This window comes from Deltaproteobacteria bacterium, assembly GCA_029210625.1.
Taxonomy (GTDB): domain Bacteria; phylum Myxococcota; class Myxococcia; order SLRQ01; family SLRQ01; genus JARGFU01.
Genome location: JARGFU010000006.1, coordinates 1 through 113,332 on the forward strand (window position 1 = coordinate 1; position 113,332 = coordinate 113,332).

The 113,332-nt window shown below is 71.6% G+C and carries 99 protein-coding genes and 1 other RNA gene; 51 read left to right on the forward strand and 49 right to left on the reverse strand.

Annotated features, from left to right (window positions below):
* From P1V51_06875 to rsmA, 3 genes are all read left to right on the forward strand, one after another.
* The coding region (locus P1V51_06875) for a tetratricopeptide repeat protein (protein MDF1562748.1) at positions 1–421 on the forward strand (421 nt) is incomplete at its 5' end.
* Positions 421–1,476 carry a tRNA (adenosine(37)-N6)-threonylcarbamoyltransferase complex transferase subunit TsaD gene (tsaD, locus tag P1V51_06880; protein MDF1562749.1) on the forward strand — a complete coding sequence of 352 codons (1,056 nt, stop codon included), beginning with the start codon at positions 421–423 and terminating at the stop codon, positions 1,474–1,476. The genes P1V51_06875 and tsaD, both read left to right, overlap by 1 nt.
* Positions 1,469–2,338 (forward strand): 16S rRNA (adenine(1518)-N(6)/adenine(1519)-N(6))-dimethyltransferase RsmA, encoded by an 870-nt coding sequence (gene rsmA / locus P1V51_06885; protein ID MDF1562750.1) that lies wholly within the window; start codon positions 1,469–1,471, stop codon positions 2,336–2,338. The genes tsaD and rsmA overlap by 8 nt, the downstream gene beginning before the upstream one ends.
* Here rsmA and P1V51_06890 read toward each other — a convergent pair.
* Positions 2,319–2,675, reverse strand: a complete 357-nt coding sequence (locus tag P1V51_06890; protein ID MDF1562751.1) for a hypothetical protein — start codon at positions 2,673–2,675, stop codon at positions 2,319–2,321. The two genes, rsmA and P1V51_06890, sit on opposite strands and share 20 nt — an antisense overlap.
* A gap of 175 nt (positions 2,676–2,850) precedes the next feature.
* On the opposite strand from P1V51_06890, the gene P1V51_06895 reads away from it, so the two are divergent.
* From P1V51_06895 to smpB, 4 genes are all read left to right on the forward strand, one after another.
* Positions 2,851–3,504: a deoxynucleoside kinase gene (locus P1V51_06895; GenBank protein ID MDF1562752.1), complete on the forward strand. Its 654-nt coding sequence runs from the start codon at positions 2,851–2,853 to the stop codon at positions 3,502–3,504.
* Positions 3,505–3,718: 214 nt separating this feature from the next.
* A complete protein-coding gene (gene panB, locus P1V51_06900; protein MDF1562753.1) occupies positions 3,719–4,597 on the forward strand; it encodes a 3-methyl-2-oxobutanoate hydroxymethyltransferase in 879 nt (292 codons plus the stop codon).
* Complete coding sequence (panC, locus tag P1V51_06905; GenBank protein ID MDF1562754.1) at positions 4,590–5,480, forward strand: pantoate--beta-alanine ligase; 891 nt, start codon at positions 4,590–4,592, stop codon at positions 5,478–5,480. The genes panB and panC overlap by 8 nt, the downstream gene beginning before the upstream one ends.
* Before the next feature lie 9 nt (positions 5,481–5,489).
* The gene (gene smpB / locus P1V51_06910; protein ID MDF1562755.1) at positions 5,490–5,984 is read left to right on the forward strand and encodes an SsrA-binding protein SmpB; all 495 of its coding nucleotides are present in this window, start codon (positions 5,490–5,492) and stop codon (positions 5,982–5,984) included.
* Positions 5,985–5,991: 7 nt separating this feature from the next.
* On the opposite strand, the gene P1V51_06915 is transcribed toward smpB, so the two are convergent.
* The gene (locus P1V51_06915; GenBank protein ID MDF1562756.1) at positions 5,992–6,339 is read right to left on the reverse strand and encodes a DUF971 domain-containing protein; all 348 of its coding nucleotides are present in this window, start codon (positions 6,337–6,339) and stop codon (positions 5,992–5,994) included.
* Positions 6,340–6,437: 98 nt separating this feature from the next.
* On the opposite strand from P1V51_06915, the gene hemH reads away from it, so the two are divergent.
* Positions 6,438–7,466, forward strand: a complete 1,029-nt coding sequence (hemH, locus tag P1V51_06920) for a ferrochelatase (GenBank protein ID MDF1562757.1) — start codon at positions 6,438–6,440, stop codon at positions 7,464–7,466.
* A 92-nt stretch (positions 7,467–7,558) separates the two neighbouring features.
* On the opposite strand, the gene P1V51_06925 is transcribed toward hemH, so the two are convergent.
* The 5 genes from P1V51_06925 to P1V51_06945 all read right to left on the reverse strand — a co-directional run bounded on the left by P1V51_06925 (position 7,559) and on the right by P1V51_06945 (position 10,591).
* A complete protein-coding gene (locus P1V51_06925; GenBank protein MDF1562758.1) occupies positions 7,559–8,167 on the reverse strand; it encodes a YceI family protein in 609 nt (202 codons plus the stop codon).
* Between the two features lie 134 nt (positions 8,168–8,301).
* Positions 8,302–8,532, reverse strand: coding sequence for an Rdx family protein (locus P1V51_06930; protein ID MDF1562759.1), 231 nt, complete (start codon positions 8,530–8,532; stop codon positions 8,302–8,304).
* Positions 8,533–8,554: 22 nt separating this feature from the next.
* Positions 8,555–9,304, reverse strand: a complete 750-nt coding sequence (locus P1V51_06935) for a DNA-binding domain-containing protein (protein MDF1562760.1) — start codon at positions 9,302–9,304, stop codon at positions 8,555–8,557.
* A complete protein-coding gene (locus P1V51_06940; GenBank protein MDF1562761.1) occupies positions 9,292–10,200 on the reverse strand; it encodes a DUF692 domain-containing protein in 909 nt (302 codons plus the stop codon). The genes P1V51_06935 and P1V51_06940 overlap by 13 nt, the downstream gene beginning before the upstream one ends.
* An 85-nt stretch (positions 10,201–10,285) precedes the next feature.
* Positions 10,286–10,591, reverse strand: a complete 306-nt coding sequence (locus P1V51_06945; GenBank protein MDF1562762.1) for a hypothetical protein — start codon at positions 10,589–10,591, stop codon at positions 10,286–10,288.
* Between the two features lie 211 nt (positions 10,592–10,802).
* Here P1V51_06945 and P1V51_06950 point away from each other — a divergent pair, with 211 nt between their 5' ends.
* A complete protein-coding gene (locus tag P1V51_06950) occupies positions 10,803–11,984 on the forward strand; it encodes a hypothetical protein (GenBank protein ID MDF1562763.1) in 1,182 nt (393 codons plus the stop codon).
* A gap of 8 nt (positions 11,985–11,992) precedes the next feature.
* On the opposite strand, the gene P1V51_06955 is transcribed toward P1V51_06950, so the two are convergent.
* A complete protein-coding gene (locus P1V51_06955) occupies positions 11,993–13,306 on the reverse strand; it encodes a penicillin-insensitive murein endopeptidase (protein ID MDF1562764.1) in 1,314 nt (437 codons plus the stop codon).
* 208 nt (positions 13,307–13,514) lie between these two features.
* Between P1V51_06955 and P1V51_06960 the strand changes: the two genes are divergently transcribed.
* The 5 genes from P1V51_06960 to P1V51_06980 all read left to right on the forward strand — a co-directional run bounded on the left by P1V51_06960 (position 13,515) and on the right by P1V51_06980 (position 18,785).
* Complete coding sequence (locus P1V51_06960; protein MDF1562765.1) at positions 13,515–15,341, forward strand: hypothetical protein; 1,827 nt, start codon at positions 13,515–13,517, stop codon at positions 15,339–15,341.
* Between the two features lie 75 nt (positions 15,342–15,416).
* Entirely contained in the window at positions 15,417–16,085 is a 669-nt protein-coding gene (locus P1V51_06965; GenBank protein MDF1562766.1) for a hemolysin III family protein, read from the forward strand.
* A gap of 375 nt (positions 16,086–16,460) precedes the next feature.
* Positions 16,461–16,820, forward strand: a transfer-messenger RNA (tmRNA) gene (gene ssrA / locus P1V51_06970).
* Positions 16,821–17,161: 341 nt separating this feature from the next.
* A complete protein-coding gene (locus P1V51_06975; GenBank protein ID MDF1562767.1) occupies positions 17,162–17,851 on the forward strand; it encodes a suppressor of fused domain protein in 690 nt (229 codons plus the stop codon).
* 25 nt (positions 17,852–17,876) lie between these two features.
* A complete protein-coding gene (locus P1V51_06980; GenBank protein ID MDF1562768.1) occupies positions 17,877–18,785 on the forward strand; it encodes an alpha/beta fold hydrolase in 909 nt (302 codons plus the stop codon).
* 3 nt (positions 18,786–18,788) lie between these two features.
* Here P1V51_06980 and P1V51_06985 read toward each other — a convergent pair whose 3' ends face one another.
* Positions 18,789–19,256, reverse strand: a complete 468-nt coding sequence (locus P1V51_06985) for a YbaK/EbsC family protein (GenBank protein MDF1562769.1) — start codon at positions 19,254–19,256, stop codon at positions 18,789–18,791.
* Between the two features lie 113 nt (positions 19,257–19,369).
* A complete protein-coding gene (locus tag P1V51_06990) occupies positions 19,370–19,888 on the reverse strand; it encodes a cupin domain-containing protein (protein ID MDF1562770.1) in 519 nt (172 codons plus the stop codon).
* Between the two features lie 83 nt (positions 19,889–19,971).
* Between P1V51_06990 and P1V51_06995 the strand changes: the two genes are divergently transcribed.
* Positions 19,972–20,457, forward strand: a complete 486-nt coding sequence (locus tag P1V51_06995; protein MDF1562771.1) for a (2Fe-2S)-binding protein — start codon at positions 19,972–19,974, stop codon at positions 20,455–20,457.
* Positions 20,454–22,667 carry a molybdopterin-dependent oxidoreductase gene (locus P1V51_07000; protein MDF1562772.1) on the forward strand — a complete coding sequence of 738 codons (2,214 nt, stop codon included), beginning with the start codon at positions 20,454–20,456 and terminating at the stop codon, positions 22,665–22,667. The genes P1V51_06995 and P1V51_07000 overlap by 4 nt, the downstream gene beginning before the upstream one ends.
* A 22-nt stretch (positions 22,668–22,689) precedes the next feature.
* Here the strand turns inward: P1V51_07000 and P1V51_07005 are convergent, their stop codons facing one another.
* From P1V51_07005 to P1V51_07020, 4 genes are read right to left on the reverse strand one after another with little or no spacing between them, the layout of a single operon-like run.
* The gene (locus tag P1V51_07005; protein ID MDF1562773.1) at positions 22,690–24,474 is read right to left on the reverse strand and encodes an ATP-binding protein; all 1,785 of its coding nucleotides are present in this window, start codon (positions 24,472–24,474) and stop codon (positions 22,690–22,692) included.
* 50 nt (positions 24,475–24,524) lie between these two features.
* Positions 24,525–25,370 carry an alpha/beta hydrolase gene (locus P1V51_07010; GenBank protein ID MDF1562774.1) on the reverse strand — a complete coding sequence of 282 codons (846 nt, stop codon included), beginning with the start codon at positions 25,368–25,370 and terminating at the stop codon, positions 24,525–24,527.
* A 43-nt stretch (positions 25,371–25,413) separates the two neighbouring features.
* Entirely contained in the window at positions 25,414–26,634 is a 1,221-nt protein-coding gene (locus tag P1V51_07015; protein MDF1562775.1) for a hypothetical protein, read from the reverse strand.
* A gap of 55 nt (positions 26,635–26,689) precedes the next feature.
* Positions 26,690–27,799, reverse strand: a complete 1,110-nt coding sequence (locus tag P1V51_07020) for a hypothetical protein (protein ID MDF1562776.1) — start codon at positions 27,797–27,799, stop codon at positions 26,690–26,692.
* A gap of 57 nt (positions 27,800–27,856) precedes the next feature.
* Here P1V51_07020 and P1V51_07025 point away from each other — a divergent pair, with 57 nt between their 5' ends.
* Positions 27,857–28,315, forward strand: a complete 459-nt coding sequence (locus tag P1V51_07025; protein ID MDF1562777.1) for a chemotaxis protein CheW — start codon at positions 27,857–27,859, stop codon at positions 28,313–28,315.
* A 28-nt stretch (positions 28,316–28,343) separates the two neighbouring features.
* Here the strand turns inward: P1V51_07025 and P1V51_07030 are convergent, their stop codons facing one another.
* On the reverse strand, positions 28,344–29,306 hold the full coding sequence (locus P1V51_07030) for an SEC59/DGK1/VTE5 family protein (GenBank protein MDF1562778.1): 963 nt from the start codon (positions 29,304–29,306) through the stop codon (positions 28,344–28,346).
* A gap of 56 nt (positions 29,307–29,362) precedes the next feature.
* Positions 29,363–29,761 (reverse strand): DUF3553 domain-containing protein, encoded by a 399-nt coding sequence (locus P1V51_07035; GenBank protein MDF1562779.1) that lies wholly within the window; start codon positions 29,759–29,761, stop codon positions 29,363–29,365.
* Positions 29,762–29,957: 196 nt separating this feature from the next.
* On the opposite strand from P1V51_07035, the gene P1V51_07040 reads away from it, so the two are divergent.
* From P1V51_07040 to P1V51_07050, 3 genes are read left to right on the forward strand one after another with little or no spacing between them, the layout of a single operon-like run.
* Complete coding sequence (locus P1V51_07040) at positions 29,958–31,166, forward strand: SPFH domain-containing protein (protein ID MDF1562780.1); 1,209 nt, start codon at positions 29,958–29,960, stop codon at positions 31,164–31,166.
* A gap of 39 nt (positions 31,167–31,205) precedes the next feature.
* Positions 31,206–31,826 carry a hypothetical protein gene (locus P1V51_07045; GenBank protein MDF1562781.1) on the forward strand — a complete coding sequence of 207 codons (621 nt, stop codon included), beginning with the start codon at positions 31,206–31,208 and terminating at the stop codon, positions 31,824–31,826.
* A 55-nt stretch (positions 31,827–31,881) separates the two neighbouring features.
* Positions 31,882–33,270 carry an adenylate/guanylate cyclase domain-containing protein gene (locus P1V51_07050; GenBank protein ID MDF1562782.1) on the forward strand — a complete coding sequence of 463 codons (1,389 nt, stop codon included), beginning with the start codon at positions 31,882–31,884 and terminating at the stop codon, positions 33,268–33,270.
* Between the two features lie 7 nt (positions 33,271–33,277).
* Here the strand turns inward: P1V51_07050 and P1V51_07055 are convergent, their stop codons facing one another.
* From P1V51_07055 to P1V51_07075, 5 genes are all read right to left on the reverse strand, one after another.
* On the reverse strand, positions 33,278–35,344 hold the full coding sequence (locus P1V51_07055) for a hypothetical protein (protein ID MDF1562783.1): 2,067 nt from the start codon (positions 35,342–35,344) through the stop codon (positions 33,278–33,280).
* Positions 35,322–36,479, reverse strand: coding sequence for an Hsp70 family protein (locus P1V51_07060; GenBank protein MDF1562784.1), 1,158 nt, complete (start codon positions 36,477–36,479; stop codon positions 35,322–35,324). Before P1V51_07060 ends, P1V51_07055 begins: the two co-directional genes overlap by 23 nt.
* Positions 36,480–36,651: 172 nt before the next feature.
* Entirely contained in the window at positions 36,652–36,888 is a 237-nt protein-coding gene (locus P1V51_07065; GenBank protein ID MDF1562785.1) for a hypothetical protein, read from the reverse strand.
* Entirely contained in the window at positions 36,885–37,454 is a 570-nt protein-coding gene (locus P1V51_07070; GenBank protein ID MDF1562786.1) for a sigma factor, read from the reverse strand. Before P1V51_07070 ends, P1V51_07065 begins: the two co-directional genes overlap by 4 nt.
* Positions 37,447–39,891, reverse strand: a complete 2,445-nt coding sequence (locus tag P1V51_07075) for a VIT domain-containing protein (GenBank protein MDF1562787.1) — start codon at positions 39,889–39,891, stop codon at positions 37,447–37,449. Before P1V51_07075 ends, P1V51_07070 begins: the two co-directional genes overlap by 8 nt.
* A gap of 230 nt (positions 39,892–40,121) precedes the next feature.
* On the opposite strand from P1V51_07075, the gene P1V51_07080 reads away from it, so the two are divergent.
* The 3 genes from P1V51_07080 to rlmD all read left to right on the forward strand — a co-directional run bounded on the left by P1V51_07080 (position 40,122) and on the right by rlmD (position 44,834).
* The gene (locus tag P1V51_07080; protein ID MDF1562788.1) at positions 40,122–41,501 is read left to right on the forward strand and encodes a cytochrome c peroxidase; all 1,380 of its coding nucleotides are present in this window, start codon (positions 40,122–40,124) and stop codon (positions 41,499–41,501) included.
* Between the two features lie 61 nt (positions 41,502–41,562).
* Positions 41,563–43,452: a tetratricopeptide repeat protein gene (locus tag P1V51_07085; protein ID MDF1562789.1), complete on the forward strand. Its 1,890-nt coding sequence runs from the start codon at positions 41,563–41,565 to the stop codon at positions 43,450–43,452.
* A 17-nt stretch (positions 43,453–43,469) separates the two neighbouring features.
* A complete protein-coding gene (rlmD, locus tag P1V51_07090) occupies positions 43,470–44,834 on the forward strand; it encodes a 23S rRNA (uracil(1939)-C(5))-methyltransferase RlmD (GenBank protein MDF1562790.1) in 1,365 nt (454 codons plus the stop codon).
* Between the two features lie 235 nt (positions 44,835–45,069).
* Here the strand turns inward: rlmD and P1V51_07095 are convergent, their stop codons facing one another.
* The 4 genes from P1V51_07095 to P1V51_07110 all read right to left on the reverse strand — a co-directional run bounded on the left by P1V51_07095 (position 45,070) and on the right by P1V51_07110 (position 50,311).
* Positions 45,070–47,190 (reverse strand): hypothetical protein, encoded by a 2,121-nt coding sequence (locus P1V51_07095; GenBank protein ID MDF1562791.1) that lies wholly within the window; start codon positions 47,188–47,190, stop codon positions 45,070–45,072.
* Between the two features lie 484 nt (positions 47,191–47,674).
* Positions 47,675–48,442, reverse strand: coding sequence for a hypothetical protein (locus P1V51_07100; GenBank protein ID MDF1562792.1), 768 nt, complete (start codon positions 48,440–48,442; stop codon positions 47,675–47,677).
* Between the two features lie 3 nt (positions 48,443–48,445).
* Positions 48,446–49,273 carry a macrocin O-methyltransferase gene (locus P1V51_07105; GenBank protein ID MDF1562793.1) on the reverse strand — a complete coding sequence of 276 codons (828 nt, stop codon included), beginning with the start codon at positions 49,271–49,273 and terminating at the stop codon, positions 48,446–48,448.
* Between the two features lie 18 nt (positions 49,274–49,291).
* Positions 49,292–50,311, reverse strand: a complete 1,020-nt coding sequence (locus P1V51_07110) for an AgmX/PglI C-terminal domain-containing protein (GenBank protein MDF1562794.1) — start codon at positions 50,309–50,311, stop codon at positions 49,292–49,294.
* Positions 50,312–50,430: 119 nt separating this feature from the next.
* Here P1V51_07110 and P1V51_07115 point away from each other — a divergent pair, with 119 nt between their 5' ends.
* The 6 genes from P1V51_07115 to P1V51_07140 all read left to right on the forward strand — a co-directional run bounded on the left by P1V51_07115 (position 50,431) and on the right by P1V51_07140 (position 57,331).
* Positions 50,431–52,074: an ATP-binding protein gene (locus P1V51_07115; protein MDF1562795.1), complete on the forward strand. Its 1,644-nt coding sequence runs from the start codon at positions 50,431–50,433 to the stop codon at positions 52,072–52,074.
* Between the two features lie 97 nt (positions 52,075–52,171).
* A complete protein-coding gene (locus tag P1V51_07120; GenBank protein MDF1562796.1) occupies positions 52,172–53,023 on the forward strand; it encodes an amidohydrolase family protein in 852 nt (283 codons plus the stop codon).
* Positions 53,024–53,045: 22 nt separating this feature from the next.
* The gene (locus P1V51_07125) at positions 53,046–54,623 is read left to right on the forward strand and encodes a hypothetical protein (protein ID MDF1562797.1); all 1,578 of its coding nucleotides are present in this window, start codon (positions 53,046–53,048) and stop codon (positions 54,621–54,623) included.
* Between the two features lie 31 nt (positions 54,624–54,654).
* Positions 54,655–55,398, forward strand: a complete 744-nt coding sequence (locus tag P1V51_07130; GenBank protein ID MDF1562798.1) for a hypothetical protein — start codon at positions 54,655–54,657, stop codon at positions 55,396–55,398.
* Positions 55,399–55,568: 170 nt separating this feature from the next.
* Positions 55,569–56,765 carry a dipeptidase gene (locus tag P1V51_07135; GenBank protein ID MDF1562799.1) on the forward strand — a complete coding sequence of 399 codons (1,197 nt, stop codon included), beginning with the start codon at positions 55,569–55,571 and terminating at the stop codon, positions 56,763–56,765.
* An 8-nt stretch (positions 56,766–56,773) separates the two neighbouring features.
* The gene (locus P1V51_07140) at positions 56,774–57,331 is read left to right on the forward strand and encodes a hypothetical protein (GenBank protein ID MDF1562800.1); all 558 of its coding nucleotides are present in this window, start codon (positions 56,774–56,776) and stop codon (positions 57,329–57,331) included.
* On the opposite strand, the gene P1V51_07145 is transcribed toward P1V51_07140, so the two are convergent.
* The 8 genes from P1V51_07145 to P1V51_07180 form a co-directional block, all read right to left on the reverse strand.
* Positions 57,294–57,926 carry a DUF1648 domain-containing protein gene (locus P1V51_07145; protein MDF1562801.1) on the reverse strand — a complete coding sequence of 211 codons (633 nt, stop codon included), beginning with the start codon at positions 57,924–57,926 and terminating at the stop codon, positions 57,294–57,296. The genes P1V51_07140 and P1V51_07145 overlap by 38 nt on opposite strands.
* Positions 57,927–58,613 carry a DUF2461 domain-containing protein gene (locus P1V51_07150; protein MDF1562802.1) on the reverse strand — a complete coding sequence of 229 codons (687 nt, stop codon included), beginning with the start codon at positions 58,611–58,613 and terminating at the stop codon, positions 57,927–57,929. It lies immediately after the preceding gene.
* 261 nt (positions 58,614–58,874) lie between these two features.
* On the reverse strand, positions 58,875–59,990 hold the full coding sequence (locus tag P1V51_07155; GenBank protein ID MDF1562803.1) for a DUF6340 family protein: 1,116 nt from the start codon (positions 59,988–59,990) through the stop codon (positions 58,875–58,877).
* Between the two features lie 38 nt (positions 59,991–60,028).
* Complete coding sequence (locus P1V51_07160) at positions 60,029–61,222, reverse strand: hypothetical protein (GenBank protein ID MDF1562804.1); 1,194 nt, start codon at positions 61,220–61,222, stop codon at positions 60,029–60,031.
* Positions 61,223–61,224: 2 nt separating this feature from the next.
* Positions 61,225–62,058, reverse strand: a complete 834-nt coding sequence (locus P1V51_07165; protein MDF1562805.1) for a hypothetical protein — start codon at positions 62,056–62,058, stop codon at positions 61,225–61,227.
* 121 nt (positions 62,059–62,179) lie between these two features.
* Entirely contained in the window at positions 62,180–62,902 is a 723-nt protein-coding gene (locus tag P1V51_07170) for a phosphatase PAP2 family protein (protein MDF1562806.1), read from the reverse strand.
* Positions 62,903–62,917: 15 nt separating this feature from the next.
* Positions 62,918–64,216, reverse strand: coding sequence for an inner membrane CreD family protein (locus P1V51_07175; GenBank protein MDF1562807.1), 1,299 nt, complete (start codon positions 64,214–64,216; stop codon positions 62,918–62,920).
* A gap of 179 nt (positions 64,217–64,395) precedes the next feature.
* Positions 64,396–66,429 (reverse strand): hypothetical protein, encoded by a 2,034-nt coding sequence (locus tag P1V51_07180; GenBank protein MDF1562808.1) that lies wholly within the window; start codon positions 66,427–66,429, stop codon positions 64,396–64,398.
* Between the two features lie 167 nt (positions 66,430–66,596).
* On the opposite strand from P1V51_07180, the gene P1V51_07185 reads away from it, so the two are divergent.
* The 4 genes from P1V51_07185 to P1V51_07200 are packed head-to-tail and all read left to right on the forward strand — an operon-like array spanning position 66,597 to position 72,155.
* Positions 66,597–67,760, forward strand: a complete 1,164-nt coding sequence (locus P1V51_07185) for a thermonuclease family protein (protein MDF1562809.1) — start codon at positions 66,597–66,599, stop codon at positions 67,758–67,760.
* On the forward strand, positions 67,757–69,451 hold the full coding sequence (locus P1V51_07190) for a hypothetical protein (GenBank protein ID MDF1562810.1): 1,695 nt from the start codon (positions 67,757–67,759) through the stop codon (positions 69,449–69,451). Before P1V51_07185 ends, P1V51_07190 begins: the two co-directional genes overlap by 4 nt.
* The gene (locus tag P1V51_07195; GenBank protein MDF1562811.1) at positions 69,448–69,954 is read left to right on the forward strand and encodes a thermonuclease family protein; all 507 of its coding nucleotides are present in this window, start codon (positions 69,448–69,450) and stop codon (positions 69,952–69,954) included. The genes P1V51_07190 and P1V51_07195 overlap by 4 nt, the downstream gene beginning before the upstream one ends.
* Positions 69,942–72,155: a hypothetical protein gene (locus tag P1V51_07200; GenBank protein ID MDF1562812.1), complete on the forward strand. Its 2,214-nt coding sequence runs from the start codon at positions 69,942–69,944 to the stop codon at positions 72,153–72,155. Before P1V51_07195 ends, P1V51_07200 begins: the two co-directional genes overlap by 13 nt.
* Positions 72,156–72,471: 316 nt before the next feature.
* Here P1V51_07200 and P1V51_07205 read toward each other — a convergent pair whose 3' ends face one another.
* On the reverse strand, positions 72,472–73,338 hold the full coding sequence (locus tag P1V51_07205; protein ID MDF1562813.1) for a hypothetical protein: 867 nt from the start codon (positions 73,336–73,338) through the stop codon (positions 72,472–72,474).
* A gap of 159 nt (positions 73,339–73,497) precedes the next feature.
* On the opposite strand from P1V51_07205, the gene P1V51_07210 reads away from it, so the two are divergent.
* Complete coding sequence (locus P1V51_07210) at positions 73,498–73,803, forward strand: hypothetical protein (GenBank protein ID MDF1562814.1); 306 nt, start codon at positions 73,498–73,500, stop codon at positions 73,801–73,803.
* Here P1V51_07210 and P1V51_07215 read toward each other — a convergent pair.
* From P1V51_07215 to P1V51_07225, 3 genes are all read right to left on the reverse strand, one after another.
* Positions 73,800–74,525 carry a TSUP family transporter gene (locus P1V51_07215; GenBank protein ID MDF1562815.1) on the reverse strand — a complete coding sequence of 242 codons (726 nt, stop codon included), beginning with the start codon at positions 74,523–74,525 and terminating at the stop codon, positions 73,800–73,802. The two genes, P1V51_07210 and P1V51_07215, sit on opposite strands and share 4 nt — an antisense overlap.
* 90 nt (positions 74,526–74,615) lie before the next feature.
* Positions 74,616–75,953 carry an aspartate aminotransferase family protein gene (locus tag P1V51_07220; GenBank protein ID MDF1562816.1) on the reverse strand — a complete coding sequence of 446 codons (1,338 nt, stop codon included), beginning with the start codon at positions 75,951–75,953 and terminating at the stop codon, positions 74,616–74,618.
* Positions 75,950–76,669, reverse strand: coding sequence for a helix-turn-helix domain containing protein (locus P1V51_07225; protein ID MDF1562817.1), 720 nt, complete (start codon positions 76,667–76,669; stop codon positions 75,950–75,952). The genes P1V51_07220 and P1V51_07225 overlap by 4 nt, the downstream gene beginning before the upstream one ends.
* Positions 76,670–76,800: 131 nt before the next feature.
* Here P1V51_07225 and P1V51_07230 point away from each other — a divergent pair, with 131 nt between their 5' ends.
* From P1V51_07230 to P1V51_07245, 4 genes are read left to right on the forward strand one after another with little or no spacing between them, the layout of a single operon-like run.
* The gene (locus P1V51_07230) at positions 76,801–79,464 is read left to right on the forward strand and encodes a hypothetical protein (GenBank protein ID MDF1562818.1); all 2,664 of its coding nucleotides are present in this window, start codon (positions 76,801–76,803) and stop codon (positions 79,462–79,464) included.
* 29 nt (positions 79,465–79,493) lie between these two features.
* Positions 79,494–80,939, forward strand: coding sequence for a glycosyltransferase family 39 protein (locus P1V51_07235; protein MDF1562819.1), 1,446 nt, complete (start codon positions 79,494–79,496; stop codon positions 80,937–80,939).
* Positions 80,940–80,971: 32 nt separating this feature from the next.
* The gene (locus P1V51_07240; protein ID MDF1562820.1) at positions 80,972–81,826 is read left to right on the forward strand and encodes a hypothetical protein; all 855 of its coding nucleotides are present in this window, start codon (positions 80,972–80,974) and stop codon (positions 81,824–81,826) included.
* Between the two features lie 20 nt (positions 81,827–81,846).
* The gene (locus P1V51_07245) at positions 81,847–82,944 is read left to right on the forward strand and encodes a cobalamin-independent methionine synthase II family protein (GenBank protein ID MDF1562821.1); all 1,098 of its coding nucleotides are present in this window, start codon (positions 81,847–81,849) and stop codon (positions 82,942–82,944) included.
* 11 nt (positions 82,945–82,955) lie between these two features.
* Here the strand turns inward: P1V51_07245 and P1V51_07250 are convergent, their stop codons facing one another.
* The 3 genes from P1V51_07250 to P1V51_07260 all read right to left on the reverse strand — a co-directional run bounded on the left by P1V51_07250 (position 82,956) and on the right by P1V51_07260 (position 86,740).
* Complete coding sequence (locus tag P1V51_07250) at positions 82,956–83,816, reverse strand: hypothetical protein (protein ID MDF1562822.1); 861 nt, start codon at positions 83,814–83,816, stop codon at positions 82,956–82,958.
* A gap of 17 nt (positions 83,817–83,833) precedes the next feature.
* Positions 83,834–85,384: a DUF6209 family protein gene (locus P1V51_07255; protein MDF1562823.1), complete on the reverse strand. Its 1,551-nt coding sequence runs from the start codon at positions 85,382–85,384 to the stop codon at positions 83,834–83,836.
* A gap of 102 nt (positions 85,385–85,486) precedes the next feature.
* Positions 85,487–86,740: an acyl-CoA/acyl-ACP dehydrogenase gene (locus P1V51_07260; protein ID MDF1562824.1), complete on the reverse strand. Its 1,254-nt coding sequence runs from the start codon at positions 86,738–86,740 to the stop codon at positions 85,487–85,489.
* A 124-nt stretch (positions 86,741–86,864) separates the two neighbouring features.
* On the opposite strand from P1V51_07260, the gene P1V51_07265 reads away from it, so the two are divergent.
* The 4 genes from P1V51_07265 to P1V51_07280 are packed head-to-tail and all read left to right on the forward strand — an operon-like array spanning position 86,865 to position 91,989.
* Entirely contained in the window at positions 86,865–87,539 is a 675-nt protein-coding gene (locus P1V51_07265; protein ID MDF1562825.1) for a helix-turn-helix domain containing protein, read from the forward strand.
* Positions 87,540–89,951: an MMPL family transporter gene (locus P1V51_07270; GenBank protein MDF1562826.1), complete on the forward strand. Its 2,412-nt coding sequence runs from the start codon at positions 87,540–87,542 to the stop codon at positions 89,949–89,951.
* 2 nt (positions 89,952–89,953) lie between these two features.
* Positions 89,954–90,727, forward strand: coding sequence for an outer membrane lipoprotein-sorting protein (locus P1V51_07275; GenBank protein ID MDF1562827.1), 774 nt, complete (start codon positions 89,954–89,956; stop codon positions 90,725–90,727).
* 2 nt (positions 90,728–90,729) lie between these two features.
* On the forward strand, positions 90,730–91,989 hold the full coding sequence (locus P1V51_07280; protein ID MDF1562828.1) for a hypothetical protein: 1,260 nt from the start codon (positions 90,730–90,732) through the stop codon (positions 91,987–91,989).
* Here P1V51_07280 and P1V51_07285 read toward each other — a convergent pair.
* Positions 91,986–92,828 (reverse strand): SDR family oxidoreductase, encoded by an 843-nt coding sequence (locus P1V51_07285; protein MDF1562829.1) that lies wholly within the window; start codon positions 92,826–92,828, stop codon positions 91,986–91,988. The genes P1V51_07280 and P1V51_07285 overlap by 4 nt on opposite strands.
* Positions 92,829–92,933: 105 nt before the next feature.
* Here P1V51_07285 and P1V51_07290 point away from each other — a divergent pair, with 105 nt between their 5' ends.
* Positions 92,934–93,422, forward strand: a complete 489-nt coding sequence (locus tag P1V51_07290) for a hypothetical protein (protein ID MDF1562830.1) — start codon at positions 92,934–92,936, stop codon at positions 93,420–93,422.
* Between the two features lie 124 nt (positions 93,423–93,546).
* Here the strand turns inward: P1V51_07290 and P1V51_07295 are convergent, their stop codons facing one another.
* Together P1V51_07295 and P1V51_07300 are read right to left on the reverse strand one after the other, a co-directional pair.
* On the reverse strand, positions 93,547–94,482 hold the full coding sequence (locus P1V51_07295) for a DUF2914 domain-containing protein (GenBank protein ID MDF1562831.1): 936 nt from the start codon (positions 94,480–94,482) through the stop codon (positions 93,547–93,549).
* A gap of 36 nt (positions 94,483–94,518) precedes the next feature.
* On the reverse strand, positions 94,519–96,129 hold the full coding sequence (locus P1V51_07300) for an ATP-binding cassette domain-containing protein (protein MDF1562832.1): 1,611 nt from the start codon (positions 96,127–96,129) through the stop codon (positions 94,519–94,521).
* A gap of 211 nt (positions 96,130–96,340) precedes the next feature.
* On the opposite strand from P1V51_07300, the gene P1V51_07305 reads away from it, so the two are divergent.
* On the forward strand, positions 96,341–97,441 hold the full coding sequence (locus P1V51_07305) for an AI-2E family transporter (protein ID MDF1562833.1): 1,101 nt from the start codon (positions 96,341–96,343) through the stop codon (positions 97,439–97,441).
* 157 nt (positions 97,442–97,598) lie between these two features.
* Here P1V51_07305 and P1V51_07310 read toward each other — a convergent pair whose 3' ends face one another.
* Positions 97,599–97,910, reverse strand: a complete 312-nt coding sequence (locus P1V51_07310; protein ID MDF1562834.1) for a hypothetical protein — start codon at positions 97,908–97,910, stop codon at positions 97,599–97,601.
* A 143-nt stretch (positions 97,911–98,053) separates the two neighbouring features.
* On the opposite strand from P1V51_07310, the gene P1V51_07315 reads away from it, so the two are divergent.
* Both P1V51_07315 and P1V51_07320 read left to right on the forward strand, forming a co-directional pair.
* Complete coding sequence (locus P1V51_07315) at positions 98,054–99,409, forward strand: hypothetical protein (protein MDF1562835.1); 1,356 nt, start codon at positions 98,054–98,056, stop codon at positions 99,407–99,409.
* Positions 99,410–99,414: 5 nt separating this feature from the next.
* A complete protein-coding gene (locus P1V51_07320) occupies positions 99,415–101,202 on the forward strand; it encodes an ATP-binding protein (protein MDF1562836.1) in 1,788 nt (595 codons plus the stop codon).
* Here the strand turns inward: P1V51_07320 and P1V51_07325 are convergent.
* The 4 genes from P1V51_07325 to P1V51_07340 form a co-directional block, all read right to left on the reverse strand.
* Positions 101,199–102,989, reverse strand: coding sequence for an EAL domain-containing protein (locus P1V51_07325; protein MDF1562837.1), 1,791 nt, complete (start codon positions 102,987–102,989; stop codon positions 101,199–101,201). The genes P1V51_07320 and P1V51_07325 overlap by 4 nt on opposite strands.
* A 33-nt stretch (positions 102,990–103,022) precedes the next feature.
* Positions 103,023–103,646, reverse strand: coding sequence for an adenylyl-sulfate kinase (gene cysC / locus P1V51_07330; GenBank protein ID MDF1562838.1), 624 nt, complete (start codon positions 103,644–103,646; stop codon positions 103,023–103,025).
* Positions 103,647–103,745: 99 nt separating this feature from the next.
* Positions 103,746–104,942 carry a DNA polymerase IV gene (dinB, locus tag P1V51_07335; protein ID MDF1562839.1) on the reverse strand — a complete coding sequence of 399 codons (1,197 nt, stop codon included), beginning with the start codon at positions 104,940–104,942 and terminating at the stop codon, positions 103,746–103,748.
* On the reverse strand, positions 104,939–106,087 hold the full coding sequence (locus P1V51_07340) for a hypothetical protein (protein MDF1562840.1): 1,149 nt from the start codon (positions 106,085–106,087) through the stop codon (positions 104,939–104,941). The genes dinB and P1V51_07340 overlap by 4 nt, the downstream gene beginning before the upstream one ends.
* 31 nt (positions 106,088–106,118) lie before the next feature.
* Here P1V51_07340 and P1V51_07345 point away from each other — a divergent pair, with 31 nt between their 5' ends.
* From P1V51_07345 to P1V51_07365, 5 genes are all read left to right on the forward strand, one after another.
* Complete coding sequence (locus P1V51_07345; protein MDF1562841.1) at positions 106,119–107,210, forward strand: DUF2279 domain-containing protein; 1,092 nt, start codon at positions 106,119–106,121, stop codon at positions 107,208–107,210.
* Complete coding sequence (locus P1V51_07350; protein ID MDF1562842.1) at positions 107,200–108,054, forward strand: DUF1207 domain-containing protein; 855 nt, start codon at positions 107,200–107,202, stop codon at positions 108,052–108,054. Before P1V51_07345 ends, P1V51_07350 begins: the two co-directional genes overlap by 11 nt.
* 107 nt (positions 108,055–108,161) lie before the next feature.
* Positions 108,162–109,466, forward strand: a complete 1,305-nt coding sequence (locus P1V51_07355; GenBank protein ID MDF1562843.1) for a citrate (Si)-synthase — start codon at positions 108,162–108,164, stop codon at positions 109,464–109,466.
* Between the two features lie 94 nt (positions 109,467–109,560).
* Complete coding sequence (locus P1V51_07360; protein ID MDF1562844.1) at positions 109,561–111,300, forward strand: ATP-binding protein; 1,740 nt, start codon at positions 109,561–109,563, stop codon at positions 111,298–111,300.
* 135 nt (positions 111,301–111,435) lie between these two features.
* A complete protein-coding gene (locus P1V51_07365; GenBank protein MDF1562845.1) occupies positions 111,436–112,203 on the forward strand; it encodes a DUF3108 domain-containing protein in 768 nt (255 codons plus the stop codon).
* A gap of 2 nt (positions 112,204–112,205) precedes the next feature.
* On the opposite strand, the gene P1V51_07370 is transcribed toward P1V51_07365, so the two are convergent.
* The gene (locus tag P1V51_07370) at positions 112,206–113,144 is read right to left on the reverse strand and encodes a hypothetical protein (protein ID MDF1562846.1); all 939 of its coding nucleotides are present in this window, start codon (positions 113,142–113,144) and stop codon (positions 112,206–112,208) included.
* Positions 113,145–113,332: the final 188 nt, after the last annotated feature.

The window sequence follows — 113,332 nt, forward strand, 5'->3', positions numbered from 1 at the left end:
GGAGACCGGGGAGACCGGGGAGACCGGGGAGACTGGCGAGACCGGCGAGACCGGGGTCGACCTCGAGCTCTACGCTCGCGAGCTCGCCCGGGCGCAGAAGAAGTACGAGTCCGGCCGCTTCCGCGGCGCCATCTCCGACTTCAAGCGGGCGATCATCGCCAACCCCGAGGGGGTGGTGGCGCACATCGGCATCGCGCAGGCCTACTACGACGCCAGCAACCTCGCCCTGGCGGTGCAGCACGGCAAGACCGCCGTGGAGCTCGACCCGAAGCAGGCGCGCGCCTGGCTCCTCCTCGGCACCGTCTACCAGGAGCAGGGGAAGAAGAAGCCGGCCGCCGAGGCCTACCAGCGCTACCTCGATCTCAAGCCAGACGGAGAGTTCGCGGCGGACGTGCGTGCCGTGCTGCGGATGCTGCAGTAGTGAGCGAGCACCTCCTCGCCCTCGAGACCTCCTGCGACGAGACGGCGGTCGCCATCGTCAGTGATGGCGGACAGGTCGTCGCCAGCCGGGTGCACACGCAGATCGATCTGCACGCGCTCTACGGGGGCGTCGTCCCCGAGCTCGCCTCGCGGGACCACCTGGCCCGGATCCTGCCCCTGGTCGACGAGACCCTGCGGGAGGCGGAGATGAGCCTCGAGGAGATGACCTGCATCGCGGCCACCGCCGGTCCCGGCCTCGTCGGCGCGCTCCTGGTGGGCCTGCAGACGGCCAAGGGGCTCGCGCTGGCCTCGGGGCGGCCGCTGGTGGGGATCAACCACCTCGAGGCCCACCTCGCCGCGATCCTCCTGGAGGACGAGTGGCCCACCACGCCCTTCCTGGCCCTCCTGGTCTCGGGGGGGCACACGACCCTCTACGAGGTGCAGGACGCCTCGGGAGGGGAGGGCGATCGGGAGCGCTGGTCGGTGCGCCGCATCGGCGGGACCCGGGACGACGCCGCCGGCGAGGCCTTCGACAAGTCCGCCCGCCTCCTCGGCTTGCCCTATCCGGGCGGCCGGGCCCTCGATCAGCTCGCCGCTGGCGGCGATCCCGAGGCGGTGCCCCTGCCCCGGGGGATGATGCACCGGCCGGAGCCGGACTTCTCCTTCAGCGGGCTGAAGACCGCGGTGCGGCTCCACGTCGAGCGGGAGGGGGTGCCCGAGGGGCAGGCCCTGGCCGATCTCTGCGCCTCGATCCGGGCGGCGATCGTCGAGCCGCTGGTGAAGAAGACCGTGCGGGCGGCGGAGGGGCTCGGCGTGAACGAGGTGCTCCTCTGCGGGGGCGTGGCAGCGAACGGGACCCTGCGCCAGACCCTGGAGCAGGCGCTGGCCGCGGAGGGCCGCCGCCTCTTCGTGCCGCGGCCGGCCTACTGCACGGACAACGCGGCGATGGTCGGCGCCGCGGGCTGGATGGCGTTTCGCGGCGGGGGCCGCTCACCGATGAACCTCAACGCCGACCCCGGCTGGAAGCCGGGGGGCGTGGGTCCTCACCATGTCTGATCGTCCGGGGCCCGGGGAGATCCCGGCTCCCCGCACGCTGCTGTCGGCGCACGGCCTCGCGCCGAAGAAGGCCTGGGGGCAGAACTTCCTGCAGGACCGGCAGGTCCTCGACCGCATCGTCTCCCTCTGCCATCCCCGGGAGGGGATGAAGGTCGTCGAGCTCGGAGCGGGGCTCGGGCACCTCACCGCCCGCCTGCGCGGCAGGGGGGTCGAGGTGGTCGCCGTCGAGCGGGACCGGGACCTGGTGGCCATCCTCGAGAAGCTCTTCGAGGGTGACGCGGGCACGCGGATCGTCGCCGCCGACGCCAAGACCGTCCGCCTCGAGGAGCTCTGTCCGGGCGTCGAGCGGCGCGACCTGCAGGTGGTGGGCAACCTGCCCTACAACATCAGCACGCCGATCCTCTTTCACCTGCTGGAGCAGCAGGAGCGGATCGGGGCGCTGGTGGTGATGGTGCAGCGCGAGGTGGCCGAGCGCCTGGGCGCCGAGCCGGGCAGCAAGGACTACGGCATCCTGAGCATCCGCTTCGGGCTCCACTTCCACGTCGAGCAGGCCTTCGACGTGGCGCCCCACGCCTTCCTCCCCCAGCCCAAGGTCGTCAGCTCGGTGGTGCGCCTCGAGGCGCGGCAGCGGCCGCTGGCCGAGGTGGGCGACGAGGCGGCCTTCGCCCGGGTGGTGAAGGGGGCCTTCGCCCAGCGGCGCAAGACCATCCTCAACTCCCTGCGCTCCGCGAAGCTCCTGCCGCCGGACGCGCTGCGCGAGGCGCTCGCCGAGGCGGGCATCGAGCCCGGCGCCCGGGCGGAGACGGTGAGCATCGAGGGCTTCGCTGCCCTCACCGCAGCGGTCAGTAGCCGCGCGCCCTGACCGCGGCCATCAGCCGCCCCATGTTCTTGTCGAGGTAGCTGCGGAAGGCCTGCTTGTCGAGGGCGAGGTCGTCCATGACCTCCTGGAGGATGCTGTCGAAGTGCAGCTCCTCCTCGGGGCCCAGGCGGCGCATGGCCATGGCGATCTTCAGCAGGGCCACCGGATAGAGGGGATCACGGGTGGCCTCCTCGTCGAGCCCGACCGCCGGCGTGGGGGCGGGCTCCGCGTGGGCCGTCCGCGTGAGTGACGGGCGGTTGACGCGCCGCGGCAGGCCCGCGTCGGTGACCTCCAGCAGCCCCAGACTCGATCGAGCCGAACCCCTCGTATTTCCTGCCATCGTATCCTCCAGCCCCCGGAAAACAGGGAGATTCGATGTGTGGTCGTGACCCTACGCTACGATACATACCCTGTCAACTTTTCTGACCTTGTGATTAACTCAATAGATCGATCGATCGGATCCCTCGATCGATCGGCTTTCCCAAGATCCACGGTTGTGGCACCCTCCGCGCCCGATGCGTCCGCGCTACATCGTGGTCGAAGGCCCCATCGGGGTCGGGAAGACGACCCTGGTCAAGGCCCTGTCCAAGCGGTTTGCGGCCAAGTCGGTCTTCGAGGTGGTGGAGGAGAACCCCTTCCTGGCCGACTTCTATACCGACCGGGACCTCTACGCCTTCCAGACCCAGGTCTTCTTCCTGCTCTCGCGCTTCAAGCAGCAGGAGGCGCTCGCCCAGCGGGACCTCTTCCAGCAGGTGATCGTCAGCGACTACCTCTTCGCGAAGGACCGCATCTTCGCCGAGCTGACCCTCAACGGGCCGGAGCTCGGCCTCTACCACCGGGTCTACGACGCGCTCACCCCCCGGGTGCCCAAGCCCGACCTGGTCATCTACCTCCAGGCCCGCATCGACGTGCTCCTCGGCCGGATCAAGGAGCGGGGGCGCCCCTTCGAGCGCGACTTCGACGCCCAGTACCTGACCGACCTCTGCCAGATCTACAACGACTACTTCTTCCGCTACGACGACACGCCGCTCCTGGTGGTCAACACGAGCGATGTGAACCTGCGGGACTCGCGCGCCGCCCTCGACGACCTCGTGGACGAGATCGAGCACCTGCGCGGCGGCACGAAGCACTACGTCCCCCGGGGGGACGCCCGGCCCCAGGCCGACTGAAGGGAGACCGCTTCAGGCTCTCACGCCCCTTCGGGCGTGATCGATCCGCTCCGGGGGGATAAACTCTAATCGTCTGGTGTGCTCGACGACTCTCTCGGCGAGATGGCCGTAGGCGCTGACCCGATGGGACCCACGGGCAGCGACCCCGAGCCGAAGAGAGGCGAGCCCTCGAGGCACCAGCCCGAACAACCAAAGAGAACGACGGAGGTAAACCGTGAGGAAGGTTACCATCCATACCCTCGCGAAGAAGAAGCGCGAGGGCGAGAAGGTGGTGATGATCACCGCCTATGACGCCACCCTGGCCCGGATCGTCGATGACGCCGGAGTGGATCTGATCCTGGTCGGCGACTCGCTCGGCCACGTGATCCAGGGGCACGAGAGCACCCTCCCGGTGACCCTCGACCAGATGATCTACCACTGCGCGGCCGTGTCTCGCGGGGCGAAGCGGGCGCAGATCATCGGCGACATGCCCTTCATGAGCTACCAGGCCGGTGAGGACGAGGCCGTGAAGAACGCCGGCCGGCTCATCGCCGAGGGCGGCGCCCAGGCGGTGAAGCTCGAGGGCGGCCGTGACTTCACCGGCGTCGTCTCGAAGATCGTCCGCGCCGGGATCCCGGTGATGGGCCACATCGGGCTGACCCCCCAGTCGGTGCACAAGCTGGGCGGCTACCGGATCCAGGGCAAGAGCGCCTCGGCGCACCAGGCCCTGCTCGACGACGCCCGGGCCCTGGAGGACGCCGGCATCTACAGCCTGGTCCTCGAGGGCGTGGCGGCCGAGGTGGCCGAGGCGGTCACCGCCGCCGTGAGCGTGCCCACCATCGGCATCGGCGCCGGCGCCGGCTGCGACGGCCAGGTGCTGGTGATCTACGACCTCCTCGGCCTCAACCCGGACTTCAAGCCCAAGTTCCTGAAGTACTACCTCGACGGCTACCAGGTCCTCCGGGGCGCCATCGAGACCTTCGGCGCCGAGGTGCGCGAGGGCAGCTTCCCGGCCGAGGAGCACACCTTCCACGCCCCCAAGGTGCGGGTGGTGGAGGATCCGGAGCCCGAGGCCGCCGAGGGCGCCGGCGAGCCCACCAAGCTCTATGGCTGACGCCCCCCGGCCGAGGGTCGCCCGGACGACCCGCGAGTGCCAGGAGCTGCTCGCGGCCTTCCCCCGGGAGGGCGCGGCGCCGATCGCGCTGGTGCCCACCATGGGCTACCTCCACGCCGGCCACGCCGCGCTCCTGCGGGAGGCGCGGCGCAGCGGCGCGCGGGTCGTCTGCTCGATCTTCGTGAACCCCACGCAGTTCGGTCCGAACGAGGATCTCGCGCAATATCCCCGGGACCTCGAGCGCGACCTCTCCGTCTGCGCCGCCGAGGGCGTCGAGCTGGTCTTCGCCCCCGAGAGCCCCGCCGAGCTCTATCCCCCCGGGGCGGCGACCCGGGTCCGGGTCGAGGGGCTGACCGAGCACTTCTGTGGCGCCTCCCGCCCCGGGCACTTCGACGGCGTGGCCACCGTGGTCACCGCCCTCTTCGGGATCGTCCGGCCCGCGCGCGCCTACTTCGGCGAGAAGGACTTCCAGCAGCTGGCGGTGATCCGGCGCTTCACCCGCGACCTGCACCTCGGCGTGGAGATCGTCGGGGTGCCCACCGTGCGCGAGGCCGACGGCCTGGCGCTCTCCTCCCGCAACGCCTACCTCGACGCAGCGGGACGCCAGAAGGCCCTCGCCCTCTCCCGGGCCCTCGCCGCCGTCCGCCGCAGCTACGGCCAGGGCGAGCGCTCGGCCGGAGTCCTGCGCAAGCTCGCCCACGGCACCCTCGCCGAGGGGGTCGACGCGATCGACTACGTCGAGCTCGCCGATCCCGAGGCGCTGCGCCCCCTGGCGCCGGCGACGCTGGTCGACGCCTCGACCCGGCTCCTGATGGCGGCCTTCGTGGAGGGTGAGGGGGGGCGGCGGACGCGCCTCATCGACAACGGGGCGCTGCAGGACTAGACCGCGAACGTGGCGAAGAAGAAGAAGGAGAAGAGCAGCCCCGAGCCCGGGGTGAAGGTCATCGCCCGCAACAAGCGGGCGAGCCACCGCTGGGCCATCGAGGACACCTTCGAGGCCGGGCTGGAGCTGCTGGGCACCGAGGTGAAGAGCCTCCGGGCCGGGCTCCTCCAGCTCTCGGACGCCTACGCCGCCTTCGAGGGAGAGGAGCTCTTCCTCTACCACCTGCACATCGGCGCCTACCCGGCCGCAGGGCCTCACCTGCAGCACGACCCCCTGCGCCGCCGCAAGCTGCTCCTCCACCGCGCTCAGCTCGAGCGGCTCCGCGGCAAGCTGGAGCAGCGGGGCTACAGCCTCATCCCCCTGGAGCTGCGCTTCCGGGGCCCCTGGGCCAAGGTGATCGTCGGCCTGGGGCGGGGCAAGAAGCAGCAGGACCGCCGCGAGGACATCCGGGAGCGGGAGGCCGACCGCGACATGGCCCGCGCCCTCCGCCGCGACAACCGCTGACCGGGGCTCAGATCCCGGCGAGGTTCTCGGGGTTGTACCCGGGGCCGCCGTGGAGCGGGCAGGGGCAGATCTTCAGCAGGTGCTCGTAGGAGTAGATCCCCGAGTCGTGGCCGTCGGCGAAGCGGAGGCCGATGGCGTAGGAGCCCACCGTCTCCATACCGACCAGCTCGATCGCGGCGCCGCTGGCCTCCCTGAAGGTGTGGGTGCCGCCGTGCCCCTGGCAGCCCGCGCAGGGGCAGTGGCCGCGCAGGTAGGCCAGCTCGTAGCGGGACTCGTGCCGGTCGTTCCAGGTGATCACCACGACGCCCTCGGAAGCGAGGGCGTGCACATCGACGGGGCGGGGGAGGGGATCCATGAGGGGCAAGAAGGTGCACCCGGCCCGCGGCGCGGTCAACCGGCGAGGCCGCCCTCGCCTCGCCCTCTCACCGGCTTAGGGTGTAGAGAGGCCGGAACGTGAACGGACTCCTCCTGGTCAACCTGGGCACGCCCGAGGCCCCCACGATCCCGGCCGTCCGCCGCTACCTGCGGGAGTTCCTCTCGGATCCCCGGGTCATCGATCTGCCGGCCCTCGGGCGCTGGCTCCTGCTCAACCTGATCATCCTCCCCTTCCGCCCCAAGCAGAGCGCGCACGCCTACCAGCAGATCTGGACCGAGCGGGGCTCTCCGCTGCTCCTCCACGGGCGCTCGCTGGAGTCGATGGTGCAGGAGCGGCTCGGCGAGGGCTGGAAGGTCGTGCTGGCCATGCGCTACGGCGCACCCTCCCTGGCCGAGGGCCTCGCCGCCCTCGAGGCCGCGGAGGTCGAGCGGGTGGTGGTCCTGCCCCTCTATCCCCAGTACGCCTCCTCGACGACCGGCTCGACCCTCGAGGCCCTCTACGCCCTCGCCGGCGCGGGCCAGCGCGTCCCCTCGCTCTGCGTCGTGCCCCCCTTCCACGAGGACGAGGGCTACCTCTCGACCCAGGCCGCGCTGATGCGAGAGACCCTCGAGCGCGAGCCCGTCGATCACGTCCTCTTCACCTTCCACGGCCTCCCCGAGCGCCAGGTGCGCGCGGCGGATCCCACGGGGCAGCACTGCCTGGCGCGAGAGGACTGCTGCGAGCAGCCCAGCCCGGCGCACCGCACCTGCTACCGCCACCAGTGCCGGCGGACGGCCGAGGCCCTGGCCGGCCGCCTGGACCTCGCCGAGGGTGCCTGGTCGGTCGCCTTCCAGTCCCGGCTGGGGCGCACCCCCTGGCTGGGGCCCTACACCGATCAGGTGCTGGCGGAGCTCGGAGCGAAGGGCGTCGAGCGGGTGGCCCTCGTCAGCGGCTCCTTCGTGGCCGACTGCCTGGAGACCCTCGAGGAGCTGGGGCTGCGGGGGCGCGAGACCTTCGAGGCCGCCGGCGGCAAGCAGCTGGTCCTCGTGCCCTCGCTCAACGACCAGCCGGCCTGGGCCGACACGGTGGCCGCCCTGGCGCGGCGCGCCGCCCCGGCCACGGACTGAAAAAAAAGCGGGCGTCGCGGATGGCTCCACGACGCCCGCCTCAGAGGGCAGCCTCCCTCTCGGGAGACCGACCCCTTCGTTGGGGGGAACGTCTAGCTCTTCGGCTCGGGCTTTCGATTGAGCTCGATGTCGATCTCGATCTTCACCTCGTCACCGACGACGGCGCCGCCGGTGTCCATGGTCTTGTTCCAGCTCACGCCGTAGTCCTGCCGGTTGATGACGGTGCTGGCCGTCGCGGCCCGCGAGTACCACTTCGCCGGGTTGAGCACGGGCTCGGAGATGTCCTCGACCTCGAGGACCACCGGGCGGGTCACGCCGTTGAGGGTGAGGTCGCCGCTCACCTTCAGCTCGTCGCCCTTCTTCTCCACCTTCTTCGAGACGAAGGTGATGGTCGGGTGCTTCTTGATGTCGAAGAAGTCGGCGGTCTTCAGGTGGCGGTCGCGCTGCTCGTTGCCGGTGTCGACGGTGGTGGCGTCGATGGTGACGTCCACCTCCAGCTTGCCGAGGTCCTCGGGATCGAGCTTCACCGTGCCCGTGATGCCGGTGAACTGACCCCGCACGGTGGCGATGAGCAGGTGCTTCACCTTGAAGTTGGCGGAGGTGTGCGCGGTGTCGATCTTCCAGGTCTCGAGCTCGGCCTGCGCCGGGGCGGCCAGGAGGAGCAGCGAGAGGAGGATCAGGGTCGGGAGGGTCTTTCTCATGGGTCTCTCCTCGGGGTTGGCCGGCAGCGCTCGAGAAGCGAGCGCGCTCACCCCTCCCTTCGCCGGGAGCCAGGACGAAGTTACGACCGAACCCATGAAGACAAATGTGGGCCCGGGCCCCGCGCCTCGCTACCTCAGGTTGCGCGGGCGCGCAGGGGCGCGAGGATCTCCTGCTCCTCGTCCGGGAAGCGGCCGCTGGCGTGCTTCGAGTAGAGCAGGGCGCCATCCACGTGGATGTCGTAGATGCCGCCGCCGCCGCGGATCAGCTCGACCTCGACGCCCGGCAGGTCCTTCAGCTTGGCCGCCAGACCGGCGGCCCTCGGCTCGTAGTTTCAAGCCCCGCAGTAGGTGATCGTGATCTTCATGTCCTCGAGGATAGTCCAGGCGTCACCCTCGCGCCGGCAGGAGGATCAGGCCGAGCCCGGCCGCCCGCTCGAGGAGCGCCCCAGCCTCCTCCTGGCGCTGCCCGGACTGGCGGGCGGCCTCCTCCAGGGGGATGCCCTCGAGGGAGACCTTCAGGGCGAAGAGGAGGGGGTCCGAACCGCGGTAGTAGGAGGCGATCAGCCGCTCGGGGTGGCGGAAGACGAGGACCGTCTCCGGCGCCTCGAGGGGCTCTGGCGGCGGGGGAGGGGGCTCGCCCCGCGAGGCGCGCGCGTCGTGCTCCAGGACCCAGTCCACCAGGGGGAAGGCGACCTGGAGGACCCGCAGGGTCGGGTTGGGGGTGGGGGCCTTGAGCGAGGCGGGCTCGGGCTCGCGGGCCTCGTCGGCGTAGGCCGCGAAGCACTCCCACTCGAAGCGGGCCAGCGCCACGGCGAAGGCCGGCACGCGCGCGTCGCCGGCGGCGTGCAGGGCCTCGAGGAAGTCGGCGAAGGGCTCGGCGGCCCGGTTCAGCTCCCAGGAGCGGGCCGGGTGCGAGAGGTAGAAGCCCCCGGCCAGCTCCCCGGCGGACTCGCCGAGGAGCGCCCAGCTCATCGGGTGGTTCTTCTCCACCACCGAGACGACGTGGTGGCGGACGAAGTTCCGGTAGATCGTCAGGCGGGCCGGATCGCAGCCGAGGATCCGGGCCGTCGCGTCGGTGGAGGCCTCGCCCCGCAGCAGGGCGTGGAGCTGCGCCTGGGTCGCCCTCAGCGCGTCCATGCCGCGACCTCCACCTCGCCGAGGGTCTCGCGGGCGACAGCCCGCACCTTGCGGTTCTCCTCCAGGAGGACCGGGAGCTCGGGGATGTCGTTGTCCCACTCCACCAGGGTGCTCACCGGGCCGGTGTGCTCGAGGGTGTGGGCGTAGAGCGCGAGCACCTCGGGGACGGCCGGCGCGCCGTGGGTGTCGATGATCACCTCGGGCAGGCGCTCGTGGCCGGCCATGTGGATCTGCACCACCGCCTCGGGGGGGATGCCCTCGATGAAGGCGCGGGGCTCGTAGCCGTGGTTCTGGCTGTTCACGTAGACGTTGTTCACGTCCAGCAGGAGCTTCACGCCCGTCCGGGCGACCAGCCGCTGGATGAACTCCAGCTCGCTCATCTCGGAGGCCCCCAGCTCGATGTAGTAGCTCGGGTTCTCGAGGGCGAAGGGGATCGGGAAGCGCCGCTGGATCCGCTCCACCCGGCGGCTGACGTGATCGAGCGCCGCCTCGGTGAAGGGGAGGGGAAGGAGGTCGTGGTACTCGACGCCGAAGCCGCCGCTGGAGCAGAGGTGGTCCGAGAACCAGGGCGCCCCGGTGGCGTCGATCAGGCGCTCGAGGTGCGTGAGGTAGTCCTCGCTCAAGGGATCGGGGCCGCCGATGGAGAGGCCGACGCCGTGGAGGACGAAGGGCCTGGAGCGCAGGAGCCGCTCGAGGACGGCCCGGGGGCGGCCGCCGAAGGACATGTAGTTCTCGACCAGGATCTCGAAGAAGTCGATCTCGTGGCGGGTCGCCTCGGCCTCGACGGTCTCGACGATCGCGTCGTAGTGCGGGCGGCGCAGTCCGATCCCGTGACCGAGGTAGGGGACGCCGCCGGCCGGCGCGGGTCTCGGGGTCTGCAGCGCGAGAGCGGTCATGGGGTCACCTGAAGAGAGGGGGGGTTGATACGCCCCCCGTGCCGGCGGCGCGGACGGGGGGGCGCAATCGCGAGTCCGCAGGCGATCAGCCGCCGCAGGAGCCCGCGCCACAGCTGCCGGCACCGCAGGAGTGCTCGCCGCCCTCGGTCGCGGCCTCGCCGCCGGCCTCGCCGCCGCTCTCCGGCGCGGCCTCACCGGCCGCCTCGGCCTTGCCGCCGCAGCTGTGCTCGCCGCCTTCGGTCTTGCCACCGCAGGAGGCGCCGCCGCAGGACTTCTCCTCGGCCTTCACGTTCTTGGAGGCCCCGGCGCAGCCGGTGGCGCCAAGGCCCAGGCTGCCCAGGGAGATGGTGGCCGCCAGGGCGCCCATCGTCATGGTCTTGCTGATCTTCATCGAGATTCTCCTCTTCGGGAGGGTTGGGGTTGATGCCTCTACTTGGGCCGGTGGGCGGGGATGGTTACAGCCGCCCCCACCGGTCCCTTCATCGGGGCGAGCGATAGGGTGGGCCGCCCCCGGTGGGGCGGCCAGCGCCCTCGCTCCGGCGTGAATCTTTGGGCTAGGCTCTCCGTCGAGACGGTCAGAGCTCACCTCGAAAGGGAGACCCATGTTCACCAAAATCGCAGCCCTGTCTGGAAAAACCTCCTCGCTCCTCCTCACCGCGGGCCTCTTCTCGGCCCTCCTCGTCTCGCCAGCGGCGGCCCGGGCCCAGGCCCAGCCGGCCGTCGCTCCCTCCCAGCCCGCCGGGGCCGGCTCCACCGCCGCGCCGACGGGCGGGACCCCGCCGGCCGTCGAGCGGCCGGCCGCGGCCCGGAACATCACCCCGGAGATGAAGAAGAAGGTCGGCAAGAACCCGCTCATCCAGCGCCTCTCCACCGTGGGCGGCCCGCCCCGCTTCTCCGGGAACGCCAAGGGCGCCTCCCGCTGGCACGACGAGGTCATCGGCCGGGGCTCGGTGCCGATCACCGTGCCCACCCCCCGGGGCCTCATCGAGGCCTACGCCACCCCCGACGGCAAGAAGCTCTGGATCGCCGGCGCCATGGTCCGCGACTCGGGGGTCATCCTGCGCATGGGGGATCTGCTCCCGTTGCTGCAGGTCGTGGGGGTCTCGGATCGAGAGGTGGCGCTCGGCGCCAACCTCCTGCAGGTCGGCAGCGGTGTGCCGCCCTCCTACACCCTCGGCTTCCGCCCCGGTCTGCTCTGGAAGCACCGGGCGACCCTCGAGCGGCAGCGGCAGGCCGGCCGCGTGCTCTACAGCCTCACCACCGGTCAGCTCACCGTCCTCGGCGCGCACGTCCTGGTCGAGGGCCGCACCGGCGCGCTGCGGGCGCAGCTGGTCAGCCCCCAGGGCGATCAGGTCGAGCGGATCGAGCAGCTGATGACGCCCACCGGCTGCCGGGACCTCGAGGAGGGCCTGCGCTCGGCAGAGCCCGAGAAGCTCCTCCCCGTGGCGAAGAAGAAGCTGGGGGTCCCCTCCATGACCCAAGCCTGCGCCGCGCGCTTCGTGGCCCTGGCCGGCGGGCCGGGCGCGGCGGACCTCCTGCGCAAGGCGCTCCGGGGAGATCAGATCGCCCGCCCCTTCGACCTCGTCGAGGCCCTGGCGACCGTCTCACCGAAGCCCGAGAAGCAGAACCTCGAGGCCGTGCTGCAGATGATCCAGCGCACCGGCACCGTCGGCTCGGACGCCGCCTGCCGGGCCGCGCCCCTCTCCTGGACCAGCGCCCTCCTCGAGCGCAGCGACCTCGACGACGCGACTCGCTCGGTGCTGACCCGCTGCGCCTGGCACTAGGGGTCTGGCTAGGACACGGGGATGAGCTGCACGCCGGCCCTCCACCGCTTCCAGGGTGGGGTGCCGTCGTCGCAGCCGCAGGCCGCCCGGTCCTCGGCGGTGCACCAGAGCTCGACGTGGAAGTAGTGCACGTAGGGATCGGCGTTCGAGGGCTGGTGGAGGAGCTGGGCCGCGATCTTGCGCAGCCCCTCGGGCTCACCGGCGGCCTCGGCGGCAGCCAGCAGTCCCTCCTCGATGAAGGGGGCGACGAAGACGAAGCGCAGGCCCGAGCCATCGGGGCGGGAGACGCCGGTGAGGTCGTCGATCACCCCGATCTCGGGATCGAGGAGCAGGGTGCGGATCAGCTGCCAGCCGCGAGCGTAGTCGATGGCGTACGCGCCCTCGGGCACCAGGCAGGTCACCTCGGCGAGGCCCGACCGGATCCGGTTGCGCCGGCAGCCGGGGGGGACCTCGGCCGCGGCCGGGAGGTGCAGGCGGCGGACGCCGGCCTCCGAGCGGCCGCTCGCCTCGAAGGCCAGGGCGGTCTCCACCGCGGCGACCGGGCGCCCCAGGGCGTCGACGAGGGGGAAGGCCAGATCGGCCGCCCGACCCGCGCCGTGAGAGAGGGAGTAGAGGGCCGGGTGGAAGGGGTCCTGGCCGGCCTGGCTGCCGGCGGGGCCCGAGAGGTTGCCGACCATCAGGGGGGCGCTCGCCTCGCCGCCGGACGCTCCGAGGCGTGACGCGATGCGGGTGATGGCCCCGACCAGCTCGTCGGTCCCGTAGGCGAGCTGCCGGTGAGGGAAGATCAGGCGGTAGCCCGCGCCCGCGTCCTCGAGGTGCGCGGCGTGCTCGAGCGGGCCCCGCGAGCGCGTCCCGCCGCTACAGGAGGCGGCCGCCGTCTCCTTCGAGAGCGCCTCCGGCGGGGGCAGGATCAGCGGGCTGGAGGGCGCGGGGGCGGGCGCCCTCGGGGGCGGCGGCGGGGTCACGGGGGTGGCGGTCGCTGGCCGGGCGGGCTCGGCCGCCGGGCGGGAGACCTCGGCCGCCGGCGGCGGGCCGGGGGCCTGCTGCACCACCCGCGGGGAGGTCGGCTGGTAGGCCAGGGGGGCCGTCGCCGCGAGGCGATGCCAGACCAGCGCGGCCACGGCGAGGAGGAGGCTGCCCGGGACGATGGCCAGCCCCAGGGCGATGGTGAGCGAGACGAAGCGCCGCGAGGCGAGCGCGGCGAGGTGGCGCCAGGGCCGGCTCGCCACCCAGCCCGCTCCCCGCTCGAGCGCCGCCCGGAGCGTCTCCAGGGCGTCGGTGCCCGCGGCCGACGCAGTCGCCGCGGGCGGGGTGGTCTCCATCCAGAGGATCGTGACCGGCTGCGTGACCTCCTCGTCGCGTCCGGCCAGACACGTCCTCGTGTGCTCGTCTCCACGATTTCGGCTCCAGATCCCCATGTGGGGAGAGGTGTGCACGGGGCGTGCCGGGACGATCCTCGGTCCGAGGCGGGGAGGTCCCCTCCTGCTTCGGCTTGCTCCCGCCGCCGGGGACGTGGATCATCGGTTCCCCATGCTCCCGCTCAGGTTCGTGCTCCCCGCTCTGGTCCTGCTCCTCGCCTCGGAGGCGCTGGCCGGCCAGCTCCACATCGAGCGCTACGGCCTCCTCGCCGTCGCCCGGCAGGGGGGGCTGGTGGCACAGGTGAAGGTGCGCAGCGTGAAGACCGCCGAGGGCAACGACGTGGTCGCCGGAGTGCGGGTGCTGCGGACCTGGCCCGCGGGCCGCCTCCCGGAGGGGAAGAGCCAGGAGGTGCGGGTCTACGGTGGGATCGTCTGGGACGATCCGCGGGTCTCGCCCATGGACCGCCGCCTGCGCGGAGGACTCACGGCACGAGCCCTGAAGGTGGGCGACGAGGTGCTCCTGGTGCAGGAGCAGGGCGGGCGCGGCCTCGAGGGGAGGGTGGAGGCGCTCCCGATGAGCGAGGAGAACCTCGCGAAGATCGAGATCCTCTTCGACGAGAGGGCCACCACCCGCTTCAAGGGCTCGCCCCGGCCGGAGCTGCTCGCGGCCCTCGGGGATCCCGACCTCGCGCCGCTGGCCATGGAGGCCCTGGGACACCGGGGCGGGGTCCGGGCGCCGGAGATCCTGGAGGCGGCTCCTCGCGCGATGTACCACGACCTCGTCGCTGCCATGGCGCTGCCGGAGCGCGCCCGCTTCTTCCGTCAGGCGCAACCCTGGGCCCGCGAGCACCTCGCCTCCCTGAAGGACCTGGTCGATCTCGGGGCGCGCTTCTTCGAGCCGCCGGTCGGCCTGGCCCTCGCGCCGCTGGCCCTCCTGGCCGATCCTCGCACCGAGGAGGGGCACCGCATCCTCGCCACCCCGCTCCTCGAGGCGGTGGGGCTCCTCGAGCAGGGCAAGGGGGGCGGGCGCCTGGCCGACGCCTACGCGCCGGTCTTCGCCGCCTGGGTGGAGCGCCGGGAGAGCTACGAGGAGCCCGCCCGTACCCTGAAGATCCTCCTGGAGGAGACCACGCCGAAGGCGCGCCGCCAGCTCCTGCGCGCCCTCCTGGAGAGGGTGCCCGGCGGCGGAGAGGGGCTGGACCTCCAGCTGCTCGCCGAGCTCGCTCCGGCGGTGGAGGCCCGGCCCGACCCGGAGGCCCTCACCGCGATCCTCGCGCTCGAGCCCTTCGCGGCGGACGTGCTCTCGACCCAGAACTCGGTGCTCGAGTGGATGGTCCGGATGGCAGCGGCCATCGTCTCGAAGCGCCCGGCGGATCGAGGCCGCCTCGCGGGCCGGGTCGAGCCCTACCTGCGCTACGGCCTCGCGCTCGAGGACGAGGCGCTGCGCGCCTACCTCGGCGCCGTGGGCAAGGCGCCGGCCTCCCTCGTCTCGAAGGAGGACGCCCTCGCGCAGCGCAGCGAACACCGGCTGGCTCCCGGGCAGCGGGGCACCGATCTGGCCGGCTTCCGGGTCGACTTCGATCTCGAGGACGACGGCGGCTACAGCTACCGGATCAAGCCGGACCACCACCGCGGCACCGAGGGCAGGCTGAAGGCCGGCGAGTGCTGGCGGATCGAGGGGGTCGAGTCCGGCCGCCTCTTCGTGTTGAGCCGCGGGAAGCACGATCGCGAGGGGCAGCCCCGGCTGGAGATCGTGTTGCACCCCTACTCCGAGACGAAGCCCACGCCACAGCCGGAGGAGGCGCTGCGGCCCCTGGCCCTCGAGGCGGCGAAGGAGGCCCAGTGCCCGGCGACCGGGTCCTTCATCCACGAGCCCGAGCTCGGCCGCCTGCGCTACCTGACCACCGATCCGGTGGTCTCGGGCTGCACGGTGGTGGTGGGGGCCTTCACCGGCGAGGTGAGGGTGCGGCGCGAGCGCGACCTGAGCCCGGCACCCTAGGAGAGGGTCAGGATTCGGTCACAAGGGCCGGGCGGCCCTTCCCCAGACGGGGCCGAGCCCGCAGATTGCCTTCGCATGAGCCCCTCCGAGACCGCCGCCGCCACCCTCCCCACGAGCCGCTACACCCCGGCCGAGGAGCGAGCCAACAGCGCCACCCACGCCCTGGGGGCGTGCCTGGCGCTCGGCGCGCTGGCCTGGATGCTGGCCGTGGCCACCGGCAGCGGTGATCCCCGGCAGATCGGCACGGTCACGGTCTTCGGCGCGAGCCTCTTCGCGCTCTACCTGGCGAGCAGCCTCTACCACGGCCCCTTCTCGGTGAGCGCCAAGCAGAAGCTACGGATCGCCGACCACATCGGGATCTACCTGCTCATCGCGGGCACCTACACGCCGATCACCCTGGTGGGCCTCGAGGCCAGCCCCTGGGGCCTCGGGCTCTTCGCGGCCATCTGGAGCTTCGCGGCGCTGGGCATCGCCCTCGAGGTCTTCTGGGTGGACCGCCCGAGATGGATCTCGGTGGCGGTCTACGTGGCCATGGGCTGGCTCGCGATCCTGGCGGTCGGTCCCCTCTTCGATCACCTTCCCACCGGCGCCCTCTGGCTGATCTTCGGCGGGGGGGCGGTCTACACCGGGGGCACGCTCTTCTACCTGATCAAGGTGCCCTACGCGCACGCCATCTGGCACCTCTTCGTCATCGGCGGCAGCGCCTGCCACGTCGCCGCCGTCGCCCTCTACGTCGTCGGCTGAGCGCGGGGTGAGACCGCAGCCCTAGGGGCCCGGGGGAGGGGGACCCCCCGGGGGACGCTCCCCTCCCGGCGGGTCGCCTGCCGGCGCGGACCCTCTTTGGCGAGGACCCGCCTCCGGCTCGCTCGACGTCGGGGCCGGCTTCGGTTCGTGCTGGTTCGGTCGGCGAAGCCGGCCCCTCCACGCCCCCGGGAGGTCCCCCTCCCCCGGGCCCCTCGGCCGCTCTTGCTCACCGCGCGCAGGCCGCGCTCTCGGGACCTTGCTGCGTCGTGGCAGGGGGGCGCCGTCGTACTCATCGGTGGACGGGCTTCCGGGCGAGTGACATCATGGTGGTTCGGGTCGGCCTCGAGATGTGGGTCGATCGATCTGTGACAATCTGGGGGCGACTTGGCTTCGACGAGGGCAGTGAAGCCAGCGATCGCATGCCGTGGCGCCGCAACCACGTCAAAAGCGGCAAAAACACAAAAGCCAACGACGACGTTGAGCTCGCTCTCGCGGCCTAAACACCCGTAGAGAGTCGTCCGGCCACCCCGAGCCCGAGGGGGTGGGTCCCGGGCGTCAAACTTTCGGGCTGGTCAGCGCGTTTCGCCCGGCGATGCGCTGACGAGATTTTTGTCGGGACCGCGTCTCGCATCACCTGTCGGTGGGTGGGTGGGGCGTCAAATTGATCATCGACTAAGCATGTAGTGGTCCTGGTGGAGCGCTTTCGGACCCGGGTTCGACTCCCGGCGCCTCCAAACGATCTCCGTGCGTCCGATCCGAGCGTGTTGCTCGGGTCGGACGTTCGGAGTTCGATCACCGTCGACATGGTTGGAATCGTGCAACTCCGCGGACTTTCGTCCGCTCCGTTCTGCACGATTCCAACAATGTTCGACTCCCGGCGCCTCCAAACGATCTCCGTGCGTCCGATCCGAGCGTGTTGCTCGGGTCGGACGTTCGGAGTTCGATCACCGTCGACATGGTTGGAATCGTGCAACTCCGCGGACTTTCGTCCGCTCCGTTCTGCACGATTCCAACAATGTTCGACTCCCGGCGCCTCCTCACTGCGTCTGGAGGGAAGGGATGGTAGAGGTACGGGCATGGGTCTGAAGGACTGGTTCGGGAAGAAGAAGATCGAGGCTCCCGCGGCGCCCCCGCCGGAGAGTGACGAGAAGGCGGAGGGGTGGGACGCGATCGAGGCGGCCTTCCTGGAGCACTACCCGGGGCAGACGGATCCGCCGCACGTGGCGCCGGGGGTCTATCGGATGCACGATCTCTCGGAGAACGCGGCGGCCTTCGACGGGATGAGCGCCTACGACGCGGGGACCTTCTGGCACCTGGTCTCCTTCGGGCTGACCGAGCTCTACGCCAAGGAGAACGTGGATCAGCCGGAGGTGAGCGGCTTCGGCTACGAGCTGACCTTCCGGATCCCGAAGACCTCCGAGCGGCCGCCGGCGCTGGCCTTCCGCCTCCTGGACGCCATCGGCAAGGCGGTCTGGGGCGGGCAGGACTTCGCGCCCGGCCACACGATCCAGACCGGCCCCATCGACGGCAGGCCCGAGACGAAGGAGACGGCGATGCTGGTCCTGCGGGATCCGCTCTTCCCGGAGCCCCTCTCCACGCCTCACGGGCAGGTGGACCTCCTCCTGCTCCTGGGCGTCGAGAACGCGCTGCGCGAGGCGGTGATGGCGGCCTACGAGGAGAGCGAGGGCGCCGAGGGCTGGGAGGCCGAGATCGTCGCCCGGATCCGCGAGGCCAACCCCGAGCTGGTCACCCCCCTGCGCGCCTAGCCGGCCCCGGGACTAGGTTGCGCCCATGGCTGACTTCTCCGAGAGCGAATGGGAGCACCGGCGGATCTCCGTCGGCGAGCTCGAGCTGCACGTGGTCCTGGCCGGACCCGAGGAGGGGCCGCTGGTGGTGCTCCTCCATGGCTTCCCGGAGCTCTGGTACGCCTGGCGCCTGCAGATCGGGCCGCTGGCCGCCGCGGGATACCGGGTGGCGGTGCCCGACCTGCGCGGCTACGGCGAGTCGGACAAGCCGGAGGGCGTCGAGGCCTACTCCCGCCCCCGCCTGACCGCGGACGTCGCCGAGTTGATCGCGGCGTTGGGGTACGAGCGGGCCCACGTGGTCGGCCACGACTGGGGCGGGGCGGTGGCCTGGATGGTGGCGATGTACCGGCCGGAGGTGGTCGAGCGGCTGGTGATCCTGAACGCGCCGCACCCGCGCGCCTTCGCGAAGCATCTGCGCCGGCCCGGCCAGCTGGCGCGCTCCTGGTACATGTTCTTCTTCCAGCTGCCCTGGCTCCCCGAGGCGCTGATCCGCGCGGGCGACTACCGCCTGATCCGCCGGGTGCTGCACGACGAGGCTCGGCGTCCGGGCGGGTTCAGCGAGGCGGATGTGGAGCGCTACGTCGAGGCGGCAGCTCGCCCCGGGGCGCTGACCGCCTCGATCAACTACTACCGCTCGGCCATCCGCGACTCGTGGCGATCGATCTTCCGCCCGCCGCGCCCGGAGAGCGGCGACCGGCGGGATCGCACGGTGCGCGCGCCGACCCTGGTGATCTGGGGCGAGCAGGACAGCTTCCTCACCCCGCCGGTCGCGGACCCGGGCACCCGCTGGGTGCCCGATCTGCGCGTCGAGCGGCTACCCTCCGCCGCCCACTGGGTGCAGGTGGACGAGCCGGAGCGGGTCAACGCCCTCCTGCTCGAGCACCTCGGCGGCTGAGCCTCAATGCAACCCGATGTCGGCGACCTGGGGGTGCACCAGGCGCTCGAAGTCGGGGAAGGAGAGCACGATCGCCTCGTGGTGGGTGCCGCCCTCGAAGACGAAGGCGGCGTCGGTCACCAGCCCCGAGTCGACGACCACCGGCAGGCCGTAGACGTTGCCGAAGGGCGGCATCGCGCCGGTCTCGCAGTCCGGGAAGCTGCGATCGATCTCCTTCTCGGAGGCGAGCTCGACGATGCTCGCGCCCAGCACCATGCGCAGGGCGGAGAGATCGAGTCGGGTGTTGGCGCTCACCGCCGCGAGGACCGGCCGGCCGTCGGCCTTGACCAGGACGGTCTTGGCCATCATCCGGCCAGGGACGTGGAGCGCGTGGGCGACCTCGGGAGCGGTGAACTCCTCGGGGTGCGAGAGCACGTGGTAGTGGACCGCGTGCTCGTCGAGATAGTTCCGGAGCTTCCTTGCGATGGCCATGGTACGGATCCCCCGGCGGCCGACCTACAAGGTTCGTCCTCGCAGCCTCTCGACCGCTCGCCCCCAATATGCTTCCGGGGGCTGCGCGTGGCAGATCTCCCCGGTAGCCTCCCCTAGTCCGTGCCCTGCTCCAGGAGGTCGAAGATCTTCGGCCGGTCCGGCTCCCCGTCGAGGTAGGCGGCCTCCTCCAGGCGGCCGATCCTGCCGATGCCGCGCACCAGCACCTTGCCGTTGTCGGGGTAGACGCAGACCTCCTCGGGCTCCCGGTTGCCGATGGCCAGGTAGACCAGATCCTCATCGAAGGGGTTGGCCAGCTGGTGGGCGGTCTTGGTGCCGGCCGGGCAGGAGATGCAGTCTCCCGGGCCCACCTGCCGGAGCTGGTCTCCGTAGCGGAAGATCCCCCGCCCCGAGAGGATGTAGAACACCTCGTCCTCCAGCTGGTGGTAGTGGAAGGGGACGGTGGCCCGGCCCGGGGGGCAGACGGTGCGATTCACCCCCAGCTTGCCGCCCAGCGGCCGCATGGCAGGCGTCAGGGCCCGGTAGGACCCCCCCCAGTGCTCCCCGAAGAGGTGCTCCTGATCCTCGGCGTCGTCGACATTGAGAACCAGGGGCAGATCGTCAGACTTGCTCATGCCCCCGAGAATAAAACGGGAGGCGGCCGGAAGTCGCCGGCAATTGCCGGGAGGGCCGGTCTTCTGGCAGGTTCGCCTTCGCCATGCGCTCCGAGGTCCACCGGCTGAAGGTCAACGGAGAGGAGCGGGAGGTCACCGTCGCCGGCGACACCCCTCTGCTCTGGGTGCTGCGAGAGCAGCTGGGGCTGACCGGCACCAAGTTCGGCTGCGGTGAGCAGCTCTGCGGAGCCTGCACCGTCCTCATCGACGGCGCCGCCGAGCGCGCCTGCGGCACCAGCGTCGCCGACGCGGTGGGGAGCGAGATCCTCACCATCGAGGGGCTGAAGCAGGGAGGGGTCCTCCATCCGGTGCAGCAGGCCTGGCTCGACGAGCGCGTCTCCCAGTGTGGCTACTGCCAGCCCGGACAGATCCTGGCGGTGGTGGCGCTCCTCGGGGAGAGCCCGCGCCCCACCGACCGGGAGATCGATCTGGCCCTCGAGGGGAACCTCTGCCGCTGCGGCACCTACCCGCGCATCCGCCGCGGGGTCCACCGGGCCGCCGCGCTCCTGGCCGGAGAGGAGCCCACGTGAGCCTCACCCGCCGAGAGTTCCTGGGCAGCAGCGCGGCGGCGGGCGCCGGGCTGGTGATCGCCGCCCAGCTGCCGGCTTGCGGCGCGGGGCGCCGGCCGCCCCTCGACGCCGACCTGCCGGCCGGGACCTTTACCCCCAACGCCTGGCTGCGCCTCACCCCCGACGGCCGCATCCGCTTCTACCTGAGCCCGGTGGAGATCGGGCAGGGCACCCAGACCGGGCACGCCCAGCTCGTCGCCGAGGAGCTCGAGGTGGCGCCCGAGGCCGTGGAGGTCGTCCCCGCGCCCCCCGATCCGGCCTTCGCCAACCCCCTGATGGGGATGCAGGTCACGGGGGGAAGCACCGGCATCTCCTCCTTCCACGAGGCCGTCCGGGCGGCGGCGGCCCAGGCGCGCCTCTGTCTGCTCACCGCAGCATCCCGGCGCCTCGGGATCCCGCTCGAGCAGTGCCGCGCCCGGGACGGGCGGGTGCACCACCCGGGCGGCGAGAGCATCGCCTACGGCGAGCTGGTCGAGGCGGCCGCCCGCCTGCGGGTCGCCGCGCCGGAGCTGAAGCCCTCCGGAGCGTTCCGCGTGATCGGCAAGTCCGTGCCCCGCCTGGATTCGCCGGCGAAGCTCGAGGGGTCGGCGGTCTACGGCCTCGATGTCCAGCTGCCCGGTCTGCTCACGGCGGTCGTGATCCGGGCGCCCGAGCTCGGGGCGAGCCTGCGGGCGCACCGGACCCGCGAGGCCCGCGCCATGCCCGGCGTGGTGGCCGTCTTCCCGATCTCCCGCGGCATGGCCGTGGTGGCGAAGGGGTACTGGCAGGCACGGCAGGCCGCGAAGAAGGTCGAGCTGCGCTGGCACCGGCGCCACGAGCCCCCCCTCGACGATCGCGAGATCCGGCGGACCTACCGGGAGCTGGTCGAGACGCCCGGCAAGGTCGTCCACCGGAAGGGCAAGGTGGAGGAGGCCCTCGCGGGCGCCGCAACCGAGCTCGAGGCGGTCTACGAGCTGCCCTACCTCGCGCACGCCACGCTCGAGCCGCAGAACGCCACGGCCTGGGTGCGGGAGGGACGCTGCGAGGCCTGGGTGCCGACCCAGTCGGTGAGCATCGCCCGGCAGGTCGCCGCCGACGCCGCCGGGCTCCCCCTCGAGGACGTGACGATCCACACGACCTGGGTGGGTGGAGGCTTCGGCCGCCGCGCGAACCAGGACTTCCTCGCCGAGGCGGTCGAGATCTCCGCGCGTCTGCAGCGGCCGGTGAAGGTGATCTTCAGCCGGGAGGAGGACACGGCGGTCGACTACTACCGGCCGGCCTACGTCCACCGGGTCCGCGCCGGGATCGACGGCGAGGGGAAGATCGTCGGCTGGCACCACCGGCTGGCGGGGCAGTCGATCCTCGCCCAGGTCATCCAGGACTTCGCCGGCTCGGCCATGCCCGGCTGGCTGCCGGCCCGGGCGAAGCACTTCCTGGGCGAGGTCGCCGGGAACGCCCTGAAGCGCTCCGACCCCACCTCCTTCGAGGGCACCGAGGATCCCCCCTACGCCCTCGGGGCGCATCAGGTGGAGTACCACTGGCAGGACCCCGAGGTGCCGGTGGGCTTCTGGCGCTCGGTGGGTCACTCCTCCTCGGCCTTCGCGGTCGAGTCGATGATCGACGAGCTCGCCCACGCCGCCGGAAGCGATCCCCTCACCTATCGCCGTACGCTCCTCGCCGGAAAGGACGACGACCTGAAGGTGCTGGAGACGGCCGCCGAGGCCGCCGACTTTGGAGAGGCGCTCCCCGCGGGACACGGCCGTGGCCTGGCGATCCACCGGAGCTTCGGGACGATCGTGGCGGTCGTGATCGAGGTCTCGGTGCGCGGGGAGCGGGTGAAGCTCGAGCGCCTCGTCTGCGCCTTCGACTGCGGTCTGGCGGTGAACCCCGACCAGGTCCTGGCCCAGCTTGAGGGCAGCATGGTCTTCGGGCTCTCGGCCGCGCTCTTCCAGGAGATCACCCTGCGCGAGGGGCGGGTGCAGCAGGGGAACTTCGACAGCTTCGAGCTCCTGACCTTCGACGCGACGCCGCCAATGGAGGTGATCCGGGTGCCCAGCGATCGTCCCCCCCAGGGGGTGGGCGAGCCCGGGGTGCCGCCGGTGGCGCCCGCCCTCGCCGGGGCGATCTTCGCCGCCACCGGCAAGCGCCTGCGGCGCTTGCCCCTGCTGCCGGAGCTGAAGCGGCAGCGCTGAGCGGTCGGCCTCGCTCTCCCCTCTAGCTGGCGTCGAGGGTGCTGCGCACCCGCTCGGCCAGCTCTGCCAGGGAGAAGGGCTTGTGCAGCAGGCGGACCCCCGGGTGCAGGATCCCGTTCTCGGCGATCACGTCGGCGGTGTAGCCCGAGAGGTAGATCGTCCGCACCCCGGGCCTCTCCTCCGTGATGGCCTGGGAGAGCGCCCGGCCGTTGAGCCCGGGCATCACGACGTCGGTGATGAGGAGCTGGAACTCGAGGGAGGTGTCGCGGGAGAAGGCGAGGGCCTCCCGGGGATCCGCGAAGCCGTGCACCACGTAGCCGAGGCCCTCGAGCATCCGCCGGGCGACGTCCAGGATGTGGGGCTCGTCCTCCACCAGCACGATCGCCTCGCTCCCCTTGCGCACCACGACCGGTGCGGGGGCCTCCGCCCGGGCGGGGACCCCCACGTGGCGGCGCAGGTAGATCCGGAAGGTCGTCCCGAGGCCGGGCTCGCTGTAGAGGTTCAGGAAGCCCTCGTTCTGCCGGACGATGCCGTAGACCGTCGCGAGCCCCAGCCCGGTCCCCTTACCCTCACTCTTCGTGCTGAAGTAGGGCTCGAAGACCTGGGCCTTCACCGCGGGGGTCATCCCGGCGCCGGTGTCGCTCACCGCCAGCATGATGTAGCGGCCGGGGGCTGGCCCGGCCGACCAGGCGGGAACGGCCTCTGGCGCCTCCTCGAAGTCGCGGGCGCCGAGCTCGATCGAGATCTTTCCGTGCCCCTCGATGGCGTCGCGGGCGTTCACGCAGAGGTTGGACAGGACCTGATCGATCTGGCTGGGATCGATCAGCACCCGGGCGGGCTCGTCCATCGGGTGAAAGGAGAGGTCGACGTTCTCTCCGATGAGGCGCCGCATCATCTTCAGCAGATCGGCGACCTTCTCGTTGAGGTCGATCACCTGCGGTTCGGCGGCCTGCCGGCGGGCGAAGGCGAGGAGCTGGTGGGTGAGCGCCGCCGAGTGGCCCGCCGTCTCGATCAGCTGGTTGAGGTCGGCCTCGAGCTCGGGGCTCATCCCCTCCTCCTGTCCGCGCAGGAGGGCGAGGTCGGCGGTGCCCATGATGACGCTGAGCATGTTGTTGAAGTCGTGCGCCACCCCACCCGCGAGGCGGCCGACCGACTCCATCTTCTGCGCCTGCTGCAGCCTCTCCTTCGCCTGATCGCGCTCCTCCAGGAGGCGCTTCAGCTCGGCCGCCTGGGCCTCGCGTTCCTCGTAGTGCCGGGCGTTCCTCGCGGCGAGGGCGGTGATGTTCGCCAGGGAGCGCGAGAGATCGACCATGAGGGCAGAGACGCGCGTCGGCTCACCGACGGAGCCCGCCATGAACACCCCGACCACCTCGTCGTCGGCGATCATCGGGATCACCACGAGCGTCCGCAGGTCCCGCTGCTCGGCGGCCGCGCGCTCGGCGGGGGTGGAGGCCGTGGCCTGGAAGTCCTGGACGAGGAGGGGCGAGCGCGACCAGACGGCCTGCTCGATCGTGGGGTGATCCTGGCGCCGGGCGATCCGCAGGTGCTCGGGAAAGTCCGGCGGCAGCGGCGGGGTCGTCGCCATCAGGTGGAGCTGCTCACCCTCCAGGAGATAGATCGCCGAGGTGTCGAGGCCGACGAGGCTGGTGATCCCGTCGACCGCGGTCTGGGTCACCTGCTCGAGGTCCAGGGTGGCGCAGACCTGGTGACCGACCTCGACGATGACCGAGAGGCCCCGGCTGCGCTCGCGCAGCGTCGCCTCGTCTCCCGCACCTTCGGGCGGGCCGTGTCCGCCACCCCGTCTCACGCTACCCCCATCTCCCGGCGCCCCAGAGGCCGACGCAGAGGCCTTCGATTCTAGAGAGGCGAAGGGGCTGGGTCCAGACTCCCCTCCTGGAGAGCGGCGAGCCAGGCGCGCAGCGCCTCGGCGATCTCCACCGCCTGGCTCTTCTGCAGGTTGTGGCCGCCTGCTCCGAAGACCAGGCGAGGCCCCTCGGGCAGGGCGGCGTCGAGCTCCTCGAAGATCTCGGCCTCGATGAAGGGGTCGTCACCCGCCCAGGCCGTGAGGGTCGGGGCGGTGAGCCCCCGCACCATCCCGGCGATGGACTCGAAGGAGACCGCCGCCACGCTGGTGGCCAGGTGGATCAGGCTCTCGTCGGTGTAGTGGCCCCGGAAGCCGGCGCTGCCGAGGCCCCGGCGATAGAAGCGGCGCAGGGGCCAGCCCAGCAGCGGGGTCCGCAGGCCCAGGGCGAAGGCGCCGGGCATCGGGAGGCTGCGGAAGAGGCGGTGAGGTCGCAGGCCCACCGAGGCGAGGAGCGCCAGGGCGGGGAAGCGCTCCGGCCAACGCTGCGCCGCGGCGAGGGCGACGGGGCCTCCCATGGAGTGGCCCAGGATGCAGGCCCGCTCGATCTCCAGGGCATCGAGGAGCTCGGGGAGGAAGGCGGCCCGGCCCTCGATGGTGGCAAGGGGCGCGGAGGCGATCGGGGTGCCGCCGAAGCCCGCGAGATCGACCCGCACGAAGCGCAGGTGGGGCTCGAGGGCGGCGCCCAGCCAGCGGAAGTCCCGCACCGTGCCGGGCAGCCCGTGGAGAGCCAGCACCGGCAGCGCGCCCTCCGGGGACTCGCCGCGGTCGGTGAGGCTCACCGGGCCGCAGGAGAGCGAGAGCACGCGCGGCTCGGGATCGGAGGGACGCTCAGGGTGCATGATCGAAGGGGCTCTCCCGCGCGGGACGGCGGGAGGCCGGCCCTCAGGGCGTGAGGAAGCGGCCCCGGATGACGAAGTCGGGGTTCGCGCCGTCCTGCCAGGTGAGGAAGAAGCGGCCGCCGCCCAGGGCGATCAGGCTCAGGGGGTAGGGGGCGGCGTTGGTGGTGCCCACCTCGCCGGCCCCGGAGAGGGTGCCGTCGCTGGCGACCCGGACGAAGTGGACCTCGTTCGAGAGGCCGCCGAGGTTGCGGTACCAGGCGACCATCGCGCCGGTCTCGTCGGCGGCGACCACCGGCGAGTGATCCGTGCCCGGGTCGCCCAGGTTGATCAAGAGCCCGCCGGGCAGGCGGAGCCGCGGCTGGTTCATGCCGGCGTAGGCGAGCCAGGTCTCGCTGCCGTGGCTGGCGAGGGAGGGGTGAGTCCCACCCGCGCTGCCGCCGATGGGGGTGGCCGCGGCCGGGGCGCCGGCGCCCTCGGCCAGGCTGGAGGTGGTGACGCCCGTGCTGCCGCCCCCATCGTCCCAGGCCACCTGGAGGGTCCGGGCGCCGTCGAGGCTCACCGTCGGGTTCACCTGCCCGATCGCGGGCCGGAGGTCCCAGTCCCAGCTCTCGCCCACCAGCGAGGCGTCCGCGTCGAGGTGCTGTCCGTAGGCCTGGAAGGCGGTGGCGTCGGCGTGGCCCCAGGCGCCCACCAGGGTGAAGCCTCCCTGCGCGCGCGGGGCGATCTGCGGCATCCAGGCGTTCTGCTCGTTGACCACGCCGCCGCGCCGGGCCGCCAGCTCGGTGGGGCCGGTCAGCGCCGCTCCCTCGGCGTCGTAGAGGCGGAAGTGCGTGTCGAGGTTGTAGGGGGCGGTCTGGTTGTCCGACTGCCAGGCGACGAGCACCCGCTCACCGCTCCCGACGATGGCGGGATCGAGCTGGTTGATGGTGTCGTCCGCGCTCACCGCCCAGGGCTCGCCGATGGGCGCCCCGTCGCAGGAGAGGCGCAGGGCCTGGATGGAGAAGTTGCCGCCCTCGCTGGGGTGAGAGTAGGCGACCCAGATCTCCTGGTTGGCGAAGGCCGCCGCCGCGTGGATCTGGGTGAGGGGGCCGAGGGTGTCGAGGGCCAGGTTCTCGGTGGGTGGGGTGAGGTCGGCGCAGGGGGTGTGGTTCGTGCCGCCGTCGCCTCCACCGTCCCGGCCGTCGTCGTCGGCGGGGGTGCCGCAGGCCAGGCTCAGCGCGAGGAGGGGCAGGAGGAGGGCGAGGTGAGCAGCGGGCTTCTTCATCGCCGCCTCGAATAGCCGATCGGCCCCCTCCTTGGCGAGGGACCCCGCCCGGCGGCTACTCGGATCCGGGCGGGTCGAGGGAGGAGAGGACGGCCTCTCGCAGGCCCCGCAGCTCTCCCTCGAGGAGGACGCCCGGGGCGGCCCCCTCGCTCTCGCGGGTCTCGTAGGTGAGCTCGAGCCCCTCGCCGGCGAGGGCCTCCTTCAGGCCGGCGGCGCCGAGCTCCATCAGCTCATCCCAGCCGAAGGGGTCGGCGCTGCAGCGCAGCTCCAGGTGGAGGCGCAGGGTGTCGGCGTCGATGAGGTCGATGAAGCCCTCGAGGCGCTGGCACTCGCCGAGGGCGGCGCCCCCGGCGGAGGGCTGCGGGTCGCCCTCGAGCGCAGCGAGGGCCAGCGAGCGGATCAGGGGGACGTCGAGGCGCAGCACCCCGGTGGCGTCTCCCGGGCCGCGCAGCGCCGCCAGCGCCTGACCCAGCTCCGAGCCGCGCGCGCCTGCCTCGCCAGCCGCGTCGAGGTGATCGAGGCTCCGCTTCAGAGGCTCGAGCCCGGTGGCCATCAGGATGCTGCCCCCCAAGAGGCTGAAGGCGCCGTCGGGCCCGTCGAGGATCGTACGGCCCCGGTGCTCGACGAACTCCTCCTTCGCGCTGCCCTCCTCGAGGGCCGAGATCCAGTCCAGGCTGCGGGCGTACATCCGGGGCAGGTGGTCGAGGTTGATTGCGCCGACCACCGTGGGCTCGCCCTCCTCGCCCTCCTCTCCGGGGTGGAGCACGACGATCCCCTCGATGGGGAAGAGCCAGCCGAGCTGCTGCCGGTTGGAGCTGTTGCCGGCCTGCTGGAGGAAGCGCAGGGGCGCGGGCAGCCCGGCGCGCTCCGCGCTCTCCCGCTGGGCGGCCGCGAGGGCGTCGAAGAAGGTGTCGACCACCGCCTCCACGCCCGGGTCCTCGAGGTTCGCCTCGACGAACAGCACCCCGATGGCCTCGTCGTCCACCAGGGAGGCGAGCTCGATCTGCCCGGGGGTGGTGGCCAGGTAGAGCGCCGCCCCGCCCGCGAGGAGGCAGCTGCCGAAGAAGAAGACCCCCGCCACGATGGCGCAGCCCAGCAGCACCCGGGTGGCGCCGCTGCGGCCTCGCGTGAGCGAGGGGCGGGGAGGAGAGGCGGCGGTGCTCATCGAGGCCGAGCTTATGATGGTTGCGCCGCCGGAGCCTCCTGCTAACCTGCGGTGGTCTTGGGAGCGCAGGATTCCAACCGTCACCTCGTCTTCCGGGCGGGCAACGCCTGGGCCGCCGTGCCCGTGCCCGCGGTCCTCGAGATCCGGGCGCTGCCCGAGTACACACCCCTGCCCGGGCAGCCGCGCTTCATGCGTGGCCTGATCGTCGTCGACGAGAAGATCGTGCCGGTGATCGAGCTGGGCGAGGCGCTGGGCCTCGAGGCCGAGGAGACCGAGTCCAAGGTCCGCCGCGGGCGCCTGGTCGTCCTCGGCCAGGAGAAGCGGCGGATGGGGATCCACACCTCCCGGGTGCTGGGCTTCGTCGATCTGCGGGAGGAGGAGCGGGCCGGGGTCGAGGTCCTCGCCGGGCCGATCGCCGCCATCGCCGAGGAGGCCTACATGGCCCTCGACGGCTGGGTCGCGGTCTCCACCTTCGACAAGCTCTTCGGGCACGTCCGCGGGCTCATCACCCGCTGATCCGGGACCGGTTGCCCGGCGCCCCGCCTCAGAGGAGGAGGGCCGCGGCGGCGGAGGCCGCCAGGGGAACGGTCAGGTTGTCGTCCAGCGGGCCGGAGTAGAGCTCGGCCAGGGCGCCGGCGAGGGCGGCGCCGACGCTCATCCGCAGGATCACCCAGCCGCCCAGCTCGGGGGCCACCAGGGAGAGGAGGAGCACGCCGAAGACGAGGGAGGCGCCGACGAAGGCCAGGCTGCCCTCGAGGGTCTTCTCCCCGAAGAGGCGCCGGCGTCCGAAGTGCTTGCCCACCAGCGAGGCCGCCGGATCCCCCAGGGCCAGGACCAGCACGCCCAGCTCGACGGCGGGCCTCGGCAGCCAGACGACGCCGACCAGGAGGGCGCCCACGTACCAGACGGCCGAGGGGACGTGGAGGTGCTCGTGCGGCCGCGAGATGGCGCCGAAGAGCCGCTCGACCATCTTCTCGTTCACGACCGGTGAGATGCGCCGACCCAGATCCAACAGGATGAAGGCGAAGAAGATCGCCGCGGCCAGCCCGGCGACCACCAGCCGCTGCCCGAGCAGCTCGTAGATGGCGATGCCGATGAGGCCGCTGCTGATGTGGAAGAGGTTCCGGGCGTAGTTGCGCGGCTTGAGCCGGGCCAGCCGGCGGCCGGCGGGCAGCGCGAGCTCGGCGTTCTTCGCCTCGAGGTGGAGGGCCTCGTAGGTGTGCGCCAGGGCGCGCCAGCGCGCGCGCAGCTCGGCGGCGCGGGGCACGGAGCTCTCGAGCTCCCGGCCCAGGGCGGCGAGCTCGGCCGCGGCGGCATGGAAGTGCGACGAGAGCTCACCGGCCGAGGCCTCGGCGACCTGGCGCAGCCGCTCGGTGAGACGGGTGGCCTGCTCCGAGAGGCCCTCGGGGAGCCGGGCCCGCCGGAAGCGGGTGCCCAGGGACTCGGTGAGGGCCACGAAGTCGTGCAGGTCGCAGATGGAGAGCGAGAGGGCGTATTCGGGCGACATCGCCCACCCTGACTACCACCCGCGGACCCGCCCCCCGGGTCATGGTTCGGTCAGGATTACCGTCCGTGAACCAGCTTGCGCTCCCCCTGGGGGAAGTGGACGGTCATCTTGGTGCCCTGGACGCTCTGGACGACGCCCTCCCCGAAGGAGGGGTGGACGACGCGATCGCCCGGCGCGAAGCGCTCCTTCGGGTGGTAGCCGCGTGCCGGGCGCCCGGGATCGGCCGTGACGGGGGGCGCCTTCGCCGCCGCGCTCTTGCGCGTGGTGACCCCGCCGCGAGGCGCCTTCGCCGCGCTCGCCCCGGCGCCGCCGGGCCGCTTCAGGCGGTGTACCCCACCACACTGCTTGCACTGCACCTTGGCGATCTTGTCGTCCTTCTTGGACACCACCACGTGCCAGACGTCGCCGCACTTGCGGCAGATGGACTCGATGTCGGCTCCGATCGCCTCGCTCATGCGGCCACCCTATCCTGCTTCGCTCCGGGGAGGGCTGCGTCGAGGGTGAGAATCGACCGGAGCGTTCCGGCGCAGCGGTGCACCCAAAACGAGTCAGCGCCGGGCACCGGAGGGGGAGAGCGGGCCGATCCCGGGCAGATCCGCGCTGGCACGCCCCTCGCAGAACCGTGAGGCGACCACGAGAGAGGAGGTCGGGATGAGCACGGCAAAGGCAACGGTGATCGCCCACCCCGCGGCGGTCCGCGAGGTCACCGGCTGGCGGAGAGGCCGGCCGATCGAGGATCCGGAGAAGATGAAGCGCTGGGGCTGGGTGACGGCCCGCCCCTCCGAGTTCCTGGTGCACTGCCGGCGGGGCCGGGTGCTGGAGGACTCGAGCGGCCAGGGCGCGACCTGCTTCAAGTGGCCCATGGACTCGGTGGCGGTGGTGCCGACCTCCCTGCAGCGCGTGCAGTTCACCGCCGATCAGGTGACCCGGGAGAAGGTCGGGGTGGCGGTCACCGGCCTCGCGGTCTACCGGATCGCGAACCCCCTGCTCGCCTTCCGGCTGCTCAACTTCTCCTTCCCGGAGCGGGCGCAGGAGAAGCTCGACGAGGTGCTGGTGGAGATGCTCATCGGCGCCTGCCGCCGCCTCATCGCCAACCTCGAGGTCGAGGCCTGCCTCACCCAGCGCAAGTCCGCCCTGGCCGAGCGCCTCCTCCAGGAGATCGCGCCGGTGGTCGGCGGCAGCGGCCGGGCGCGGGACGCCAGCGACCAGGGCTGGGGGGTGGTCGTCGACACCATCGAGATCCAGGAGGTGCGTGTCCTCTCCGACTCGGTCTTCGAGGCCATGCAGGCGCCCTATCGCTCGCGCATCGATCGGGAGGCCCGGGAGGCGCGGGCCGAGGCCGCCCAGCTGGCCACGCTGCGCGAGGCCGAGGCCCAGCAGCGGATGCAGGAGGCCCGCCTCGAGGGCGAGGCCGCGGTCCGGACCCGGCAGGCCGAGCTCGCCCGGGAGGCGGCCGAGCGCAAGATGCAGGACGCCATCCGGGAGAAGGAGCGGCTGGTGCAGGAGGCGGCCGCCGAGGTCGCTGCCCACGAGACGCGGATGCAGGCGGCGGCGGTGCGCGCCGAGCTCGAGACGAGCGAGGCCCGGGGCCGTCACCTCCTGCGCCAGGAGGAGGCGAGGCTGCTGCGCTTCGAGCGCCTCCTCCACGCCGAGGGAGAGCTGAAGCTGGCCGAGATCCGGCGCCTCGACGCCGAGTCCGACGCCCGCCGGACCCTGGCCGAGAACCTCCCCGAGCTGGCGCAGGCCGTCGGGGCGCGCTTCGGCGAGGTGAAGATCACCCAGATCGGCGGCGGGGAGAGCCCCTTCGCCTCCATCGCCCAGGCGGTGGCCTCCCTCCTCGAGCTGGCCCGGGAGGGCTGAGGCTCGCCTCCGTCCCCGGCCTGCCTGTAGATTGCCAGGGTGGGCCGGGAGAGAGGGAGAGCCTGGAAGCTCGTCGGTGCGCCGCTGCTGATCACGCTGCTCTGCACACCGGGTGGCGTGCGCGCCGAGGAGCCCGGCCGCGAGGGCCAGGGCTCCGGCGACGCCACCGAGGCCTCGGTGGGAGAGGGGGACGCTCCCTGGATGCCCCTCTTCGAGCTCTCCCTGGCGGACACGCAGTTCTTCGCCGGTGGCGCGGTCCCCGACGAGCTCGAGCAGATCGTCCCGACCTCGGCCGCGCTCTTCCTCGGGGAGCTCTTCCTCACCTACCGGTGGCGGCTGCTCACCTTCTTCCACCTCCCCCTCACGCCGGAGCGCAGCATCGTCGAGGGCGAGCTCGTCACGACCTACTCGCCGCCGGCGATCGCCGCGGGGCTCTCCTACGCCCCCTGGTGGAAGGACTTCCGGGAGAAGCGGCGCCTCGAGCTGCAGGTGGCGCTGGTGGGCGGCGTCTTCCTGCGCAAGGAGCCACGCTACTTCCCGATGACGGCGGTGCGGCTCTACCTGCTGCACGCGGAGGACATGGGCATCTACCTGGGGATGGCCTACGCCTTCGCCCCCGGCACCTTCGGCCTGATCTACGGCTTCGGCTACCGGTTCTGAACTCGCGGCGCATGCCACCTCGTGCGAGAATCCCCGCCGTGAAGAGGATGGGGGAATGAGCGTGACCGGGACCCGGCCGAGGGTGGAGGCCCCCCTCGAGGCCCTCGAGGCCTTCTTCAGCACCGAGGTCATCCGCGGTGAGCGGATCGTCGCCTGGACGAGGCTGGTCCTCGCCGTCACCGGGCTGGGCAACGAGGTCTACATCGGGAAGTTCCCGGGGACCGCGGGCGCCACGGTGGACTCCACCCTGACCACCACCGGTCTGGCGCTGGCCTTCGCCTACTCGCTCTTCACGCTCCTGACCCTCAAGCGTGCGGGCAAGACCACCGAGCTGCGCCTCTTCCTCTCGGTGACCGTGGACGCGATCCTCATCTGCCTGGTCACCTGCGGCGACATCGTCCAGCCCGACCCGAACTACCACGGGCTCCTGCGGGAGACGAGCGTGGGCCTCTTCTTCCTGGCGGCGATGGCCGCGGGGGTCCGCCTCTCCGGCCGGGTCGCCATCGGGGGCTCGATCATGTTGCTGCTGGTGGGCATCGGGATGGTCATCGCCGACACCACCCTGCAGCCCGACTACGTGCGCTACGGGGAGGAGGAGATCATCCTCTGCCTGATCCTGCTGCTGGGCTCGACGCTGCTGGGCTACACCGGCGCCTCGCGGACCCGGAACCTGGTCTTCCGGGGCGCGAACTTCGCGGTCGAGGCCGAGCGGACGCGGCAGCGCTTCGGCGTCTACGTCTCCAAGGAGGTCGCCGATCAGGTCCTGAAGGACGACGAGACCAAGAAGGGAGGGCGCCGCCAGCCGGTGGCCGTGCTCTTCTGCGACCTGCGGGGCTTCACCCGCTACGCCGAGAAGACGCCGCCCGAGCAGCTGGTCACCGAGCTCAACGACTACCTCGACGCCATGCTGGCGGTGGTCCGCGAGGAGGGGGGCTGGCTCGACAAGTACATCGGCGACGCGATGATGGTCGTCTTCGGGGTCGGGTCGCCCCGGGCCGACGACGCCTCGCGCGCGATCCGGACGGCGGCCGGGATGCGCACCGCCCTGATGCGCCACAACGAGGAGCGCAAGCGAAAGGGGAAGCCTCCCTTCGCCCACGGCATCGGCGTCCACCACGGCAGCGCGATCGTGGGGAACATCGGCACCGAGGACCGGCTGCAGTTCACGGTCGTCGGTGACGTGGTCAACCTCGCCAGCCGCCTCGAGGCGGCCACCAAGCAGGTGCAGGTCCCGGTCCTCATCTCCAGCGTCGCGGCCCACGTCGCCCGCGGCGCCCCGGGCAAGGGCCTCCCGGCCCTGCGGGAGGTGGGCAACCACGAGCTCCCTGGCCGCAGCGGCAGCTTCGATCTCTACACCCTCGAGAGCGAGTCCCGTGCGGCGACCTACGACCCGGGCTTCGAGGACGAGACCTCCGGCGACTTCAAGCCGATCCACAGCCGCTGAAGCAGGCCTAGCGGGGCTCGCGGCAGGGCAGGAGCCCCAGCCAGGGCCGCCGGGCGGGCAGGCGGTGGAAGTCCCGGTCGGCGAAGCGGGCGGGGTGGCGGCGCGCCAGGGGCGTCTCCCGGGTCGGCGCCTCGAAGGGGAGCGCCGCGCAGTCCGGGCGGAGGGGCTCTCCCCCGAGGCGCGGCGGCTCGCCTGCCTCGAGCTCCTCCCGCGTGAAGCCGTAGCAGCCCGAGTCGAGGTAGACGAAGCAGGGCAGCGCGCCGTCCTCGCCGGTCTCGACCCGCTTGCCCGCGGCCTCGAGGAGGTAGGCCGGGAAGGCGAGCTGCACTCGCCGGCCGGGAGACCAGCGCGGGGCGCTCACGACCCGCAGCGCGCCGGGCAGGTGCGCCACGCTCTCCCTGACCTGCAGGAAGGCGAGGTCGTGGAGGTCGGCGGGCAGGGTGAAGGAGAGGCCCGGCAGGCTGGCGCCGACGAGGGCGAGCCCCACCCCCAGGGTCATCGCCCGCTGGCGCAGCGGCGGCGCGAGGAGGACCAGCGCCGCGGCGGCGAGCAGCAGGAAGAGGTGCGGGGCGCTCTGGTAGCGGATGAGGTCCGTACGGCAGGTGAGGGCCACCTTCCAGCTCGGGAGGGTGAGGAGGAGGGGCGCGGCGAGGAGGGTGAGCCCGAGCAGCGGGCGGCGCCGGTAGAGCAGGGTGAGCACGCCGAGCAGCGCGAGCAGGAGGAGCAAGGGGGAGGCGAGCTCGCTGCTCTGGCCGAGCATCTGCCCCACCGTCGAGAGGTCGCTCCCCGCGCCGCGCTCGGCTCCCTCGGCGAGGTGGCCCCCGAGGGTGTAGAGGTGGGCGAGGCTCACGCCCCCGAGGAGGAGGGCGGGGGCGAGGAGGCGCAGGAGGGCGGGGCGGCGGGGTCCGCGGCAGGCCGCCAGGGCGAGGAGGAGGGCGAGCGGGCCGAGGAGGAGGGTGACCACGCGCAGCTGCACGGCCACCGCCACCGCCAGGGTCCCGCCGCCGAGGCGCAGCAGGCGGTCGGGCAGCGAGAGGCCCTCGTTCAGCCCCCGGGCCAGGGCCCAGCTCCCGCCGAGGAAGAGGAGCAGGGCGAGGGGCCAGGGGCTCTCCGAGAGGGAGAGCCGCAGGTGGCCCGGGTGCAGGGCCAGCCCCAGGGCGGCCACCCCCCCGACCGCCCAGCTGCCGGTGAGGCGGCGGGCGAGGAGGAGGAGCGCCGGCACGCTGAGGGCTCCGGCCACGGCGGCCGCGAAGAGGGGCCAGTCGGGGCTCTGGAGGAGCGCGGCGGCGGGCGCGAGGAGGCGGCGGTAGGCCGGGCCGTAGAGCTCGGCCCGGGCCAGCCCTTCGCCGGGCCAGAGCCCGGCCAGCCCGCCGAGCTCGAGGACACCGTGGCGATCGGCGTGGAGGGGGGCCCAGGGGGGGAGGAGGAGCCGGCCGAGGAGGGCCAGGAGGAAGAGCCCGCCGGTGGCGGCGAGGAGCCGGCCGGGGGGAGGCGCGCGCCGCCAGGCGCGGAGGAGATCACCGAGGAGGAGGAGGGCCGCCAGGAGGAAGAAGGTCTCGACCACCAGCCACTGGGGGAGGAGGGGCTCCCGGGTGGGCTCCGGCACCACCTCGGACTCGGGGTCGGCCTGGAGCGCGGCGCGGAGCGCGCCGACCCGCCGGGCGAAGCTACCGTCGTCCCGCGCCCGGAGGCGCTCGATGAAGGCCCGGGCGGCGGCCTCGAAGGCCGGGGGGGCGTCCGGGGGCAGCTGGACCTCGAAGCTCGGCGTGGCGAGGGGCGCCGCGCCGCCCGCCACCGGCAGGAGGAAGAGCTCCCCCTCGCCCTCCGGGCCCTGGAGCGCGACCACGATCCTCGCCTGCTCGATCTTCACGTCCCCGAGGCGGTGCGCGCCGGGGAGGGGCGCGTCCCCGGGCCGGGGCAGCACCAGCGCCGACACCTCGGCCTCCATCCCCGGGGGGATCGCGAGCCCGGCCACCGCGGAGGCCGGCAGGATCAGCGCGGCGAGGAGCGCGGCCTTGATCCGGAGGTGCAGGAGGCAGCCCTCCAGCGGCTCAGGCCGGGACGACCCTGGCACCGCCGTGCATCTCGCCCGCCTGAAGGGCCGCGGAGATGCAGGCGCCCTGCGCCACCGTACGATCCGGCGCCAGGTCGTAGAGCGGCCGCTTGCCGAAGTAGCTCTCGACGGCGGCGCGCACCGCGGGGAGGTAGGTGCTTCCGCCGGCGAGGATGACATCGTCGATCGCCTGGACCGGGAGGCCGGCCTCGAGGAGCACCTCGTCGCAGAGGGCGAAGCTGCGCTGGACCAGCTCGTGGATCGCCCGGTCGAAGGCCTCGCGGCCGATCTCGAGGGTCTTGCCGGCGAGGGTGGGGTCGATGATGTCGAGGCGGACGGTCACCGAGGGCTGGAGCGAGAGGGCGAGCTTCGCCTTCTCGGCGGCGACCAGGAGGCGGGCGAAGATGCTGCGCTCACCGCGCAGATCCCAGCGGTGCTCCTGCAGGACGCGGTTGGCGATGAGGTTCGCCAGGGCGTGGTCGACGTCGTCGCCGCCGAGGTAGGGGTCACCCCCCGAGGCGATCACCCGGTGGGAGAGTCCGCGGACGCGAAGGACCGCGAGGTCGAAGGTGCCACCCCCCAGGTCGTAGACCGCGACGTTCCGCTCTCCGGAGAGGCGCTCGAGGTAGGGCACCACCGCGGCGTAGGGCTCGTCGATGGTGCCCACCCGGTTGAAGCCGGCCTTGCGGGCGGCGTTGCAGAGGGAGAGCACCTGCTCGGGGCCGTAGGAGGGCGGGACGCAGAGCACGGCGTTCTTCAGCTCGCCGGCCGGGAAGCCCGCGTAGTGCCGCACGACGCTCAGCTGGTGGGCGATCACGTCGACCGGGAGGAGCTGGCCCTTGCGGGTGATGAAGCGGGGGACACCGTCGCCGCCGCGCTCGAGCTTCATCGGCGTCGACTCCCGGAAGTCCACGACCTCCTGATCGAACCAGCGGCGCCCGGCGATGCGCTTCACCGAGTAGAGGGTGTTCTCGGGATCGATGCCGCGGCGGAGGGCGGCGCGGGCGCCCACCTGAACGCGATCACCCGGCAGGTAGGCCACCACCGAGGGGGTCAGCTCGAGGCCGTCGGAATCTCGCAGGAGCTGGGGCTTTCCCTGCTTCCACACCGCCACCAGCGTGGTTGAGGTCCCGAAGTCGATTCCGACGATTCCCATCCCAGGAGGACTCCCTTTCTTCGCCGATCCCCACCTTGCACCGGCCCGTACATCATAGCCCCTGCGGAGCCGTGACGCTGATCACAAATACGAAAGGGCCGGGAAAAACGGACAATGAAGGGGCGACCGGGGTGGGTGGATGTGCCGAAAGCCCGGTCGGGCCGGCGCCGGATCAGGCCCCCGAGCCTCGGATCCGGGCCAGAACGGCTCTCGCGGTGCAGGAGAGGCCCTCGGGATCCAGGGCGGCCTCCAGGCGGCGCTGCAGGAGGGTCTCATCGAAGGCTTCCTGGCGTCCGGCGGCGTCGAGGTCGTGCCAGGCCGGCGCGGAGCGCAGGCGGCCGCCCGGCGATCGCTCCCGGTGGGCGGTGGTGACGGCCTCGATGAGGGCGGCGCGCTCGCGATCGGTCATGGTCTGACTCCTCCCAGGTCCGCGCCCTGGCGCTCGAGGCAGTCGGCGAGCAGGCGCCGGGCCCGGCCGACGTTCTGGAGGAAGGTGTTGGTGCGCATCCCCAGCCCGCCGGCCAGGGTGGTGTCGGACTCACCGCCCGCGGCGTGCAGGCGCGCGGTGAGGGCCCGGGCCGGCTGGCGCGGCAGCTTCTCCCGGCAGTAGGCGATGAGGCGGCGCAGGAGGGGGTCCGGTGGCGGCGCCTCGGCCGGGGCCTCCTGGAGGATCCGCTCCAGGTCCTGGGCGTCGAGAGGGGCCGGGCGCTGCCGCCGCAGCTCGCTCACCGCGAGGTTGCGGGCGATCCGCACGGCGAGGCGCAGCAGGCTCTCTCCCCGGCCGTCGGGCACCACTCGCGGGGCCACCTGCCAGACGCGCAGCAGCGTCTCCTGCACGATGGGCTCGGTGTCGAGGGTCGTCGCGAAGCTCGAGAGGGAGAGGCGCAGGCGCGCCTCGACGCCGGCGACCCAGCGCCCGAAGGCGTCCGGATCGCCGGCGGCGATGAGCGGGAGGAGGTGGTCGAGATCAGCCATCGACGATCCGGACCTCCAGGGCCGAGCCCGCCGAGCGCAGGTGGAGGACGAGCACCTCCGCGATCTCCGGGGCCGCGCCCGGCTCGACGATGAGGGTGATCTTCAGGCGCTGTCCCGCACCATGGAGACCGTCGCGGGTGGTCGAGCGGGGATCGACCGCGGCCTCGATCAGGGCGGTCGATCCGTCCGCGAGCTCGACCTCCAGCTCGGCGTCGAGGAGGGGCGCCCAGTCGAGCTCCCCGTCGAGCTCGAGCTCGAAGGTGAAGCTCCGGTCCTGGCGTCGCAGGAGGCGGGCGATCAGCTGCCGGACCTCGTGGAGCTCGTCCTCGCTGTCGAGGCGCCCTGCGTCCAGGAGGGAACGGGCGTCGTCGAGCTCGAACTCTTCGGGCGCTCCGCTACCACCGAAGCCCTCGGCCGCCGACTCCTCCATCCAGCCCTTGGCCTCTTCCTTCCTCGCCCCGCGGCTGCGGTCGAAGAGGCCGCCGAGGGAGAGGGAGCGCCGCTTGGCCCCTGCCGCCCGGCCGGCCGGGGCCATCGGCGCCGCGGCCGCGAACACGCCGGTGATCGGCGCGGCCGGGGGGAGCGGGGCGGCCGCCCGCAGCCCGAGCCGCTCGATGCTCATCCCGTGGGGCAGGGCCTGGGGGAGGCGCTCGTGGCGGGTGGGGTCCCGGGGATCCACCGTGGCCTCCTTCGTGACCGCGATCCACGAGGTGAGCCGGGTCGCCACCTGGAAGGCGAGCCCCCGGGCCTCGATCTCGCGATCGACCTCACTCGCCTGGCGGCCCCCCGCCAGCTCGAGCTCGAGGTCCTCGATCTCCTCGCGGGCGACCAGCACCGTCACCGGGCCGGTGACCTCCGCGGGCGCGCTCGCCGGCACCGCGAGGGTCTGCTCGAAGAGCCCCTCCGCCGTGCGGCCCGTGATCCGCAGCGCGCCGCCCTCGGCCTTCAGGCGCAGCCCGAGGAGCGCGGGCTGGCCGACGAAGAGGTCGGGGATCCGCGCCGGGGCGAAGGAGCGCAGCGCGCTGCCCTCGAGGCGCAGATCGACGACCAGGGGCGCCTCGGTGGCGGCGACCAGCCGCCGGGCGGCCGGATCCGCGTCCTCGTCGAGACCCAGGATCAGCTCCTGTCCGCGGCCGGCGCGGGAGACGGGGCCGGTGAGGGAGCGGTTCACCCCGGAGCCCACGCCCACGCAGTGCACGCGGGAGCCGGCCGGCAGGTGACGCGCGACGGTGGCGACGATCTCCTGCTCGAAGCCGATGAGACCGTCGGTGACCAGGACCACCTGCCGCTGGGCCTCGCCGCGCAGGCTCTCGAGGGCCGCGAGGATGCCCTCCTTCATCTCGGTGGCGCCCCCGGCCGAGAGGCTCGCCACCCACTTCAGGGCCCGCCGGCGGTTGCGCTCGGTGGCGCTCACCGCCTTCTTCTCGAAGCGGCGGGCCGCGCTCGAGAACTCGATCAGCTCCAGGGTGTCGCGAGCGCCCAGGGTCTCGATCAGGGCCGAGGTCACCGCCTGGGCCTGGCGCAGCGGCTCGCCGTGCATCGAGCCGCTGGTGTCGAGCAGCACGATGAGGTCCCGGGCCACGGGCTCGAACCGGGCGTCCTTGCGCGGCGGCACGAGGGTCAAGAGCCCGAAGGCCTCGTCGGCGTGGGCGTGATCCGGCGCCGGGCGGGAGAGGCGCAGGCCCGTCCGGACCTCACCCGCCGCCACCGGCCAGTGGACCACCAGGTCCCGGTCGAGGGCCGCCCCGGTCTCCGAGGCCAGGCCGACGATCCGCGCGGCGCCCTCGCTGCGCACGTGCAGGTGGTGGCTGGGCGAGCCGGGCTCCCCGCCCGCCAGACGATCGGCGATGCGCAGGACGAAGCCGGCCCGGGGCGTCGTGCCCGCCGGGCTCACGTCGACCTCCACCGCGGCGGCGTCCGGCACCCGGCCGGCCGCGCCGAGGTAGCGCGGGGCGACCACGGTGGGGAAGCGCCAGGACCAGGCGCCCTCGGCCAGCCAGTCCAGGCGCTGATCGATCACGATCCGCGCGACCACGGTCTCCCGCGGCGGGAGGTTCCCGACCTCCTGGGTGAAGAGGCTGCTGCGATCCTGCTCCAGCAGGGCGGCGGTCCGGCCCAGGGCGAGCGCCTCCTCGAAGCGCTCGCGGGCGCTCTCCCGCCGGTCCACCTCGCCGATCACCTCGAGGGCGCCCAGGGTGAAGGAGAAGCCGCTCACCGCCCCGCGCTCGGGCAGGGGAAGCTGATAGGTCACGGCCAGGGGCTCGTCGTGTGGGTTCTCGAAGGTCTGCTCCAGGATCACCCGGGCGAGGCCTCCCTCGGCCTCGACCTCGAGGCGGGCCTCGCGCAGGGGAAGGGTGCGTCCGTCGGCGGCGACCAGGCGGCCTCCGCTGCTGCGATCGTCGGGGGTGGGGCGGGAGAGGGCGGTCTGCGGCATCATGGCGATTGTCCTCCAAATGGGGGTCTCGAGAGGGGCTTCATCGAGACCAACGCGAGGAGGGGCCGGACGGTGACACACTTTCTTTACGGCCTCGCATCCGGGGGGAGGAGGCCCATGCTCACCGTCCTCCCCCGCGGGGCACCCCCCCCGGTGCCCGCCGCCCCTCCCGGGGACAGGCGGAGCCGAGTGACTAGGGTGCCCGGACCATCCCAAGAAGGAGTCGCTCCCCGATGAAGAAGCTCGTCCTCCTGCTCGTCGTGCTGGGCCTCGTCGCCCTCGCCTTTCCCCTGATCAACCTCGCGGTCGGCTCCGGCGCCGGGGTCCACTTCGGCGAGGGATCGGGGGGCACCCCCGAGTACCAGGCCGCCATGGCCGTGCTGGCGCAGAAGTGCGGCGACTGCCACGCCGCCGAGGGCAGCCGGCCCTTCTACGCCAGCTTCCCGGTGGCCAGCGCGATGATCGCCGAGCACGTCGAGGAGGCCCTCGAGCACTACGACATGAGCGCCCTCCTGGCGGGCAGCCCGACCCAGGCGGTGGACGAGGTGGCCCTGGCGCGCCTGCAGCTCACCCTCGAGTACGGGCCGACGATGCCGCCGCCGAGCTACACCCTCCTGCACTGGGACGCCTCCTTCTCGGAGGCCGACCGGGAGCTCGTGATGAAGTGGGTCCGGGCCGAGCGGGCGGCGCGCCACGCGGCCCCCGGGGTGGCCGAGGCCCTGCGAGGAGAGCTGCTGCGGCCCATCCCCACCCCCGAGGTGAAGGACCCCGCCAAGGTCGCCCTGGGCCGGAAGCTCTACCACGACGTCCGCCTCTCGAAGGACGACACGATCTCCTGCGCCTCCTGCCACGACCTCGCCAAGGGGGGCACGGATCAGGCTCCGGTCTCCACCGGCGTCGACGGCCAGAAGGGTGGGATCAACTCGCCGACCGTCTTCAACGCCGCGCTGAACCTGGCGCAGTTCTGGGACGGCCGGGCGGCGGACCTGAAGGCCCAGGCCGACGGCCCGCCGAACAACCCGGTCGAGATGGCCACCAGCTGGCCCGAGATCATCGGCAAGCTCGAGCAGGACGAGGCGCTCAAGGGCGAGTTCGTCGCGGTCTATCCGGAGGGCTTCTCGGGGGCGAGCATCACCGACGCCATCGCGGCCTTCGAGGAGACCCTCCTCACGCCGAACTCGGACTTCGATCGCTTCCTCGGCGGTGACGCGGGGGCCCTCTCCGCGGAGGCGAAGGGCGGCCACGCCCTCTTCCTGGAGCTCGGCTGCGCCAGCTGCCACGTCGGCGAGGCCCTCGGCGGCCAGTCCTACGAGAAGATGGGGAAGAAGCGGGACTACTTCGGCCACCGCGGCGACGTCGGCCCCGCCGACGAGGGGCGGGCCGCCTTCACCAAGAACCCCGCGGACCGCCACCGCTTCAAGGTGCCGACGCTGCGCAACGTCGCCCTGACCGCGCCCTACTTCCACGACGCCTCGGCCAAGACCCTGGACGACGCGGTGGCCGCGATGGCCAGCTTCCAGCTCGGCGAGGATCTGCCGGCGGAGAAGCAGGCGAAGCTCGTCGCCTTCCTCCAGAGCCTCACCGGCGAGCTGGACGGAAAGAAGCTCGAGTAGCCGGTACGAGGCGGCGGCCGGTGGGTCGCGGGCGCGCTTGCGACTATCATCGCGGCTGACCATGAGCACCCCGACCCAGGGCCGCCGGCCCCTCTTCGAGGATCCGCGGTGGATCCTCCTCCTGCCCTTCGCGGTGGGGGTGGCGGTCTACGGCTTCACCCTCGGCCACGCCTTCGTCTTCGATGACAACCTCATCGTCCTGGGCAACCCGCAGATCACCGAGGGGGTGACCCTGCGGGAGCTCTTCCTCTCGGACTGGTTCGACCGCAGCGGCGTCGGGGGCATCGGCTACTACCGGCCGATCACCAAGGCCAGCTTCCGCCTCGACTACCTCCTGGCCGGGGCCTCCCCGGCCTACTTCCACGGGGTGAACGTCCTCCTCCATGCCCTCAACGCCGCGCTGGTCGGGCTGCTGGGCTGGACCCTCCTGGGCTCGCGGCCCGGGCTGATCGGCGGCCTGCTCTTCGCCCTCCACCCCACCACCGCGGAGGCGGTCTCGATCGTCACGGCGCGCAGCGATCTGCTGGCCACCCTCTTCCTCCTCGGGGGGCTCCTCTGCTTCGCCGCCTGGCGGCGCCTCCTCTCGGCGGGCTGGCTCGCCGGGAGTCTGCTGCTCTTCGCCCTGGCGCTGGGCTCCAAGGAGTCGGTGCTCCTCTCCCTCACCCTCCTCCCGATCCTCGCGCGCCTCGAGGGAGACACCTGGCGGGGAGCCCTCTTCTCCTCCGCGCCCTTCCTCCTGCTCTTCGCCGCCTTCTTCCTCCTGCGCTCGGCCTGTGCGCTGCCGATGGGCGACAACCACCTCGCCTCCCTGGGCGCCGGGACGCTGGCCCTCTCGGTCCTGCAGGCCCTGGGCAGCTACCTCGAGCCGCTGGTGCTGGCCCGGCCGATCCTCCAGCTGCCCTCCATCCCCGAGGGGCTCTTCGAGCCGGGGGTCCTCGGTGGGATCTCCCTCCTGCTCCTCGCCGCGATCCTGGCGGCGCGCGATCGTCTCTCCAGCCCCCTGGTGCTCCTCCTCGCCTTCGGGCTGATCACCCTGGCGCCGGCGCTGGTGCTCTGGAAGCTGAAGATCCCCCAGTGGCACGAGAGCCTGCCGATGACCCTGCGCTGGCTCTACACGCCCTCGGTCGCCTTCTGCCTGGGGCTGGGCTGGCTGCTCTCGCTCCTGCGGGGGGTGCTCCAGCCGGTGTTGGTGGTGGGGGTGGGCATCGCCCTCCTGCCCCTGACCCTCTACCAGGCCGCCTCCAACGAGGACGAGCTCGCCTACGCCCGCTACCTCCTCCAGGGCTACGCCGAGGTGCCCGCCGGGGAGCTCGACCCCATGGAGCGCTACCAGCTCCTGATGAGCCAGGCGATGGTCGCCAACGAGGAGGGCGATCTCGACACCGCGCTGAAGGCCCTGCAGCAGGCCATCACCGAGGCGCCCTTCCACGGCTCGGCCTGGGAGCTGGTGGCCCGCTACGAGAGCCGGCGGGGCAACCACGACGCCGCCGAGAAGGCCGCCCGCCTGATCCTCTCCGACGCGTTCTGGGAGGACCCCCGCAGCCGGGAGGAGCACCGGCTCATGGGCGGCTGGGCGCGGAACCGGATCGACCGGCCCGCCCTGCGGGCGGTCCTGGCCCGGGCCGCCGCCGTGCGCGGTGATCTCGCCGAGGCGCAGGCGCTCATCGATCAGGTGGTCGAGGAGAGCGCCGGCACGGCGCCGGAGTTCCAGTACCGCTTCGACCAGGGGAAGATCCGGGAGCTGCGGGGGGACTACGCCGCCGCCCGCGAGGCCTACCTGGCCTCGGCCCAGTTGCGCCCGGACTGGTATGGCGCCCGCCTCCAGCTCGCCCGCCTCGAGCTGAAGGACGGCAACCCCGGGCAGGCCCGGAAGCTCCTCGAGGGCCTCGCCCGGGAGGCGGGCCCCGGAGCGGAGCCCGCCCGCAAGCTCCTCGAGAGCTTCGCGCCCTGAAAGGAGCGAGGCCGGCCATGCCCCAGCGGAAGCGAGCGCGCGGCCCGGCGGAGGTCACCGTCGAGGCCCTCGACGACGAGGGGATCGGCACCGCCACCTTCGAGGGGCTCGAGCTGAAGATCCCCGGCGCCTTTCCGGGGGAGCGGGTCGCCTTCCGCCAGACCTACCGCGGGCAGCGGCGGATGGGGGGTGAGCTCCTCGAGGTGCTCGAGCCCTCGGCCGAGCGCATCGCCTCCCCCTGCGCGAAGGCGCGGGAGTGCCTGGGGTGCCCCCTCATCGAGCTCTCGCCCGCGGCGCAGCAGGAGGCCCGCCGGGCGCGGGTGCAGCGCGCCCTCGCCGCCTACCCCGAGCTCGCCGGCCTCGAGGTGGCCGAGCCCCTCGCGGCGGGCCAGCCCCTGGGCTACCGCAGCCACGCCAAGCTGGTCCTCGCCCACCGCGGGGGCCGCCTGCGGATCGGCATCTACCGTCGCGGCAGCCACGAGGTCGTCGATCTCGAGGGCTGCCCCCTGCACCACCCCCTCATCAACCGGATCGTCGAGGTCGCGCGCGAGGAGCTCGAGCGGCGGAAGATCAGGATCCACGATCCACGCACGGGCCAGGGGCTGCTGCGCTACCTCCTCGTCCGGGTCAGCCCCGCCAGCGAGCGCGCCCTGCTCACCCTCGTGGCCACCCGCCCCGAGAAGAAGGTGCTCGGCGAGCTCGCCCGGTGGATCCGGCGCCGGGTCCCCGAGCTGGTCTCGATCCAGCTGAACGTGAACGCCTCGGAGGGCAACACCCTGCTGGGCGAGGAGACCGAGCGCCTCCTGGGTGAGGCGACCCTGCGCGACGTCGTCGGCGAGACGGTGCTCTCCATCTCGCCGGCCTCCTTCTTCCAGGTGAACCACGAGCAGGCCGGGCGGATCTATGCGCTGGTCCGGCGCTGGGCCGCGCTCGGCCCGGGGGACGAGGCCCTCGATCTCTTCTGCGGCATCGGCGGGATCGCCCTGGCCCTGGCCCGGGACGCCGGGAAGGTCACGGGGATCGAGGTCGTCGAGGCCGCCGTGGAGAACGCCCGGGAGAACGCCCGGCGCAGCGGCCTGGAGAACGCCCGCTTCCTGGCCGGCGACGTGCTGACCCTCCTCGCCGATCGAAGGGCGGACTTCCCTCCGGGGCAGGTCGTGGTCCTCAACCCGCCGCGCAAGGGCGTCGCCGGCGAGGCGCTCGAGGCGGTGGCGGCGCTCGCACCCCGGATGATCGTCTACGTCTCCTGCAACCCGACGAGCCTCGCCCGGGATCTCGCCCTGCTGCACGGTCGGGGCTACCGCGTCGAGGCGGTGCAGCCGGTGGACATGTTCCCCCAGACCGGCCACGTCGAGACGGTCGTCCGGCTGACGCGGAGCTAAACCAGAAATCACGATTCCCGATCACGCCTGGCTTGCAGGCCGCACCCGTCTGCAGCGTCAGGCCTCGGTCACCTAGCTAAGGCTAGGCTCCCTCACCCTTCCTCGCATCCGGGCACGTCCGCGGCGCCATCCGCTGTTCGGGAATCATGATCTCTGGTTTAGAACGAGAGAGGCCCGCCCCCCCCCGGTGGGGAGACGGGCCTCGTCACGTCAGCGCATCAGCGCTGGCTCGACGCTACTCGGAGCAGTGCCCCGGGCCGACGAAGCCGTTGTTGTAGTCGTCGAGGAGCGTGGCGAGGTCGATGAAGACCTGGCGCTCTGCCTGGCCGCGCTTGCCCTTGAGGGAGGCGACGAGCTCGGGCGAGTTGTTCAGCAGCAGCGCCTCGGCCTGGGCCAGCGCGTCGCGGACCTCGGTCGTGGTGGAGGCGCCGTTGAGGGTGTTGAGGTACGCCGCGATGTAGGCGTGGACCAGGATGTACCAGGCGTTGCCCTGCGGGGCGGTCCACAGCGCGTCGTAGTAGCTGAGGGTGTCGTAGAAGAGGGTGTCCGCGCCGCTCGGCAGCTGGGCCCAGGTGTCGTCGTAGGGCGCCGGGCCGATGGAGGAGTGGGTCTTCCAGTAGCCCGGGGTCAGGGTGCAGCCGTCGCCGCAGGCCAGCTCGATGGTCACGATCCAGCTGTCCTGACCGGCGGTGGCGGTGTCGTCGGTGACGAAGCTGGCCACGTTCTCGACGGTCGTGGTGCCGCAGGTCTCGGAGCCGAGGTAGAGCGAGTAGCTGAAGGTCTGCGGGGCGGTGTCGAAGCAGAGGGCGCCCAGGGGGCCGGCCAGGGTGTCGTCGATGGAGACGCAGTCGTCGATCGGGGTGACGGCCGCGACGTCGAAGCTCACCGGCGCCGAGCCGCTGAAGGCGGTGGTGCCGGCCGGGAGGGCCTGGCCGCCGCCGAAGGCGTAGTTCTGCAGGCTGGCGGTGGCGACGTTGGTGCGGGCCGCGCCGTCGGCGAGGTCGGCGGCGTAGGTGCACGTGAGGCTGCCACCGGCCGGGACCACCATCGAGGGGCAGGAGACGGCGGCGGCCACCCCGCCGTCCATGACGTCGATGAGGGAGAGGAGGCTGGCGTCACGGGTGGGGTTCGGGTTGGTGACCAGGATGCCGCCGGTGACGGCGTGATCCGAGTCCGCGGAGGCAGCGCTGGCGGTCACGTCGTAGGTGACGAGGTGCTGCTGCCCCTCGGAGAGGAGGAGGCTGGACTCGGAGGCGGTCTTGTCGATGCTCCAGGTGAAGGTCCGGGTCAGCGAGGTGGCGGCGTCCTTGGCCACCGCGAGGCGGTAGCAGTCCACGGCCACGTCGGCCGAGGCCGAGGCGCCGGTCTCGAGGAGGGTCGCGACGTTCGGGTGAGTGTAGGTGCCGGTGAGGCCGTTCCAGGTCACGCTCTCGCAGTCGAAGTGACCCTCGTAGCTCACGCTGCCGCTCTCGGCGAAGCTCCAGCTGGCGCCGTTGGTGTCGGTCACCGTCACGGTGGGGTTCACCTCGGTGATGTCGGCGGCGCCGAAGTCGACGTCCGCGGTGGCCACGTCACCGCCCACGGTGCCGGTGGTGTTCACGGTGGCGGTGTTCACGCGGTCGGTGCCGTCGGCGAGGGCGCCGACGTAGGTGCAGGTGAGGCTGGCGCCGGAGGCGAGGGTGGTGGGCAGGCCGCCCGGGCAGTTCACGCCCAGGATCTCGCCGGTCGAGAGGGTGTCGCGGACGCTGGTGATGTTCGCGGTGAAGGGCGTGCGGTTCTCGACGACGATGGTGCCGGCGACGGCGAAGTCGCTGTCGACGAAGCCGGTCTTCAGCACCTCGACGAGGTAGTCGGAGGAGGCCGCGTCACCGGCGAAGAGGCTCCAGGCCGCGGGAGAGACGCTCTTGGCGATGGCCCACTCGTAGGTGCGGGTGAAGGAGGTCTCGGCGGTCTTCGCGGCGTTCACCTCGTAGTCGAAGCAGACGCTGATGTGGCTGATCGCCGCCGCGCCGCCGCTCGCGTTGATCGGCGAGAAGAGGCCCTGATCGGAGGTGGCCTCCGGATCGTAGAGGTAGACGTTGGCGCCGTCGCCGCCCTTGGAGATCACGGCGTCGATGCCCATCGAGGAACCCCAGTCGAAGACGACGCCGTCGGCGGTGTTCCAGGAGAAGGTGTTGTAGGCGTCCATGGCGTAGTGGCCGGGGACGGGCGGATCGACCTTGAACTCGAAGCTGCCCAGACCGAGGTCGGCGCAGGTCGGGTTGCCAGGGTAGTAGACGGGCGTGACGGAGGCGGCCAGGACCGGCTGGGCCAGCACGATCGTGGCGAGGATGGCGAGGTAGCGAATGGCGCTCATGACTGACTCCGGAAGACCGCTGCGACGGCGATCTCGTTGAGGGGTTCCCCCCCGGTTGATGAGGAGCTCGCCGCCCGCTGGCGAGCCCTGTCCTACATGGGCGTACATGTAGGTTTTCGTGGCACACCAGTCAATCGAAATCTTGGGCCTTGTTCTCAAAATCGCTCTAAGCCACTGTAAATATTTGCTGTATATTTCTTCAGGAAGTTCAATCCGATGACGCGCCGTGTCGTCGACGCTCTTCCGCCACCGGTCCGGGGCGGTCTCGGGGCATGATGGGCGGGTGAGGGAGGGGAGCCGCAAGAAGCGTCCGGGTCCGCTGCGGACCATCGCCGGCTGGCTCTCCCTCCTGGTCCTGATCCCCCTGCTCTTCGTGATGATCGTCTTCGGGGCCTACGGGCTCGGCGAGCTGGCCCCCTCGGTGGCGTTGCTCGGGCCGGTCGCCCTCCTCCTCGAGGACCTCAAGCGCTTCCGGCAGAAGCGCTCACCCCACTCGCCGGTCTACGTCGCCGCGCGCTTGCCCTTCATGCCCTTCGTCATCCTGGCCTGGATGTGTCCCTTCGTCGCCTTCAACCACCTCTGGAAGACCTACCTCTTCGAGCTGAAGGGGGAGGTCAGCGTCTCGGTGCCCTTCCTCACCTACAGTGGAGACATCCTGAACGAGCTGCCCCCGGTCACCCGGATCTCGGCGGCCTGCGCCCTGCTCCTCGCGCTCTGGATCATCGGCAGCGTCACCCACCTGGTGCGGCGCCGGATCCGGCTGCTGGAGCAGACCGAGACCCTCTCCCTGCGCGAGCTGCGACCCGGGCCGGTCGAGCTGGTCGGCGTCGCCCGGGCGCCGGAGGGAGAGAGCGGTCCCCTCCTGCGCCACCGGGTCACCAAGAAGCAGAGCGGAGAGGAGGTCGTCGAGAAGCAGGTGCGACCCTTCTTCCTGGAGGAAGGAGAGCAGAGGATCCGGATCGATCCGGGCGAGGCGGAGTTCTTCGATCCCACCGCCACCGCGGCGGGCCGCGACGCCGCCCACTTCCTGCTCCTCACCCGGCGGCTGGTGAAGGAGGCCGAGCAGACGACCGCCACCCTGGAGGACGGTGATCGGGTCTACGTCTTCGGCACCGCCGCGCGGGAGGAGGACGGGCGCTGGATCATCCGGCCACGGCGTCGCCCGGCGCGAGCCGCCTTCTTCGATCGCCTGCTCTTCCTGGTGGAGCGGGAGATCACCTCGCGCGATCCCCGCGATCCTCCTCTTGCTCACGACCTAGGCCGGACGGACGATCTCCAGCAGCTTCTGCTCGCCGAGGCCGGGGATGGCGGGGGGCGCCACGCCGACATCTTCGCGCCAGAAGCGCTCGTCGGCGAAGAGCTCCACCGTGGCCCTGATGTGACCGTCCTGGCTGAAGAGCACCCCGCCGGGCTTCAGCAGGGGAAAGAGGTGCCGGGTACAGACGCGGGTCGAGGCGATGAGGTCCACGTCCAGGAGGGCCACGTCGATGGCCGCGTCGAGCCCCGGGAGGGTCTCCTCGAAGAGGCCCTTGTGGAAGGTGCAGACCTCCGGCGCGCCGAAGCGCTCGACGTGGCGGCGGACCGACTCGAGGCGGCCGCGGAAGGCGCCCTTGCGGTAGACCAGGGGGCGGCCGTCGAGGTGCTCGTGGCGCTCGTCGTTCTCGGGGATGCCCTGGAAGGTGTCGAAGACCAGCAGCCGGCCGCCCACCTTGCGAACCGCGAGCGAGAGCTTGGCCGTGCTCGAGCCCGAGCCGCTGCCGGCCTCGACGACCACGACCTCGCCCTGGCCGGCCCTCCGGAAGATGCGGTCGCAGACCCGCAACATCTCCTCGAGGGTGTGGTAGCCGCGCAGGGCGTGGGTGGTCCGCAGGAAGTCCCGCAGCAGCGCGAGGCGCGCCCGGCGGGAGAGCGCGAGGGGGTAGTCCGCGCGCAGGAAGTCGAGGACCTCGCGGCGATCCCGGGTCAGGAGGAAGCGCAGGGACTGCCCCTGCCGGTAGAGGGAGCCGGGCCCGCGCCGCAGCAGGCGGGAGGTCGAGGAGGGACGGCGCCCGGCGGCGCGGGGCGTGGCTGGCGAGGACCGCACGGCTGGCGGTCTAGCAGCCTAGCTGCTCGGCTTGAAGATCCAGGGGTAGGTCACCTGCACCACCCCGCCGCCCCGGGGCTCGGGGAAGCGCCAGCGCCGCACCCGCTGGAGGATGCACGCCTCGACCTCACCGTCGTCCAGGGTCGAGCGGGCGATCTCGGCGCTCGCCACGGCGCCCGTGCCGTCGATCACCCAGACGACCGCGACCTTGCCGTGGAGCTCGGGGTCCTTCTGGAGCGAGCGCTCGTAGCAGTACTTGATGGCGCTCTGGTGGCGCCTCACCACCCGCGCGATGACCTCACGGTCGAGGCCGCCCCGCACGAGGGTCGCCTCGGGCTCCAGGGGCGGGGGCTCCCGCTCGTGCCCCTCGAGCTCGAGGCCGCCGGGGCCGCCCGGGCCGCGATCACCGCGCCGGGTCCCCAGCCCGCCGATGCCGACCGCGTCGCCGCCCCCGCCCGGACCGAGGCCGCGCGAGCCGAGGCCGCCCACGCCGTGGGCGTCGCCCATCGAGGCGCCCGGGGTGAGGGCGCCCAGGGCGTTGTTGATCCCGCTGCCGAGGCCCGCGGGGCCGAAGATGTTGGAGGCCTCCGCGCGCCGCTCCTCGTCGTTGAGGAGACCGAGGAGGCCGGTCTTCATCATCCGCTCGCGGTCGCGCTCCCGCCGGCTCACGTCCACCAGCGGGGCGCCCTCCCGCGAGGGGGCGGCCGCCCGTCGCGCCGCGTCGGGCCGCCCGAAGGTGCCCTCCTCCTTGCGTGGGATCGCCCGGGGGCGCTCGAGGAGTGGGCCGCCGAAGTGGGCCTTTCGCTCCGGCGGCCGGATCAGGAGCGCGGTGAAGCGGTTCGGATCCCGGAACATCTCCTCGGAGAAGGAGAGCGGGTCGAGGGGCGTGAAGAGGAGGGCGCCGATGAAGAGCAGGTGCGCCATCAGCGAGGTCGAGAGGATCCGGGTGAAGCGGTAGTCGCGCTGCCCCGCTTCGAAGGCGAGGTGCTCGGGATCGGGGAGAGGCGGGGCGGGCGGGGTGGGGGTGGGATCCGTCATGCCTCGTTGGACCGCGCCCGGAGCCCCGGGTTCCTGCGGTGCGCCCGCGAGGGTGCTCTGCTTCGAGGGCGAGTCACGCCGGGCCCGGGGGTCCGGTGAAGATGGGAAGACGGGAACGGATGTCCGACGGGAGCTCGGGAAAGCCGCAACCGGACGCGCCGCGGGGAAGCTCGGCGAGCGCCACGGAGCCCTCCGTCTCCCCGACCGGCCGGGACACCTACCGCGAGCTCTTCGAGCGCTCGGCGGACGCCATCCTGATCATCGAGGGGGACCGCTTCGTCGACGCCAACCAGGCGGCGGTGGAGATGCTGCGCTACGGGAGCCGGGAGGAGGTCCTCCAGACCCACCCCTCCGAGCTCTCGCCCGCTTGCCAGCCCGACGGGCGCCCCTCCTACGAGAAGGCCAACGAGATGATCGCCCTGGCCTTCGAGCAGGGCAGCCACCGCTTCGAGTGGATGCACCGGCGGGCCGACGGCGAGGTCTTCCCGGTCGAGGTGCTGCTCACGGCGGTGGAGGGTGAGGCGGGGCGCAGCCTCCACGTGGTCTGGCGGGACATCTCCGAGCGCAAGCGGCTGGAGGCGCAGCTGCGCCAGACCTCGAAGATGGAGGCCATCGGCCGCCTGGCCGGCGGCATCGCCCACGACTTCAACAACCTCCTGGTCGGGGTCCTGGGCAACGCCGACCTGCTGGCCCGGGACCTGGGCGAGGAGGCCGCGGGGCAGGAGTACCTCGAGGGGATCATCGAGTCCGCCGATCGGGCGGCGGACCTGGTCAGGCAGCTCCTGGCCTTCAGCCGCAAGCAGGAGCTGCAGCCTCGCAACCTCGAGCTCTCCGCCGTGGTGCGCGGCCTGGAGCAGTTCCTCCGGCGCCTGCTGGGAGAGGCCATCCGCCTCGAGATCCGCTATCCCGAGGCGCGGGTCCTGGTGCGGGGGGATCCGGGCCAGATCGAGCAGGTGGTGATCAACCTCTGCACGAACGCCCGGGACGCCATGCAGGAGGGAGGAGTCCTCGAGGTGTCGATCGGTGAGCTCGAGCTCGGCGAGGCCCGCACCCTGAGCAGCGGCAGCTTGCCGGCCGGCCACTACGCCAGGCTGAAGGTGCGGGATCAGGGCCGGGGGATGGACGACGAGACCCTCGGCCGGGCCTTCGAGCCCTTCTTCACGACCAAGGAGGTGGGCCAGGGCACCGGCCTCGGCCTGGCCACGGTCTACGGGATCGTGAAGCAGGCGCAGGGCGCCATCGCCATCGAGAGCGCGCCGGGAGAGGGGACCCGGGTCTCGGTCTTCCTCCCCGTCCTTCCGGCGGGGAGCGTCGTCCAGCCCGGCGCGATCCAGCCGGCGGCCGTCGAGCAGGCCCCGGCCGGCCAGGAGACGATCCTGGTGGTGGAGGACGAGCCGGTCGTCTCCAACCTGGCGGTGAAGATCCTCTCCCGCGCCGGCTACCGGGTGCTGGTCGCCCGGGACGGGGTGGACGCCCTGGCGGCCTGGCGGGACTTCCACGCCGAGAACCCCGGCCGCTGCGTCGACCTCCTCTTCACCGACGTCGTGATGCCCCGGATGGGGGGGCCGGCCCTGGTGCAGGCGCTGGCCGAGGAGGGCAGGCTGCCGCGGGTCCTCTTCGCCTCGGGCTACACGGCCGAGCTCCTGGCCGACCTCCGAGACGGCCCCCTGGAGATCGACCTGCTCGAGAAGCCCTTCTCGGGCGAGCGGCTCCTGGCCCGGGTCCGGGCCGCGCTCGAGCGCCCGCCGCCGGGCGGGGCCTGAGCGCCCCCGCCGCGCACCTCATCGTCCGGGGAGATCTCTGGTAGAGAGGGGCCTCCTCCCACCCCCGTCCCCGGGGCGACCTCCAAGGAGCCATCTCATGAGCGAGCTGCGCGCGATCGACACCCTCTTCCCTCTCCTCCTGAAGAGCTGGAAGCAGAGCTGGGTGGAGGCCACCAACTCCGCGGGCGAGCTGAAGTGCAAGGTCGAGCAGGCCTGGGGCGACGGCTACGAGAACGGTGAGGAGCTGATCGCGGCCATGGACGCGGCTGGAGTGCAGACCATCCTGGCCACCGATCTCCTCGCCTGGTCCTACCCGCGCCAGACCCGCTTCGCCAACGACACCACCTCCGAGATCGCGGAGATGACCAAGAAGTACCCGGGTCGGGTCTACGGTCTGGCCGACTACGATCCCTTCCACATCCGCGCCAGCCTCGAGAAGGTCGAGCGGGACGTGAAGGAGCACGGCTACAAGGGCATCTACCTCCACATCTACGGCTACGACATCGGCCTGGATCACCGGAAGATGTACCCCCTCTACGCCCTCTGCGAGAGCCTGGGGATCGCCGTCTCGATGCAGATCGGCCACGTCCTGGAGGCCATGCCCAGCGAGCACGGCCGCCCGATCCAGCTCGACCGCATCGCCTGCGACTTCCCGGACCTGACCCTGGTGGGCACCCACACCGGCTGGCCCTGGGTCGAGGAGGCGCTGGCCGTCATCTCCAAGTGGCCGAACGTCTACCTCTCCACCAGCGCCTGGCTGCCCAAGTACTTCTCGCCGACCCTGCTCGCTTTCCTCAACTCGCGGGTGGGCAGCCAGAAGATCCTCTTCGGCTCCAACGGCCTGGACTGGCAGCGCTACCTCGATCAGTGGGCCGAGCTGGGCCTGCGCGAGGACTCCTCCCACGCCATGCTCTTCGAGAACCCGAAGCGGGTCTTCAAGCTGGACTAGGGCGGACCCCTTCGCGAACGAGATGGGGGACGCGAGACGCCTGGCAGAGGTCGCCCACCAGCGCGGTGGGCGCCTCGCGGCCGAGAAGGTGCGGCTGCTGGAGGACCTCCGCGAGCGCGGCGCGCTCGGGCGCCGTGAGCGGCGCGGCGTCGCCGCCTCGGTCAACTACCTGCGGGCCTATCCGGACGACGCGGCGGTGCGCCGGGCAGCCGAGCGGCTCGCGGCCGAGCTGCCCGCCGAGGAGGTGGTCTACGAGTACTCCTACGGGGTGCTGCAGAGGCTGGTCCGCCTCTTCCCCGGTGCGCTCGAGTTCGACTGGGAGCTGCTGCCGGACGACGGCCCGATCATCGAGGCCCTCGAGGTGCTCCTCCCCCCCGGAGAGCGGCAGGCCTTCGAGTCGGGCGATCTCGGCGTCGAGGAGTGGTTCTCGCTCGCGCGCCCGGAGCCCGGCTGCACGGACCTCGAGCACCTCCTGCGGCTCTTCGAGCGCTCGTCGCTCCCGGGGCAGGCGCGGGTCCTCCTCTTCGAGCGCTGCGAGCTCCCGGTGCGCTACGCCGGACCGCCGAGCACCCGGATCGCCTTCCCCACCGGGCGGGTGAGCTACCGCCGCCGCCCGCCGGACCGCAGCCGCTTCCCCCTGCCGCCGGTGATCCGCTCCCCCCTCGGGAGGCTGCGGCGAGGCGGGCCGCGGGAGATCGACCTGGCCCTGCAGGCGCTCTGCGCGCGCAGCCTGGAGATCCACTCGCTGATCTACCCGAACCCGGAGGAGGTCTGGATCGCCGACTGCGGGCGGGGCCTCGAGGTGCTGCTCATCGGCACCCACCCCGACTGGCGCGGCCCCTGGGAGGTCATCTCCTTCTTCGGCATCGTCCAGAACGGGGTGCCGCTGGCCTACGGGCCGGCCGGCGTCTTCGGGGGCTGCTGCGAGATGGGCATCAACCTCTTCCCCGAGTTCCGCGGCGCCGAGATCCGGAACATCTACGCCCAGCTGATGCGGGTGCTCCACCACCACCTGGGCGTCGAGTACTTCTTCCTCGACCGCTACGGCATGGGCGTGGGCAACCCCGACGCGATCGCCTCCGGCGCCTTCTGGTTCTACCGGAAGCTCGGCTTCCTCCCGACCGAGCCGGTCATCGCCGAGCTGGCGCTCCGGGAGGAGGAGAGGATGCGAAGAGAGCCCGGCTACCGCTGTGATCGCCGCACGCTGCGCCGGCTCTCGCATACCGAGGCCTACCTCGATCTCTCCGGGGGCCGCCTGCGGCCCCTGGATCTGGCCGGCCTCGGCGCGGCCGAGAGCGCCCAGGTGGCGCGGCGCTTCGCCGGTGATCGCGAGCGCGCGCGGCGCGCCTCGGTGCGCTCGGTGGCGAAGGTGCTCGAGCTGGACCCGCGGGAGCCGGCGCTGCCGGGGCTCGCGCCCACCCTGGCCCTCCTGCCGGATCTGGAGGGCTGGCCCCGCGCGGAGCGCCGCCGGCTCGCGCGCTTCGTGCGCGCCAAGGGGGCCGCGCAGGAGGCCGAGGCGGCCCGGCTCTCGGCCCGCCTGCCGCGCCTGCTGGCCGGCCTGCGCGCCCTCGCCCGGCCCGAGGGCGGCGGCTCACTCTGACGGCTCGCGACCGATCGCGTATCATCCGCGGATGCGCGTCCACCCGCAGACGTTCGCCCCGCTGCTCCTGGCGGCCTCCTGGATCCTCCTCGCCCCCGCCTGCGGGGAGCCCGTCGACGACGACGGCCACCAGAGCGACGCCGGCTCGGTCGACGCGGCGCCGGACAGCGGCACCGACGGCGGCTACGACGGGGGCGCACCGGACGCGAGCTACGACGGGGGGGATGACGGGGGCACGCCCGACGCTGGCTACGACGGCGGCTACGACGGAGGGGATGACGGGGGCACGCCGGACGCCAGCTCCGACGCCGGCGTCGATGGCGGGGACGACGGTGGCCTGGCCGACGTGGTCACGCCCTGCGCAGAGATCTCCGCGCTGGACAACTACAGCTTCATCTCCGGGCCCAACTACTACCTGGGGACCCCGAACCCGGCGCTGGGCGGCGCCGACCCGGACGAGACCCACCTCTTCTTCTTCTCGGACCTCACGGGCGCCTTCAACCTGGCGGCGCCCCCCAACGACAACTACGCCACCTGCGAGCAGTGCCTGATGGTGCTGGAGGATGTTGGGCCGAACGGGGCGGTGCGGCAGTACTTCCCCTCCGAGGGCTACATGGAGATCGTGGGCAACGAGTCGCCGCGCCTGGGGAACGCGACGATCAACCTCTACTCGGTGAGGCTGGTGGAGGTGAGCATCGACCCGATCACCTGGGTCTCGACGCCGGTGCCGGGCGGGGCCTGTGTCCAGTTCACCGACCTGGTCCTCGTCCCCTAGGGCGCCCGGCGGGAAGGTCCCCGGCCGAGGGCTTCGCCTTCGGCCCCGAGTTCTTGTAGTCGTGGGGCATGCTGGAACCACGAGCGGGACTCCTGCCGATCTGCCTCGCCCTCGGCGGCGCGCTGATCGGCGCGGGGGGATGCAGGACGACGCCAGGCGCAGGTGAATCGATGACCCAGGAGAAGATGCAGGAGCAGGAGCCCCTCGAGGCCCGGGCCGCGCGGCTCGCGAGGGAGCTGCTCATCGTGGACGGTCACATCGACCTGCCCTATCGCCTCTGGGAGGGGCGCGACGAGAGCGGCGCGCTCACCGAGGACATCGGCCAGCGCACCGAGAAGGGAGACTTCGATCTTCCCCGGGCCGAGGCCGGTGGGCTGGACGCGCCCTTCCTCGCCATCTACGTCTCGCCCAAGCTCGCCGCGGAGCCGGGCGCCTCGAAGGCGCAGGCCGACGCCCTCATCGATCTGGTCGAGGGCCTGGTCGCCGCCCACCCCGAGCGGATGGCCCTGGCCCGCAGCCCCGACGAGGTCGAGGAGCGCTTCGCGCAGGGGAAGCTGGCCACCCTGCTCGGCATCGAGAACGGCTCGGCCCTCGAGGACGATCTCGCGAACCTGGAGCACTTCCACGATCGGGGGGTGCGCTACGTCACCCTGACCCACTCGAAGAACAACCGCATCGGCGACTCCTCCTACGAGGAGCCCGAGGAGCGGCTGCACCACGGGCTCTCGGAGTTCGGGGTCGCGGTGGTGAAGGAGATGAACCGCCTGGGCCTCATGGTCGACGTCTCCCACGTCTCGGACGAGACCTTGCGCGCGGTGCTCGAGGTGGCCGAGGCGCCGGTCATCGCCTCGCACTCGGGGCTGCGCCACTTCACCCCCGGCTTCGAGCGCAACCTCGACGACGAGGGCGTGAAGGGCATCGCCGCCGGCGGCGGGATCGTGATGGTGAACTTCGGCTCGATGTTCGTCTCCGAGGCCGCGCAGAAGGCCTCCGAGGCGCGCTGGAAGGCGGGGGACACCTACGCCGAGGCCCAGGGGCTCTCCTGGAAGGAGGAGGAGGAGCGGGCGAAGATCGAGGCCTACCTCGACGAGCACCACCCCCGGGTCGACGCCACCCTCGCCCAGGTCGTCGATCACATCGACCGGGTGGTGGCGCTCGCCGGCGTCGACCACGTCGGCCTCGGCTCCGACTACGACGGCGTCGGCCCCGGCGTGCCGGTGGGCCTGGAGGACGCATCGAGGTACCCGGCCCTGATCGCCGAGCTCCTGCGGCGGGGCTACACCGAGCCCCAGGTCGCGCAGATCTGCTCGGGCAACCTGATGCGGGTCTGGCGGGCGGTCGAGGCCCACGCCGCCTCCGGGAAGTAGAGATGTCGATGGCCGGGAGGCGCCGCCCGATCCTCTTCCTCGTCCCCCTGGGGATCGTCGCGGTCGTGGTCGTCGGCCTCGAGCTCGGCGCCTTCTGGAAGGCGAAGGAGCTGGCCGACGCCGGTCCGCGCGAGCCTCCCCTCTCGCCCATGAGCAAGGTGGAGCGGGACCTCTACGCGGTCGTGCTCCCGGCGCTCGAGGCCGAGGAGCCCGGGTCCGCCCTCGCGCTGCGGCTCCGCCGCTCCCTCGCGCGGGTGGGACGAAGCCGCCAGCTCCCCGGAGCGCCGGCTGGAGGGGCGGGGATCGAGGACCCGCGATCGGAGACGCCGCCCTGCGGCACCCCGCTCGAGCGGGAGATCTGCGGCCGGCACCCTGCCCTCCCGGTCCTCCTGGCGCCCGCCCCGGGCGAGGGGGCCGTGCGCCCCGAGCTCGAGGCCGAGCGCCGCCGGCTACGGAAGCGCCTGCGGGCGTCGGCGGAGGAGGCGCCCCCGACCGATCCCCTCACCGCCGCGCTCTTCCTCGAGGCGCTCAGCGCCCGGCCGTCGCCAGCAGCACCGAGCCGATGACGAGGGCGGGCAGCGCGAGGATCACCGCCAGGATCAGCCAGGCAGAGGGGTGGGCGAAGTTCAGGGTCTGCCCCATGCCGAAGAGCTTGGGCACGAAGATCCGCGGATCGTCGGGGTTCTTGTAGGCCAGCGCGCCGTAGCCCTCGGGCAGCTCCTCCCCGGCCTCGCGGCTCTTCCTCGCCGCGTCCAGGATGCTCCAGAAGCCCAGGGCGCAGGCGAGGCCGACGCCGAGCAGGATGACGGCCACCGAGACGGTCACCGGCGGCTGGAGGAGGGGCAGGGCCAGCCCGGTGTAGACGGTGGCGAGGACGATGGCGACGGCCACCCAGCGGACCATTGCCACGTAGCCGCTCGAGAGGACCGGCAGCGCCTTGCCCTGCCGCACGACGAAGAGGGCGACGGCCTCGAGGGCGGCCCAGACCAGGGCCCCCAGGAGGAAGGGGAGGAAGGCGGTCACGCCCTCCTTGTGGGACCAGCCGTCGGGCTGCCCCCCGGGCCCCCAGTGGACCGGCCAGACCTCGGGGACCCGTCCCCAGAGGAGGAGCAGGACGAGCAGCCCGAGGATCAGGAGCAGGGGGGAGAGCCAGCGCAACATCTAGAAGGGCACGTCCACGGCCTGGCAGAGGAAGCGCATCAGCGGGGCGGCGCTCTTGAAGTCCTTCGCCACCTCCTTCAGGAAGCCGGGGCTCGTCACGGCGGCGACCGACACCTGCTTCACCGCGATGAAGTCCTTGCGGCGCAGATCCTCGGCGGCCGGGTGATCGTCGCTCCAGGGCTTGGGGGTGCGCTTGAGGCTCTCACCGGAGAGCGCGAAGCTGGCCGTGAAGGCCTTGCCCGAGATCGCCTTCTTCCAGGCCTTCGGGTCCTCGGCGATGGCCGCCCGGATCTGGCGGGCCACCGGCGGGTCGGGGCGCCAGAGCCCGACGCCGACGAAGCACTCGCCCGGCTCGAGGTGGAGGTAGAAGCCCGGGGCGTGGGCGCTCTTCGCCTGCTCGTGGCGGAAGTGGATCCCCACCTGGGTCTTGTAGGGGGTCTTGTCCTTGCCGAAGCGAGTGTCGCGCTGGATGCGGAAGAGGGACCCGCCCACCTTCTTCGCGCTGGCGACGAAGTGGGGGCTGATCGCCTCGAGCGGAGCCTCGAAGTCGCGGATGAAGGCGAGGGAGGGCTCGCGCAGCGCGGACTCGTAGCGATCCTGGTGCTCCTTGAACCAGGCGCGGTCGTTGTTGCGCTTCAGGTCCTTCAGGTAGGCGAAGAGGGCGGGGGAGAAGTGGGCGCTGGACATGGGGTGACGATACCCCTGGCCTGGGGGCCGCGCCCACCAGGGGTGGCCCGATCTTCCCCGAGAGCGGCCCGATCCTGGCAGGAGCGAGGGCTGGCACGGAGCCTGCTACTCCCGGGGCCGAACCCTCATCCCCTCAAAGGAGGCCCCCATGGGCACCTTCTTCTTCGTCTTGATGATCGGATGCATCGCGGGCTTCGGTGGCGCCGCGCTGGCCTCTCACCTGCGGGAGGAGAAGGATTGGGAGCGCTTCCGCTTCCTGTCCTAGAGCGGACCGCGGCCGGCCGGCTGGGTGGGCTGCACCGGCTGGGGGGTCGTCGGCGCGGCGGGTGCCGGCTGGGCGGTCTCCATCTGGGCGTCGAGGCGGCGGGCGTCCGCGCGCCGACGCTCGAGGGCCGTCTGGTAGCTGCGGGCCCGGCCGTTGGCCAGCTCGACGGCCGCCTGCTGGGCCAGCTCCACCGCGTGATCGAGGTCGCCGGTGCGCTCGGAGGCCAGGGCCAGGTTGAAGTGAGCCTTGCCCTTCAGCTTGGGGTCGCCGGTCTCGCCGGCGAGCTGCGACCAGATCCGGACGGCCCCGGCCCAGTCGCTGGCCCGCACGTGGCGCTTGGCGTCCTGCAGCAGGGGGTGGCCGCGGGTGTAGTAGCTGCGGCTGACCCAGACGTAGCTGGGAGCCACCCGGCGCCCGTAGGCCGCGCCCACCTCCTGCCCCAGCTTGGTGAGCTGGCTGCGGACGTTGGCCAGGTTGTTGCGGACCTGCTCGGGGGTCTCCCCCTCGGCGGTGAAGGTCTCGTCGATCCGGCGCCGGACCATCTCGTCGACGACCTGGTGCTGCCGGGCGTCGTAGAAGCGGATGGTGACGGTCACCCGGGCCTCGCGTGAGCCGCGGACGTTCTGGCTGCTGGAGCCCGAGCTGGCCTGGGTGCTGGGGAACTGGATGCCGCCGGTGTCGGAGTCGAACATCTCCAGGGAGACGACGCCGTCGCAGCCCGCCTGCTTGCAGATGCGATCGATGAGGGGCCAGCTCGCCGGGCGATCGTCGGGGCTCGACTCCAGATCCCGTCGGGAGAGGCCGGGGGCGCCGACGACCTCGAAGCGAGGCGAGTCGATCAGCGCTCGCTCCACCGCCTGCACCGCGGCCTGCGCGCCGTCGCGGTCGGCCATGATGTCCTCTCCGGTGAGGGCCCCCTCGAGGGCGTCGAGGAAGCCCTGACCGGCGTTGCGCGGTGTGCTGCGATCGACCACCGCCACCTTCTGGACGCTCGGTGGCACCGTGACCGGCGCCGAGGCCAGCACCTGGAGCTTCACGCCCCCCATGCAGCCGGTGGAGAGGAGGGCCAGGGAGAGGAGGGCGAGGGCGCCACCGCGGAGCAGACGATCCATGAGATTGCCTTTCGCTTCTTTCGTTTCGGTCGAGAGGATCAGAGCCGCAGGCCGAGCATCAGCTGGAAGCCGAGGCCCTTGGCGAGGTCGGGCTCCGACTCGGTGTCGGTGCCGGTGGCGCCGCCGACGAAGGCGTCGGCGACGTGCACCTCGAGCTCGTAGGAGGCCATGAGCAGGGCCTGGAAGTGGCCGAAGGCGACCTGCACGCCGAGGCGCGGGCCGAGGAGCGCCCGGTAGAGCTTCCGGTCGCAGGGTGTGGCCGCCCCCTCGTCGGTGCTGCAGGGGAGCTCCACGCCGGCCGCCTCGTCCCAGCGGCCGGGGTTGGGGGCCGTCGCGTCGTTGAAGAAGACGATGCCACCGGCGAAGCCGACGAAGGGGGCGAGGAACCTCCAGGCGATCGGCATGATCCGCAGCTCGGGCCGCAGGAGGATCCCGTTCATCGGGCCCTTGGGATCGAGCCAGCCGAGCTCGAGGCCCATCCCCACCGCGCCGCCCTGACCGTGCAGGGCGAGCTGGAAGACGGGGGCGCCGGCCTGCAGGCCCGCCGCGACCCCCAGGGAGAAGCCGTTGCGAGGATCCTTCCGCAGGTCGGAGAGGGTCGGGTAGGCGGTCTGCTTCACCGTGGGCGGCGGGCGCCGCGGCGGCACCGGCGGCAGCGCCTTCACCCCGGGGTCCCGGGAGAGGAGCTCGTGGACCAGTCCGGCGGTCTCCTGGAGGAGGGGCTCGATGTTGGTCTCGATCACCACCATCCGGGTGGCGCTGGAGAGGCGGCGGCCCGCGCGCGTGTCGATCAGCGCGAGGTTGAGCCGGGCGGAGGAGCCGACCCGGGTCAGCTTGCCGGCCAGGAGACGGTCGGTCTTCAGGAGCTCACCGAAGTCGGCGGCGCAGCTCTCGTCGATGCAGCCCAGGAGCTGCTTCTGGGCCTCGAAGTCGATCATGGCCCGGAGCTGCTCGGCTGAGGTGATCTCGTAGACGTCGTAGTGGACCAGCCACCCCTCGATCCACTGGGTCGCCGCCTCGGCCGCCTCCTGCTTCACCCCGGCGCCGGCCTCCAGGTTCATCAGGGACACGCTCGGGCGCGTGGGCTCCGGTGGCGGCGCTGGCTCCGGTGCAGGCTCCGGCGCGGGTGCGGGTTCGGGGGTGGGCGCCGGCGCCTCCTCGGCCCTCGCCGGCAGGGCGAGGGAGAGGAGGGCGCCGAGGCAGATCAGGGACGCGGGGCTCGAGCGCCTCACCTTCAGTTGAACCAGACGGTGAAGCCGGCCTGGGCCATCAGGTCGGTGTTGGCGAAGAGGTTCAGGCCGACACCGGGATCGTAGGTCGGGCCGCCGCTGAAGGCCTGGTTGCCGGTCAGCAGGCTGATCACCGCGCCGGCCTGGGTGTGGATCGAGAAGAACTTCGTCACGAACCACTCGGGCCGGAGGCCCGCCTCGAGGTGGAAGTAGTGGGCCGTGGTGGACAGGCCGCTGAAGTCCGGTCCCCGGGTGATCGTGTAGCCCAGGCCGAAGGGGATCGTGAGGTAGACGGTCCGCGAGAGGATCAGGCCCAGGTAGATGCCCCGCAGGGTCAGTCCGAGCTGGACCGTCGCCGGAGAGCCGGAGCCCAGGGCGAGCACCGCGCCGGCCAGCACCTGGAAGTGGAAGAGGGCCGAGGCGGGGTAGACGAGGGAGAGGGCCGGCAGGCGCAGGGTGTGCTCGCTGCCACCCGTGCTCTCGGTGGCGGGCGCCAGCCGGAAGCCCATCGTTCCCTCGACGCCCACGCCGAAGGAGCCGGTGCGGTCCTCGGGCTGGGGCGGCGTCTCGTCCTTCACCTCGGGGACCACCGTGGTGGAGGCGGTGGGCGCGCTCTCGCCCAGGGGATTCATCGAGGGCGCCTCGCCGGTCTCGGTGCCCCCGGTGGCCTCACTCTCGGGCTCGGAGGCCGTGCCCTCGTCGGCCCAGGAGTCGGTGGTGTCCCCGTCGGAGGCGGTGTCCACCGTCCCACCGAGGGGGTCGGTGGTGGTCTGGGCCAGCGCGGTGGTCGAGAGCGAGAGCGCGGCCAGCGCGGCCACGCAGAACGAGAGACGTCGCATGATTCCTCCCTCGGCCGGTACGTCACCTCCCCCGACCGTCGTGACAATGGTTCGGCCAGAAACCCTGGCTGCCGCATCCTACGAGCGATGGGCGCGTGGCGTCAGCCCTCGCGGCCGAACTTCAGGGGCCGAAGAGCTCGTCCACGACGTAGGTGACGCTGACGCCGAGCACCGCTCCGGCCAGCACGTCGGAGAGGTAGTGGCGGCCGTCCTGGATCCGGGAGGCGCCCACCAGCAGGGTCAGGAGGGTGGCGGGCAGCCCCGCCCGCCAGCCGTAGCGGCGCCAGAGCAGGGTGGCCCAGGCCGCGGCCGAGGAGGTGTGCCCCGAGGGGAAGGAGGAGCGGTGCCCGGAGTCGGGCCGGGGGCGGCCGACGCTCACCTTGAGGAGGTCGGTGAGGCCGGCGTTGATCAGCTGCGAGACCACGAAGGACTCGAGGGCGCGCCGGTGGCCGGGGCGCCGCGCCTCCCGGTCCCAGAGCGAGAGCCCCCCGAGGGTCAGGGCGCTCCCCGCCAGCACGTAGGTGGGAGCCTGGCTGCCCACCTCCGAGAGCCTCCCGAGCGGCTGGTTCTCCCGGGCCCAGTCCGAGGACTCCCGGTCCCAGTCCGAGGCGAAGCTGATCACCGAGAAGGAGAAGGTGAAGCCGGCGACCTTCCAGGCGCCGTGCCGGGAGAGGCGCTGCCAGGCGTCCGGGGTGGCGGCCTCGGTCTCGCTCCCCCCGGGCTCCACCGCGCAGGGTGCTGTCGCGGTCGCGGGTGCGGCCTCCTCCTCGGCGCGGGCCGGCAGCGGGGAGGCCGCCAGGAGCGCGAGGAGGAGCAGGGCTCGAGGAGGGAGGGGCGCCGGCATCGCCGGCGATCCCTATCACAGCGCCGTGGCGGGATCCCGGGGTGGCTCGGCCGGCCGGGCCGGATCCGGATCGATCCGGGGGGGCTCGAGCTTCCAGTCCGTGCGGCCGGTGATCTGCATCATCACGAAGAGGGTGAGGATGGCGCCCACCGTGATCGCCAGCCCGGTGAAGCCCTGCCAGAAGAAGGTGATGGAGAAGAGCACCAGGTAGAGGGCCTGGGGCAGGGCCATCTTCGCGAGGGCGAAGCGCCAGCCGGTGAAGAGGCGGGTGTAGGAGGTGACCAGGCCCAGGGAGACCCCCGAGGCGATCGCGAAGGAGGGGGCGATGGCGAGGTGGTCGACCAGGTAGGCGAAGAGGAGGTGGAAGGCGAAGAAGCCGCAGCCGATCATGAAGAAGTGCATGGGGTGGAGCTTCACCTGTCCAGCGGTCGCCAGCACGCCGACCACGAAGAAGAAGAAGAGCAGGCCGATGGGCGCGAAGAAGGTGATCCGCGCCGCGATGGGCCCCGGGCTCGGGAGCTGCGGCAGCACGACCCCGATGTCCTTGGAGGCCAGCAGCGAGTCGAAGGTCCACTGCCCCTCCCAGCCGGTGGCGGTGGTCTGCTGGGAGGAGGGCGAGAGGGTGCGGAGGGGAAAGTCCACCGCCTCGAAGTTGGTGCGCATCACCAGCGAGAAGTTCTCGGTGCGGGTCTGATCGCCGCCCCCCAGACGGTAGTGCCAGCTCCCGAGCCCGCGCGAGCGGTAGCGCACGGCGTAGGTGCGCACCTCGCCCTCGGCGAGGTGGACCTCCCACGCGAGGTCACCGCCGCTGACGGTGGTCTCGATCGGGCGGGCCGTGCCCTCGTCCACGCGCTCGACGGAGAGGCCGTCGTAGACCACCGCGCCGGAGGAGAGGGGGAAGAGCAGGTCGAGCTGACGGTCCTCGCCGGTGTCGTTCTCGATCCGGTAGAGGGCATCGAAGCCCACCTCGTAGGTGGCGAACCAGGCCAGCCCGCGCTGCCGGTGCTCGAGGTCGAGGCGCACGCCGATCTCGCTGCCCCCGAGGGCGACGGGGTGCTCGCGCGTCTCCATCCGCGTCACGGTGCGCTCGTGGGCGTTGCCCCGATCGTCGTAGTAGGTCTCGGTGTCCTGGACGGGGACCGAGGTCGTGTAGCTCACCCGCAGGGGGTGCTGCTCGAGCTCGGGGCCCCAGAGCCCCTGCACCTCCCAGGGCGACGAGGCCTCGTCGGTGCGGTGAACGAGGGTGCCGCCGAGCACCATCCAGGCGACGGAGCAGGCGAACCAGATCCCGGCAATGGCGATGAGTCGTTTCATGGCCGGCTGCCATGGCAAGGCGGGTGCCAGCCTGGCGGGGGGGCCAGGGGGCCGGAAAAGGGCGCTTTCGAGGCGGAGAGCGCCGGTGGGAAGGGCGGGCCGTGGCCTCGTGGCCACGCGGCCCGTCTCCCTCCCGCCACGACCCCGGGGGTGTCCCCCCGGGGGTGGTCAGAGGTGGGTCAGCGTCCGCGGTGCGGGCCGCCCCGGGCGTTCTTCACCCGGAAGGCGATCGCCTGGGTCGAGACGGTGCCCGTCCAGGCGTCGCGGCGGGCCTGGCGGCCGTCGTAGTTGCGGGGGATGTGCAGCGAGGCGCTCACCACCCAGTCGCCCGCGTCGCGCAGGCCGCAGACCTGGCCGAGGTCGATGCGCAGGGGAGCGGCGCGGCCGCCGGAGAGCTCGATGTAGTCGGCGGCGCTCGGCGGCCCGGCCATCGAGGCGGCGGCGCGGCACATCCGGGAGCGGCCGTACTGGTCGCGCAGGGTGAAGGTGATCATGAAGGGCTGCGGCAGGGCCACGAAGTAGGGGGTGCCCGTGGGGGCCTCGAGCTGCAGCGTCACCTCGATGGGCTCGTCGCCGTGGGGCGCCCGGGCCGGGGGCAGCAGCCGCGCCACCGGGGGCAGCGGCCGGGCCGGGCTCGCCGGGTGCTGATCGTAGGAGGGGGGCGGCGGGTTGTAGGGGCGGACCTCGGCCTGGCGCGGCGCGATGTCGAGGGTGTGGGTCGGCGCCTTGAGGGTGCCGTTCCAGATCGGCACCGAGTGCCCGTTGCGGCGAATGAAGCCGCTGCCGCCGGCGGGCAGGGTGTAGGAGAGCACCACCTGGTGCCGGCCGGCCGGGAGGTCGGGGCAGAGGTTGCGCAGGTCGATCTTGGTGGAGAGCGCGCCGCCCGGGCTCACGGTCCGCGAGGCGAGCTGGAGCTGACCGAGGTCGCCCACCTGACGCGGAGCGCAGCGGTAGAAGGCGCCCCGGGGGCCCCAGACCTCGGCGGAGAGCCAGAGCAGGGTGGGGGGCGTCAGGCCCACGAGGTCGGGCCCGAGGTTGCGCACCCGCAGGTCGAGGAGGATGGGGTCACCCTCCTGGAGGGCGACGCCGCGGGGCTGGCTCACCTCGAGGCGGAGGTTGGCCCGCGCCTCGGCCGGCTCGCGGAAGAAGGGCAGGTTGTTGCCCTGGACCCGGCCCTGGAAGGCCTGGCGGCGCTGCGCGGGCGGCAGGCTCTTGTGGTCGGCCGGGTTCACGGCGTAGGTCGCGCTGACGGTGTAGGCGCCCGGTGCGGAGAGGTCGCAGATCTGGGCGAGGTCGACCTCGACCTGCCGCGACTGACCGACGGGCAGGGCCTGGAAGGCGCCGGCCTGGTAGAGGCGGGTGAGGGTGCCGCGGCAGCTCACCTGCTGGCCGTCGGCCCGCTTGATCATCAGGTTCAGGGCCGGGGGCGAGGGCTCGAGCACCAGCACCGAGTCGGGGCCGTGGTTGCGCAGGTCCAGGGTGAGGACCATCGGCTCGTTGACCCGGCTGCGCCGCTGGCGGGAGAGGTGGAGGGCGAGGTTGGCCCGCGCCTTCGGGGCGTTGACCTCCAGGGTGGTGGACGCCTGCAGCTCACCGACGTAGGCGTCGTAGCCGTAGCTGTAGCCGTCGAAGGTCAGCGGGATGCGGTACTTCAGCTTCACCTGGTACTTGCCCTCGGGCACGCCCTGGCAGAAGCCGTCGAGGTAGACGCTCTTGTCCATCATCCCGCCCGCGGGCAGGGAGTAGAAGCGGTCCGGGCGGATCTGCCGGGGGATGTCCACCGGCTCGCTGCAACGACGCACCTGCCGGGTGCGCACGTTGGTCAGCTCGAAGGTCATGAAGCCCTTGCGCATCTCGTAGAGGATCACCGGGACGGTGTTGTCGTTGCGCAGGGTCACCCGCACCGGGATGTTCTCCTCCGGGAGGAAGACCGGCTTGGCCGGATCCACGAAGAGCCGCAGGTTCTGGCCGAGCTGGGCCGGAGGCGGCACCGGCGCGGGCGCCGGGGGCGGCGGCGGCGGGGGGGGAGGCGGGGGCGTGGGCTCCGGCGGCGGAGCCGGGGGCGGCGGCGCCGGGGGTGGCGGGGTCATCTCCCCCTCGCCGGGGTTCGGGGAGGTGGTCGGGGGCGTCCCCGCGGGCGGGTCCACCACGTAGAAGCAGCCGGCCAGGGCGAGCACGGGTGCCAGGATCAGGATGGACGAGAGCTTCTTCATGACGGGATTGCCTCCTTGACCGGAGCGGACGTTCGAGGCCCGCCTCCATTCAGCCGGAAGTTTCGGCCCACGGCCCTTCCGAGCACAAGGATCCCGGGAGGATGGCCCGGCCGGCTGGGTGAGGCCGGGCCTGGCATGGCCCCCGTGGAAGCGGCTACAATCGCCGGATGGTGCTCCGATCGCACCGGGCAGACCTCCGGACCGGGTCGGCCTGGGAGGGAACGCGGCGAGGCACGCTGATCCTGGCGATCTGCGTGGCCCTCGGGGCCGGCTGTGCTCTCCGCACCAACTCCCACACGGCGCGCCAGCGCTACGAGAAGAAGGAGCTGCAGTCGCTCCTGACCCGCTTCGAGCAGCCCGGCCTGGTCCTCGGCGAGTTCGCCCTGGCCTCCAAGCCGGTCATCGACGGGGACACGGTGAAGGTGGCAGGCCTGGAGACCACCCTGCGCCTGCTGGCCATCGACACCGAGGAGACCTTCAAGAACGAGGACGACCGGCGCTTCGCCGCCGCGGACTGGGAGGGCTACCTCGCCTTCAAGGCCAGCCAGTCGCGCAAGCCCATCAAGGTGGCCACCCCCATGGGGGAGGAGGCCAAGCGCTTCGCCCAGAAGTTCTTCCAGGGCGTGACCAAGGTCCGCCTCGAGCGGGATCACCCCAAGGATCTGCGCGGCCGCTTCAACCGCTACCTCGTCTACGTCTTCGCGATGAAGGACGGGGTCTGGGTGAACTACAACATCGCCTGCGTCCGGGCGGGGATGAGCCCCTACTTCACCAAGTATGGCTACTCCCGCCGCTTCCACGCCGACTTCCTCCGGGCCCAGGAGCTGGCGCGCTCCGAGGCCCGGGGCATCTGGGACCCCAACACCCAGCACTACCCCGACTACGACGCCCGCCTGGAGTGGTGGAACGCCCGGGGTGAGTTCGTCGCCGGCTTCGAGGACGAGGGCCGCGACAAGGAGGACTGGGTGGTCCTCACCCACTGGGACTCCCTCCTGCGCCTCGAGGAGCTCGAGGGTCGGGACGTGCACGTGCTGGGCACCGTCAGCGAGGTGAAGCTCGGCGACCGGGGCCCGACCAAGGTGTTGCTGGGGCGGAGGATGTTCTCCGACTTCCCCCTGATCTTCTTCGACAAGGACGTCTTCGGCAGCTCACGCATCGCCGACTACCGGGGGGAGTTCGTCCACGTGAAGGGGCAGGTCACCCGCTACCGCAACAAGCACAACGGGGAAGAGACCCTCCAGATCCAGGTGAAGTCTCCCTCCCAGATCCTGCTCTCAGTGCGACCCCCGCCGGCGTCGCCCTCCAACACTGCCACCGCGAGCACCCCATGAACCACCTCTATCGTCTGTCCCTGGCGGCCGCCCTCGTCGGCGCGCTCCTCTCGACCAGCTGCGGCCCGGGTGGGGGCAACAACGACCAGGGCTGCCGGGCCGACCTCCTGGTGGGAGACCTCGTCATCACCGAGGTCATGGCGAACCCCGACAGCACCGACACCGGGCGCGAGTGGTTCGAGATCTTCGTCAACACGACCGCCGCCGTGGACCTGACCGGGCTGCGCCTGGAGGTGAGCCGGGCGGACGGCACCGGCGAGGAGCAGCACACGGTCGCCGGCCTCACGGTGGACCCCTCCGACTACATCACCTTCGGCTCCTTCCTCGAGCCGGTCCCGCAGTGGCTCGACTACTCCTACGGCACCAACCTCGGCAGTCTGCGCAACTCGGACGGCCGGGTGGCCGTGATCTGCGATGACGTCGTGGTGGACGAGGTCGTCTACGGCAGCACCTCCGACGGCAAGGCGCTGGTCTTCACCGGCGCACTCGCGCCGGACTACTCGGCCAACGACGCCGCCGAGAACTGGTGCAACGCCAGCGAGGAGTACGAGACGGGCTCGATGGGCTCGCCGGGGCAGGCGAACGAGCACTGCGCCGGAGGGCCGAACCCCACCGAGTGCGACGACGCCGGTGTGCGCCGCACCCTCGTGAACCCCCTGCCCGGCGATCTCGTCATCACCGAGCTGATGCCCAACCCCGCGGCGGCCGACGACGCCACCGCGGAGTGGTTCGAGGTCTACGTCGGGCGCGACCTCGACCTCAACGGGGTCGAGCTGGGCGCCGACCCGGGCAACCCCCGGGTGACCCTCTCCGGCACCGACTGCCTCTCCGTGACGGCCGGCAGCTACGTGGTCTTCGCCCGCACCGCCGACCCGGCCACCAACGGCGGCCTCGACGCGGTCGCCGGGACCTTCCCGATGGGGATGGTCAACGGCGGCGGCTCGATCTTCGTGGGCTTCGAGGGCGCGGTCCTCGACGCCGTGACCTGGACCGGCTCGGGCACCGGCATCTCGGTCTCGCTCGATCCCGCCTCCCAGGATCCCACCTCGAACGACGACCCCACCAAGTGGTGCGCGGGCACCGGGACCTACGGCCTGGGCGACACCGGCACCCCGGGCGCCGCGAACGCGTCCTGCCCCCTGGTGCCCCCGCCGGGCTCCTGCGTCGAGGGCGGCACCACCATCCGCGCCATCGATCCGCCGGGGGCGGGTGACCTGCAGCTCACCGAGCTGATGGCGAACCCCGCCTCGGTGGACGACGCGCTCGGGGAGTGGTTCGAGGTCCGGGTGGGCCGCGATCTGGACCTCAACGGGCTCGAGGTCGGTACCGACACCGTCGGCGGCGCGGTCCGCTTCACCCTGAACGACACCGCCTGCCTGCGGGCCACCGCCGGCAGCCACATCGTCATCGCCCGGGAGACCGACGGCGGAGTGAACGGCGGCCTGCCCTCGGTGCTGGCCACCTTCGACTTCGCCCTGGTGAACACCAACTCGGGCCTCTTCGTCGGGCACGGCGGCACCCTCATCGACTCGATGACCTACGCCTCGACCTCCTCGGGGGCCACCCTCTCCCGGGACCCGGCCCTGGCGACCCTCTGGTGCGATCTGGCGGCCTTCACCACCCCGGCGGCTCCCACCTACGGTCTGGGAGACAAGGGCTCCCCCGCGGCGGTCAACCCCTCCTGCCAATGAGCCGGACGCCCGCCGCCGGCCTGCGGGTCTGCTGCCTCCTGCTCCTCGCCACGCCCCTCCTCCTGCTGGGGGGCGGTTGCGGGGAGAAGTGCGGCCCGAAGAAGGCGGTGGTCACCGAGGTGGTCGACGGTGACACCGTTCACCTCGACACCGGCGACACGGTGCGGCTCCTGATGGTGAACACCCCCGAGATCACCTCGGGGAAGAACGAGTGCTACGGCGAGGAGGCTCGCCGCTTCACCACCGATCTGGTCGAGGGCAAGGAGGTCCGCCTCGAGTACGAGGACGAGTGCACCGACCGCTTCCAGCGCCTGCTGGCCTATGTCTCCATCGACGGGCGGGAGCTCAACGCCCTGCTGGTGGAGCGGGGCTACGCCTGCGCCTACTACGTGCCCCCGAGCGGCGAGGATCGTCTCGCCGAGTTCGAGGAGCTCGAGCTCGACGCCCGGGCCGCCAGCCGCGGCCTCTGGGGTAGCTGCCAGGAGATCACATGTCAGGACTGAGACGGCGGGCAGCGCTCCCCCTCTTCCTCGCCGCCGCGCTCGCGAGCTCGCCGGCGCTCGCGCGGGAGTACGACGCCTTCGTCGAGATCGAGGACGAGGAGGACATCTACGACCTCTACGACGACGGCACCATCGACGAGGAGGGCCGCGACACCCTCCTCGAGCTCCTCGAGAGCGGGGTGAGCCTCAACACCGCCTCCCGCGACCGGCTCTACGAACTGCCCAACCTCACCCTGCCGGTGGTGGACGCGCTGCTCACCTACCGCCAGGAGGCCGGGAGCCTCGACAACCCCGCGGCCCTGGTGGGCGCGGGGCTGCTCACCGAGCGCGAGCTCTTCGCCCTGGCCCCCTTCCTGATCGTCTCCCAGCGCGAGGGGGCCGCCTTCGGCACCAAGGCCCGGGTGCGCTACGACACCTTGCTGGTGGCGGGCGAGAACCGGGTCCCGGGGATGGCGCTGCGGGCCAACGCCGAGGCCCTGGGGGGCTTCCGCACCGGCCTCGCCACGCTCCTCACCCGCGATCGCATCGGGCGGGTGACCTACGACGGAAGCCGCGACACCCCCACCCGCCGGGCCCTCACCGCCGCCGCGCCGGTGCCCCGGCTGCAGCTCGCCAAGGCCTTCGCCGAGTGGCGGGAGGAGGACTACGGGGTCATCGCCGGCACCTACAAGATCGGCTTCGGGCAGCGCCTGACCTTCGACAACACCGGCGACTACGCCCCCAACGGCTGGGAGAAGGACGACACCCTCACCCGGGGCGCCTCGCTGAAGACCGCCTGCAAGGAGAGCACGGGCACCACCGAGTCGCCGCTCTGCGACTACGGGAGCGACCTGCGGATCTCGCCCGACTACCGGTGGACCCCGCGGCTGCTGGGCGTCGCCGGAGGGCACCGTCGAATCGACCTCGGCATGGGGCACCTCCAGGCCTTCGGCTTCGGCTCCTTCCAGCGGCGTTCCATCTACCAGTATGAGGTGCTCGACCGCAGCATCTGCTCCATCGACGACGAGGCGGCGGACAACTGCAACCTCTCCGACGACTTCAACGTCTACGTCGACATCGACAACCCGTCGGCCACCGCACCGGAGTTCAAGTACACGACCCTCACGGGCCTCTACGACGAGCTGGTCGTGGGCGGGAACGTCGCCTACTGGTTCGGCGAGCGGGCCCGGATCGGCCTCACCGGCTATGGGGCGGCGCCCTTCTGGCGGATCCCCGAGATGGACCTGGACTTCCGGCGGTCCTCTCGCTGGCCCTTCGGCGGCCCCTGGGGGGCGGTGGGCCTCAACGGGACGGTCGGCTTCGCCTGGTGGGATCTGGGCATGGAGGTCGCGCGCACCATCGACTCGATGAGCCTGGGGGGCGGCGACTTCGGCGCCATCGTGCGGGGCCTGGGGAGCTGGAAGAAGCGGGAGCTGGAGCTGACCCTGCGCTACTACGGTCCCGACTTCCACAACCCCTACGCCCGGCCCATCTCGGCGGCCGACGAGCGGGACGGCGTCCGGGCCCGGGACGAGGCCGGCGCCCGCGTGCGCTACGCGGGGGAGGTCCTCCGGGACCTGGAGCTGCGCGGCACCGCCGACCTCTGGACGACCGTCTCCACCGGGGTCGTCAACACCCGGAACGAGGTGCGGGCGACCTATCGCCTCACCGACGCGATCCGCCTCTCGGCGTGGGGCCTCTTCCACGACAAGAACCTCGCCGTGGGGGGGCGGCAGCAGTGCTTCGGGACCGACACCTTCGAGGACGCCGAGGGCACCGACATCGGTGAGATCGAGATCATCGAGGGCTGCGCCGGCATGAAGCTCCAGGCCACGGGGCAGGTGCGCTACGAGCCCTTCAAGAACACGGCGATCACCCTGCAGTACCGCAACTCCTGGCTCGACGAGGGCAGCGCCTCGGGGCGACTCTTCGACGACCGCTTCCGGCAGGATCGCTCCTTCTGGCTGACCCTGATGGTCAAGCCGATCCCCGAGCTCCGGATCCGCGGGCGCCTGCGCTACCTCATGGAGGACGTGGCCTACGCGGACCACCTCGAGAGCTGGCTGTGGACCTACCTCGAGGCCACCTACAGCCTGCAGAAGCGCTTCAAGTTCCGGCTGCGCTACGACCTGGTGAGCTGGCTGGACCAGCGGGACAGCACGCGGGATCGGATCCCGAACCCCGAGCACTGGTTCTGGTTCTCCGCCGAGGCCAAGTTCTAGCGCGCGGCGGGATCGCGGCCGTCGCGGGCCGGGGGGAGGACCCCTCCCGGGGGACGCTCACCTCCCGCCGGGCCCGTGCCGGCTCGCCACACCGCCGCCAGGCCCGGCTCCGGCTCGCTCGGCAGCGGCACCGCCCGGATCGGTGGTGTGCGGGCGGCCGGGCGGCACCGCCGACGCCCCCGGGAGGGGTCCTCCCCCCGGCCCGCCGGCCGCTATCGGGCCACCGCGCGTAGAGCGCGCTCTCGTGGCTCTGCGGCCGGTCGCGCCACGGCTGATAGCTGACAGCTGATAGCTGCGGTCGAGCGCAGCGAGCCCGCTAGCGGCAGGCGCCGCCCGCGCAGGTGGTGTTGCAGGTCGAGCCCGCGGCGCAGCGGCGCTGGCACTTGCCGCCGGAGCAGTTGAAGTTGCAGGTGGCGCCGCGGTCGCAGAGCTGCTGGCAGTTGCCGCCCTGGCAATCGGAGGTGCAGACGGAGCCGGCGCGGCAGTGGTGGCGGCAGCCGCCGGCGGTGCAGGAGAGGGTGCAGCTCTGGCCGGTCGCGCAGGTCGCGCCGCCGTTGCGCACCAGGGCGGCTCCGCCTCCGGCCGCGGGCGCGGGAGCGGGCGCGGGGGCCGCGCCGCCGCCGCCGGTGGCGGTCCGGCGACCCCCCAGCATCGGCAGGCGGATGCCGCCGCGGTTCAGGTTCACGACCCCGCCGGTGGTGCCGCCGGTGTTCGCCGGGGGCGCGTTGGTGGTCGGGGGAGGCGGGGGCTGGTTGGTGGTCGGCGGGGGCGGCGGCTGGTTGCCGGCCACGGCCACCTGGCCGTCCTTGCCCTGCACGTTCACGCCCTGGTCGTTGACCGTGACGGTGCCCTCGGCGCCCTTGGCGACGACACCCTTCTCGCCCACGGCGACGGTGCCCTCCTTGCCCTTCACGACGACGCCCTTGTTGCCGACGGCGACGGTGCCCTCGGCGCCCTGGACGTTCACGCCGCCCGCGCCCACCGTGATCGTCCCGTCCTGGCCCACCGAGACGCCGGTGTCGCTGCCGATCACGATCTTCGAGCCACCGGACTCGATGACCGTCCCCTCGGCGGTCTTGGTGATGACGGTGGTCTCCCCCTGGGGAGCGTCGGGCTCCTGGGGGCAGCCGGCGGCGAGGAGGAGCGGGGTGGCGAAGAGGGCCACGAAGAGGGCGTTTCTCATGATCGGTCTCCCATGTGCGGGATGGATTGAAGGCGCCGAGAAGGAAAGCAAAGCCCAACCCGGGGCCCAGGGGCAAGGGGGGGCGCGGGGCCGGTGATCGACGGGGCCCTGACGCAACCCCTCCCGTGGATAGAATGTCCGTCGAGAGGGACGGTGAACATGACGAACGGTAGACCCCTGAACTGCTGGGACATCCGCCAGTGCGGACGAGAGATCGGTGGCGAGCGGGCTGCGCGCCTGGGAGTGTGTCCCGCCGCGATGGAGACCCGGCTGAACGGGATCAATCGCGGTCGTAACGCCGGTCGCGCCTGCTGGGCCGTCGCCGGTACCTTCTGCGGCAGTGAGTCCACCGGCCAGCCGGGCCCGGATCAGGGCTGCGAGAAGTGCGAGGTCTACAGCCGGGTCCAGGCCGAGGAGGCCCACCGCTTCGTCGGCAGCGCGCTGGTCCTGGCCCTGATCCGCTAGCGGAGCGCCGCGAGGCCGGCCAGGAGCAGCAGGCCGAAGAGCGCCAGGCGGAAGGTCCGCTCGGGGACCCGGTGGTGGAGCCACTGCCCGAGCCCGAAGCCGACGGCCAGCCCCGGCAGGAGCCAGGCGCCCAGGGTGATCGCCTCCATCGGCGCCTCCAGGCGCGGAACGAGCACCGCGATCATCAGGAAGTTCAGCACCAGCCAGAGCGAGGCGAGGGTTCCGCGCAGGGAGCGCTTGTCGGTGAGCTGACGCGCCAGGGCGTAGACGATGATCGGGCCGCCGGTGGCGATGAGGCCGTGGACGAGCCCGCCGATCAGATAGAGGGAGGCCTCGACGAGGGGAGGGAAGGGGGCCGCCGGGGCCTGCCGCCGCAGCGTCCGCCAGAGCTCGCGCGCGGAGAAGGCGATCACCAGCACCCCGAGCAGGGTCGAGAGCCCGGTGGTGGGGATGCGCGGTGAGAGCCAGAGCCCCACCCCGAGCCCGAGGAGGGCGAGGGGGAGCAGGCGGGTCAGGAAGAGGCGGGCGCGGATCTCCTTGCGATCGAGCCAGACGATGGGCGCGGTCTGCAGGGGTCCGGTGAGGATCACCGCCGCGACCAGCACCCGCAGGTCCTCGAGGTGGACGCCGAGGGAGAGGGCCACGACGTTCCCGCCGAAGCCGGTCACCGCCTGCGCGGTCGCCGCGAGGGCGATGATGCTGGAGAGCAGGAAGGTCTTCATGGGCAGGACGGGGATCGGCGCTGCCTATCTTCGCGCCACTTCACCCGGCCCGTCCCCCCAAAAAGGACGGGAGCGGGTGAGGCTCCAGGTTCAGGCGACGCGACGCGGCGGAAGCAGCTCGGACATCAGCTGCAGGATCATGTCCTTCACCGGGCCCTGGTCGAGGGTGCCGCCGGTCATGCCGTAGATCTGGGACATCCCGGAGGCCGAGGAGAGCTCGCCGGCGCGCACGCCCTCGGCCACCTCCCGCAGGTCGGCCAGGAAGGGCTCGACCACCGGGGCGTGGGCCGGCGTCACCATCAGGTGGAGGGCAGCCGGGAGTTGCTGGGCGTCGAGGGACCAGCCCCGGGCCTCCATGGCGTCGCCCACCGCGTAGATGTCGAGGTCGTCGCCGGTGAAGGCGAAGACGCTGGCGTCGGGCTCGCCGACGATCCGCAGCCCGGGGATGGCCTCGATGCCGGCCTCGAGGGCCTCGGTGGTCTCGAGGATGGTGCGGGCGAGGGAGAGGTAGCCCTCCTCGCCCAGGTAGGTCAGCGCCGCCCAGGCCGCGGCGATGGCGCCGCCCCCGCGGGAGCCCACCATGCTCGGTGAGCCATAGAGGCCGCCGGGCCAGCGGGTGTAGGCGAAGAACTGGTGCTTCCGGTAGTCCTCGCTGCGGTAGAGGATGGTCGAGGCGCCGCGGGCGGCGAAGCCGTACTTGTGCAGATCGGCCGAGATGCTGGTGACCCCCGGGACCGCGAAGTCGAAGGGGGGGATGGGCCGGCCCAGGCGGCGCAGGAAGGGCAGGAGGTAGCCGCCGAGGCAGGCGTCCACATGGAAGGGGATGTCTCGTTGCGCGGCGAGGGCGGCCAGCGCCTCGATGGGGTCGACCACGCCGTGGGGATAGCCCGGGGCCGACCCGACCATGAGGATGGTGTTCTCGGTGATGAGGCGCTCGGCCTCCTCCGGGTCGGCCCGGTAGTCCTCCCGCAGCGGGACGTGGACCGTCTCGAGGCCGAAGTAGTGGGCGGCCTTCTCGAAGGCGGGGTGCGCCGAGAGGGGCAGGAGCAGCTCGGGCTTCTCGATCTCCGGCCGCAGCTGCCGCGCCCGGTCCCGGGCCGCCTTCACCGCCATCATGATGCTCTCGGTGCCGCCCGAGGTCATGGTGCCCACCGCCTCGGGGCCGCCCTGGAGCAGGGAGGTGGCCATCTGCACCACCTCCTCCTCGAAGCGCCGCAGGGAGGGGAAGGCGAAGGGCGAGAGCGCGTTGGCCGAGAAGAAGAGGGTGTAGGCCTCCTTCAGGACCGAGAGCAGCTCGTCCTCGGCGAAGTAGACCAGGGAGAAGGTGTGGCCGCCGTGCCAGTCGGCGTCACCGGCGGCCGCCTCCTTCAGGCGGGCGACCACCTCGTCCCGGGACAGGCCGGCCTTCGGAAACTCGGGAATGCTCATGTCGGATCTCCCATGCGATCGAGGAAGCGGCGGGCCGCCTCCAGCGCCCGCCGGGGGGCGCCGCAGGCGTGCAGCCAGTCGTCGGTGAGCTCGAGGGCCAGGTCGGGCCCGGGAGCGAAGCGTGAGTCGGTGGGCTCCAGGCGGCGCAGGCTGGTGGCGCCGTGGAGCAGGGCCCAGAGGCGGATGGCGCGGTCGGCGTCGCTGCCCGGAGTGAGGACGCCCGTCTCCCGGGCCCGGCCGAAGAGCTCGGCGACCCGCGTGAGGAAGGGCTGCACCCGCTCCATGACCTGCTGGTCGTCACCGGCGGAGGTGAGACGGCCGTCCCGGGCCAGCCCCAGGGAGAGGGCGGCGAAGGCGCGGGGGTGCTGGAAGGGCAGGAGCGCGTAGGTCTCGGCGAGGAGCAGGATGGGCACCAGGCTCCGGCGCCGCTGGTTCAGGCGGCTGCCCTCGAGCGCGGCGGCGGCCCGATCGAGGGCGGCCTCGAGCACCTCGGTGACCTCGGCCACCTGCCGCAGCTCCACCTCGGCCAGGATGGCGCCCTTCGAGGGGAAGTAGCGGTAGACGGCGCCCACCGTGTAGTCGAGCGCCTCGGCCAGCCGGGCGATGGTGAGGTGATCCGGGCCGCCCTCCTCGAGGAGCTGCTCGGCTGCCTCGAGGATCTCCTCGATGCGCAGCTCCCGGCGGCGCTGGCGGGGGCTGGAGTGAACCTTGTTCATAAAGTAAATGATATTTACTTTTTCGACCTCGTCAAGAGGGCGCCGGGCTCGAGCCGGGGCGGCGGCGCCCGGCCGCGGGATCTGCTGTATGGTCCGGGACGCCTCAGCGAAGACCCTCGTCCGGGATCTCCATGCGCACGCTCGCCATCTACGTCGCCTTCTTCCTCTCCGGGGCCGCCGGCCTGATCTACCAGGTCATCTGGGTCCGGCACTTCGGCAACGTCTTCGGGAACACGGTCTACTCCGCCTCCCTGGTGACCGGCGTCTTCATGCTCGGCCTCGGGCTCGGGGGCTTCTTCGCCGGCAGGTGGATCGATCGCCGCCGCGCCGCGGGGGTCGGGCTCCCTCTGCGCCTCTACGGGCTGGCCGAGGGCTCGATCGCGATCCTCGGCCTGCTGCTGGCCCTGCTCCTGCCCCGCCTCGGGCCGATCGCCGCCTGGATCACGTCCTATCGGGTCGGCGCCAGCGGCTGGCACGAGATCTCCTACGGGACGCACGTCGCGCTCTATGCCCTTGGCCTGGGCCTGCTCCTCCCCATCACCCTCCTGATGGGGGCGACCTTGACGCTGCTCGTGCGTCACCTGCTCGTCGAGCACCTGGACGAGGCGGGGTGGCGCATCGGCGTGCTCTACGGCGTGAACATGGGCGGCGCCGCGCTCGGCGCCTTGCTGACCGACCTCTTGCTCGTGCCGATGGTCGGGCTGCTGGCGACGGCGTCCTTCGGGGTGGTGTTCAACCTGGCCGCGGCGATGATCGCCCTGCGGCTCGCCGGCCCGCCGGGAGAGGGGGGGGCGGGGGCGACTCCCGAGCCGGCGGCCAGGGAGCGCAGCCCGCTGGACGCGCGCACGGCCTGGACCGCGGTGACCCTGCTGCTCACGGGCTTCGGCGCGATGGGCATCGAGATCATCTGGTTCCGCTTCTTCAACATCACCTTCGGCGCCTATCGAGAGGTCTTCTCGATCCTGCTGGCGGTCATGCTGGTGTCGATGTGGGCGGGGTCGGTCTGCGGCGGCGCCCTGCATCGGCGGCTCGGTGGTGCGGCGCGCATCTTCATGCTCTCGCAGGCCGGCGTGGTGATCACCGCCACGCTGCTCCTGATGTCCTCCGAGCCCGGCGGGGCGCTGCGCTACTTCAACGAATCCCTCCGGGCCGACTTCATCGCCAGCGGGCCCCTCCTGCGGGACCTGATGGCGGCGTGGTGGCGGATCCGGATGATCGGGCTGGTCATTGCCCTCCCGGCCTTCCTGATGGGCTTCACCTTCCCCGTCGCCAACGCGCTGGTGCAGGACGCCGAGGATCGGATCGGCCGCCGGGCCGGGGTGCTCTATCTGGCGAACACGATCGGCGCCGTGGCCGGCTCCTTCGTGACCGGCTTCGTGCTGATCCCCTTCCTGGGCACCCAGGGCTCGGCGTTGCTGCTCTTCGTCGCCTCGGCGACCGCCATCCTCACGATCTACCTGGCGGCGCGCTCCTCGGCCGCGAGGAGCGGTCGGCTCGAGCTCGCCGTCGCCGGCGCTGCCCTCACCGTCGCGGCCGTCGGCATCGGGGCCTGGATCGGGCTGGATCGGGGAGGGCTCCTCGCGGCCCACGCCAACGTGAACCGCCTCGCGGGGGAGCGGGTGCTCTCGACCAGCGAGGGGGTCTACGAGCTCATCTCGGTGACGGAGGACGAGTCCGGGCACCGGCGCCTGAACACCAACGGCCACAGCATGTCGGCCACCACGATCCACGGGCGCCGGTACATGCGGCTCTTCTCGCACTTCCCGCTGCTCCACCTCGATCAGCCGAAGCGAGCGCTGGTCATCTGCTTCGGGGTCGGCTCCACCGCCCGGGCCGCGGCGATGCACCCGATCGAGCGGCTCGACATCGTCGACCTCTCCCGGCACGTGCTGAAGCACGCGCCCTACTTCGAGAAGTGGAACCACGGCGTCCTCCAGGACGAGCGGGTCGAGGTCTTCGTCCAGGACGGCCGCACCCACCTGCGGACCCAGCCGCCGGGCACCTACGATCTGGTCACCCTCGAGCCTCCGCCGATCGCCTTCGCCGGCGTCTCCTCCCTCTACACCCGGGAGTTCTACGAGCTGGCGAAGTCGAAGCTGCGCGAAGGGGGCTTCGTCACCCAGTGGCTCCCCGCCTACCAGGTGCCGGAGGAGACGAACCTCGCGCTGGTCGCGGCCTTCGTCGAGGTCTTCGAGAACGCCATCCTCATCCAGGGGGACACGCGCGAGCTGATCCTCGTCGGGCGGCTCGGACAGCCGGTCGAGATCGACCTCGACGCGCTCGAGGAGCGCCTGCGGCAGCGGCCGGTGGTGAAAGAGGACCTGGCGGAGGTTCGGGTCGCCAGCCTCACCGACTTCATCGGCCTCTTCGTCGCCGGGCGGGCGACCCTGCTCCGGGCGACCGAGGGCGTCGAGCCCATGAGCGACGACCGGCCGGTGATGGAGTTCTCCCAGTCCACCCACGTCCAGGAGTCGACGATCCCCCTGGAGATCCTCGCTCCCTGGGAGGCCGGCCAGTGGTGCCCGGCCTGCCTCTCGCCCGAGGGGAGCGATCCTCGCCTGCCGGGGCTGCCTCTCTACCTGGGGATAATGATGGGCATCTACCACAGCCCGGACTACCGCGAGATCCGCTCCTGGGAGGGAGACTCGCGGGCGATCGAGTTCTTGCTGCCGGACGGCGTCACGCCGCAGCACCCCGTGATCCAGTCCAGCCCGTGGCTGCGGCACTTCTTCGAGAGCGAGCCCCCGGGGCGCCCAGGCGGGGCACCTCCGGGTGAGCCGGGGGACGCGGGCTGAAGGCGGCCGGGAGAGGGGGCGGTCGAGCGATGCGGCTGCGGGAGAACAGGTGGCTCGTCGTCCTCGCGATGGTGCTCGTGTATCTGCTCTCCCGTGCTCTCTTCTCGTGGATGGGCGTGAGCTTCGACGAGTCGCCGCTCACCCGCTCCTGGCAGAACCTCGACGTCGTGGCGCTGCAGCACGATCTGCTGGCGGGGGTCCACCACCAGCACGCGCAGCCCCCGCTCTTCAACCTCTTCCTGGGCGTCGTCCTCAAGCTCTTCCCGGTAGCCCACGCCGCCGCCTTCTCCCTCGTCTTTCGGGCGCTGGGGCTGGCGGCCTACCTCCTGAGCTACGCGATCCTCACCCGCCTCGGCTTCGGCCGGAAGATCGCCTTCCTCGCGGCGACCCTCTTCATCCTCACCCCGACGGCGGTGCTCTACGAGAGCTGGCTCTTCTACACCTGGCCGATCGCGGTGCTGCTGGCCCTCGCGGCGTACCTGCTGCTGCTCCACGAGGAGACGCTGGAGGTCAGGTACGCCGTGGGCTTCCTGGTCGTCATCGCCCTGCTCTGCCTGACGCGCTCGATGTTCCACGTGGTCTTCCTGGTGGCCTGCGCGGCCGGGGTCCTGCTCGTGCGGTCCCCGGGCCGGAGACGGATCCTGGCCTTCGCCGTGGGTCTGCTCCTGGTGGTCGGGGCGCTGCCCCTGAAGAACTACCTCGTCTTCGGATCCGCGCAGACCTCCTCCTGGCTGGGCATGAACCTCTGGAAGATGGTCGGGCACAACGTGGCGGGCGCCGACCTGCCGATGGACGCCGGGGTCGGGGCCGTGCCCGCGTTCTCGCCCATCGACCGCTACCCGGAACGCTACCGGGAGGTGCCGGCGCGCTTCTCGTCGGTGCCGGTGCTGCGCGAGGAGCGCAAGTCGACCGGAGAGCCGAACCTCAACCACCACGGCTACCTCGCCGTCTCCCGGGAGTACCTGAAGGGCGCGAGGCACCTGATCGCCGCCGATCCGGGGGCCTACCTGAGGAGCGTCGGCAAGGGGTGGGGCTACTACTGCCGGCCCGCCTGGGACTACTGGTTCCTGCAGGACAACCGGGAGCGGCTCCAGCCCTACATCGACCTCGTCTCCCTCGCGCCGATCCGCTTCCTCCTCGAGGAGCTGTTCCTGGGAGAGGACGCCGCGGCGGGAGCCTTCCCCCGCTCGTCCTATCTGCTGGTGCCGGGGATGCTGATCCTGGTGGTCGTCAACCTCGTCCTCGGCCTCGTCCGCCGCTTCCGGGGCGGTAGCCGCCCCCGGTCGATCGTCTTCCTCGCCTTCCTCGTGCTGACGGTGCTCTACGTCGCGCTGCTCGGGAACGCGCTGGAGTACGGAGAGAACAACCGCTTTCGGGTGCAGACCGACCTCCTCCTCTACCTCGCGGTGATCGTCTCCCTTCGCGATCTCGGGGGGGCGTTGCGCCAGAGGGTGTTCGAGAAGCGGGACCCCTGATCTAGAGTGAGCCCCCAATAGGAGAGCCAGCAATGACGACCGCCCTGAAGCAGACCTTCCTGACCCTTTGTCCCCTGATCGCCCTCGCCGTGGTCCCGGGCTGTGACGACCGCAGCGCCGAGGAGAAGGGGCGGGACTACGCCGACGAGAAGATCGGCTTCGCCGAGGGCGCCGCCAAGGTGCTGGAGGAGAAGGGCAAGGGGCTCGGCACCTCCGCCGCGAAGGGGGTCGGCGATCTGGTGAAGGGCGCCGGCTCGGCGGTGAAGGACACGGTCAACCCGCCGGTGGAGGTGAGCCTCTCCGAGGGATTGCAGTCGAGCGGCCTGAAGGTCCTCGAGGCCCACGAGGGCGCGACCACCCCCGAGGCCCGGGAGGTCGTCGTCAGCCTCGCCTTCGAGCAGGCCTACCCCGGCCGCCTGGTGCTCCTCGCCCTCGGCGAGGAGGGCGCCGAGGCCGCCCGGGCGGCCACCCCGGCGAACCTCGAGCAGGCGCCCGGCAGCCAGCAGGTGCTCACCTTCGGCTTTCCGCCGGACACCCGCCTCTCGAAGATCGGCGGCTATCGGCTCGAGGAGCTGGCCGCGAAGAGCGTCACCGTCGACGCGGGCCTCCCCGCCGATGGCCTCACCCTGAGCCAGCTCGAGGAGAAGGGCAGCACGGTCTCCCTCTACGCGGTCTTCGTGAAGGCCTACTGGGGCGGGCTCCAGCTGCGGGCCCACGACGCCGGCGGCCAGGAGCTCGGGCGCAGCGAGCCCACCGTGGCGCTGAAGCAGGCCGCCGACTCCGCCACCTACCTCTCCTTCGACTTCGATGCCCGGACACCGCTGGCGAAGGCCGCGCGCTACACCCTCCACGCCGCCGAGCCGAAGCCCGCGGCCCCCACCCCCTAGCGGCTCGACGGCACTCCCGGATGACCTGGCGCACCGAACACGTGGGGAGCCTGCTCCGGCCCCCGGAGCTGATGAACCTGCGGCTCGCCCTGCTCCAGGGCCAGGGCGATCCCGGGGCCCTCGCCCGGCTGGAGGACGAGGCCATCCTCCAGGTGCTCGAGCGCCAGCGGGAGCTCGGCCTCGACGTGGTGGGCGACGGGGAGTTCCGACGCTTCTCCTTCATCGGGGAGATCGCGGCCTCCGTCTCGGGCTTCGCCTTCGGCCAGCTGCCGAACCCCGACTGGTTCACGGCGGAGGGCCGCGACAACCCGGGCGCCAACGCCATGATCGCGGCCGAGAGGCTCGAGCCGCGCCGGCGGATCGCGCAGCGGGAGGCGGCCTTCCTCGGGGCGCACGCCGCCGGGCCCTTCAAGGTCACGCTCCCGAGCCCCCTGGTGATCGCCCAGGCCGGGTGGACCCCCGAGCGCAGCAGCGCGGCCTATCCGCGGCGCGCGGATCTGATGTGGCACGTGGCCGATCTCCTCCGCGAGGAGATCGCGGCGCTCGCCGCCGAGGGTGTCCCCTACGTCCAGATCGACAACCCCGGCCTGGCCCACTACCTCGATCCGGCGCTGGCCGAGCGCGCCCGCGGCGTGGGGATCGAGATCGACATCCCCCTCGAGGAGGCCCTGGCGGCCGATCATCACTGCGTGAAGGATCTCCCCGAGGAGGGCCCCGTCGTGGGCCTGCACCTCTGCCGCGGCAACTGGAGGAGCGCCTGGCTGGCGCAGGGCGGCTACGAGCCCGTGGCCGAGGCGCTCTTCTCCCTTCCCCGCGTGAACCGCCTCCTGCTGGAGTTCGACACCGAGCGGGCGGGGAGCTTCGAGCCCCTGCGCCTGGTGCCCGGTGACAAGACGGTGGTGCTGGGGCTCGTCTCCACCAAGCAGGGGAGCCTGGAGGACGAGGAGGCGCTCCTCCGCAAGGTCGAGGCGGCCTCCCGCCACCTCCCCCTCGAGCGGCTGGCCATCAGCCCCCAGTGCGGCTTCGCCACGAGCATCCCGGGCAACCGGATCACCCCCGAGGAGCAGTGGGCCAAGCTCGAGCGCGTCGTCTCCCTGGCGGCGCGGCTCTGGGCCTGAGCTCGCGCGCGTCAGCGCAGACCGTTGAGGTCGGCGACGACCTCGAAGAGGTCGCCGAGGTCGTAGAAGTCCACCGCCACGATGTTGGGCAGCCGGCCGCTCTCGGCCTGGCACTCCGCGGCCCGGGCGCCGAGCACAGCCGCGGTGTTGGCCTCGGCGGCGGCGTCCGGATCGGCCAGCGAGTTTCCGATCCAGTGGTTGAGCAGGTAGAGCGGCGCGGCGGGGTCGCCCCGGTTGTGGGCGCAGGAGAACTCCTCGAGGGCGGCGAAGGAGTAGGGCGTGTCGCGGAAGAGATCCCAGGCGTGGTGGTACCAGGCCGGCGGCGGACCCGAGAACTCGGCGCTGACCAGCACCCGCTCCCCCGAGGCGATCATCTCCTCCAGGGTCGGCCAGCCGGCGGCCGGATCTCCCCGGTAGACGTGCGCCCCGAGCCCGCTCGCGTCGATGGCCGCCACCGTCTCCGCGACGGTGGTCGCGTCCTGGAGGATCAGGACCATGACTTCACGGGGGTGCGCGTCGAGGAAGGCCGCGATCGTCCCGAGGCCCTCCACCAGCGGCGTCGCGCCCAGCTCGCAGGCGGCGTGGCAGAGCCACAGGCCCCCCTGCCACTCGTGGGTGTCGAGCAGCATCGCCCGGACGCCGTCCTCGAGCTGCCGCGCCAGCCCGAAGGTCTGGTTCGGCACGGACCAGCCCTCGTCGTCGTTGGACATCGAGTTGTGGGTGCCGGGCAGCACCACCTCCGGCAGGCTTCGCGAGCAGAGGGCCGCGTCCCCGTTGCAGGGCGCCGGGGGCTCGGGCTCGCTGCCGCAAGCGAGAGTGCCGAGGAGCACCGCGGCGAGGAGGAGGGCAGAGAGGATCGGGGGGGCTCTCATCGCAGGGCGATGATGCCCTACTGGCAGGCCCGGCGCGACTCGAAGACGACCGAGCCCTCGGTGGCCCACTGCATGCGGCCGTAGGGGATCGACTCGGTGTGGCGGCCGGCGGCGAAGATCTCGCCCGGCGTGTAGTTGGCGCCGCCCCGGCTCTGCCAGAGGCGCACCACCTCGCCGTCCGGGCGGCGCACGTCGACGAAGAAGGCGAGCGCGTCGACGGTCCAGTCGGCGCCGGTGCCGTACATCGTGGTGGTGGACTGGTAGGTGAAGCCGACCTTCCAGACGCCGGGCGCGACCGGCAGGCCCAGGGAGAAGTGATCGGTCGGGGCCATGCCGGGGCCGTGGGAGCGGGTGAAGAGGCCGGCCTCGAGGACCTCGCCCTCCTGCTCGCCCACCTCGAGGTAGGCCACCAGCCAGTTCGTCGGGATGCCGTAGTGCCCCATGTAGCCATCGCCGAAGCCGACCACGTGGAGCTCGCAGGCGGTCGCGTCGTACTGCCCCGCGAGCTCGTAGCCGACGCAGTGGGGCTGGTTGTGCACCATCTGGTCGCTCTCGGTGTGCGCTCCGCTCTCCTTCTGGAGGCCGAGGCAGCGGGGGTCCGAGGCGTCGGGCCAGACCTCGAAGTGGTAGTTCTCGCCGTAGTTGGAGTCCCAGGCGACGCAGGAGGAGCCGGCGCCGGTGTAGTTCTCGAACCAGAGCTCGATGCTCTCGGCGTTCTCGGGGATCTCGAGCTGCCAGGTCCGCTCGGTGGCCTCGTTGGTGGGGATGCCCGCGTTGCTGATCAGCTGCCGCACGCTGCCCTGGAGGTGCTGGCCCTCGGGCAGGAAGCGGGCGTGGGCGACGACGTCCCAGGCGGGGTGGCCGTTGTGGGTGCCCCGGCAGTGAGGGAGGCGGTCGAGCTGGTACTGCACTCGCAGAAAGCCACCCTGCCGGAGGGTGCCGTGCCGGCTCTCGCCCCAGCCGGCGTCGAAGAAGAGCGAGCCGACGGGGGGCTGGCAGACGCCCCCGTCGGAGGCGCCGTAGCCGGTGCTCGCCGTCAGGCGATGGGTGTCGAAGGGGCCGGTGTAGCGGTTGTGGTCGAAGAGCCGGGTCCCGCCGGGCAGCTCGACGAAGGGCAGCACCTCGATGGCCTCGGGGGAGGGCGACTGCGGACCGAAGAGGTGGTCGCTCATCCCGAAGTGGTAGCGCCGGTAGCCGGCCCGCCCCTCGCCCTCGTGAACGCCGTCGATCTGCCAGTGGTCGCCCTCGGAGCCGAGACGATAGAGGAGGCGCACCGCGGTCCCCTCCGGCAGGTCCTCGTCGACGTCGACCTTCACCTCCCAGTAGTAGAGGCACTCGCCCGAGTCGCAGTCCATCTGGTAGTCGCCCTCGCCCGGAAGCCGTCCGGCCGAGCGCAGCACCACCTGGCAGGCGCGGTCGGCGCGATCGCCGCCGTCGTCCACGATGGAGGGGGAGAGGGCGGCCACCGCGTGCCCCTGCGAGCGGGACTGCAGGCCGGTGCCGGCCAGGTCACCGCAGGCGGTCAGGGGGAGCAGGCCGACCAGGAGGAGAAAGCGCGAACGGTTCATGGGGAGCACCTCGCGAGGAGAACGGGGAGGTCGTTCTCGGGGCGGGGCTTGTGGCAGGCCTGACGCGGGGCGTCAAGATCGCGGGGGGCGGGCGCCTGGGGGCTAGCCGTAGTGCTTCTCGGCCGCCTCCTCGGCGGCGATGGCGTCGGCCTCGTGGTCGCGCACCGGGGCGCTGCGTCCCGTACGCTCGGCCTCCGAGGCGTACCACTCGTGGGCGACGATGGTGCTCATCACCTCGTTGGTGCCGGTCCAGATCGAGGCCAGGCGAAGGTCCCGGAAGGTGCGCTCGACCGGGTAGACGTCGGTGTAGGCGATGCCGCCCATGACCTGCATGGCGTGGTGGCTGACCTGCTGGCAGCTCTCGGTGACGAAGCGCTTGGTCTCGCTGACCATCCGGCGGATCGTCGCCTCGCTCTCCCCGGCGTCCACCGCGGTCGCCGTGGCGTGGACCAGCGCCCGGGAGGCGTCGAGGAGCATGGCGCTCTCGGCGATCTGGAAGCTCACCCCCTGGAAGCGGGCCACCGGCCGGCCGAAGGCCTTGCGGCGGGTGGTGTAGCGGGTTGCGATCTCCAGGGCGGGGCGCGCGGCGCCGATGGTCATGGCCGCGGTGCCCAGCCGCTCGGGGATCATCATCGTGTTGAAGACCTCGTAGGCGCCGCCGATCCGGCCGACGACGTTCTCCTTCGGGACCTTCACGTCCTGGAAGGTCAGCCGGCCGGTGCCGCCGCCCCGGCAGCCCATCAGGCCGTAGAGGTAGCTCACCTCCACGCCCTCGCCGCGATCGACCAGGAAGCAGGTCAGCGCCTCGTGGGGCTTGGCCTCCGGGTCGGGATCCGTGCGGGCGTAGACCAGGAAGTAGTCCGCGCCCTCGGCGCCGACGATGAAGCGCTTCTGGCCGTTCAGCAGGAAGTGGTCGTCCTTCTCCTCGGCGGTGGTGGTCGCCCCGAAGAAGTCCGAGCCGCCCCGGGGCTCGGTGAGGCACTCGGCGGCGAACTTCTCCCCCTTCAGGAGGGGCACCACGTACCTCTGCTGCTGCTCGGGGGTGCCGTGCTTCACGACGGCGTCGCAGACCAGCTCGGCGCCGACCCCGAAGACGCAGGCGAAGATGTAGCCGAGGGTGCCGACCTCCTCCATGCCCACGCAGGAGGCGACCCAGTCCAGCTCCCGGCCGCCCAGGCCTTTCGGGTAGCGCACGCCGAGGAGCCTCCGCCGGCCGGCCTCCTGGAGGAAGTCCTTCGGGAAGCGCACCTCGTCCCGGTCCATGGCGAGGATGAGGTCGCGGGGGACCCAGGCGACGAGCTCGCGGATCTCGTCGCGGTAGGCCTTCTGGGTGTCGGTGAGCAGGTGATCGAACATCCGGGGAGTAGGCCACGGTGCGCGCCGGGGGAGAAGGCACGGTGGGTGGTTGACCCCGGGGCGGGGCGCACCTAGGGTGCCCAAACTTCGACCACCCGGTCGAAGTTCGACCGAGGAGTCCGGAATGTCCCAGATCAACGAGGAGCGCCGCCAGGAGCGCCGCCAGGGCCGCCGGGAGCGGGAGCGGGAGGCCCGGATCGCCGCGATCCGCGAGGCCGCCGCCCGCCTCTTCGCCCGCAAGGGGGTGGAGGCGACGACCATGGAGGAGGTGGCCGACGCCGCCGAGCTCGGCAAGGCCACCCTCTACCACTACTTCCCGACCAAGCAGGCGCTCTTCCGGGAGATCGTGACCTCGGCCACCCGGGAGTTCTGGGAGAGCCTGGTCGAGGAGGGCCTGGCGCCCTCTCCCGACGCGGACGAGGTCCAGGCGCCCCGGACGGCGCTCGACGCCGTCGAGCGGGTGGCCCGGGTCACCAGCACCTACTACGCCGGGGAGGGCGAGCTGCCCCGCCTCCTGCTGCCGCTGATGGCGGGGGGGCAGGCCCGGCTGGCCGAGGCCCTCGGCCCCGAGGTCGCCGCGGAGGTGATGCGCGCCCACCGGCCCATCCTCGCCCCCCTGAAGACCGTCGACGCGGCGATGCCCCTCCCGGGCGCCGTCGCGGATCTGCTCACCACCCTCATGGTGGGCCTCGCCCACCGCGCCCAGGCCGACCCCGGCCGGGATCCTCGCTCCGAGCTGGACCTCTTCTTCAAACTCCTCCGTGCCGGCTGCGCCGGGACCTCCCGGGAGAACGCCTAGATGATTCACATCACCGACTGGGTGCTGAAGCGCCCCTGGCTCACCATCGGCCTGACCGTCCTCTCCTTCTTCGTCTTCGGCTTCGGGATGCGGGGGATGAGCGCCGACACGGACGTCACCCGCGATCTGCCGCAGAACATCCCGGCCAAGCTCCTCTATGACCGGATCGACGAGATGTTCCCGGCCAAGGAGACGATCATCGTCGTCGCCGAGAGCGAGGATCACTTCTCGGTGGAGGGCCTCGCGAAGCTCGACGCTCTGACCCGCGTCCTCGAGAAGGTCGAGGGCGTGCAGTCGGTGATGAGCCTCACCACGGCCCGGCTGATCACCGCCGACGAGAACGGGATGGTGGTGCAGCCCGCCGGGGATCCTCTCCCGCAGACCCCGGAGGAGGCCGCGTCGCTGAAGGAGCGCCTCTACGGCCAGCCCCTCTACGTCGGCACCCTCCTCTCGGAGGACGGCACCGCGGTGGCCACCCTGGCCATGGTGAAGTCCGGCGCCCGGGAGGCCGACGTCGCCGAGCGGATCCTCGCCATCGCCGACGATCCCGCCCAGAGCCAGGGTCTGAAGCTCCACGTCACCGGCCGGGGGGCCGCCAACTACTGGGGCAAGGTGCTGATGGGCCGCGACATGGGGATGCTCTCCTCGGCGGCCCTCGGGATCGTCTTCCTGCTCCTGCTGATCATCTTCCGCTCCTTCCGGGGTCTGCTCCTGCCGCTGGGCGTGGTGATCACGGCCATCATCTGGACCATGGGGCTGATGGGCTACCTGGCCATCCCCCTGACCCACAGCACCGAGGTGATGCCGATCCTCCTGCTGGCCATCGGGGTGGCCGATGGCATCCACATCCTCAAGGGCTACTACGAGCGCGCCCGCGGCGAGTCCGACGCCCGGGCCGTGGTGCGGGCCACCATGGTGGACCTGAATCGCCCGGTGGTGCTCACGTCGATCACCACGATGGTCGGCTTCATCAGCCTGGCGTCCTCGGGCGTGGCGTCCATCGAGGTGCTCGGCTACCTCACGGCCTTCGGTGTCTTCGCCGCGATGATCTTCTCGGTCACCCTCATCCCCGCGGTGCTGGTGCTCCTGAAGGTCCCGCAGCTCGCCGAGGAGAAGAAGGCGCGCTTCCTCTGGGCCGAGGCCTTCGCCGGCCGCTACGCCGCCCTCCTGGCCCGCCGGCGCTGGGCGGTCCTGGGAGGCATCCTCGCGGTCATCGGCCTCTCGATCTGGGGGGCCACCCGGGTGCCGGTGGAGATGAGCACCACCGAGAACTTCGCGCCCGACCACCCCCTGCGGGTGGCCACCGAGGCGGTGAACCGCCACTTCGCCGCCACGACCAACCTCACGGTGGTCGTCGAGGGGAGCGCCGCGGACGCGATCAAGGATCCGGTGGTCCTCGAGCGGATGGACGCCCTCCAGACCTGGCTCGAGAGCCAGCCTCACGTCGGGAAGATCCAGTCGATCACTGGCTTCATCAAGCAGATGCACCGCGTGATGCACGGCGACGCCCCGGAGCAGTTCCGCCTGCCGCAGGTGATGGAGAAGGAGACCGGCACCGAGTGGGTCGAGCGCGACGGGGTCGAGGTCGAGGAGGAAGTGACCTTCGAGGTGCCCGGCAAGGAGCTGGTCGCCCAGTACCTCGCCCTCTACGAGATGAGCGGCAAGCCCGACGACTTCGCCAACCTCGTCACCTACGACTACCGGACCGCCCGGATGAACGTCTTCCTCTCGACCGACCGGGCCACCCACCTCACGACCCTCCACGACGACCTGAAGGTCTGGCTCGCCGAGAACTTCTCCGGGGTCGAGGGTCTGCAGGCCCAGCTCACCGGCATGGCCGAGCTGATCCGGGCCGTGAACGACATGCTGGTCGAGGGGCAGGCCTGGTCCATCGCCCTCTCCCTGCTGCTGGTCTGGCTGGTCACCGCGCTGATCTTCCGCTCGCCGGTGCTGGGGCTCTTCGCGACCCTGCCCCTCTTCTTCAGCCTCTTCCTCAACTTCGGCACCATGGGGCTCTCGGGGATCGCCCTGAACGTCATGACCATGGCCACCTCCTCGGTGGCGGTGGGCGTGGGCATCGACTACGCCATCCACTTCATCCACCGCTATCAGGTCGACCGGCGCACCGGCGCCACCTACGAGCACGCCGCCGCCAGCGCCCTGCGCACGAGCGGCGTCGCCATCGCCTTCAACGCCGCCGCGGTGGCCCTGGGCTTCTCGGCCCTCGGCCTCTCGGCCTTCAAGGGGGTGTCCGACATGGGCATCCTCATCGCCCTGACGATGGTCACCAGCGCCTTCGCCGCGCTGACCATCCTCCCCGTCCTCTTCATCGTCCTGAAGCCGCGCGCCTTCGCCGTGGCTCCCGGGGCGGATGCGCCCAAAACCGACTCCTCTCCGCGCGAGGCTGCCTGACCATGCGTACCCTCACCCTCGTCCTCTCCCTCCTCCTCGCCCTCCCGGTCCTCGCGGCCGACGATCCCCGCGCCCTGATGGACTCGGTCTTCGACCGGGGGACCTGGCAGGACATGAAGGGGAAGATCACCCTCACCCTGAAGACCCGGCGCGGCGACACCAAGGAGCGCGAGATCGAGATGTGGTCGCGGGACAACGAGGCCGGGGAGGCCAGCATGCTCATGCGCTTCGTCGCCCCCGCCGACGTCAAGGGCACGGCCTTCCTGCAGATCGAGAACACCGGCAGCGCGGACGATCGCCGCCTCTTCCTGCCGGCGCTGCGGCGGGTGCAGCGGATCACCTCCTCGGGCACCGGCGGCAACTTCATGGCCTCGGACTTCACCTTCTACGACATCGGCATGGCCGAGCTGGACGACTGGAAGTTCACCTTCGCCGGAGAGGGGAAGACCAAGCTCGGCGCCTGCAAGAAGGTCGAGGGCAAGGCCGCCGAGGAGCGGGTGATCACCGAGACCGGCTACTCGAAGGTGATCTGGTGCGTCGATTCCGAGAAGCTCACGGTCCTGGGCACCGAGTACTTCGACAAGGACGGGGACCGCTTCAAGCAGCTCACCGTGCAGGCCTTCGAGGAGCTCTCGGGGGTGCCCTTCGCCACCGACATGCTGATGGAGGATCTGAGCACGGGGCACAGCTCGCGGATGCTCTTCTCGGGCCTCGAGGTGAACACGGGCGTCGATCCCTCCCTCTTCACCGAGCGCGCCCTGCGCAAGCGGCGCTGACCATGGGGCGACTCTCGTGCCTCCTCGCCGCCGGGCTGATCGCCGCGGCGGTCGCCTCGCCGGCCACCGCCGCCAGCGACGGACCGACCCCCTTCGGCTACGTGAAGGGCTACCTCTTCCAGTCCCTCTCCGATCCCTATGTCATGGAGCGGGTGGGCACGCGCCTGCAGCTCGGCCTCGAGGGCGGCGGGGGCTGGGCCGGCTACCACCTCTCGGTGGACCTCGACCTGGGCACCCGCGTGGGGGGTGAGCCGGAGACCGAGCTCTTCGGCCTGCGCCCGGTCGAGGCCTGGTTCGAGCTGCTGGGCGAGCACCTCGAGCTGAGGGTGGGCAAGCAGTTCGTCTTCTGGGGCCGCGCCACCTGGGTGAACCCCACCGACGTGATCACCGCCTGGGACTACGCGAACATGTCCTCGGAGCTCGAGGACTACCGCCTCGCCCCCACGGCGGCGCGCCTGCGCTGGCTGATCTCCGGCGAGCTGGAGCTCGACGTGGTCTGGGTGCCCATCTTCGAGCCCAGCCGGGTTCCCCTGGTGCTGCCCGAGATCGAGGGCGCGACGGTCGAGCTGGGCTTCCAGTCCGTGCCGGACCGGAGGCTCTTCGATGGCGAGTTCGGTCTGCGCCTCGGCCAGACGGTCTCCGAGTGGGCCTTCGACTGGTCCCTCTCCGCCTACCAGGGCTGGGAGAAGCTGCCCCGCGCCAGCCTCGCGCCGAGCGGCGCGTATCTTCCTCCTTCGCCACCCACCCGCTGGGACTACCACACGGCGCACCGGCGCATGAGCATGCTCGGCCTCGACCTCGCCAAGACCCTCGGCCCCCTGGTGATCACCGCGGAGGGGGCGATGAAGTTCGTGGACGGCCCGGCCGACCTCTACAACGGGATCACCGATCGCTTCGAGTACGTCGCGGGCCTCACCTGGGTCGTCTCCCAGGACATGCAGGTCGGCCTCCAGAACCTCGGGAAGCTCCAGGTCGGGGATCCTCCGAGCGACGAGATGTTCCCCTCCCCCGATCCGATGGACCAGCAGCTCTCTCTCTTCATTCAGGCCGACCTCGCCAAGGAGTGGGGCGCCCAGCTGATCCTCATCTACGACCTCACCTACAGCGACGGCTTCGCCCTGGGCTTCCTCACCTGGAACCCCATCGACGCCCTGAACCTCGCCCTGGGGGTCATCGGCTTCGCCGGCCGGGAGGACACCACGCCCTACGGGCGGATGCGGGACGCCTCCCAGCTCTTCCTCGAGGCCAAGTACAGCTTCTAGAAGAGCTCGGGGTCCATCCACTGCACGACGTCGGCGGACATCCCGCCGTCGATTGGCACCACGGCGCCGGTGACCCAGGCGCCGGCGGCGCCGGCCAGCCAGAGCACCGCGCCGCCCACGTCGTCGGGGCGGCCGATCCGGCGCAGGGGGATCCGGGTCTCGAGGTGCTCCCGGCGGGCCTCGTCCCCCGTGATGTAGTTCATCATCTTGCTGGGGAAGGGGCCCAGCGCCAGCGCGTTGACCGTGACGTGCCGGGGTCCCAGCTCGTTGGCCAGCACCCGGCCGAGGTGGTGCAGGGCCGCCTTGCTCGCGGCGTAGGCGTAGGCGCCCTGCCCGTTGGGGATCGATCCGTTGATGCTACCGATGTTGACGACGCGGGCGGGATCGTCGGCGCTCGCCGCCCTCTCCATCAGGGGCAGCAGGGCCTGGATCAGGCTGAAGGGGGCGGCGACGTTCACCGACTGCAGGTCCTCCCAGGCCTTCCAGGGGTGCTGGCCCAGGGGGGCGCCCCAGGTCTTGCCCGAGTTGTTCACCAGGATCTCGAGGCGCTCGCAGCGGGACTCGACCTCCTCCGCGAGCGCCAGCACGCCGGCCTCCGTGGAGAGGTCGGCCCCGAAGCCCTCGCAGCGCTCCTCGCCCAGGGCCTCGTTCACCTCGGTCGCGGCGGTGGCGCAGGCCTCGCCCCTGCGCGAGGCGATCAACACCCGGGCGCCAGCGCCGGCCAGGGCCTCGGTGATCATCCGGCCGACGCCGCGGGCCCCGCCGGTGACGAGGGCCGTCTTGCCCTCCAGGCCGAAGAGTCGCTGGAGCCGGGCCTCGGGGCGGGTCGTGGTTCTCATGACCCCTGCTTGCCTCTCCCCGTGCTCGAACGCAACCGCCCCTCCCTCACCCCCTCCACCCTGGGATCTTTGCGGCGGGCCCGACCTCGGACTATCTAGGGCGCCATGCGTAATCTGATCTTCGTCCTGTTCGCGATGTTCCTTGCCTCCTGTGCCTCCACCAAGGGCCAGACCGGCGCCGGTGGCGCGGAGCACGCCTGTGATGGTGAGTGCTGCAAGAAGGATGGCGCCGCCGCTGAGAAGCCCGAGCACACCTGCGACGGCACCTGCGACCACGCCAAGGCGGGCGGCAAGCCCTGCCACGGCGACAAGGCCGGCGCCTTCCACAAGGAGGGGATGCCCGAGGGTGAGCACACCATGGAGAACGTCGCCGCCCACGTCGACGAGCTCTTTGGCAAGCTCGACGCCGACGCCGATGGCTTCCTCACCCGGGAAGAGGTCGGGGAGCACCACCTCGCCGAGAAGTTCACGGTGGCCGATCAGGACGCCGACGAGAAGATCTCGAAGGCGGAGATGGTCTCCTTCGGCAAGCGGATGCACGACCACATGGCCCAGAAGAAGGCCGCGGCCGAGGCTGCCCCGACCGCCGAGTAGACACTGGCCACGAGCTTCGAGCTAGGAACCAAGAGCAACTAGGCTTCCGGGAGTGAAGCCGGACAATGGGCTCGCTCCCTTCGGGGATGCGGGCCCATTTGCTGATAGCTGATAGCTGACAGCTTCAATCGACGTCGATCTCTGCCCGCCCCAGCTCGGTCGTCCCGCGCCGCACGATGACCTCCCAGCGGCCGGGCTTGGAGAGGGTCTTCGAGAGGTAGGTCCGGTAGCGGAAGCCCTTCCCGTTCACCTCGAGGTCCTGGGTGCTGCGCACGACCCCGTCGTGTGCCCACTGCACCATGACGTCGTCGAAGCTCTCGCCCTGCGGCACCAGCCAGCTCATCCAGGCGCTGACGGTGTCGCCCTTCTTGGCGGCGCCGCGCAGGGGCTCGATGCACTCGTAGCGGGTGTCCGAGGCCTTGGCCGTGTCCACCTTCAGGCAGGGGGTGAGGCGGACCAGCACCGGCGGGCCGCCCTGCCCCCGGTAGTAGTACTCCCAGACGGCCTGCACGGTGTCGGCGTCCGGGGTGCTCGGCGCGGCCTTGCCGTAGCTCTGGCCGACGCTGGGGCGGCTGTGACCGCCGAGGGCGTCGTAGATGTCCGCGGGCAGGCGCAGGGTGGCGACGTTCACGTCGGCCTCGAGCCCCAGCACGCCACCCATCCAGCCGAAGACGTTCTCCTCCTTCTCGACGTAGGCGTAGGCGAGGTCGAGCCGGCCGGCGTAGGGGATGCTCACCCGCTCGTAGTCGGCGTCCTTCACGCCCTTGCCGTCCTGGAAGCTCTTCCGGCTGCTGGCGAGGACGGTGCCGCGCACCTCCACCTCCCACTCGCAGTCCTCGATCACGTTGGCCTGGGCGACCCGCACCACCTGCACCTTCGACTCGCAGAGCGAGCAGAAGTCGATCAGGAAGGAGCCCGGGACGAGCAGATCGACGGCGCGGCGGGCGTCGGCCTCGGTGTTGCACTGAAGCTGATCGGCCAGCGCGGGGGCCGCGGGGGCGAGCAGGCCTCCGAGGAGCACGAGAGCGAAGAGGAGCGGGCGAGCTCTGCGAGAAGCCATGGGGAACCTCCGGGATTCCATATTTGGAGAGGAGCGCTAGCGCCAGGCGCGGGCCTCGAACTGCTGACCGTCCTTCTCCAGGAACTCCTCGTAGGTCCCGGGGAAGTCGATGAGGCCGTTCGGGGTGAAGGCCCAGATCCGGTTGCAGACCGACTCGATGAGCTCCCGGTCGTGGGTCACCATGAAGACGGTGCCCTCGTACTGCTCGAGCGCCTCGCCGAGGGCGAGGATCGACTCGAGATCCAGGTGCGTGGTCGGGTCATCGAGGACGAGCACGTTGTCGCCCTGCAGCATCAGCCGGGAGAAGATCAGCCGCACGGCCTCGCCGCCCGAGAGGGCCTTGGTGGGCTTGTCGCCCTCCTCGCCGCGGAAGAGCATCCGGCCCAGCAGCGAGCGGATGGTCTGCTTGTCGGCGTCCCGGTCGAAGCTGTGGAGGTACTCGGCGACCGTGGTGTCGTCGGGGATCGTGCTGCGGTGGTCCTGGGGGAGGTAGCCCACCGAGGTGTTGTGCCCCCACTCGATCTCGCCGTGGTCGGGCTGCAGGCGGCCGGTGAGCAGTTCGCAGAGGGTGGTCTTGCCCACGCCGGTGGTGCCGATGATGCCGATCTTGTCTCCCTTCATCACCAGGGAGTCCATCTCGTCACAGACCATCACGTCGGGCCAACGCTTGTCGACGCCCTTCAATTCCACGACCCGCTTGCCGGAGGGCTGCTTGATGTCGAAGCGGATGAAGGGCCGGGCGATGTTCGAGCGCTTGAGATCGACGACCTTCAGCTTCTCGATCTGCTTCTTGCGGCTCTGCACCTGCGAGGCGCGGGTGCCCGCCGAGAAGCGCTGCACGAAGTCCTGCAGCTGGGCGATCTTCTTCTCGCGCTCGGTGTTCTCGTGCTCGAGGCGCGAGCGGATGCCCACCTTCGCCTGCACCATGTCGTCGTAGCCGCCGGGGTAGAGGATGATCGTCTCGTAGTCGATGTCGGCGATGTGGGTGCAGACCGCGTTGATGAAGTGCCGGTCGTGGCTGATGGTGATCAGCACGCCCTCGTAGTCCTCGAGGAACTTCTCCAGCCACCGGATGGATTCCAGGTCGAGGTTGTTGGTGGGCTCGTCGAGGAGCAGGGCGTCGGGCTTGCCGAAGAGCGCCTTGGCCAGCAGGGTGCGCACCTTGTAGCTCGCGGGGATCTCGGCGAGCTTCTTGTCGTGGAGCGCGTCCACCACGCCGAGCCCCGAGAGCAGGGTCGCGGCGTCGGACTCGGCGGTGTAGCCGTCCTCCTCGGCGATGACGCCCTCGAGCTCACCGAGCTTCATGCCGTCCTCGTCGGTCAGGTCCTCCCCCTTGGCGAGCAGGACCTCCTTCTCCTGGAGGGCGTCCCAGAGGGGGCGGTTGCCCATCATCACGCAATCGAGGACCCGCGCCTCGTCGTAGGCGAAGTGATCCTGCTCCAGCACCGAGAGGCGCCGGGGAGGGTTCGCCGAGCCGGTGTCCGGATCGATCTGACCGGAGACGATCCGCATGAAGGTGGTCTTGCCGGCGCCGTTGGGGCCCGTCAGCCCGTAGCGGTTCCCCGCCTTGAAGGTGACGGTCACCTCCTCGAAGAGCTTCTTGCCCCCGAAGGCCTTGGAGAGGTTGTTGATGCTGATGTTGGCCATGACGTACTCCCTGCCCCCGAAAAGATGCCTGACCCCCCGGCCTTCCGGCGGGGTGTTCTAGCGCCCCGCGAGCACCTTTTCAATCGGTGGCGGCCAAGTGCCTGAATTACGGCCAGAATTCGGCCGCAGACCCGTTTCGTGCGATCTGCGGTGGATGAGCTACCTTGGGGGGGCGCGCCCGCAGGTCCAGCCTGGGGCCGATGGACGATCGATGGAACTGATTCGAAACTGGTTCAGGAGAACCTTCTCTGACCCTCAGCTGGTCATCCTGATCGTCCTGCTGGTCTGCTTCTTCGGGGCGCTCCTCCTCCTGGGTGACATGCTGGTGCCGGTGATCGCCGCCACGGTGATCGCCTATCTCCTGGAGGCGCCGGTGAAGCTCCTGGAGCGTCGGCTCCCGCGCCTGCTCTCGGTCTCGATCGTCTTCGTCTGCTTCCTGGCGGTCTCCCTCTTCGTGATCGTCGCCCTGGTGCCCCTGATGATCCGGCAGGGCGGGCAGCTGGCCGAGTCGGTGCCCGCGGTCGTGCGCTCGGCCCAGCAGGGGCTGCTCACCGTCTCCGAGCGCTACCCCGAGCTCCTGGCCGAGGCCCAGCTCCGGGAGATCATGACCGGCGTTCAGTCCCAGCTCTCCGGCAGCCTCCAGGACGTGGTGAGCGTCTCGGTGGCCTCCGTGGTGGGGCTGGTGACCCTGGCCGTCTACCTGATCCTCGTCCCCCTGATGGTCTTCTTCATGCTGAAGGACAAGGTGGCCATCCTGGGCTGGGCCGGGCGCTTCCTGCCCAGCCGGCGGGAGCTGGCGGCCAGCGTCTGGCAGGAGGTCGATCAGCAGATCGGCAACTACATCCGGGGCAAGGCGGTGGAGATCGTCGTCGTCGCGATTGCCTCCTACATCACCTTCCTCATCCTCGACCTCGACTTCGCCCTCCTGCTGGGTATCCTGATCGGCCTCTCGGTCCTGGTGCCCTACGTCGGCGCCACGGTGATGACCTTCCCGGTCGCGGCCGTGGCCTACGTGCAGTGGGGCTTCGGCGAGGAGTTCACCTGGGTGGTGGTGGCCTACCTGATCGTGCAGGGCCTGGACGGCAACCTGCTGGTGCCGATCCTCTTCTCGGAGGCGGTGAAGCTCCACCCGGTGGCCATCATCGCCGCGATCCTCTTCTTCGGCGGGCTCTGGGGCTTCTGGGGCGTCTTCTTCGCCATCCCCCTGGCCACCCTGGTGCGGGCGGTCATCGAGGCCTGGTCCCGGAGCCGGCGCAGCCAGGCGCCGGAGCCGCCTCCCGACGGGGACACCGTCCAGCCCTCGGCGGCCTGAAGACAGACGCCGCTCGTACAGGGGACCTCGCGGACCCACCCAGAGCGGGGTCGGGCTCTCTCCTTGGCTCGGACCTGCGTCCGGCGAGAAGGAGAGCCCGGGGTACAGCAGGGTCCGCGGCGCGAGGCCGCGGACCCGTCAGAGCAGGCGCCGGGCCTTACTCGGCTTCGGCGTCGCCTTCGGCCTCGTCGCCCTCGGCGGCAGCCTCGTCGCCTTCGGCGGCGGCCTCGTCAGCCGGAGCAGCCTCGTCAGCCGGGGCGGCCTCGTCAGCCGGGGCAGCCTCGTCGGCCGGAGCGGCCTCGTCGGCCGGTGCAGCCTCGTCGGCCGGAGCGGCCTCGTCGGCCGGAGCGGCCTCGTCGGCCGGCGCCGCGGCGGTGTCCGGCTCGGCGGGCTTGTCCTCACCCTTGGGCGGGCAGGCGACGAGGAAGAGCGCGAAGGCGCAGACGATGGTGAGCAGCTTCTTGGTCATGGATGTTCCTCCCTCCGATCATTCGGAGCCAGAGAACGGTACCCCAGGTCGGACTTTCATGGCACCCACCAATCCTGGCAAAATGTCCCGACCATGCTCCCCGACGAAAGTGCTCGGATCCTCGGGTCGTCCAGGGAGGGTCGATGACCTCGGGGGAGGCTCTGCGCGGAGTCGGCGAGCGCTACCAGCGTCGCTTCATCCAGCAGGAGCGGATCGGCCTTCGCAACGACCTGCTTGTCTGCCTGGTGGCCGGGCTCGGCGCGCTGGGCAGCCTGCAGCTCGCCCTGAGTCCCGACGGAGTCAGGGGCGCTCCGGGGCAGGGGGAGGCGGTGGCCGAGGTGGTCCGGGTGCTGGGGGGCACGCGCTTTCGCAGCCCCGGCACCCTGGACTGGCAGTCGCTGGGGACGGGGGCGCCGCTCCACCACCAGGACACGATCTTCGTTCCCGAGGGAGCCGAGCTGGTGCTCGGCTTCACCGATGGCTCCACCGCCCACGTGGACGCCGGCTCGCTCCTGGTCGTCGAGCGGCAGGACCGTGAGGGGGAGCGGACGAGCAGCGCGGTCGAGCTTCGCCGGGGTGGGATCCTCGGCCAGACCGCCGCCACCTCCACGCTCGAGGTTCGCTCGGGCAAGACCTCGACCACCCTGAAGGGGGCCTCCTCGGTGGCCCTGCGGCTCGACCCCGAGAAGCGCGCCCGGGTCAGCGTGCAGGGGAGCGGCGCCCAGGTCCGGACCGGCAACGACGCCCTGGAGCTCGGCGCCCGTGACGAGCTCCTGGTCGACGGCGAAGGGCAGGTGGAGCAGCGCCTGCATCACACGATCGATCTGCTCGCGCCCGACGACGGGATGCGTCGCCTGAGGCTCGGAGAGGACGATCAACAGACCTTCCGCTGGAGCGGCGGGGCCGCCGGCGAGCGGACCGAGGTGATCGTCGCGCGGGATGCCGACCTTCAACGGATCGTCCGCCGGCGCACCACCACCGGAGAGACCCTCACGCTCGAGCTGCCCGCGAGCGGGATCTACTTCTGGGGTGTCCGGCAAGCGGGGGCCACCAGCCCGGTCCGGCGGCTGGTCGTGGTCCGCGATCACCCCCCGAAGCCGATCGAGCCGCGCGCCGCGGCCACGGTGATGGTGCGAGAGGGCGAGGCGCTGCGCTTCCGCTGGCTGCCCTCGGCCGCCACCGAACTCTATCGGGTCCGGCTCCTGGGCGGTGAGGCGGAGGCGGAGCTGATCTTCGAGGAGGAGGTCAGCAAGCCCCGCTTCGCCTACCGGGGCGATCTTCCGGAGGGGATGTATCGCTGGGAGGTGCGCGCCGTGGATCCCGATCATCCCCGGGCCATTCCCCGGCGGCGGCCCCGCTTCCGGATCATCAACCGGGCGCTCCCCGACGCTCCGGAGCTCCTGGAGACCGACTTCGAGCCCCTGGCCCCCTACGAGGAGGGCGCCGCCATCGAGGCCGGCGCCGGGCTCGACCCCGGGGCGGATCCCGGGGGAGGGTGAGGACGATGGCAGGCTCTGGTTTCCGCTTCTCGATTCGCTACAAGGTGGTGGCGCTGGTCACGGCCGTCCTGCTCGTGACCCTCGGCACCTACCTGGCGCTCGCCACCGAGCTCTACCGTCGGGACAAGACCGCCTACATCTTCGAGCTCTCCTCCGCGATCACGGCCACCGTGGCCCAGGAGCTCGGCTCGAACCTCGAGTTCCTCGGGGAGCAGGTCGTGCAGGTGGGCGAGCGGGCGCTGGCCGCGCCGGACGAGGCGGCCGCCGACGCCCAGCTGGAGGCCTTCCTCGCCGAGGAGACCGACTTCGTCGCCATCCGCCTGATGCGCCCGGACGGGGCCGGGAAGCTCGAGCTCGTCGCCAGCCGGATGCAGGCGGAGCGCCTCCAGGACATGAGCATCGAGCCGGCCGATCTCGAGGCCGACCGGACCCTGCGCTCCATCCCCTTCGCCGATCTGGAGAGCCTCGGGCTCTGGTTGGAGAACGCCAGCATCCCTCCCGACGCGGCGCTGCTGCGCATGGCCGTCTCGGTGCCGGGCCCGGAGCCCGGAGCTCCACCCCGGGCCTTCCTCATCGCCGAGCTCCGCCAGGAGCGCTTCCTTAGGGTGCTGGGGCAGTCGAGCGCGCAGACCACCTACGTGGTGGGGGGAGACGGCGTCGTGCTGGCCCACCCCTCCACCGAGCGGGTCGTGGGCCGCGCCAACCTCGGTGATCGACCCATCGTGCGAGCCGCGCTCGAGGATGCCTTCGAGAAGGGGGTCCGCACCTTCGACGCCGAGGGGGAGTCCTACCTCGGGGCCTTCGCGGCCATCACCCGCTTCCCCGGGGTGGTCGTGGCGGAGACGCCGGCCAGCACGGCGATGGTGGCGGCGCGGCGCCTGATGTGGTCCTCCCTCGCCTTCGGCCTGGCGCTGATCCTGCTGGCGCTGATCCTCTCGGTGATCTTCTCCCGGCGGCTCACCGCGCCCCTGCGGGAGCTCGAGGTGTTGACCGGAGCCATCGGCGAGGGTGACTTCGACATCGAGGTGAAGGCTCAGCGGAACGACGAGATCGGCAGCCTCGCCCGGGCCTTCGGCACCATGACCGAGGCACTGAAGGTGACCCAGAGCCAGCTGGTGCAGTCGGAGAAGATGGCGGCCTTCGGTCAGCTCGGCGCGGGCGTCACCCACGAGGTGAAGAACCCGCTCTCCGGCGTCCTCGGCTACATCCAGATGGCTCGGGAGGGCGCCAAGGGGGACGCCTCCCAGTCCGAGATCCTCGAGCGCGCCGAGGTCTCCGTGCGGCGCTGCGTGAAGATCCTCGACAACTTCCTGCGCTTCGCCCGGACCGACACCGAGGAGCAGGTCCAGACCGACCTGCGCCAGGCGGTGGAGGAGGGCTGCTCGCTGGCCCGCCACCAGCTCGAGATGCAGCGCGTGCAGCTCGAGACCCACCTGGGCGACGAGCCGGTCCCGGCGCTCCTCTCCGGTGGACAGATCCAGCAGGTGATCCTGAACCTCCTGATCAACGCCATGCACGCCATGCCCGGAGGCGGCAAGGTCGATGTCTCGGTCGTCCGGGACGAGACCCGGGCCCGGATCCTGGTCGCGGACAACGGCCCCGGGATCCCTCCGGAGGCGCAGGGCCGGATCTTCGAGCCCTTCTTCACCACCAAGCCCGCGGGCGAGGGCACGGGGCTGGGGCTGGCCGTGAGCTACGGGATCGTCCAGTCCCACCGGGGGGAGATCCGCTTCCAGACCTCCGGTGCGGGGACGACCTTCACGATCGAGCTCCCCCTGGCCGGGGCCGCCTAGGGGGCCTCCGGATCCTCCGGGGCGGGGTCGAAGGACTGCTGGAGGTAGGGCGGCGACGGGTGGCCGAAGAGGTAGCCATGGAGGAGGTGGCAACCGAGCTCCAGGACCGTGTCACGCTCCTCCGCGGTCTCGACCCCCTCGGCGATCACCTGCATCCCCTCGCCGTGGGCGTAGTCGAGGATGTGGCGAAGCAGGCGAGCCTTGCCGCTGTCCTGGTTGATGCCGCGCACCAGGCTCATGTCGATCTTCACGAAGTCGGGCCGGAGGGCGGCGAGGGTGCTCAGCCCGGCGTACCCTGCGCCGAGATCGTCCAGCGCGATCCGGAAGCCCGCCTCCCGCAGCCGGGCCAGCACCGAGCGGAGGTGCTCGTGGTCCCGGAGGGCGACGGTCTCGGTGATCTCGTAGACGATCCGGTGGGCGTGGGGGCGGGCGCGGGAGTCCGCGTCGTGGAGCAGCTCGTCGTTCACCTCCATCGGGTGGAGGTTGACGAAGAGCAGCGACTCCTCGGGCAGCTCCTCGATCGGGAGGATGGCCCGCTCGCGCATCACCCGGCCCAGCTCGATCAACCGGCCGGTGAGCTGGGCGGTCTGGAGGAGCTGCACCGGGGAGGGGAAGACCGGGTGGGTGGGGCGACAGAGCGCCTCGTAGGCGAAGACCCGCTGCGAGGGGAGGTCGATGATCGGCTGGTAGAGGTAGTCGAGGCTCTGGTCGTGGAGGGTCTCTCCCAGGGCGGTCGCGTGACGGGCGACCACCCGGTGGCCTCGCTCCCCGCCCTCCTCCTCGCTCCGGATGGACTCGGAGTAGGCCATGACCCGGTTCCGGCCGGTGCGCTTCGCGGCGTAGAGGCTGGCGTCGGCGCAGGAGATCAGCTCGAGGTGGTCGCTGCCGTCGTCGGGGTAGGCCGAGACCCCGATGGAGACCGTCAACCGCTCCGGGGCGAGCCCGAAGTCGACCGCCTCCACGACCTTGCGCAGCTGCTCGGCCTTCAGGGTGGCGCCGTCCTTGCCGGTGCTCGGCAGCACCAGGGCGAACTCGTCCCCTCCGTAGCGGGCGGCGATGTCCTCCTTGCGCAGCCGGAAGCTCGAGTCCTTCTCCTGATGCTCTCCCCGGAGGATGGCCGAGAGCTTCTTGAGCACCTCGTCCCCGAAGAGGTGTCCCCGGGAGTCGTTGATCCCCTTGAAGTCGTCGACGTCGAGGAAGAGGATCGCGAACTCGAGGTGGTGCCGGGTGGAGCGGTTGAGCTCACGCACCACCGAGTCGTGGAAGAAGGCGTGGTTGTAGAGGGTGGTCAGCGGGTCCCGGATCACCAGGGACTCCAGCAGGGCGTTCTTGTCCTGCAGGTCCTCGAGGATGGCTCGGTTCGCGCGGCGCAGGCCCTGCAGCTCGAGCACCCGCCGCAGCCGCCGCCGGACGGTCTCGACCTCGTCGAAGGGCTTGAGCAGGAAGTCGGCCACCCCCAGCTGGATGGCCCGGACGGTGCTGTCCACGTTGGCGTAGGCCGACATCAGCACGACCTCGCAGTCGTGCTGCAGCTCTCCCATCTCCCGGGCGAGCTCGAGCCCGTTGCCGTCCGGGAGGTTCATGTCCGTCATGAGCAGGTCGCAAGGGTTTCCGCGGGCCAGCTCGCGCGCCTCCTCGAGGCGCTCCGCGCAGGCCACATGGAAGCCCTCCCGCTCCAGGAAGAACTTCAGGAACTCCCGGACGGTGCTGTCGTCGTCCACCACGAGGACATCGAGGCCCTCACCGAGGCGCCGCTCGGTCCCGCCGGTGGAATCTCCTGCTGCCACGGTTGGAAGATTATCCCACGCAGGGCAGGAGGCTCAGGAACTTTTGCCGAGCAGGCCCTCGGCCTCGAGCAGCTCGATGCACTTCTGCACGCAGGCCTCGAGGCTGTCCTTGGAGGCGTCGAGGGTCAGCTCGGCCTTCGGCGGGGCCTCGTAGGGGTCGTCGATCCCGGTGAAGCCCTTGAGCTCACCAGCCCGGGCCTTCTTGTAGAGACCCTTCGGGTCGCGCTCCTCGCAGACCTCGATCGGGGTGTCCACGTAGACCTCGATGAACTTCAGGCCCGCCTCCTCGTGGAGCGCGCGGGCGGCGTCCCGGTCGGAGGTGTAGGGGGAGATGAAGCTCGTCAGGGCGATCTGCCCCGAGTCGGCGACCAGCTTGGCCACCTCGCCGATCCGGCGGATGTTCTCGGCCCGATCCTCGGCGGAGAAGCCCAGGTTCTTGTTGAGGCCGAAGCGGATGTTGTCGCCGTCCATGCGGTAGGAGGGCACGCCCTGCTGCACCAGGACCTGCTCGAGGGCCGAGGCGATCGTGCTCTTGCCCGAGGCCGAGAGGCCGGTGAACCACATGGTGCCGCCCTTGTGGCCGAGCGCCTCCCAGCGCTCGTCGCGGGTGAGGTTGCCTTCGTGCCAGTGAATGTTCGTCGCCTTGACCTCGGACACTTTGATCGCTCCTTGAAGCAGGTTCTCTCGGAGAAAAAAGGAGCGGCTTTGGTACCCGCGCCGGGCGCCGGCGTCCAGTTCCGGTGCAAAGAAGCACGCCTACTCGTCGGGATCCGGCCGCGAGCCCGGGCGCTGGCTGGCCCGGTGGATGCTGCCCCGACCGAAGCGGCCGGTGATGGCGTCGACCGCCCGGTCGAGGGCCTGGCGCTTCCGGTGGGCCCCGTCCTCGAAGAGGTCGGCCTGCGCCGGCTGGCCCGCGGGGACGAGATCGAAGGCGGCGATCCCCACCAGCCGCATGGGCTCGGAGAGGTCGAAGGCGGGCAGGAGGCCCACCGCGATGGCGTAGATCTCGTCGGCGGAGTCGAGGCCCTCCTCCCGCTGCACCTGCCGGGTGACGATCCGGTGGCGCCGGGTCTTGAGCTTGGCCCGCACCCCGTGGGCGACCAGCCCGGCCCGCCGCAGCCGGCGGGCGATGCGGTCGGCGGACGCGAGCAGGTGGGGCTTGATCTCCTCGGCCCCGAGCACGTCTCGATCGAGGGTGGCCTCGGCGCCGATGCTCTTCGCCTCGTGGTCGCCCACCACTGGCCGGGGATCGTCCGCCCGGGAGAGGGCCGCGATGTGACGCCCCAGGGAGCCCAGCGCCCGCTCGAGGCGCGCGGGATCCGCCGAGCGGACCTCACCGATCGTCGAGAGGCCCAGCGCCTCGATCCGCTGCCGGGCCGCCGGGCCGACGCCCCAGAGCCGGGAGAGGGGGAGGGGGGCGAGGAAGCGCACGCTCTCCTCCGGAGGCACCACCGTGAGGCCGTCGGGCTTGTCGAAGTCGCTCGCCACCTTCGCCACGTACTTGCAGCCGGCGGCACCCACCGAGACGGTCAGGCCCCCGGTCGCGGCCTTCACCGCGGCCTTCAGGGCGAGCCCCATCTCGCGCGGTGTCCCGAAGAGGCGCTCGGCGCCGCTCATGTCGAGGAAGGCCTCGTCGAGGGAGAGGGCCTCCACCGTCGGAGAGAAGTCGTGGAAGACCTCCATCACCTGGCGGGAGACCTCGGCGTAGCGCGCGTGGCGCGGCGGGACGATGAGGGCCTGGGGGCAGCGGCGCCGGGCCTCCACCATCGGCATGGCGCTGCCCACCCCGAAGGGGCGCGCCTCGTAGGAGGCCGTGGTCACCACACCCCGGTCGCTCGGCGAGCCGATGAGCAGGGGCTTGCCCCGCAGGGAGGGATCGTCGAGCTGCTCCACGGCCGCGAAGAAGGCGTCCATGTCGGCGTGGAGGATGATCCGGGGCCAGGGCTCGCTCACGGCGCGGGGGGGGCGGGCAGCACCCTCCCGAGGGGGAAGCGCTGGCGGTAGCCGAGGTAGAGGCCGGTGCTGAACTCGGGCTTCAGGCTGCGCAGGTCGAAGTAGGGCTCGGCCCGCAGGGAGAGGAAGAGCCCCTGGCCCAGCTCCAGATCGTTGGTGAGGCGCAGCAGGAGCAGCTCCCGCAAGGGCTCGGCCTCGAGGGTCGGGTTGACCCGGCGGGAGACCGAGGAGAAGAGGGCGCCCCCCATCGGGTTGATGAAGCGGTCGCCCCGGAAGTAGGCGAGCTCGATCCAGCCGAGGTGCCGCAGCTTCACCGCCGCGTTCAGGTAGAGGGCCCAGCCCCGCTCGAAGAGGCGCTCCAGGGAGTAGGAGAGGTCCGAGTAGCCCAGCAGGTGGTGCTCGGTGCGCAGGGCCTCGACGAAGCCCTTGGTCTCCAGCACCCCGCGCAGGCCCACCCCTCCGTTCAGGGTCGTGGAGAGCTGGAGGGGGGAGGCGTCGATCGTGCCCCCCAGGTGGATGGCCGTGCCCTGCACCGGCAGCTCCAGCCGGCCGGACGCGCCCTTCAGGAGGACGGTGATCGTCGAGAGCCCGATGCGGGTCTCCTCCTGGAAGGGATCGTGGGGCCGGATGAGGGTGACCCAGTCGATCCAGAGATCCGAGAAGAAGCGCGGGTGTTCGTAGCGCAGCTGCACGCCCGTCTCGAGGGGGCGGGTGAGGTGCAGCTCGTAGTCGAAGAGGGGCTCGATCAGGCGGTGGGTGAGGTGACCCTCCAGGCTTCCGAAGATCAGCTCGAGCCCCCCGAAGCGCAGCTTCGCCCGCAGGTAGGGCTCGAGGCGCGGCCGCTCGGTGTCGCCGAAGAGGTGCCAGAGGAGGGCGCCGGCCTCCAGCCGGGCGAAGGCCGCCGGCCGCAGGGCCAGGGCGGCCCGGAGGTGCTGGCCGAAGAGGGTCGTCCCGTCGGCGATGGCGTTGCGGTACTCGTTGTCCTCGAGGAAGCCGAGGTAGGCGAGGTCCAGCCCGAGGTGCCCCCCGGGGAGGTCCTCGACCTCCGACCGGTCCCAGAAGATCCGCTGCTCGTCGTCGGCGAGGAGCGGGCCGCTCCCGAGGAGGGCGAGGGCCACGAGGGCCGCGCGGAGCGTCCTTGCCATGGGGGAGATTGTGCTGCAGAAACGGCGGCCGGTGAAAGCATTGGTCACAGCGCTGCTGGTGCTCCTGATTCCCACGGTCGCGGCCGGGGACTCACTGAACACGACCGTTCCCGTCACCGTCCCCGTCGCCGTCACCGTCTTCTCCACGGGATCCATCGTAGGCGACGGGTCTGACGGAAAGGACGGGAACGGGGACGGTGACGGGGACGGGAACGGCGCGCTGGAGGTCGAGCCGGCAGCGCCGTCGGCGGCCCCCGCCGGGGCCCTCACCGCTCCGGCACTGCGCCCCGCCAACCCCTGGGCCGTCGGCGGCCTCACCGCCGGCCTCGGCGCGGTGGTCATCCTCTCCGGCTACCTCTCCTGGTGGGACGACGGCGAGTTCGTGCCCTTCACCTGGCAGAAGACCGGCTGGTTCGGCCCCGATGCGCCCCTCGGCGGCGGCGACAAGAAGGGCCACTTCTTCAGCTTCTACACGATGACCCGCGCGACCGCGCAGTTCTACCGCTGGGTGCGGGTCTCGGACGGCTGGGCGCGCTTCGCCGGCGCCACCTTCGCCTTCGCGCTGGGAGCGATGATCGAGACCGTCGACGGCTTCACCCACTACGGCTTCGAGTTCCACGACGTCATCGCCAACGTCACGGGCATCGCCGTGGCCTCCCTGCTGGAGTGGGACGAGCGCCTCGACCGCCTCCTCGGGGTGAGGATGGGCTTCGTGCCCTCGAAGTACTTCCCCGAGCAGATCAAGCGGCTGGAGACCATGAACGACTACTCGGGCATGAGCCTCCACCTCGACCTGCGCCTGGCGGGGCTGGCGGGCTACGGCCTCGACCCCGGCTACGCCCGCTACCTCACCGTCGGCCTCACCTACGGTACCCGCGACTACGGTCCCGACGGTCCCGACAAGCGGCGCAACCTCGGGGTCTTCGTCGGCCTCAACCTCCCCGAGCTCCTCGACGCGACCCTCGGGCGCGGCAAGCCCGGGGTCGAGGTCCTGCGGACCTTCACCCGCTACTACGCCGTGCCGCTCACCGAGGTCGGCCTGCAGCACGATCTCGACGGCACCGGGCAGTATCTCAACTTCGGGGTGCCCAACCGGCTGGAGGTCCACCTGAATGGCGACTAGCTCCCTGGCGGCGCTGCTCCTGATCGCGCTCGGCGGCGCGGCGGCTCCGGCCGAGGCGCCCGCCGAGGCCTTCGCTCTCCACCTCCTCCCCCGCACCCTGATCTACCGCTCCTACGCCGCCGGCCCCCGGGAGCCGCGGATGAGCAGCACGCCCTTCCACGTCCGGACCGACGCGGGCTCCGGCTGGCTCTGGGACTCGACCCTGGGGGCCCGCCTCCCGGTCTTCCGCTACGGCTCGGCCGACCGGGAGGGTGCGCAGCCCCTGGGCTGGCAGGTGGACGTCGAGGGCGCGGCCTTCGTCCGGCTCGACGCCGAGCTGCGCCGGGACCTGGTCTCGGCGGACTTCCGCGCTGGCGTGCCCATCACCTACGGCGCCCCGACCTGGCAGGTGAAGGTGGCCTACTACCACCTGATCTCCCATCTCGGTGACGAGTTCATCGACGCCAATCCGGGGGTGCCTCACAAGCTCTACGGGCGTGACGCCGCCGTGCTCGGGGGGGCCTGGCAGCCCCGACCCGGGCTGCGCGTCTACGCCGAGGTGGCGTACTCGCTGCAGAACGGTCGGGACAACGGCCCCCTCGAGCTGCAGGGTGGGATCGATTGGGTGCTTTCACCCCTCGCGCTCGGCCCCGGGGTGCCCCTCCTGGCGATCAACCTCCACGCCCGTCAGGACACCAGCTGGGGAGGAGCGGTGGCCGGCCTGGCCGGCTACCGGCTGCCGGTCTCACCGGATGGACCCTCCCTGACGGTCGGCCTGCACGCCTACGCCGGCCGCAGTAACCACTCGCAATTCTTCGATGTTTTCGAGCGACAGCTGGGCCTCGGGCTCTTCTACGACTTCTGATTTTTTGCACCCCAGCCAACCGTGCCACCGGCTCGGATCCGCCTTATGGTGAGGCCTCGAATCTGCTCTTCAACGTGGTGCGTCATCCCCTTTCAGGAGGTTAATTCATGTCCTTGCAGCAAACGCTTCAGCAGAAGATCGAAGGTTGGCGTCCCCGGACCACCAGGCTCCTGAAGGAGCATGGGGACACCAAGCTCTCCGAGGTCACCATCGGCCAGGCCATCGGCGGGGCCCGGGGCGTCAAGTGCCTCGTCACCGACATCTCCTACCTCGATCCCAACGAGGGCATCCGCTTCCGCGGCATGACCATCCCGGAGACCCTCGAGGCCCTGCCCAAGTACCCGGGCAGCGACATGCCCTACGTCGAGGGGCACCTCTGGCTCCTCCTCACCGGTGAGGTCCCCACCGAGGCCGAGGTCAAGGGGCTGGCCGCCGATCTGAAGTCCCGCGCCCAGGTGCCGCAGTACGTCTTCGACGTTCTGCGCGCCATGCCCCGGGACACCCACCCGATGACGATGTTCTCGACCGCCGTGCTCGCGATGCAGCGCGAGTCGGTCTACGCCAAGGCCTACAACAAGGGCCTGGGCAAGATGGACCACTGGCAGCCGACCCTCGAGGACGTGCTGAACCTGCTGGCCAAGCTGCCGGAGATCGGCGCCTACATCTACCGGATGAAGTACCGGAACGACACGCCGATCGCCCCGAACCCCGAGCTCGACTTCGGTGGCAACTTCGCCCACATGATGGGCTTCGAGAAGCCCTACGACGACGTGGCCCGGATGTACTTCATCCTCCACTCGGACCACGAGAGCGGCAACGTCAGCGCCCACACCGGCCACCTGATCGCCAGCGCCCTCTCCGACGTCTACTACGCCTCCTCCGGCATGCTGAACGGCCTCGCCGGTCCGCTCCACGGCCTCGCCAACGAGCAGGTCCTCAAGTGGATCCAGGAGGTCATGGCGAAGATGGACGGCAAGCTCCCCTCCGAGGAGGAGATGAAGCAGTTCGTCTGGGACACCCTGAACTCCGGTCAGGTCATCCCCGGCTACGGCCACGCGGTGCTGCGCAAGACCGACCCCCGCTACACCGAGCAGCGGAAGTTCTGCGAGAAGCACCTCCCCGAGGATCCGATCTTCAAGTTCGTCGACCTTCTCTACAAGGTCACGCCGCCCATCCTCGAGGAGCACGGCAAGGCCAAGAACCCCTGGCCGAACGTCGACGCTCAGTCCGGCGTGATCCAGTGGCACTACGGCCTGCAGGAGTACGAGTACTACACCGTCCTCTTCGGCATCGGCCGCGCCCTCGGCGTCCTCGCCAACATCGTCTGGGATCGTGCCCTCGGCTATCCGATCGAGCGGCCGAAGTCCCTCACCACGGCGATGCTCGAGGAGATCGCGGGGATCGCCAAGTAGCGGCCGGTCGTTCCCCATTGCGTGATACCGACGGGCGCCCCATCTTCCGGGCGCCCGTCGTGTATGGGGTCCGGGGCGGGAGGGGCTTTCGCCGATGACGCCAATCGAGATCGACTACCAGGAAGGGCAGAAGCGGCAGGTCGCCGAGATCAAGTTCCTGATCCACGACCTGCGCGTCGAGCGCTTCATCAACAACATCATCCACTTCCATGTCACCCTCAACACCGACCTGGAGATCTACGGCGTCGAGCAGGCCCACGCCTTCCACACCGACGATCTGGACAACCTGAAGCAGTACGCCGCCGCGATCCGCCGGGCCTTCCGCGACTACTCGAACGCGGTGACGAACTTCTCGCCGGACAAGACGATCATCGTCACCGGCCGCCGCTACATCGAGACGGTGCGGAAGATCTGCGATCTGATCCTCAACCCCCTCTGGGGCCGCTTCGATCGCACCCTGACCTTCCTGCCCGACGACTCTCGCTCGGTCCTGGCCCGGCACCACTACCGGAACAACATCCGCTGGATGTGCGGGGTCTACTACCGGATCGACTACTTCCTGCAGGAGCTCGACGACCACGACATCGTGGAGGTCTTCGACATCGGCAGCGACATCATCCACTACACGAACAACATCATCTACGGGTACATCGTCGAGAAGGGACACAGCCGGGTCGAGATCCAGATCGAGAAGGAGGGGCCGGCGGTGGTGCGGGGAAACCGCAACCGCTTCCGGCGCATGTACTTCAACCTGATCATGAACGCGGTCGACGCCCTCGAGGGCCTCCCGGTGGGCATGATCCGGGTGAAGGTCTCCGCCGACGGTGAGCGGGCGACCCTGGCGGTCAGCGACAACGGCAGCGGGATGTACCCCGAGAAGATCAAGAACCTGCTGCGCGAACGCGAGACCCTCGACGGCGAGCTGCGCTCTCTCGGCTTCGTCTTCGTCCGGCAGACGGTGACCGACTTCGGGGGCGAGCTGAAGGTCGACAGCGAGATCGACAAGGGCACGACCATCAGCGTGATCGTCCCCTACCTGCCGGATCACGAGCCGCCGCCCCAGAAGCAGTCGAAGTGCCAGCAGTACGCGGTCATGCCCTTCCAGGACCTCGTGGACGGGAGGCCGGGCGTCGCGATCATCGATCGCGAGCAGCGCGCGGAGGCCCGGGAGGCCACTACCTACCCGGCGGCGGGCGAGCCCGCGCCGACACTCCAGACGCCGGCTCCCCCGGCGGCCTCCGAGGCGCCCCCCGAGGCGGCCCCCGAGGCGCCGACCCGGCGGGCGCAGATCGAGGACGCCCCCCTCGACTGGAACCCCAAGGACCACCAGGAGAACTGCGGGCGGATCCTCTGGAACGACTACGAGCGCTCCCTCGCGCCCTACCCGGGCTGCGTCTTCGCCATCGGGGTCACCTACGAGCAGCGGATCGACTGCTTCGCTCACCGGCCCTACGAGCAGCACTGGAACATCAGCCACGAAGACCTCAGCCCGATGCTCTACGACGCCACCATCCGGGGCCGGCTCGAGGAGAACGAGGAGAAGCGGGTCGAGCTGATCCTCAAGGAGCCCCACAGCGTGGCCTCCTACTTCGATCTCAAGGAGATCGAGGAGGGGCGCAGCGCCTTGCGCTTCGTGGAGATGATCCACGACGAGTACATCCTCATCGCCCGCAAGCTGATCGCCACCGGGCTGCCCGGCGACCTCGTCACCCACCTCACCGGGGTGTCGAAGTTCCTCCCCGAGGCCGAGATCGCCCTCGGCCCCGCGCCCTTCCTGCTGCGGGCCATCGCCGCCATGCCCCTCTCCACCGAGCTGCCCGACGCCTCCTCCTGAATACCGGCACGCACCTTGCTGTCTGTAGGGGGCATGAAGGCGAAACCCCCGGGAATCGGACACAGGACGCACGCCGAGGGCGATCGGGTTGTCCGGAAGCGTGCGCGAGATTCACACTCCGCTGCGAGCTGGGGGGTGGGCAGATGTGGGTGGGCGCTGCTCTCCGGCGTTCTCCTCCTGCTGCCGGGCGCGCTGCGGGCCGAGTCGGTCCCGGTCTTCGGTCCCGGCGAGACCCTGATCTACGACATCAGCTACGGGCCGATCTCGGGAGGCAAGGCGCGCATCCTCGTGGGCGCCGACACCGGGGTCGCCGACCGGGAGGTCTGGCCGATCGTGGTGCAGGCGCGGACCTCCGAGGGCGTCGGGCGGCTCTTCGCGGTACAGGACCGGATGGTCACCCTCTTCGATCCCTTGGAGGAGATCACGCTCGGCTACGACTTCCATGCCCGGGAGGGCGGCAAGCGGCGCTCGACCCGCGCCCGGATGGACCGGGAGCGCGGCAAGGCGCACGTGGTCGAGCGCTCGGAGAGCGAGCCGGAGCGTCGACGCACCTACGAGGTGGGGCCCACCTGCCACGACCTGACCTCGGCCGTCTTCTGGCTTCGCGGCCGGCCCCTCGAGGTGGGGGATCGGGAGAAGGTGCGGATCTTCACCGGCGCCCGGACCTGGGATCTCCACGGCGTGGTCGAGGCGCGAGAGACCCTGCGAACGGCCCGGGGCGAGCAGGCCACAGTGCGGGTGCGCTTCCGCACCCACCGGCGCGGCAAGCTGGTGAAGGACCGGGACATCACCCTCTGGTTCAGCGACGACGAGCGGCACGTGCCGGTGAAGATCCACGCCGAGGTCTTCCTGGGCGCGGTCCACGCCGAGCTCCAGAGCTACGCGCCGGGCCTGGCCCGCTAGACCTAGCTGCGGCGGCGGGGCTTGCCGGGCGTGGGCACCACGATCTCGTCCTCCTCCTCGCGGGGGCGCACCGGCTGGGCCGCGATGTGAGGGGTGGTGTCGTGCTTGATCTGGCGGGCGGTGGCGCGCGCGCTCGAGAGGGCGCGCCTCCTCGCCGGCCCCACCGCCAGGGCGGCCTTCAGCCTCGCGGCCAGGGCGGGACGGAAGATGGCGGCGTGGACCTCGATGTCCCCGAGCCCCGTGCTGCTCGAGGTGGTCGAGAGCAGGGCGTCCGCACGATCGACGACGAGCTCCTCGACGGCGAGGGCCGTCTCCTGGATCGTCGAGACCGGCATCCGGTCCGGGCAGCGCAGGTGGATGAGGGCCGCGGTGGCCCGGGGATCCCGCAGCTCGGGCAGGGCGCCCTTGGGGGGGCGCAGGAGGACCGTGCCCTTGTTGTCCGCCCCGACTCGCCAGAAGACGAGGCGCCCGGTGGTCGGCCGGGAGAGGAGGTCGGCGAGGGCCAGCGGGCTCACGCGGTTGACGCTCCCGCCGAGCATCAGGGAGCCCCCGAAGCAGCGAAGGAAGCGGCGCAGCCCGGTGTGGGGGCCGCCGTCGACCTCGATCACGGTGGTGCCCAGCTCCCCCGAGAGGTGATCGGGGCGCGGCGTCTCCTTCTCGGCCTTCTGCCCCGTGGCGCGAGAGGAGAGCATCACCGAGACCGGGCCGGGCGGCCGGGAGGGGATGCCCACCAGGGTCAGCCCGGGGCGCCGCTGCTGCACGCGTTCGATGTGCTCGGCGAGGGGCTCGAGGTCTTCCTGGTCCAGGCTCGCGCACCAGAGCAGGGTCACGTGGATCCCCGCGTCGTTCGGGGGGAGCAGGCGCGAGAGGTGGGCGGCCTCTCGCACCGCGCTGACCGGGAGGCCGTAGACCCGCGCGACGGCGCGTGCCGTCCCCGCCACTCGCTCCGGTCCAACGACTTGCGCCTCGATCAAGCGATCCCCTCCCAGTCGTCCCTTCATATCAGACCGATCGGGTAGGAGAAGGGCCTTCCGTGAGGGGCGCCGGAGGACCCCGGGAGGGGCCTCGCGCGGTGGATCGCGGGCAGGCCCGGCCCGTGGTAGATCGGCGCCGGACCATCCGGCGCGCG

Coding starts and splice junctions, on each gene's coding strand:
- rsmA (MDF1562750.1), top strand. CDS start 1,469: ATGTCTGATCGTCCGGGGCCCGGGGAGATCCCGGCTCCCCGCACGCTG.
- P1V51_06890 (MDF1562751.1), bottom strand. CDS start 2,675: ATGGCAGGAAATACGAGGGGTTCGGCTCGATCGAGTCTGGGGCTGCTG.
- P1V51_06895 (MDF1562752.1), top strand. CDS start 2,851: ATGCGTCCGCGCTACATCGTGGTCGAAGGCCCCATCGGGGTCGGGAAG.
- panC (MDF1562754.1), top strand. CDS start 4,590: ATGGCTGACGCCCCCCGGCCGAGGGTCGCCCGGACGACCCGCGAGTGC.
- P1V51_06915 (MDF1562756.1), bottom strand. CDS start 6,339: ATGGATCCCCTCCCCCGCCCCGTCGATGTGCACGCCCTCGCTTCCGAG.
- P1V51_06925 (MDF1562758.1), bottom strand. CDS start 8,167: ATGAGAAAGACCCTCCCGACCCTGATCCTCCTCTCGCTGCTCCTCCTG.
- P1V51_06935 (MDF1562760.1), bottom strand. CDS start 9,304: ATGGACGCGCTGAGGGCGACCCAGGCGCAGCTCCACGCCCTGCTGCGG.
- P1V51_06940 (MDF1562761.1), bottom strand. CDS start 10,200: ATGACCGCTCTCGCGCTGCAGACCCCGAGACCCGCGCCGGCCGGCGGC.
- P1V51_06945 (MDF1562762.1), bottom strand. CDS start 10,591: ATGAAGATCAGCAAGACCATGACGATGGGCGCCCTGGCGGCCACCATC.
- P1V51_06950 (MDF1562763.1), top strand. CDS start 10,803: ATGTTCACCAAAATCGCAGCCCTGTCTGGAAAAACCTCCTCGCTCCTC.
- P1V51_06955 (MDF1562764.1), bottom strand. CDS start 13,306: ATGGAGACCACCCCGCCCGCGGCGACTGCGTCGGCCGCGGGCACCGAC.
- P1V51_06960 (MDF1562765.1), top strand. CDS start 13,515: ATGCTCCCGCTCAGGTTCGTGCTCCCCGCTCTGGTCCTGCTCCTCGCC.
- P1V51_06965 (MDF1562766.1), top strand. CDS start 15,417: ATGAGCCCCTCCGAGACCGCCGCCGCCACCCTCCCCACGAGCCGCTAC.
- P1V51_06975 (MDF1562767.1), top strand. CDS start 17,162: ATGGGTCTGAAGGACTGGTTCGGGAAGAAGAAGATCGAGGCTCCCGCG.
- P1V51_06980 (MDF1562768.1), top strand. CDS start 17,877: ATGGCTGACTTCTCCGAGAGCGAATGGGAGCACCGGCGGATCTCCGTC.
- P1V51_06985 (MDF1562769.1), bottom strand. CDS start 19,256: ATGGCCATCGCAAGGAAGCTCCGGAACTATCTCGACGAGCACGCGGTC.
- P1V51_06990 (MDF1562770.1), bottom strand. CDS start 19,888: ATGAGCAAGTCTGACGATCTGCCCCTGGTTCTCAATGTCGACGACGCC.
- P1V51_06995 (MDF1562771.1), top strand. CDS start 19,972: ATGCGCTCCGAGGTCCACCGGCTGAAGGTCAACGGAGAGGAGCGGGAG.
- P1V51_07010 (MDF1562774.1), bottom strand. CDS start 25,370: ATGCACCCTGAGCGTCCCTCCGATCCCGAGCCGCGCGTGCTCTCGCTC.
- P1V51_07015 (MDF1562775.1), bottom strand. CDS start 26,634: ATGAAGAAGCCCGCTGCTCACCTCGCCCTCCTCCTGCCCCTCCTCGCG.
- P1V51_07020 (MDF1562776.1), bottom strand. CDS start 27,799: ATGAGCACCGCCGCCTCTCCTCCCCGCCCCTCGCTCACGCGAGGCCGC.
- P1V51_07030 (MDF1562778.1), bottom strand. CDS start 29,306: ATGTCGCCCGAATACGCCCTCTCGCTCTCCATCTGCGACCTGCACGAC.
- P1V51_07035 (MDF1562779.1), bottom strand. CDS start 29,761: ATGAGCGAGGCGATCGGAGCCGACATCGAGTCCATCTGCCGCAAGTGC.
- P1V51_07040 (MDF1562780.1), top strand. CDS start 29,958: ATGAGCACGGCAAAGGCAACGGTGATCGCCCACCCCGCGGCGGTCCGC.
- P1V51_07050 (MDF1562782.1), top strand. CDS start 31,882: ATGAGCGTGACCGGGACCCGGCCGAGGGTGGAGGCCCCCCTCGAGGCC.
- P1V51_07060 (MDF1562784.1), bottom strand. CDS start 36,479: ATGGGAATCGTCGGAATCGACTTCGGGACCTCAACCACGCTGGTGGCG.
- P1V51_07065 (MDF1562785.1), bottom strand. CDS start 36,888: ATGACCGATCGCGAGCGCGCCGCCCTCATCGAGGCCGTCACCACCGCC.
- P1V51_07070 (MDF1562786.1), bottom strand. CDS start 37,454: ATGGCTGATCTCGACCACCTCCTCCCGCTCATCGCCGCCGGCGATCCG.
- P1V51_07075 (MDF1562787.1), bottom strand. CDS start 39,891: ATGATGCCGCAGACCGCCCTCTCCCGCCCCACCCCCGACGATCGCAGC.
- P1V51_07080 (MDF1562788.1), top strand. CDS start 40,122: ATGAAGAAGCTCGTCCTCCTGCTCGTCGTGCTGGGCCTCGTCGCCCTC.
- P1V51_07085 (MDF1562789.1), top strand. CDS start 41,563: ATGAGCACCCCGACCCAGGGCCGCCGGCCCCTCTTCGAGGATCCGCGG.
- rlmD (MDF1562790.1), top strand. CDS start 43,470: ATGCCCCAGCGGAAGCGAGCGCGCGGCCCGGCGGAGGTCACCGTCGAG.
- P1V51_07095 (MDF1562791.1), bottom strand. CDS start 47,190: ATGAGCGCCATTCGCTACCTCGCCATCCTCGCCACGATCGTGCTGGCC.
- P1V51_07110 (MDF1562794.1), bottom strand. CDS start 50,311: ATGACGGATCCCACCCCCACCCCGCCCGCCCCGCCTCTCCCCGATCCC.
- P1V51_07115 (MDF1562795.1), top strand. CDS start 50,431: ATGTCCGACGGGAGCTCGGGAAAGCCGCAACCGGACGCGCCGCGGGGA.
- P1V51_07120 (MDF1562796.1), top strand. CDS start 52,172: ATGAGCGAGCTGCGCGCGATCGACACCCTCTTCCCTCTCCTCCTGAAG.
- P1V51_07125 (MDF1562797.1), top strand. CDS start 53,046: ATGGGGGACGCGAGACGCCTGGCAGAGGTCGCCCACCAGCGCGGTGGG.
- P1V51_07130 (MDF1562798.1), top strand. CDS start 54,655: ATGCGCGTCCACCCGCAGACGTTCGCCCCGCTGCTCCTGGCGGCCTCC.
- P1V51_07135 (MDF1562799.1), top strand. CDS start 55,569: ATGACCCAGGAGAAGATGCAGGAGCAGGAGCCCCTCGAGGCCCGGGCC.
- P1V51_07140 (MDF1562800.1), top strand. CDS start 56,774: ATGGCCGGGAGGCGCCGCCCGATCCTCTTCCTCGTCCCCCTGGGGATC.
- P1V51_07145 (MDF1562801.1), bottom strand. CDS start 57,926: ATGTTGCGCTGGCTCTCCCCCCTGCTCCTGATCCTCGGGCTGCTCGTC.
- P1V51_07150 (MDF1562802.1), bottom strand. CDS start 58,613: ATGTCCAGCGCCCACTTCTCCCCCGCCCTCTTCGCCTACCTGAAGGAC.
- P1V51_07155 (MDF1562803.1), bottom strand. CDS start 59,990: ATGGATCGTCTGCTCCGCGGTGGCGCCCTCGCCCTCCTCTCCCTGGCC.
- P1V51_07165 (MDF1562805.1), bottom strand. CDS start 62,058: ATGCGACGTCTCTCGTTCTGCGTGGCCGCGCTGGCCGCGCTCTCGCTC.
- P1V51_07170 (MDF1562806.1), bottom strand. CDS start 62,902: ATGCCGGCGCCCCTCCCTCCTCGAGCCCTGCTCCTCCTCGCGCTCCTG.
- P1V51_07175 (MDF1562807.1), bottom strand. CDS start 64,216: ATGAAACGACTCATCGCCATTGCCGGGATCTGGTTCGCCTGCTCCGTC.
- P1V51_07180 (MDF1562808.1), bottom strand. CDS start 66,429: ATGAAGAAGCTCTCGTCCATCCTGATCCTGGCACCCGTGCTCGCCCTG.
- P1V51_07185 (MDF1562809.1), top strand. CDS start 66,597: ATGGTGCTCCGATCGCACCGGGCAGACCTCCGGACCGGGTCGGCCTGG.
- P1V51_07190 (MDF1562810.1), top strand. CDS start 67,757: ATGAACCACCTCTATCGTCTGTCCCTGGCGGCCGCCCTCGTCGGCGCG.
- P1V51_07195 (MDF1562811.1), top strand. CDS start 69,448: ATGAGCCGGACGCCCGCCGCCGGCCTGCGGGTCTGCTGCCTCCTGCTC.
- P1V51_07200 (MDF1562812.1), top strand. CDS start 69,942: ATGTCAGGACTGAGACGGCGGGCAGCGCTCCCCCTCTTCCTCGCCGCC.
- P1V51_07205 (MDF1562813.1), bottom strand. CDS start 73,338: ATGAGAAACGCCCTCTTCGTGGCCCTCTTCGCCACCCCGCTCCTCCTC.
- P1V51_07210 (MDF1562814.1), top strand. CDS start 73,498: ATGACGAACGGTAGACCCCTGAACTGCTGGGACATCCGCCAGTGCGGA.
- P1V51_07215 (MDF1562815.1), bottom strand. CDS start 74,525: ATGAAGACCTTCCTGCTCTCCAGCATCATCGCCCTCGCGGCGACCGCG.
- P1V51_07220 (MDF1562816.1), bottom strand. CDS start 75,953: ATGAGCATTCCCGAGTTTCCGAAGGCCGGCCTGTCCCGGGACGAGGTG.
- P1V51_07225 (MDF1562817.1), bottom strand. CDS start 76,669: ATGAACAAGGTTCACTCCAGCCCCCGCCAGCGCCGCCGGGAGCTGCGC.
- P1V51_07230 (MDF1562818.1), top strand. CDS start 76,801: ATGCGCACGCTCGCCATCTACGTCGCCTTCTTCCTCTCCGGGGCCGCC.
- P1V51_07235 (MDF1562819.1), top strand. CDS start 79,494: ATGCGGCTGCGGGAGAACAGGTGGCTCGTCGTCCTCGCGATGGTGCTC.
- P1V51_07240 (MDF1562820.1), top strand. CDS start 80,972: ATGACGACCGCCCTGAAGCAGACCTTCCTGACCCTTTGTCCCCTGATC.
- P1V51_07245 (MDF1562821.1), top strand. CDS start 81,847: ATGACCTGGCGCACCGAACACGTGGGGAGCCTGCTCCGGCCCCCGGAG.
- P1V51_07250 (MDF1562822.1), bottom strand. CDS start 83,816: ATGAGAGCCCCCCCGATCCTCTCTGCCCTCCTCCTCGCCGCGGTGCTC.
- P1V51_07255 (MDF1562823.1), bottom strand. CDS start 85,384: ATGAACCGTTCGCGCTTTCTCCTCCTGGTCGGCCTGCTCCCCCTGACC.
- P1V51_07260 (MDF1562824.1), bottom strand. CDS start 86,740: ATGTTCGATCACCTGCTCACCGACACCCAGAAGGCCTACCGCGACGAG.
- P1V51_07265 (MDF1562825.1), top strand. CDS start 86,865: ATGTCCCAGATCAACGAGGAGCGCCGCCAGGAGCGCCGCCAGGGCCGC.
- P1V51_07270 (MDF1562826.1), top strand. CDS start 87,540: ATGATTCACATCACCGACTGGGTGCTGAAGCGCCCCTGGCTCACCATC.
- P1V51_07275 (MDF1562827.1), top strand. CDS start 89,954: ATGCGTACCCTCACCCTCGTCCTCTCCCTCCTCCTCGCCCTCCCGGTC.
- P1V51_07280 (MDF1562828.1), top strand. CDS start 90,730: ATGGGGCGACTCTCGTGCCTCCTCGCCGCCGGGCTGATCGCCGCGGCG.
- P1V51_07285 (MDF1562829.1), bottom strand. CDS start 92,828: ATGAGAACCACGACCCGCCCCGAGGCCCGGCTCCAGCGACTCTTCGGC.
- P1V51_07290 (MDF1562830.1), top strand. CDS start 92,934: ATGCGTAATCTGATCTTCGTCCTGTTCGCGATGTTCCTTGCCTCCTGT.
- P1V51_07295 (MDF1562831.1), bottom strand. CDS start 94,482: ATGGCTTCTCGCAGAGCTCGCCCGCTCCTCTTCGCTCTCGTGCTCCTC.
- P1V51_07300 (MDF1562832.1), bottom strand. CDS start 96,129: ATGGCCAACATCAGCATCAACAACCTCTCCAAGGCCTTCGGGGGCAAG.
- P1V51_07305 (MDF1562833.1), top strand. CDS start 96,341: ATGGAACTGATTCGAAACTGGTTCAGGAGAACCTTCTCTGACCCTCAG.
- P1V51_07310 (MDF1562834.1), bottom strand. CDS start 97,910: ATGACCAAGAAGCTGCTCACCATCGTCTGCGCCTTCGCGCTCTTCCTC.
- P1V51_07315 (MDF1562835.1), top strand. CDS start 98,054: ATGACCTCGGGGGAGGCTCTGCGCGGAGTCGGCGAGCGCTACCAGCGT.
- P1V51_07320 (MDF1562836.1), top strand. CDS start 99,415: ATGGCAGGCTCTGGTTTCCGCTTCTCGATTCGCTACAAGGTGGTGGCG.
- P1V51_07340 (MDF1562840.1), bottom strand. CDS start 106,087: ATGGCAAGGACGCTCCGCGCGGCCCTCGTGGCCCTCGCCCTCCTCGGG.
- P1V51_07350 (MDF1562842.1), top strand. CDS start 107,200: ATGGCGACTAGCTCCCTGGCGGCGCTGCTCCTGATCGCGCTCGGCGGC.
- P1V51_07355 (MDF1562843.1), top strand. CDS start 108,162: ATGTCCTTGCAGCAAACGCTTCAGCAGAAGATCGAAGGTTGGCGTCCC.
- P1V51_07360 (MDF1562844.1), top strand. CDS start 109,561: ATGACGCCAATCGAGATCGACTACCAGGAAGGGCAGAAGCGGCAGGTC.